This window comes from Arthrobacter sp. BK1, assembly GCF_056680055.1.
The window spans coordinates 2909486-3019941 of sequence record NZ_CM155263.1 but is presented as its reverse complement, the minus strand read 5'-3'; the positions used below and the strand labels follow the sequence as shown (position 1 = coordinate 3019941).

General features: G+C 65.3%; 117 protein-coding genes and 1 pseudogene (2 of these 118 running past the window's edge). 57 read left to right on the top strand and 61 right to left on the bottom strand.

All coding sequences use genetic code 11. The features are described 5' to 3' along the window. The 3 genes in view from AC1MCA_RS13775 to AC1MCA_RS13765 are tightly spaced (at most 60 nt apart) and all read left to right on the top strand, a layout consistent with a single transcriptional unit that may run on beyond the window. On the top strand, nucleotides 1–1091 hold the 3' portion of the coding sequence (locus AC1MCA_RS13775) for a molybdopterin-dependent oxidoreductase (RefSeq protein WP_479798187.1). 487 nt of this gene lie to the left of the window's left edge; only the last 1091 of its 1578 coding nucleotides appear in the window; its start codon lies off the left edge, out of view; it ends in the stop codon at nucleotides 1089–1091. 36 nt (nucleotides 1092–1127) lie between these two features. Next, nucleotides 1128–2144 (top strand): asparaginase, encoded by a 1017-nt coding sequence (locus AC1MCA_RS13770; protein ID WP_479798185.1) that lies wholly within the window; start codon nucleotides 1128–1130, stop codon nucleotides 2142–2144. Nucleotides 2145–2204: 60 nt separating this feature from the next. Beyond that, nucleotides 2205–2579, top strand: coding sequence for a sterol carrier family protein (locus AC1MCA_RS13765; RefSeq protein ID WP_479798183.1), 375 nt, complete (start codon nucleotides 2205–2207; stop codon nucleotides 2577–2579). 18 nt (nucleotides 2580–2597) lie between these two features. Here AC1MCA_RS13765 and AC1MCA_RS13760 read toward each other — a convergent pair whose 3' ends face one another. Beyond that, nucleotides 2598–3779 carry a zinc-dependent alcohol dehydrogenase gene (locus AC1MCA_RS13760; RefSeq protein WP_479798178.1) on the bottom strand — a complete coding sequence of 394 codons (1182 nt, stop codon included), beginning with the start codon at nucleotides 3777–3779 and terminating at the stop codon, nucleotides 2598–2600. Between the two features lie 180 nt (nucleotides 3780–3959). Between AC1MCA_RS13760 and AC1MCA_RS13755 the strand changes: the two genes are divergently transcribed. Beyond that, entirely contained in the window at nucleotides 3960–4226 is a 267-nt protein-coding gene (locus AC1MCA_RS13755) for a hypothetical protein (protein ID WP_479798175.1), read from the top strand. Here AC1MCA_RS13755 and AC1MCA_RS13750 read toward each other — a convergent pair. From AC1MCA_RS13750 to AC1MCA_RS13740, 3 genes are all read right to left on the bottom strand, one after another. Then, a complete protein-coding gene (locus AC1MCA_RS13750; protein ID WP_479798172.1) occupies nucleotides 4223–5041 on the bottom strand; it encodes an HAD family hydrolase in 819 nt (272 codons plus the stop codon). The two genes, AC1MCA_RS13755 and AC1MCA_RS13750, sit on opposite strands and share 4 nt — an antisense overlap. Then, complete coding sequence (locus AC1MCA_RS13745) at nucleotides 5038–5328, bottom strand: YegP family protein (RefSeq protein ID WP_108598210.1); 291 nt, start codon at nucleotides 5326–5328, stop codon at nucleotides 5038–5040. The genes AC1MCA_RS13750 and AC1MCA_RS13745 overlap by 4 nt, the downstream gene beginning before the upstream one ends. Nucleotides 5329–5442: 114 nt before the next feature. Continuing rightward, nucleotides 5443–7254: a glycoside hydrolase family 15 protein gene (locus AC1MCA_RS13740; protein ID WP_479798168.1), complete on the bottom strand. Its 1812-nt coding sequence runs from the start codon at nucleotides 7252–7254 to the stop codon at nucleotides 5443–5445. Nucleotides 7255–7379: 125 nt separating this feature from the next. On the opposite strand from AC1MCA_RS13740, the gene AC1MCA_RS13735 reads away from it, so the two are divergent. Together AC1MCA_RS13735 and AC1MCA_RS13730 are read left to right on the top strand one after the other, a co-directional pair. Continuing rightward, nucleotides 7380–8111 (top strand): DUF72 domain-containing protein, encoded by a 732-nt coding sequence (locus AC1MCA_RS13735; RefSeq protein WP_479803397.1) that lies wholly within the window; start codon nucleotides 7380–7382, stop codon nucleotides 8109–8111. A gap of 67 nt (nucleotides 8112–8178) precedes the next feature. Then, the gene (locus tag AC1MCA_RS13730) at nucleotides 8179–9261 is read left to right on the top strand and encodes an App1 family protein (protein WP_479798166.1); all 1083 of its coding nucleotides are present in this window, start codon (nucleotides 8179–8181) and stop codon (nucleotides 9259–9261) included. Between the two features lie 27 nt (nucleotides 9262–9288). On the opposite strand, the gene AC1MCA_RS13725 is transcribed toward AC1MCA_RS13730, so the two are convergent. The 5 genes from AC1MCA_RS13725 to AC1MCA_RS13705 all read right to left on the bottom strand — a co-directional run bounded on the left by AC1MCA_RS13725 (nucleotide 9289) and on the right by AC1MCA_RS13705 (nucleotide 12860). Then, on the bottom strand, nucleotides 9289–10845 hold the full coding sequence (locus tag AC1MCA_RS13725; RefSeq protein WP_479798164.1) for a GH1 family beta-glucosidase: 1557 nt from the start codon (nucleotides 10843–10845) through the stop codon (nucleotides 9289–9291). Between the two features lie 4 nt (nucleotides 10846–10849). Continuing rightward, entirely contained in the window at nucleotides 10850–11479 is a 630-nt protein-coding gene (locus AC1MCA_RS13720) for a methyltransferase family protein (protein WP_479798160.1), read from the bottom strand. Between the two features lie 32 nt (nucleotides 11480–11511). Further along, nucleotides 11512–11889 (bottom strand): hypothetical protein, encoded by a 378-nt coding sequence (locus tag AC1MCA_RS13715; protein WP_479798157.1) that lies wholly within the window; start codon nucleotides 11887–11889, stop codon nucleotides 11512–11514. A 63-nt stretch (nucleotides 11890–11952) separates the two neighbouring features. Continuing rightward, nucleotides 11953–12360, bottom strand: a complete 408-nt coding sequence (locus AC1MCA_RS13710) for a J domain-containing protein (protein WP_479798152.1) — start codon at nucleotides 12358–12360, stop codon at nucleotides 11953–11955. Between the two features lie 74 nt (nucleotides 12361–12434). Further along, nucleotides 12435–12860: an Hsp20/alpha crystallin family protein gene (locus AC1MCA_RS13705; protein WP_108599856.1), complete on the bottom strand. Its 426-nt coding sequence runs from the start codon at nucleotides 12858–12860 to the stop codon at nucleotides 12435–12437. Between the two features lie 132 nt (nucleotides 12861–12992). Between AC1MCA_RS13705 and AC1MCA_RS13700 the strand changes: the two genes are divergently transcribed. Further along, entirely contained in the window at nucleotides 12993–13319 is a 327-nt protein-coding gene (locus AC1MCA_RS13700) for a MerR family transcriptional regulator (RefSeq protein ID WP_479798146.1), read from the top strand. A 15-nt stretch (nucleotides 13320–13334) separates the two neighbouring features. On the opposite strand, the gene AC1MCA_RS13695 is transcribed toward AC1MCA_RS13700, so the two are convergent. After that, nucleotides 13335–13643: an MmcQ/YjbR family DNA-binding protein gene (locus AC1MCA_RS13695; RefSeq protein WP_479798142.1), complete on the bottom strand. Its 309-nt coding sequence runs from the start codon at nucleotides 13641–13643 to the stop codon at nucleotides 13335–13337. Then, nucleotides 13644–14450 (bottom strand): phosphatase PAP2 family protein, encoded by an 807-nt coding sequence (locus tag AC1MCA_RS13690; protein WP_479798138.1) that lies wholly within the window; start codon nucleotides 14448–14450, stop codon nucleotides 13644–13646. It abuts the gene before it with no gap. Between the two features lie 97 nt (nucleotides 14451–14547). Between AC1MCA_RS13690 and AC1MCA_RS13685 the strand changes: the two genes are divergently transcribed. Continuing rightward, on the top strand, nucleotides 14548–15669 hold the full coding sequence (locus tag AC1MCA_RS13685; RefSeq protein WP_479798134.1) for a DNA alkylation repair protein: 1122 nt from the start codon (nucleotides 14548–14550) through the stop codon (nucleotides 15667–15669). 50 nt (nucleotides 15670–15719) lie between these two features. Here AC1MCA_RS13685 and AC1MCA_RS13680 read toward each other — a convergent pair whose 3' ends face one another. The 7 genes from AC1MCA_RS13680 to AC1MCA_RS13650 all read right to left on the bottom strand — a co-directional run bounded on the left by AC1MCA_RS13680 (nucleotide 15720) and on the right by AC1MCA_RS13650 (nucleotide 22734). Next, a complete protein-coding gene (locus tag AC1MCA_RS13680) occupies nucleotides 15720–16604 on the bottom strand; it encodes an NYN domain-containing protein (protein WP_479798130.1) in 885 nt (294 codons plus the stop codon). Nucleotides 16605–16693: 89 nt separating this feature from the next. Further along, nucleotides 16694–17668: a sugar kinase gene (locus AC1MCA_RS13675; protein WP_479798126.1), complete on the bottom strand. Its 975-nt coding sequence runs from the start codon at nucleotides 17666–17668 to the stop codon at nucleotides 16694–16696. Then, on the bottom strand, nucleotides 17665–18345 hold the full coding sequence (locus AC1MCA_RS13670) for a bifunctional 4-hydroxy-2-oxoglutarate aldolase/2-dehydro-3-deoxy-phosphogluconate aldolase (RefSeq protein WP_479798123.1): 681 nt from the start codon (nucleotides 18343–18345) through the stop codon (nucleotides 17665–17667). Before AC1MCA_RS13670 ends, AC1MCA_RS13675 begins: the two co-directional genes overlap by 4 nt. A gap of 5 nt (nucleotides 18346–18350) precedes the next feature. Beyond that, complete coding sequence (dgoD, locus tag AC1MCA_RS13665) at nucleotides 18351–19499, bottom strand: galactonate dehydratase (RefSeq protein WP_479798122.1); 1149 nt, start codon at nucleotides 19497–19499, stop codon at nucleotides 18351–18353. A gap of 5 nt (nucleotides 19500–19504) precedes the next feature. Beyond that, entirely contained in the window at nucleotides 19505–20386 is an 882-nt protein-coding gene (locus AC1MCA_RS13660; RefSeq protein WP_479798118.1) for a carbohydrate ABC transporter permease, read from the bottom strand. Further along, nucleotides 20383–21327 carry a carbohydrate ABC transporter permease gene (locus AC1MCA_RS13655; protein ID WP_479798115.1) on the bottom strand — a complete coding sequence of 315 codons (945 nt, stop codon included), beginning with the start codon at nucleotides 21325–21327 and terminating at the stop codon, nucleotides 20383–20385. The genes AC1MCA_RS13660 and AC1MCA_RS13655 overlap by 4 nt, the downstream gene beginning before the upstream one ends. 114 nt (nucleotides 21328–21441) lie before the next feature. Then, complete coding sequence (locus AC1MCA_RS13650) at nucleotides 21442–22734, bottom strand: ABC transporter substrate-binding protein (protein WP_479798111.1); 1293 nt, start codon at nucleotides 22732–22734, stop codon at nucleotides 21442–21444. 136 nt (nucleotides 22735–22870) lie between these two features. On the opposite strand from AC1MCA_RS13650, the gene AC1MCA_RS13645 reads away from it, so the two are divergent. Further along, complete coding sequence (locus AC1MCA_RS13645) at nucleotides 22871–23686, top strand: FadR/GntR family transcriptional regulator (protein WP_479798107.1); 816 nt, start codon at nucleotides 22871–22873, stop codon at nucleotides 23684–23686. Between the two features lie 37 nt (nucleotides 23687–23723). Here AC1MCA_RS13645 and AC1MCA_RS13640 read toward each other — a convergent pair whose 3' ends face one another. From AC1MCA_RS13640 to AC1MCA_RS13630, 3 genes are all read right to left on the bottom strand, one after another. Continuing rightward, on the bottom strand, nucleotides 23724–25571 hold the full coding sequence (locus AC1MCA_RS13640) for a S8 family serine peptidase (protein WP_479798105.1): 1848 nt from the start codon (nucleotides 25569–25571) through the stop codon (nucleotides 23724–23726). A 149-nt stretch (nucleotides 25572–25720) separates the two neighbouring features. After that, nucleotides 25721–26593: an NAD-dependent epimerase/dehydratase family protein gene (locus AC1MCA_RS13635; RefSeq protein ID WP_479798103.1), complete on the bottom strand. Its 873-nt coding sequence runs from the start codon at nucleotides 26591–26593 to the stop codon at nucleotides 25721–25723. After that, nucleotides 26593–27180: an adenylate kinase gene (locus AC1MCA_RS13630; RefSeq protein WP_479798100.1), complete on the bottom strand. Its 588-nt coding sequence runs from the start codon at nucleotides 27178–27180 to the stop codon at nucleotides 26593–26595. The genes AC1MCA_RS13635 and AC1MCA_RS13630 overlap by 1 nt, the downstream gene beginning before the upstream one ends. Before the next feature lie 296 nt (nucleotides 27181–27476). Here AC1MCA_RS13630 and AC1MCA_RS13625 point away from each other — a divergent pair, with 296 nt between their 5' ends. Beyond that, nucleotides 27477–28220, top strand: a complete 744-nt coding sequence (locus AC1MCA_RS13625; protein ID WP_479803394.1) for a GAF and ANTAR domain-containing protein — start codon at nucleotides 27477–27479, stop codon at nucleotides 28218–28220. A 59-nt stretch (nucleotides 28221–28279) separates the two neighbouring features. Beyond that, nucleotides 28280–28699 (top strand): response regulator transcription factor, encoded by a 420-nt coding sequence (locus AC1MCA_RS13620; RefSeq protein WP_479798095.1) that lies wholly within the window; start codon nucleotides 28280–28282, stop codon nucleotides 28697–28699. 5 nt (nucleotides 28700–28704) lie between these two features. On the opposite strand, the gene AC1MCA_RS13615 is transcribed toward AC1MCA_RS13620, so the two are convergent. Continuing rightward, nucleotides 28705–29901: an MFS transporter gene (locus AC1MCA_RS13615; protein ID WP_479798090.1), complete on the bottom strand. Its 1197-nt coding sequence runs from the start codon at nucleotides 29899–29901 to the stop codon at nucleotides 28705–28707. Continuing rightward, nucleotides 29898–30740 carry a MurR/RpiR family transcriptional regulator gene (locus AC1MCA_RS13610; protein ID WP_479798087.1) on the bottom strand — a complete coding sequence of 281 codons (843 nt, stop codon included), beginning with the start codon at nucleotides 30738–30740 and terminating at the stop codon, nucleotides 29898–29900. Before AC1MCA_RS13610 ends, AC1MCA_RS13615 begins: the two co-directional genes overlap by 4 nt. A 152-nt stretch (nucleotides 30741–30892) precedes the next feature. Here AC1MCA_RS13610 and AC1MCA_RS13605 point away from each other — a divergent pair, with 152 nt between their 5' ends. The 6 genes from AC1MCA_RS13605 to AC1MCA_RS13580 all read left to right on the top strand — a co-directional run bounded on the left by AC1MCA_RS13605 (nucleotide 30893) and on the right by AC1MCA_RS13580 (nucleotide 36910). Further along, nucleotides 30893–31489, top strand: coding sequence for a tripartite tricarboxylate transporter TctB family protein (locus AC1MCA_RS13605; RefSeq protein ID WP_181365134.1), 597 nt, complete (start codon nucleotides 30893–30895; stop codon nucleotides 31487–31489). A 2-nt stretch (nucleotides 31490–31491) separates the two neighbouring features. Beyond that, nucleotides 31492–33015, top strand: a complete 1524-nt coding sequence (locus tag AC1MCA_RS13600; RefSeq protein WP_258229149.1) for a tripartite tricarboxylate transporter permease — start codon at nucleotides 31492–31494, stop codon at nucleotides 33013–33015. Next, nucleotides 33012–34022, top strand: a complete 1011-nt coding sequence (locus tag AC1MCA_RS13595) for a Bug family tripartite tricarboxylate transporter substrate binding protein (protein ID WP_479798079.1) — start codon at nucleotides 33012–33014, stop codon at nucleotides 34020–34022. Before AC1MCA_RS13600 ends, AC1MCA_RS13595 begins: the two co-directional genes overlap by 4 nt. A gap of 2 nt (nucleotides 34023–34024) precedes the next feature. Next, complete coding sequence (locus tag AC1MCA_RS13590; protein ID WP_479798075.1) at nucleotides 34025–34663, top strand: RraA family protein; 639 nt, start codon at nucleotides 34025–34027, stop codon at nucleotides 34661–34663. 155 nt (nucleotides 34664–34818) lie between these two features. Beyond that, nucleotides 34819–35805 (top strand): phosphodiester glycosidase family protein, encoded by a 987-nt coding sequence (locus AC1MCA_RS13585; protein WP_479798071.1) that lies wholly within the window; start codon nucleotides 34819–34821, stop codon nucleotides 35803–35805. A gap of 4 nt (nucleotides 35806–35809) precedes the next feature. Next, the gene (locus AC1MCA_RS13580; protein WP_479798067.1) at nucleotides 35810–36910 is read left to right on the top strand and encodes a GtrA family protein; all 1101 of its coding nucleotides are present in this window, start codon (nucleotides 35810–35812) and stop codon (nucleotides 36908–36910) included. An 11-nt stretch (nucleotides 36911–36921) separates the two neighbouring features. Here AC1MCA_RS13580 and AC1MCA_RS13575 read toward each other — a convergent pair whose 3' ends face one another. Next, nucleotides 36922–37695, bottom strand: coding sequence for a lytic transglycosylase domain-containing protein (locus AC1MCA_RS13575; protein ID WP_479798062.1), 774 nt, complete (start codon nucleotides 37693–37695; stop codon nucleotides 36922–36924). 185 nt (nucleotides 37696–37880) lie between these two features. Between AC1MCA_RS13575 and AC1MCA_RS13570 the strand changes: the two genes are divergently transcribed. The 5 genes from AC1MCA_RS13570 to AC1MCA_RS13550 all read left to right on the top strand — a co-directional run bounded on the left by AC1MCA_RS13570 (nucleotide 37881) and on the right by AC1MCA_RS13550 (nucleotide 42498). Then, complete coding sequence (locus AC1MCA_RS13570; RefSeq protein WP_479798058.1) at nucleotides 37881–38642, top strand: DUF4956 domain-containing protein; 762 nt, start codon at nucleotides 37881–37883, stop codon at nucleotides 38640–38642. Next, the gene (locus AC1MCA_RS13565) at nucleotides 38639–39427 is read left to right on the top strand and encodes a polyphosphate polymerase domain-containing protein (RefSeq protein ID WP_479798057.1); all 789 of its coding nucleotides are present in this window, start codon (nucleotides 38639–38641) and stop codon (nucleotides 39425–39427) included. The genes AC1MCA_RS13570 and AC1MCA_RS13565 overlap by 4 nt, the downstream gene beginning before the upstream one ends. A gap of 35 nt (nucleotides 39428–39462) precedes the next feature. After that, nucleotides 39463–41058 carry a carbohydrate-binding domain-containing protein gene (locus AC1MCA_RS13560; protein ID WP_479798056.1) on the top strand — a complete coding sequence of 532 codons (1596 nt, stop codon included), beginning with the start codon at nucleotides 39463–39465 and terminating at the stop codon, nucleotides 41056–41058. Between the two features lie 289 nt (nucleotides 41059–41347). After that, entirely contained in the window at nucleotides 41348–41545 is a 198-nt protein-coding gene (locus AC1MCA_RS13555) for a hypothetical protein (RefSeq protein ID WP_108597556.1), read from the top strand. Between the two features lie 107 nt (nucleotides 41546–41652). Then, nucleotides 41653–42498, top strand: coding sequence for an alpha/beta fold hydrolase (locus AC1MCA_RS13550; RefSeq protein WP_479798055.1), 846 nt, complete (start codon nucleotides 41653–41655; stop codon nucleotides 42496–42498). Between the two features lie 6 nt (nucleotides 42499–42504). Here AC1MCA_RS13550 and AC1MCA_RS13545 read toward each other — a convergent pair whose 3' ends face one another. From AC1MCA_RS13545 to AC1MCA_RS13515, 7 genes are all read right to left on the bottom strand, one after another. Next, complete coding sequence (locus tag AC1MCA_RS13545; RefSeq protein ID WP_479798054.1) at nucleotides 42505–43770, bottom strand: MFS transporter; 1266 nt, start codon at nucleotides 43768–43770, stop codon at nucleotides 42505–42507. 11 nt (nucleotides 43771–43781) lie between these two features. Continuing rightward, nucleotides 43782–45191, bottom strand: a complete 1410-nt coding sequence (locus AC1MCA_RS13540) for an MBL fold metallo-hydrolase (RefSeq protein WP_479798053.1) — start codon at nucleotides 45189–45191, stop codon at nucleotides 43782–43784. Between the two features lie 115 nt (nucleotides 45192–45306). Further along, nucleotides 45307–45666: a thioredoxin gene (gene trxA, locus AC1MCA_RS13535; RefSeq protein ID WP_479798052.1), complete on the bottom strand. Its 360-nt coding sequence runs from the start codon at nucleotides 45664–45666 to the stop codon at nucleotides 45307–45309. A 59-nt stretch (nucleotides 45667–45725) separates the two neighbouring features. Then, nucleotides 45726–46022: a rhodanese-like domain-containing protein gene (locus AC1MCA_RS13530; protein WP_479798051.1), complete on the bottom strand. Its 297-nt coding sequence runs from the start codon at nucleotides 46020–46022 to the stop codon at nucleotides 45726–45728. 30 nt (nucleotides 46023–46052) lie between these two features. Next, nucleotides 46053–46394 (bottom strand): rhodanese-like domain-containing protein, encoded by a 342-nt coding sequence (locus AC1MCA_RS13525; RefSeq protein WP_479798050.1) that lies wholly within the window; start codon nucleotides 46392–46394, stop codon nucleotides 46053–46055. Between the two features lie 29 nt (nucleotides 46395–46423). Next, complete coding sequence (locus tag AC1MCA_RS13520; protein ID WP_479798049.1) at nucleotides 46424–47320, bottom strand: sulfite exporter TauE/SafE family protein; 897 nt, start codon at nucleotides 47318–47320, stop codon at nucleotides 46424–46426. Continuing rightward, nucleotides 47317–47940, bottom strand: a complete 624-nt coding sequence (locus tag AC1MCA_RS13515) for a rhodanese-like domain-containing protein (RefSeq protein WP_479798048.1) — start codon at nucleotides 47938–47940, stop codon at nucleotides 47317–47319. The genes AC1MCA_RS13520 and AC1MCA_RS13515 overlap by 4 nt, the downstream gene beginning before the upstream one ends. A 119-nt stretch (nucleotides 47941–48059) precedes the next feature. Between AC1MCA_RS13515 and AC1MCA_RS13510 the strand changes: the two genes are divergently transcribed. Then, nucleotides 48060–48317: a metal-sensitive transcriptional regulator gene (locus tag AC1MCA_RS13510; protein WP_108597547.1), complete on the top strand. Its 258-nt coding sequence runs from the start codon at nucleotides 48060–48062 to the stop codon at nucleotides 48315–48317. A 76-nt stretch (nucleotides 48318–48393) separates the two neighbouring features. Here the strand turns inward: AC1MCA_RS13510 and AC1MCA_RS13505 are convergent, their stop codons facing one another. The 4 genes from AC1MCA_RS13505 to AC1MCA_RS13490 all read right to left on the bottom strand — a co-directional run bounded on the left by AC1MCA_RS13505 (nucleotide 48394) and on the right by AC1MCA_RS13490 (nucleotide 52195). Further along, nucleotides 48394–49563, bottom strand: a complete 1170-nt coding sequence (locus tag AC1MCA_RS13505) for a fatty acid desaturase family protein (protein ID WP_479798047.1) — start codon at nucleotides 49561–49563, stop codon at nucleotides 48394–48396. Nucleotides 49564–49577: 14 nt separating this feature from the next. After that, nucleotides 49578–50675: a ferredoxin reductase gene (locus AC1MCA_RS13500; RefSeq protein WP_108597549.1), complete on the bottom strand. Its 1098-nt coding sequence runs from the start codon at nucleotides 50673–50675 to the stop codon at nucleotides 49578–49580. Between the two features lie 166 nt (nucleotides 50676–50841). Further along, nucleotides 50842–51045, bottom strand: coding sequence for a hypothetical protein (locus AC1MCA_RS13495; protein WP_108597550.1), 204 nt, complete (start codon nucleotides 51043–51045; stop codon nucleotides 50842–50844). An 88-nt stretch (nucleotides 51046–51133) separates the two neighbouring features. After that, a complete protein-coding gene (locus AC1MCA_RS13490; protein ID WP_479798046.1) occupies nucleotides 51134–52195 on the bottom strand; it encodes an LLM class flavin-dependent oxidoreductase in 1062 nt (353 codons plus the stop codon). A gap of 104 nt (nucleotides 52196–52299) precedes the next feature. Between AC1MCA_RS13490 and AC1MCA_RS13485 the strand changes: the two genes are divergently transcribed. Together AC1MCA_RS13485 and AC1MCA_RS13480 are read left to right on the top strand one after the other, a co-directional pair. Further along, nucleotides 52300–52704, top strand: coding sequence for a YidH family protein (locus AC1MCA_RS13485; protein ID WP_479798045.1), 405 nt, complete (start codon nucleotides 52300–52302; stop codon nucleotides 52702–52704). A 3-nt stretch (nucleotides 52705–52707) separates the two neighbouring features. Beyond that, nucleotides 52708–53034 carry a DUF202 domain-containing protein gene (locus tag AC1MCA_RS13480; protein ID WP_479798044.1) on the top strand — a complete coding sequence of 109 codons (327 nt, stop codon included), beginning with the start codon at nucleotides 52708–52710 and terminating at the stop codon, nucleotides 53032–53034. A 21-nt stretch (nucleotides 53035–53055) separates the two neighbouring features. Here AC1MCA_RS13480 and AC1MCA_RS13475 read toward each other — a convergent pair whose 3' ends face one another. Continuing rightward, entirely contained in the window at nucleotides 53056–53454 is a 399-nt protein-coding gene (locus AC1MCA_RS13475; RefSeq protein ID WP_108598976.1) for a hypothetical protein, read from the bottom strand. 299 nt (nucleotides 53455–53753) lie between these two features. On the opposite strand from AC1MCA_RS13475, the gene AC1MCA_RS13470 reads away from it, so the two are divergent. Continuing rightward, nucleotides 53754–55055 carry an ammonium transporter gene (locus AC1MCA_RS13470; protein WP_479798043.1) on the top strand — a complete coding sequence of 434 codons (1302 nt, stop codon included), beginning with the start codon at nucleotides 53754–53756 and terminating at the stop codon, nucleotides 55053–55055. Here AC1MCA_RS13470 and AC1MCA_RS13465 read toward each other — a convergent pair. Beyond that, complete coding sequence (locus AC1MCA_RS13465) at nucleotides 55034–55657, bottom strand: PadR family transcriptional regulator (RefSeq protein WP_108598978.1); 624 nt, start codon at nucleotides 55655–55657, stop codon at nucleotides 55034–55036. The genes AC1MCA_RS13470 and AC1MCA_RS13465 overlap by 22 nt on opposite strands. A gap of 216 nt (nucleotides 55658–55873) precedes the next feature. Here AC1MCA_RS13465 and AC1MCA_RS13460 point away from each other — a divergent pair, with 216 nt between their 5' ends. Next, the gene (locus tag AC1MCA_RS13460) at nucleotides 55874–58276 is read left to right on the top strand and encodes a transglycosylase domain-containing protein (protein ID WP_479798042.1); all 2403 of its coding nucleotides are present in this window, start codon (nucleotides 55874–55876) and stop codon (nucleotides 58274–58276) included. Between the two features lie 109 nt (nucleotides 58277–58385). On the opposite strand, the gene AC1MCA_RS13455 is transcribed toward AC1MCA_RS13460, so the two are convergent. Both AC1MCA_RS13455 and AC1MCA_RS13450 read right to left on the bottom strand, forming a co-directional pair. After that, entirely contained in the window at nucleotides 58386–58982 is a 597-nt protein-coding gene (locus AC1MCA_RS13455) for a DnaJ family domain-containing protein (protein WP_479798041.1), read from the bottom strand. Between the two features lie 97 nt (nucleotides 58983–59079). Beyond that, complete coding sequence (locus AC1MCA_RS13450) at nucleotides 59080–60114, bottom strand: Lrp/AsnC family transcriptional regulator (protein ID WP_479803393.1); 1035 nt, start codon at nucleotides 60112–60114, stop codon at nucleotides 59080–59082. A 150-nt stretch (nucleotides 60115–60264) separates the two neighbouring features. Between AC1MCA_RS13450 and AC1MCA_RS13445 the strand changes: the two genes are divergently transcribed. The 3 genes from AC1MCA_RS13445 to AC1MCA_RS13435 all read left to right on the top strand — a co-directional run bounded on the left by AC1MCA_RS13445 (nucleotide 60265) and on the right by AC1MCA_RS13435 (nucleotide 63783). Next, a complete protein-coding gene (locus AC1MCA_RS13445; protein WP_479798040.1) occupies nucleotides 60265–61488 on the top strand; it encodes a M20 metallopeptidase family protein in 1224 nt (407 codons plus the stop codon). A gap of 25 nt (nucleotides 61489–61513) precedes the next feature. After that, the gene (locus tag AC1MCA_RS13440; RefSeq protein WP_479798039.1) at nucleotides 61514–62806 is read left to right on the top strand and encodes an MFS transporter; all 1293 of its coding nucleotides are present in this window, start codon (nucleotides 61514–61516) and stop codon (nucleotides 62804–62806) included. A 239-nt stretch (nucleotides 62807–63045) separates the two neighbouring features. Further along, nucleotides 63046–63783 carry a substrate-binding domain-containing protein gene (locus AC1MCA_RS13435; protein ID WP_479798038.1) on the top strand — a complete coding sequence of 246 codons (738 nt, stop codon included), beginning with the start codon at nucleotides 63046–63048 and terminating at the stop codon, nucleotides 63781–63783. A gap of 70 nt (nucleotides 63784–63853) precedes the next feature. Here the strand turns inward: AC1MCA_RS13435 and AC1MCA_RS13430 are convergent, their stop codons facing one another. Then, nucleotides 63854–64705, bottom strand: coding sequence for a LysR family transcriptional regulator (locus tag AC1MCA_RS13430; protein ID WP_479798037.1), 852 nt, complete (start codon nucleotides 64703–64705; stop codon nucleotides 63854–63856). Between the two features lie 85 nt (nucleotides 64706–64790). On the opposite strand from AC1MCA_RS13430, the gene AC1MCA_RS13425 reads away from it, so the two are divergent. Next, nucleotides 64791–65660: an EamA family transporter gene (locus tag AC1MCA_RS13425; RefSeq protein ID WP_479798036.1), complete on the top strand. Its 870-nt coding sequence runs from the start codon at nucleotides 64791–64793 to the stop codon at nucleotides 65658–65660. On the opposite strand, the gene eda is transcribed toward AC1MCA_RS13425, so the two are convergent. The 6 genes from eda to AC1MCA_RS13395 form a co-directional block, all read right to left on the bottom strand. Next, on the bottom strand, nucleotides 65643–66272 hold the full coding sequence (eda, locus tag AC1MCA_RS13420; protein ID WP_479798035.1) for a bifunctional 4-hydroxy-2-oxoglutarate aldolase/2-dehydro-3-deoxy-phosphogluconate aldolase: 630 nt from the start codon (nucleotides 66270–66272) through the stop codon (nucleotides 65643–65645). The genes AC1MCA_RS13425 and eda overlap by 18 nt on opposite strands. Further along, entirely contained in the window at nucleotides 66265–67650 is a 1386-nt protein-coding gene (locus AC1MCA_RS13415) for a mannitol dehydrogenase family protein (protein WP_479798034.1), read from the bottom strand. Before AC1MCA_RS13415 ends, eda begins: the two co-directional genes overlap by 8 nt. Nucleotides 67651–67760: 110 nt before the next feature. Further along, a complete protein-coding gene (locus AC1MCA_RS13410; RefSeq protein ID WP_479803391.1) occupies nucleotides 67761–68690 on the bottom strand; it encodes a PfkB family carbohydrate kinase in 930 nt (309 codons plus the stop codon). A 47-nt stretch (nucleotides 68691–68737) separates the two neighbouring features. After that, nucleotides 68738–69949 carry a D-mannonate dehydratase ManD gene (gene manD, locus AC1MCA_RS13405; RefSeq protein WP_479798033.1) on the bottom strand — a complete coding sequence of 404 codons (1212 nt, stop codon included), beginning with the start codon at nucleotides 69947–69949 and terminating at the stop codon, nucleotides 68738–68740. A gap of 45 nt (nucleotides 69950–69994) precedes the next feature. Beyond that, nucleotides 69995–71017 carry an L-idonate 5-dehydrogenase gene (locus tag AC1MCA_RS13400; RefSeq protein WP_479798032.1) on the bottom strand — a complete coding sequence of 341 codons (1023 nt, stop codon included), beginning with the start codon at nucleotides 71015–71017 and terminating at the stop codon, nucleotides 69995–69997. After that, nucleotides 71014–72396, bottom strand: a complete 1383-nt coding sequence (locus tag AC1MCA_RS13395; RefSeq protein ID WP_479798031.1) for an MFS transporter — start codon at nucleotides 72394–72396, stop codon at nucleotides 71014–71016. Before AC1MCA_RS13395 ends, AC1MCA_RS13400 begins: the two co-directional genes overlap by 4 nt. Before the next feature lie 148 nt (nucleotides 72397–72544). On the opposite strand from AC1MCA_RS13395, the gene AC1MCA_RS13390 reads away from it, so the two are divergent. Both AC1MCA_RS13390 and AC1MCA_RS13385 read left to right on the top strand, forming a co-directional pair. Next, entirely contained in the window at nucleotides 72545–73276 is a 732-nt protein-coding gene (locus AC1MCA_RS13390; RefSeq protein WP_479798030.1) for a GntR family transcriptional regulator, read from the top strand. Nucleotides 73277–73286: 10 nt separating this feature from the next. Beyond that, complete coding sequence (locus AC1MCA_RS13385; protein WP_479798029.1) at nucleotides 73287–74474, top strand: serine hydrolase domain-containing protein; 1188 nt, start codon at nucleotides 73287–73289, stop codon at nucleotides 74472–74474. 81 nt (nucleotides 74475–74555) lie between these two features. Here the strand turns inward: AC1MCA_RS13385 and AC1MCA_RS13380 are convergent, their stop codons facing one another. From AC1MCA_RS13380 to AC1MCA_RS13370, 3 genes are all read right to left on the bottom strand, one after another. Then, nucleotides 74556–75056: an SRPBCC family protein gene (locus AC1MCA_RS13380; protein ID WP_479798028.1), complete on the bottom strand. Its 501-nt coding sequence runs from the start codon at nucleotides 75054–75056 to the stop codon at nucleotides 74556–74558. Nucleotides 75057–75068: 12 nt separating this feature from the next. Beyond that, entirely contained in the window at nucleotides 75069–75401 is a 333-nt protein-coding gene (locus AC1MCA_RS13375) for an ArsR/SmtB family transcription factor (RefSeq protein ID WP_479798027.1), read from the bottom strand. A 133-nt stretch (nucleotides 75402–75534) separates the two neighbouring features. Continuing rightward, nucleotides 75535–76089, bottom strand: coding sequence for a hypothetical protein (locus AC1MCA_RS13370; protein ID WP_479798026.1), 555 nt, complete (start codon nucleotides 76087–76089; stop codon nucleotides 75535–75537). A gap of 285 nt (nucleotides 76090–76374) precedes the next feature. On the opposite strand from AC1MCA_RS13370, the gene AC1MCA_RS13365 reads away from it, so the two are divergent. Together AC1MCA_RS13365 and AC1MCA_RS13360 are read left to right on the top strand one after the other, a co-directional pair. Then, entirely contained in the window at nucleotides 76375–76917 is a 543-nt protein-coding gene (locus tag AC1MCA_RS13365; RefSeq protein WP_479798025.1) for a TspO/MBR family protein, read from the top strand. Nucleotides 76918–77112: 195 nt separating this feature from the next. After that, nucleotides 77113–77286 carry a hypothetical protein gene (locus AC1MCA_RS13360; protein ID WP_479798024.1) on the top strand — a complete coding sequence of 58 codons (174 nt, stop codon included), beginning with the start codon at nucleotides 77113–77115 and terminating at the stop codon, nucleotides 77284–77286. 143 nt (nucleotides 77287–77429) lie between these two features. Here the strand turns inward: AC1MCA_RS13360 and AC1MCA_RS13355 are convergent. The 3 genes and pseudogenes from AC1MCA_RS13355 to AC1MCA_RS13345 all read right to left on the bottom strand — a co-directional run bounded on the left by AC1MCA_RS13355 (nucleotide 77430) and on the right by AC1MCA_RS13345 (nucleotide 80353). Continuing rightward, nucleotides 77430–78112 (bottom strand): annotated as a pseudogene (locus AC1MCA_RS13355) (DNA alkylation repair protein). Nucleotides 78113–78180: 68 nt separating this feature from the next. Next, complete coding sequence (locus AC1MCA_RS13350; RefSeq protein ID WP_479798023.1) at nucleotides 78181–79212, bottom strand: LLM class flavin-dependent oxidoreductase; 1032 nt, start codon at nucleotides 79210–79212, stop codon at nucleotides 78181–78183. Between the two features lie 91 nt (nucleotides 79213–79303). Then, complete coding sequence (locus tag AC1MCA_RS13345) at nucleotides 79304–80353, bottom strand: hypothetical protein (protein ID WP_479798022.1); 1050 nt, start codon at nucleotides 80351–80353, stop codon at nucleotides 79304–79306. 176 nt (nucleotides 80354–80529) lie between these two features. On the opposite strand from AC1MCA_RS13345, the gene AC1MCA_RS13340 reads away from it, so the two are divergent. Beyond that, complete coding sequence (locus AC1MCA_RS13340; protein WP_479798021.1) at nucleotides 80530–81666, top strand: glutamate--cysteine ligase; 1137 nt, start codon at nucleotides 80530–80532, stop codon at nucleotides 81664–81666. An 84-nt stretch (nucleotides 81667–81750) separates the two neighbouring features. Here AC1MCA_RS13340 and AC1MCA_RS13335 read toward each other — a convergent pair whose 3' ends face one another. Continuing rightward, nucleotides 81751–82263 (bottom strand): hypothetical protein, encoded by a 513-nt coding sequence (locus AC1MCA_RS13335; protein WP_479798020.1) that lies wholly within the window; start codon nucleotides 82261–82263, stop codon nucleotides 81751–81753. A 49-nt stretch (nucleotides 82264–82312) separates the two neighbouring features. Next, nucleotides 82313–83251, bottom strand: a complete 939-nt coding sequence (gene ppk2 / locus AC1MCA_RS13330) for a polyphosphate kinase 2 (RefSeq protein ID WP_479798019.1) — start codon at nucleotides 83249–83251, stop codon at nucleotides 82313–82315. A 206-nt stretch (nucleotides 83252–83457) separates the two neighbouring features. Between ppk2 and AC1MCA_RS13325 the strand changes: the two genes are divergently transcribed. From AC1MCA_RS13325 to AC1MCA_RS13310, 4 genes are all read left to right on the top strand, one after another. Beyond that, nucleotides 83458–83634 carry a CsbD family protein gene (locus AC1MCA_RS13325; protein ID WP_108598838.1) on the top strand — a complete coding sequence of 59 codons (177 nt, stop codon included), beginning with the start codon at nucleotides 83458–83460 and terminating at the stop codon, nucleotides 83632–83634. Between the two features lie 212 nt (nucleotides 83635–83846). Beyond that, nucleotides 83847–84233 (top strand): DUF1801 domain-containing protein, encoded by a 387-nt coding sequence (locus AC1MCA_RS13320; protein ID WP_479798018.1) that lies wholly within the window; start codon nucleotides 83847–83849, stop codon nucleotides 84231–84233. Nucleotides 84234–84315: 82 nt separating this feature from the next. Continuing rightward, a complete protein-coding gene (locus AC1MCA_RS13315) occupies nucleotides 84316–84780 on the top strand; it encodes an SRPBCC family protein (RefSeq protein WP_479798017.1) in 465 nt (154 codons plus the stop codon). Next, nucleotides 84777–85409, top strand: a complete 633-nt coding sequence (locus AC1MCA_RS13310) for an N-acetyltransferase family protein (protein ID WP_479798016.1) — start codon at nucleotides 84777–84779, stop codon at nucleotides 85407–85409. The genes AC1MCA_RS13315 and AC1MCA_RS13310 overlap by 4 nt, the downstream gene beginning before the upstream one ends. Here the strand turns inward: AC1MCA_RS13310 and AC1MCA_RS13305 are convergent. Further along, nucleotides 85384–85626, bottom strand: coding sequence for a hypothetical protein (locus tag AC1MCA_RS13305; protein WP_479798015.1), 243 nt, complete (start codon nucleotides 85624–85626; stop codon nucleotides 85384–85386). The two genes, AC1MCA_RS13310 and AC1MCA_RS13305, sit on opposite strands and share 26 nt — an antisense overlap. A 153-nt stretch (nucleotides 85627–85779) precedes the next feature. Then, entirely contained in the window at nucleotides 85780–86505 is a 726-nt protein-coding gene (locus tag AC1MCA_RS13300) for a TetR/AcrR family transcriptional regulator C-terminal domain-containing protein (protein WP_479798014.1), read from the bottom strand. A gap of 137 nt (nucleotides 86506–86642) precedes the next feature. Between AC1MCA_RS13300 and AC1MCA_RS13295 the strand changes: the two genes are divergently transcribed. The 4 genes from AC1MCA_RS13295 (at nucleotide 86643) to AC1MCA_RS13280 (ending at nucleotide 89634) form a co-directional block, all read left to right on the top strand. Beyond that, entirely contained in the window at nucleotides 86643–87308 is a 666-nt protein-coding gene (locus tag AC1MCA_RS13295) for a DUF2306 domain-containing protein (RefSeq protein ID WP_479798012.1), read from the top strand. A gap of 29 nt (nucleotides 87309–87337) precedes the next feature. Beyond that, on the top strand, nucleotides 87338–87910 hold the full coding sequence (locus tag AC1MCA_RS13290) for an MOSC domain-containing protein (RefSeq protein WP_479798008.1): 573 nt from the start codon (nucleotides 87338–87340) through the stop codon (nucleotides 87908–87910). Nucleotides 87911–88006: 96 nt separating this feature from the next. Beyond that, nucleotides 88007–88612, top strand: a complete 606-nt coding sequence (locus AC1MCA_RS13285; RefSeq protein WP_479798004.1) for a TetR/AcrR family transcriptional regulator — start codon at nucleotides 88007–88009, stop codon at nucleotides 88610–88612. Beyond that, nucleotides 88609–89634: a DMT family transporter gene (locus AC1MCA_RS13280; RefSeq protein WP_479798001.1), complete on the top strand. Its 1026-nt coding sequence runs from the start codon at nucleotides 88609–88611 to the stop codon at nucleotides 89632–89634. The genes AC1MCA_RS13285 and AC1MCA_RS13280 overlap by 4 nt, the downstream gene beginning before the upstream one ends. Here the strand turns inward: AC1MCA_RS13280 and AC1MCA_RS13275 are convergent. Then, nucleotides 89578–90429, bottom strand: coding sequence for an oxygenase MpaB family protein (locus tag AC1MCA_RS13275; RefSeq protein ID WP_479797994.1), 852 nt, complete (start codon nucleotides 90427–90429; stop codon nucleotides 89578–89580). The two genes, AC1MCA_RS13280 and AC1MCA_RS13275, sit on opposite strands and share 57 nt — an antisense overlap. 29 nt (nucleotides 90430–90458) lie before the next feature. Further along, nucleotides 90459–91199: a GAF and ANTAR domain-containing protein gene (locus AC1MCA_RS13270; RefSeq protein WP_479797989.1), complete on the bottom strand. Its 741-nt coding sequence runs from the start codon at nucleotides 91197–91199 to the stop codon at nucleotides 90459–90461. Nucleotides 91200–91552: 353 nt separating this feature from the next. Here AC1MCA_RS13270 and AC1MCA_RS13265 point away from each other — a divergent pair, with 353 nt between their 5' ends. Both AC1MCA_RS13265 and AC1MCA_RS13260 read left to right on the top strand, forming a co-directional pair. Then, nucleotides 91553–92851, top strand: a complete 1299-nt coding sequence (locus AC1MCA_RS13265) for a hypothetical protein (protein ID WP_479797985.1) — start codon at nucleotides 91553–91555, stop codon at nucleotides 92849–92851. A gap of 72 nt (nucleotides 92852–92923) precedes the next feature. Next, complete coding sequence (locus AC1MCA_RS13260) at nucleotides 92924–93943, top strand: LacI family DNA-binding transcriptional regulator (RefSeq protein ID WP_479797980.1); 1020 nt, start codon at nucleotides 92924–92926, stop codon at nucleotides 93941–93943. A gap of 29 nt (nucleotides 93944–93972) precedes the next feature. Here AC1MCA_RS13260 and AC1MCA_RS13255 read toward each other — a convergent pair whose 3' ends face one another. Then, nucleotides 93973–94809 carry an alpha/beta fold hydrolase gene (locus AC1MCA_RS13255; RefSeq protein WP_479797975.1) on the bottom strand — a complete coding sequence of 279 codons (837 nt, stop codon included), beginning with the start codon at nucleotides 94807–94809 and terminating at the stop codon, nucleotides 93973–93975. 244 nt (nucleotides 94810–95053) lie between these two features. Between AC1MCA_RS13255 and AC1MCA_RS13250 the strand changes: the two genes are divergently transcribed. The 11 genes from AC1MCA_RS13250 (at nucleotide 95054) to AC1MCA_RS13200 (ending at nucleotide 108592) form a co-directional block, all read left to right on the top strand. Further along, on the top strand, nucleotides 95054–96514 hold the full coding sequence (locus AC1MCA_RS13250; protein WP_479797970.1) for an ABC transporter substrate-binding protein: 1461 nt from the start codon (nucleotides 95054–95056) through the stop codon (nucleotides 96512–96514). Beyond that, nucleotides 96511–97440: a carbohydrate ABC transporter permease gene (locus AC1MCA_RS13245; RefSeq protein WP_479797965.1), complete on the top strand. Its 930-nt coding sequence runs from the start codon at nucleotides 96511–96513 to the stop codon at nucleotides 97438–97440. The genes AC1MCA_RS13250 and AC1MCA_RS13245 overlap by 4 nt, the downstream gene beginning before the upstream one ends. A gap of 8 nt (nucleotides 97441–97448) precedes the next feature. Continuing rightward, the gene (locus tag AC1MCA_RS13240; RefSeq protein WP_479797962.1) at nucleotides 97449–98360 is read left to right on the top strand and encodes a carbohydrate ABC transporter permease; all 912 of its coding nucleotides are present in this window, start codon (nucleotides 97449–97451) and stop codon (nucleotides 98358–98360) included. Between the two features lie 101 nt (nucleotides 98361–98461). Continuing rightward, entirely contained in the window at nucleotides 98462–99532 is a 1071-nt protein-coding gene (locus AC1MCA_RS13235) for a LacI family DNA-binding transcriptional regulator (RefSeq protein ID WP_479797957.1), read from the top strand. 80 nt (nucleotides 99533–99612) lie between these two features. Beyond that, nucleotides 99613–101289, top strand: a complete 1677-nt coding sequence (locus AC1MCA_RS13230; protein ID WP_479797955.1) for an ABC transporter substrate-binding protein — start codon at nucleotides 99613–99615, stop codon at nucleotides 101287–101289. A gap of 111 nt (nucleotides 101290–101400) precedes the next feature. Continuing rightward, on the top strand, nucleotides 101401–102378 hold the full coding sequence (locus tag AC1MCA_RS13225; RefSeq protein WP_479797953.1) for an ABC transporter permease: 978 nt from the start codon (nucleotides 101401–101403) through the stop codon (nucleotides 102376–102378). A gap of 11 nt (nucleotides 102379–102389) precedes the next feature. Continuing rightward, nucleotides 102390–103328: an ABC transporter permease gene (locus tag AC1MCA_RS13220; RefSeq protein WP_479797951.1), complete on the top strand. Its 939-nt coding sequence runs from the start codon at nucleotides 102390–102392 to the stop codon at nucleotides 103326–103328. Next, nucleotides 103325–104287 (top strand): ABC transporter ATP-binding protein, encoded by a 963-nt coding sequence (locus AC1MCA_RS13215; protein ID WP_479797949.1) that lies wholly within the window; start codon nucleotides 103325–103327, stop codon nucleotides 104285–104287. The genes AC1MCA_RS13220 and AC1MCA_RS13215 overlap by 4 nt, the downstream gene beginning before the upstream one ends. Next, the gene (locus tag AC1MCA_RS13210) at nucleotides 104284–105369 is read left to right on the top strand and encodes an ATP-binding cassette domain-containing protein (protein WP_479797947.1); all 1086 of its coding nucleotides are present in this window, start codon (nucleotides 104284–104286) and stop codon (nucleotides 105367–105369) included. The genes AC1MCA_RS13215 and AC1MCA_RS13210 overlap by 4 nt, the downstream gene beginning before the upstream one ends. Further along, the gene (locus AC1MCA_RS13205) at nucleotides 105366–106922 is read left to right on the top strand and encodes a glycoside hydrolase family 32 protein (protein ID WP_479797945.1); all 1557 of its coding nucleotides are present in this window, start codon (nucleotides 105366–105368) and stop codon (nucleotides 106920–106922) included. The genes AC1MCA_RS13210 and AC1MCA_RS13205 overlap by 4 nt, the downstream gene beginning before the upstream one ends. Nucleotides 106923–107161: 239 nt before the next feature. Further along, on the top strand, nucleotides 107162–108592 hold the full coding sequence (locus AC1MCA_RS13200) for a glycoside hydrolase family 32 protein (protein ID WP_479797943.1): 1431 nt from the start codon (nucleotides 107162–107164) through the stop codon (nucleotides 108590–108592). 82 nt (nucleotides 108593–108674) lie between these two features. Here AC1MCA_RS13200 and arfA read toward each other — a convergent pair whose 3' ends face one another. Beyond that, nucleotides 108675–110225: an arabinosylfuranosidase ArfA gene (gene arfA / locus AC1MCA_RS13195; protein ID WP_479797941.1), complete on the bottom strand. Its 1551-nt coding sequence runs from the start codon at nucleotides 110223–110225 to the stop codon at nucleotides 108675–108677. Nucleotides 110226–110298: 73 nt separating this feature from the next. Continuing rightward, nucleotides 110299–110456: the 3' end of a DUF624 domain-containing protein gene (locus AC1MCA_RS13190; RefSeq protein ID WP_479797939.1), read on the bottom strand. It continues 508 nt past the right edge of the window; only the last 158 of its 666 coding nucleotides appear in the window; its start codon lies beyond the right edge, outside the window; its stop codon occupies nucleotides 110299–110301.

Here is a 110456-nt window from a genome sequence, read left to right as displayed (position 1 = left end):
CCGAGGAACCCGGCCGTCCCGCCACCAGCCGGCGCCGCTTCTTCGCCGCTGCAGGAGTTACCGCAATCGGCGCCGGGATCGCTGCCACCGGCGGACGCCTGCTCAGCGCCGCCCGCAGCAACATCGCCCAGGCCCGGGAGGCCCTGCAGCTGCCTACCCCTGTGAAACCCGCCGCCGCCGTGCCGGCCGGCGTCCAGTCCCCTGCTCCCGGCGTCACGCCGTGGATCACCCCCAACGGCGACTTCTACCGGATCGACACCGCCCTGAGCGTCCCCGAAATCAACGTGGATGACTGGGAACTCCGCATCCACGGGCTGGTGGAAGAGGAGGTCCGCCTCACCTTCCAGGACCTGCTCGACGCCGACCTCATCGAATCGCACGTGACACTCACCTGTGTGTCAAACCCGGTGGGCGGAAATCTTGCCGGGAACGCCAAATGGCTCGGGCTGCCCATCCGGGAGGTCCTCAAGCGGGCCCGTCCCAAAGACGGAGCGGACATGGTGCTCTCGACGTCGATCGACGGCTTCAGCGCGTCCACGCCGCTCGAAGTCCTGCAGGATGACCGCGACGCCATGCTCGCGATCGGCATGAACGGCGAGCCCCTCCCGCTGGAGCACGGGTACCCGGTGCGCATGGTGGTGCCCGGGCTGTACGGGTTCGTTTCGGCCACCAAGTGGGTGGTGGACCTGGAAGTCACCAGGTTCGCGGACAGCAAGGCCTACTGGACGCAGCGCGGCTGGTCCGAGCGCGGCCCGATCAAGACCATGGCCCGCGTGGAAGTCCCCAAATCCTTCGCGAAGGTGCCTGCCGGCCGCGTGGCGATCGGCGGCACGGCATGGGCCCAGACCCGCGGCATCACCAAGGTGGAAGTCCAGATCGACAGCAACCCCTGGGCCGAGGCGGTCCTGTCCACCGAGGCGTCCCTCATCACCTGGCGCCAGTGGTCCTTCGACTGGGAGGCCACGCCCGGACCGCACTACATCAAGGTCCGCGCCACGGACGGGACCGGCGACGTGCAGACGGACCAGCGGGCCGATCCGGTGCCGGACGGCGCATCCGGCTGGCAGTCGGTCATGGTCACCGTGGAGTAGCCCGGGATTGGGCGGCCCGGCGCCTAGACTGGCTTCATGCCGCACAACCCGCATGCCACCTTCACCGTGGACTCCGCCGTCGAACTTGCCGTCATCGAACGCAGCGGCTTTGTGGAGTCCCGGCATATCGGCTCCGCCGTGCTGCTGGCCGCCGACGGCACGGTAGTGACCGAACTGGGTGACATCACCACCCCGATCTTCGCCCGGTCCGCCCTGAAGCCGCTTCAGGCATTGGCCTCCATGCAGTCCGGCGTTCCGCTGCGCGGCGCCCAGGTGGCCCTGGCGTGCGGCAGCCACGTGGGATCCCTGGACCACATGGACGTGGCGGAGGGAATGCTGAAGGCCGCAGGCGTCACCGAGGAACACCTCCAGTGCCCGGCCGCCTGGCCGTATGACGAAACAGCCCGCAACTGGCTGGTGCGCTCCGAACGGGGCAAATCGAAGCTGGCCTTCAACTGCTCGGGGAAGCACGCGGCGTTCCTGTGGGCCTGTACCGAAAACGGCTGGGACACGCACAGTTACCTCGAGCCGAACCACCCCCTGCAGCAGCGCGTTCGCAGCGTGATCGAGGAGTACACGGGGGAACGGATCGCGCACCTGGGAATTGACGGCTGCGGCGCGCCGGTAGCTGCCGTATCCCTGACCGGTCTGGCACGCGCTTTCTCCATGCTGGCCAAAGCGCCGGGCGACAAGAACTCCAACGCCCGCGCAGCCACCATCGCCACATCCATGCTGGATTACCCCTGGGCTGTCCAGGGCCGCGGTGAGGACAACACCGTGGTCATGGACGAACTCGGAATCATCGCCAAGATCGGAGCAGAGGGTGTGCTGGCCATGGCCACCCCGCAGGGCGTATCAGTTGCCGTGAAAATTCTTGACGGCAATATCCGTGCCACGTCCCTGGTGGGCCTGACCATGCTTGCCGCCGCAGGTGCCGTGGACATCCCCGGCGTCTCCAGCGTCCTGGAAAAAGTGGTCAGCCCCGTGATGGGCGGCGGCCAGCCGGTGGGCAGGATCCGCCTGGGCCCGGCCGTGTCAGCACTGCTCGACTGAAACCGCCCGGCTGATGCACGTGATTACTGAGACTGTTTCCCGGAAGGGGACTCCGCCCACATGGCCATAGCTCGCCGTCGTATCGGCATCGAAGAGGGCAAGGCCGCGCTGGCCGCGTGGCAGGAAGCTGCCGGCTCGCCGTCGGGCACTGTCCCCCGGGCTGTTACCGCGACGGCGGTCCGGTACACCCTTGAAGAGGTCACCGCGCGGGCACCGGGGAATTCCGTGGAGGTCCGCGTGCCTCCGTTCGGCGTCACCCAGTGCGTGGAGGGGCCACGGCACACCCGCGGCACGCCGCCGAACGTGATTGAGTGCGACGCCGCCACCTGGCTGGGGATGGTCACCGGCCAGTTAGGTTGGGCGGAGGCTGTGGGCGCAGGCAAGGTGGCAGCGTCGGGACTGCGGGCGGACCTGTCGTCGCTGCTGCCGCTCTGACACCTGAAACCCTGCGCTCTACTGCCCAGGGTTGAGGACCACCTTGATGCAGCCGTCCTCTTTCTTCTGGAACTTCTCGTAGAGGGCGGGGGCACGCTCCAGCCCCGAGCGGTGGGTGACCAGATCCATGACCCCCAAGGGATCGGCGTCGTCCTCCACCAGTGGCAGGAGATCATCAGTCCAGCGCCGCACGTTGCACTGACCCATCCGCACCTGGAGCTGCTTGTCGAACATGGTCAGCATCGGCATGGGGCTGGCCTGCCCGCCGTAAACGCCGCTGAGGGAAATGGTTCCACCCCGCCGGACCGCGTCAATGGACGTGTGGAGCGCAGCGAGGCGGTCCACGCCGGCAGTCTCCATTGCCTTCTGGGCCAGCTTGTCCGGCAGCAGGCCGAGTGCCTGATGGGCGAACCCGGCAACCGGGGAACCGTGCGCTTCCATCCCGACGGCGTCAACCACCGCATCCGGCCCGCGTCCGGCCGTCATCCCGCGCAGTTCATCGGCAATGCCCTTGCTGTAGTCCAGCGTTTCCACCCCGTGACGGGCGGCCATGGCGCGCCGCTCGGGCACCGGGTCCACTCCAATGACCCGCAGCCCGCGGTGGACGCCGATCCGGCCGGCGAACTGGCCCACCGGCCCCAGGCCGAACACCGCCAGTGTGCCGCCGGGCGGGACATCCGCGTACTCCACTGCCTGCCAAGCGGTGGGCAGGATGTCGGAAAGGAACAGGTACCGTTCGTCCGGCAGTTCGGTGCCGACCTTCACCGGGCCGTAATCCGCGTGCGGCACCCGAAGGTACTCCGCCTGGCCACCGGGAACTGAACCGTAGAGCTCCGAGTAGCCAAAGAGGGCGGCGCCCGAGCCCTTGTCCTTGACCTGGGTTGTCTCGCACTGGGACTGCAGTCCCTGGCTGCACATGTAGCAGTGGCCGCAGGAAATGTTGAAGGGGATGACCACACGGTCGCCCTTGCGCAGGTTGGTGACGCCGCTGCCCACTTCCTCGACGATGCCCATGGGTTCGTGCCCGATCACGTCGCCTTTGTGCATGTAAGGGCCCAGCACCTCGTAGAGGTGGAGGTCAGAGCCGCAGATGGCAGTGGACGTGATCCGCACAATCGCATCAGTGGGGTCCTGGATCACCGGGTCGGGGACTTCTTCCACACTGACTGAGCGTTTTCCTTGCCAAGTAAGTGCCTTCATGGCTGGCCTTTCTCTGAAATAGGGAGGTTCTCCGTATTCCGACGCTAACGGGTCAGGAGCCAAAAAGTAAGCATACTGATGGCTTTTCCTTGTGCCTGCCGGTGAACGCTCCTAGCGTAGGAAGCGAACAGGTTTTACCTTGCCCGTTTCTGACCCTGCCCTTAATGAGGAGACGCCGTCATGGCCCTTTACCAGCCGGAACCCGTTGAGATCTCCACCCGGATTCGTCCCGGGGAATGGACGGAGGAGAGCCTGACCCAGCTCCTCGCAAGTTACCGCACCAGGATCATGGAGATGGGGGCTTCTGCCTCGGAAGTGGTGGAAGAGGTGGAAAGGACTAAGGACGGCGCGGTCAAGGTCAGCGTCGCGTGGGTCAAGCCCGTGATGGCTGAAGCGGAGGGCTACACCGAGGAGAACCCGCGCAACCCGGACCGCCGGCAGATCTAGGCTCCTGCGGCCCGCGGCCCCTGGGCGAGCAGCCTGCCGATGGCGCTGGTGTGAAGGTTTTCGAGGATGTCGCGCGGACCGTCGAAAACCTCCGCTGCTCCGGCTTCCCGGAGTTCTGCTGCACCGGTTCCACCGCAGGTGACGCCGATGCCCGGGACGCCCAGGGCGACGGCGGCCTTCATGTCCCATACTGCGTCCCCCACAAAGACGGCAGCGGACGCTGAACCCCCGACGGCCTCCAGGGCGGCAATCAGGATGTCCGGGGCCGGCTTGCTTGCCTTGGCGTCTTGCGGGCCTGTGGCGTGATGGATAAACGCATCCGCGTCCAGCGCCTTCCGGGCGGCAGCCAGATCGGCCTTGCGCGCCGAGGAGGCCAGGACCACGGCGAGCCCGCGGGCGTGGCACTGGGCCAGGAGTTCCTTGGCGCCGTCCAAAGGACGCAGCGACGGCCAGCTCTGGGCGTAGACCGCGGAATGGCTGGCCATGATTTCAGAATCGGTATCCCGGTCGCGGCCAGGGGGCAGGAGGGTGTCAACCAGGAGGCTGCCCGTCATGCCCACGCAGCGGTGTATGGCGGCCATGGGAATGTCGTATTCGTGCATGCGGAAAGCGTTCCACCATGCCAGGGTGTGCAGATAAACGGTATCCACAAGGGTCCCGTCAAGGTCAAAAAGGACGGCCGGGCGCTGGGCCGGCCCCCCGGGACCCTGTCCGGCTGAGCCCTGGACCTGCCCGGGGATGTGGACCGCGCGTGGTGGCTGGCCCTGGTTCGCATCGAGGTTTTGGCCTTGGCTCCGGCCCGGGTTGACCATCATCCGACGGAGGCGCGCACGGACCCGGTTTTCTTGCCGCGGGGAGCAGCCTTCTCTTTGGAAGACGGCACCGGCCGGACCCGATCCCGAATAACAGATCCAGCGCCGTTGCTGCTGCGATCCCTGATCAGGCCCGTTCCGGCGATTTCGCGGGCCATTTCGACGCCTTTCACGGCGGCCCGCTTGGTGGGAAACGTCACGGAGATGGCCATCAGGTTACCGGAACCATCCATCATTCTCACCCTGTAGCCACCGTCAGGCGCATCCACCAGTTCAAAGTATCCGGCCATTCCACTTACCCCTCATTCAGTCACTGCGCTGTGATTTCCTGAAGCGCATCATCAGTCTTAGTAAGTATACTTACTTCCTGAGGATGGCAGTAGGGCCGCCTGGCCCCGGGACCCCTAACGCCCTACCCTTTCCGCCTCCGGGGGGATAGGGGTATCGCTCCGGCGGACTGTATCCTGGTGCAGCTCAAGGGCGCTTGTCACCAGCGCGAAGTGGCTGAAGGCCTGGGGCGTATTGCCCAGGTGCCGGGCGGCTTTGACGCCCCATTCCTCACTGAGCAGGCCTACATCGTTGCGGAGTTCGAGCAGCCGTTCAAAGAGCACCGTGGACTCCTCCGCACGTCCTGCGCCCAGCAGTGCCTCCACCAGCCAGAAGGAACAGGCCAGGAACACGCCTTCATCCCCCGGGAGTCCGTCGTCGCTGTCGGCAGGACGGTAGCGCAGGACAAAACCGTCCTCGGTGAGCTCACGCTGGATGGCATCGATTGTCCCGATCACGCGGGGATCATCAGGCGGCAGGAATCCCACCCGCGGAATCAGCAGCAGGCTTGCGTCGAGTTCCGGCCGCCCGTAGGACTGGGTGAAGGTGTTGCGCTCGGAGTCAAAGCCATTGGCCATGACTTCCCGGTGGATAGTGTCGCGAAGCGCCTCCCAGCGTTCGGCCGGACCCCGGAGCCCGAAGTCACGCACACCCTTAACCATCCGGTCCGCGGCCACCCAGGCCATCACCTTGGAATGGGTGAAGTGGCGCCGCGGCCCCCGCATCTCCCAGAGCCCGTTGTCCGGCTGGTCCCAGACTTTTTCCAGGTGCCCCATCAACGTCACCTGCAGGTCCCAGGATTCATCCGTGTGCTTCAGCAGGGAACTCCGGGTCAGCGCCAGGCAGTCCAGCACCTCGCCCCAGACGTCCAGCTGAAGCTGCTCCGCGGCACCGTTGCCAATCCTCACCGGCTTTGAGTTCTCGTACCCCGCAAGCCACGGCAGCTCCATCTCCGGGAGCCGGCGCTCGCCATGGATCCCGTACATGATCTGCAGATCGGCCGGGTCCCCTGCCACGGCACGGAGCAGCCAGTCACGCCAGGCGGCCGCCTCCGCCGTGTAGCCCGCAGCCAACAATGCCTGCAGCGTCATGGTGGCGTCCCGCAGCCAGCAGTAGCGGTAATCCCAGTTGCGCGGACCGCCAATCTGTTCCGGGAGGGAAGTAGTCACGGCGGCAACAATGCCGCCGGTGGGTGCGTAGGTCAGAGCCTTGAGCGTGATCAGCGAACGCAGCACGGCGTCCTGGTATTTGCCTTCGACTGTGCACTGGGACGCCCAGCCGCGCCAGAAGGCAATCGTTGTGCCCAGCACCTCTTCGGCTGCCACGGTGTGGGGGCGGCCAACGTGGCTGGGCGCCCACGTCAGGACGAACGGCACGCGCTCCCCCGCCTGCACGGTGAAGTCGCTGACGGAGTGCAGGTTTTCCCCTTGGAGGGGCGCGTTGGTGACAAAGTAGACGGCGTCCGGTCCGGCGATGGCGTGGAGCCCGTGTTTGTCCCGCCGGACCCAGGGAACGATGTGCCCGTAGTCGAACCTCAGGGTCAGTTCGCCGTGCATCCTGACGCTGCCGCTCACGCCCTCGACGATCCGCACGATGTCTGCCACCTCGTCGCGTGGCGGCATGAAGTCGATGATCCGGACAGTGCCATCGGGCGTTTCCCATTCTGTTTCCAGGACAAGGGTCCCTTCCCGGTAGGCTCGCCTGGTGCAGGTGCCGCCGCCTTCCGGCGCGAGCAGCCAGCGTCCGGACTCCGGCGTATCGACCAACGCGTTGAAGCAGGCCGGGGAGTCAAACCGCGGAAGGCAGAGCCAGTCGATGGAGCCCTCGGTGCTGATCAGCGCGCCGGTGTGGAGGTCGCCAACAACTGCGTAATCTTCTATCCGCGCCATTCCAATACAGTGCCACATGGAGTGTCCCGGATGGTGAAGTCCGGCGGTGTAGCCTGAAGTGATTGCCGGCCCTGAGCACCGGAGGCACCCATGAACCATGCAACGCCGTCGGATCCCTGCTGACCGTGGCGATCCACATCGGCACCTCCGGCTGGAGTTACGACCACTGGGAGAACGTCCTGTACCCGCCAGGCCTTCCTGCCCGGGACAGGCTCCAGCATTATGTTGCCCGGTTCAGCACCGTTGAGTTGAATGCCAGCTTCTACCGGTGGCCGCGGGATACCTCGTTCGCCAGTTGGCGGCGCAGGCTGCCGGACGGATTCCAGCTGTCCGTCAAAGCGCCCCGTGGCCTGACCCATGGCAAGAAGCTGTACGCACCGGAAGTCTGGATCGAGCGCATTGCCCGCTGCTGGCACGAGCTCGGTAACAAACGCGCGGTTCTGCTGGTCCAGCTCCCGCCTCAGCTGGAACGCGATGACGCCCGGCTGGACTATTTCCTCGCGGCTGTCCCGTGGTGGATCCGGGTTGCCGTCGAATTCCGGCATTCCAGTTGGGACCACCAGGACGTCTACTCCCTGCTCGAACGCCACCAGGCTGCCTACTGCATCATGAGCGGCGCCAACCTGCCATGCATCCTGCGCACCACGGCGCCGTTCGTCTACGTCCGGCTGCACGGCCCCGACCACCAGCACCTGTACGGCGGCTCCTACTCGGACGCTGACCTGCACTGGTGGGCGGACCGCATCCGCGAGTGGGCCGGTGCCGGTCAGGACGTCTTCGCCTATTTCAATAACGACGGCGGCGGGAACGCCGTGCGGAACGCCGAGACCCTGCGGTGGATCCTCGGGGAGGGCTGACGTCACGGAAGGAGGCTGATGCCGCCGTCTTGCCGCGCCGCGTCCTGGCTGTGGCAGAGTGGTAAGCATGGACAGGGCTCCTCAGAACGAAACGCACAACCTTCCGCACCAGGCACAGCCTTCGGGCACGCAGCTCTTCCGGCTGGCGCACCGGATATCCGACGCCGTCAACGGCGTCCGCATCCTGCTGGCCAAACGCTGGAACTTTGCGCCGCAAACTGTGGCCTATCAGGGCTACGGCTCCACGAGCTGGGTGCGGGTGCTCGGCAGGGTCCTGCTGACAAAGAAGCCCGCGCCGGGCAGCGAGGCCGAACACGCAGCCCGCAACGGCACCCAGAACGTGCGGGGGTGGCGGGCCTTTACCGGCGTCCCCCTCCAGTACACGGACGTGGAGATCACCATCGGCGGCGTGGTAGCCCGGGTCAAGGCAGACCGGGGCGGACTCATTGACACAGTGGTGGACGTTCAGCTCGCCCCCGGCTGGCATACGGCCGTCCTGCGTGCTGAGGGAACAGAACCAGTAGAGACGCTGATCCAGGTGATTGACAGCGAGGCCAGGTTCGGCATCGTGTCCGACATTGACGACACCGTCATGGTCACCGCCCTACCGAGGCCGTTCCTGGCGCTGTGGAACACCTTCGTGCTCAGCGAACGGGCCCGCATGGCCACCCCCGGCATGGCGGTCCTGCTGGACCGGCTGACCATCGAACACCCGGAAGCTCCCGTCATCTACCTGTCCACGGGACCATGGAACGCCGCGCCCACCCTCGCGCGCTTCCTGGGCCGGAACATGTACCCGGCCGGTGCCCTCCTGCTGACGGACTGGGGCCTGACCCATGACCGCTGGTTCCGCAGCGGGCAGGAGCACAAGCACAAAAATCTTGAGCGGCTCGCGAAGGAATTCCCGGACATGCGGTGGTTGCTGATCGGCGACAACGGCCAGCACGACGAGCAGATCTACAACGGTTTTGCCCAGGATCATGCCGACAAAGTGGCCGCCATCGCCATCCGGCAGCTCTCCGTCAGCGAGTCCGTGTTCGCCGGCGGCCACTCCGAGGACGGCGACCACACCACTTCCATGGTTCCGTGGATCTACTCGACCGATGGCGCCGGCATGGCCAAGCAGCTCAAGGTCCTGGACCTCCTCTAGGAGTTTCTCCCAGCCGCTACCGCAAAGCTATGCGGTGGCACCCAAGGCGGTCACGTCGCCGTCGGGAAGGTCCCTGTTCTCCTGGTCTCCCGCATCCGGCACCATGGCCTGCGCGACGGCGGTATTCGCCGCTGCGGCAAGGTTCCGTTCCTCGATGAGTTCCTGGTACCAGAAGAAGGATGCCTTCGGCGTCCGCTCGAGGGTCTCGAAATCCACGTGGAGCAGGCCGAACGGTTGCTTGTAGCCCGCGGACCACTCAAAGTTGTCCATCAGCGACCATACGTAGTAGCCCTGAAGCTCAATGGACTCCGCCTCACCGCCGGGAGCGGTGGCCGCCAAAGCCGCCTCGATGTGGTCCGAAAGGTACTTCAGGCGCCGCTCGTCAGGGATGAAGGTCGTGTTGGTGGACTTGTCGCGCACGATGATGTCCTCGAAGCTCGCCCCGCCCTCCGTGATGATCACCGGCGGCAGGTTCGGATACCGCTCCGCCATTTCCTTCAGGGCGACGCGCATGTAGTCAGGCTTCACGGGCCAGCCATAGGAGGTGATGTCCGCTTCAGGCCAGGTCTCCACATGGAACGGTGTTCCGCCGTTGCCGACGGCGGAGAGGTCGCTTCCCATGGCCTCGGCCATGCTTGCCGGCACTGCACCCTCGCCCGGCCCCACGGCAACCTTGGCGGGCATGTAATAGTTCAGGCCGTAGAAATCCAGCGGCTGGGAAATGATCTCCATGTCCTCGTCCGGGTGATCGAAGGAGCTGAAGAACTTCGCGGCGCGGATGAGGTCCGGGTACTTACCCGTCAGCACGGGGTCCGCATAGAGCCGGTTCTGGGCCAGATCCATCAGGCCGGCACTGATCCGGTCCAGGGGGTTGATCGAGTTGGGGACCATGGGCGAGTAGACGTTGGTCATGCCGATACCGCCGGGAACCCCGGCAGCCCGCAGCGCCTGCACTGCGAGGCCGTGGCCCAGCAACTGGTGGTGGACAGTGGGCAGGGCGTTGATCAGGAGCGCCTCACCCGGGGAATGCAGTCCCAGGGTGTAGCCGTTGGTGGTCACGGTGGCAGGTTCGTTGATGGTGCACCACCGGGCCACCCTGTCCCCGTAAGCTTCTGCGGCGATGGCGGCAAACTCGCCCAGCCTGTAGGCGGTATCCCGGTTCATCCAGCCGCCGATGTCATCCAGCGCCTGAGGTGTATCCCAGTGATAGAGCGTGACCATGGGCGAGATCCCGTTGGCGAGCAGCTCGTCGATAAGGCGGTCGTAGAAGTCCAGGCCCGCCTTGTTCACGGCTCCGCTGCCGGTGGGCTGGATCCGTGGCCAGGAAAGGGAAAACCGGTACGAGTCCACGCCCAGCTGTTTCAGCAGGGCAACGTCACCGGGCATCCGGTGGTAATGGTCGCAGGCGATCGCGGGGCTGTGGTCGTCGACGATTGCGCCGGGTTTGGAAGCGAACACATCCCACCCGGCCGGGCCGCGGCCGTCCTCGTCCAGCGCGCCCTCGATCTGGAAGGCCGCCGTGGCGACGCCCAGGGTGAAGTCGGCGGGGATCCGGGCAGCCAGGTCCTTGGCGGTAATGTGCATGAAGTCAACCCTTAACGACGGAGGAAACGTTTCCCGCAGGGTCCGTAAACCACGCGTTTGTCAGGTCAATATCCTCCCATAATTCCTTCCGTATCGGCCCCGGAATGGCACGTGGGGGGCTGGCCTGCCGGGGCGGCCCGCCGGGGAAGCCGAGATAACGCGGAACCCGGCCTGCATAGGCTGGATATGACTCCGGAAAGAGCCGTGCCAGCAGCGCCTCTTCGCGGAGGACCTCCGGGTGTCCGGCCAGCGATAGAACAGGCAGCGTCACCAGGGTCCATGCTGAACCGGCCAGGATTCCGGTGCCCAGGCGAATGAACCACCACCCCACGTACATGGGATGACGGGTCAGACCATACGGACCGGTGGTGACCAGTTCTTCCGGCCGTTCCAGCGCGAAGCGGCCCACGGTCCGGCGCCGCCGTTCCTGCAGCGCCCGGAGATTAAGGCCGACGCCGGCGAGTACCAGTAGTGCCCCCGCCGTCCGGTGGAGGGGGCGGGAGCCTGGAAGGGGCGCGGGACGCAACCGGTCCAGGATGAGATCGAGGGCCATTCCGGTCACATGGCCAGCCGGCAGCGGAAGGTTTTCGTACAGCTCCTTCAACCGCTGAACAGTCGGGGTGGATGTGGCCATACCGGAACTGTAGCTCCGGGAAATCACCGGTGTCACTGCGAGCCGAACAGAAATTCCTTGGCGTGCGCAACCGCCTTGCGGAAGGCATCGTTCCGCAGCGTGACAAGGGATTCCGGTTCGCCGTCGGCCGGTTCCAGGTAGCCGGTGTAACCGGGACGGAGGACCCAAATGTCGCCGGCCGGTGGAAGGTAAAACACTCCAAAGGACCGCTGCTGCCGTTCTTCGGCGGTCCATACCGGGACAACGGCCAAGGCGGCACCGGTGACGGGGTTGATCCACTGGGCACGGGGCAGCGGCTCCTCGTGGGCTTCCGGGTCCAGGAATGGAGCGGTGCCGGCGCCCCAGCGCTGCTCGAACCGTTCATGGAACGCCGGAATAAGGTGGGAATCGTAGCGGTGCCACTCGCTCATTTTTTGGTCCGCCTCCTTGCGGTTTCAGGCTGTTTTAGGGGGACTCACCTGCGCGGTTCCGCCTCAGGTCCACGGACCGCTTTCCCAGCGCACGGGCATGATCCGGATACTGGTCCCGGCAGGCGCCGCCCTGGCGTGCACCATCCGGACCGGGATCCCGGTCGCTGTTCCGCTCTCCGGCACGCCTCCCGGAGTTGCTGTGCCTCCCGCGGCGGCGGCCCCTTCCGCACTGGCCGCGCCTCCCGCGATGGTGCGGTCGTAGGCGGCCCGCCGGACGGGGTCGCGAAGGACGAAGAAAGCCTGCATGATCCGCAGCAGTTCGGCGTCCTGTGCATCGCGTTCAGTTGCTGTGCCGGCGTGGACATCCGGGTGGTGGGTTCGCATCAGAGCGCGGTAGGCACGGGAAATCTCCTGCTGCGTGGCAGCGGGATTCAACCGCAGGGCGGCATAGTAATCGGGCTGGCTGGTCATGGGCGGGTACGTTTCGGATTGGAACGGCTCGGGGCGCAGGCAGCGCGGGCTGCCTGCGCCCCGGCGTCCGGGACCTACGAACGGATCTCGTGCATGGATCCCTGCTTCGTTTCGATTTCGATCTTGCGCGGCTTGGCCTGCTCCGCGACCGGGATCCGGAGCGTGAGGACGCCCTGATCGTAACTGGCCTTGATGTTGTCCGTATCCAGCGCCTCACCCAGAATCAGCTGGCGGCTGAAGACACCACGCGGACGTTCGGAGGCCACCAGTTCGACGTTGGGCTGGGTGGGATCCTGGCGTTCCGCCCGGACGGTCAGCACGTTGCGTTCCACATTCAGGTCCACGGAATCCAGCTTGACGCCCGGAAGATCGAACGCCACCACGAATTGGCCGTCCTCTTGCCAGGCGTCCATGGGCATGGCAGCCGGCCGGGCAACGGTTCCGAAGACCTGCTGGGTGAGCCGGTCCAGCTCACGGAACGGGTCCGTACGCATCAACATCATCTTTCCACTCCTCTGGTAGAAGTTTGATCCAGTGTCCACATCCACGTCCATTTATCTATGGTGGTGGATATAGATTTTTTATAGCACCCGTGAGAGACTGATGCAACATCATCAGGGAAGGAATTTGGGGTGGACACAGTTCGCGGGATTTCAGACCGGGCAGCCCCGGCCCGGGCGGCCCGGCCGCTGTATGCCATCTCCGTGGCGGCCCAGTTGGCGGGGACCGGCCAGCAGAACATCCGGCTCTACGAAACCCGTGGCTTGCTCACCCCCACACGCACCTCGGGCGGCACGCGCCGGTACAGCGATGACGATATCGCCCTGCTGCTGCACATCGGCGAGCTGCTTGAACAGGGGCTCAACCTCGCCGGCGTCGCCAGGGTCCTGGAACTTGAGGCGGCCAACGCCAAGCTGCACCGTGCGTTGAAGCGTGCAAGGTCCCTGCTCGAGGAGTAGCGCGGGTCCGGCAGCTCAGGCGTCTCGGCCACCCGCGAGCCGGTAGGAGTCCTCCAGCAGTTCGCCCAGTTCCGCAACGGTGATCTTCGCCAGCCGGACCAGCACCAGCTGGGGCGATCTGTCATGGTGGGGCGTCCAGAAGAAGGTGTCCGGATCCGTGTCGGCCAGGGCTTCACGCTCGGCGGTTTTGACCGTCAGCACACCCTCCTCCCAGATGCGGGCCATCAACGTCCTGGCGAACCAGGCGGGCTGCTCCCAGCTGGTTCGCTCAGTCACTCCTGGCAGTGCCAGGCACAACCTCCGGACGTCCGCCTCGGTTGCCACTCAGTCCCCCGGGGCGTCAGCTTTGGAAAGTTCGCCGGTGATCCGTTCGCCGGGAATCCGGGCAGTCCGCCACGTATCCAGCGCAATGACGCCGCCAAGGATCATCAATGACAGGGATAGCGAAGCGAGTGCATCACTCGTCCAGTGGTAGCCGAGGTAGAGCCGGCTCAGCGCAGCCAGGATGATGCCGATGCCCGCGCCCACGAAGCCAACAACGGCAGCCCTGGGGTTTTCGCGCCGGGAGAAGACCAGGAACGCCGTCACCAGCAGGAAGTCACAGGCCCCCAGCACGTGGCCGGACGGAAACGAGAAGGTGTGGTCGGCTCCGAAGAGCATCTGTTCCACCGGGGGCCGCGAGCGCCGGACGATTTGCAGGATGATCTGGGAAATCGCCACGCCCGTGAGCATGGCCGCGGCGAGGACGATGGGACGCCAGGCATGCTTGGCGGCGAACCCCCAGGCCACTGTCACCACCAGCACGATGATGGGCAGTGCGACTGGGCCGAAGACCACCGCGAGGAAGATCATGAAGGCCGTCAGCGGCTCGGATCTGACCGAAAGCAGCCAGTTGCGGGCAGATTCATCGAAGGGCCATGGTGCCGTATTGCTGGCCAGCACGCCCACCAGGGTGGCAATGAACATCAGGAGACCGACGGCGACCAGCACCACCGAAGTCCGGTACAGACCGCTCCTCGCAGCCGGTTCCATGTAGCGTTCCTCCACCACGAACTTGTTGTGGAAGATACGCCAGAGGGCATTCTTCTTTCCGGAATCGCCTGACGTGCGTGGTCCTGCCTGCTCTGTCACTGTGTTTTCCGCTCCGTGCCCATTGAGGATTTGCTTAGGGTGAAGATTATCCCGTCTGCGCGGAATTGGCCTCCAACGTGCGGGGTAGCCTGACTCAATGGGCGTGATGAATGAACTGATTAACCGGCAAAACGTGGAAACGCTCGCGCGGGTCCTCGGGGAAGCGGCTCCGGGATCCTGCTGGGGGCACGTTGCCGGTGCCGCCGCCGAACTGGACGGGCTCAGCCTGCGCGCCCGCACGGACAGGATCAGCGCTGCACTGCTCGCGGACATCCGGCTGATGCCGGAGCCTGGATTCCCGACGGCGGCACGCACCTTCCGGACGGCCCTCGCCTCAGCTGGTTTCACCGGCTGGATCATCTGGCCGGTATCCGAAACCGCCGTCACTCTTGCCCTGGAAGCGGGTGCCGGGCCTGACCCTGCCGGCGATTTTGACGACTGCCTTGCCCTCCTGGCGGAGCTGACGCCCAGGCTGACCGGCGAATTCGCCATCCGCCGGCTGCTGGACAGGGACCTGGAGCGTTCCCTGCGGGTGATCCAGGGCTGGACCGGGCACCCGGATGAGCATGTCCGCCGGCTGGCGAGTGAGGGGACGCGGCCCTATCTGCCCTGGGCCGTCCGCGTTCCCGGAATTGTCCTGACCCCGGAGGCAACCATTCCGTTGCTCGATGCCCTCTACCGCGATCCCTCGGACTACGTCCGGCGCTCAGTCGCGAACCATCTGAACGATGTGGCGCGGCACGCCCCCGCCCTGGTGGTGGCCACAGCAGAGCGCTGGCTGGCAGCCCCGGACGGCAACACCGCCCCGGTGGTCCGGCACGGCCTCCGGACCCTGATCAAGAATGCCCACCCCGGTGCGCTGTCACTGCTGGGGTTCGTTCCGGCGTCGCTCGCTGTGACCGGACCGCGGTTGGACCGGAAATCTGTGGCCCTGCCCGGTGAGCTGGCCTTCGACTTCGAGATCTCCAACACCGGAGCAGCGGACGCCAGGCTGGCGGTGGACTACGTGGTCCATTACATGAAGGCCAACGGCACCACCTCGGCCAAGGTCTTCAAGATCGGGTCGCTAACCCTGGCCGCGGGTGAGACCCGCTCCGTGACCAAGCGCCATGCCTTCCGGCAGATGACCACTAGGGTGCACCACGCCGGTGTCCATGCTTTGGAGCTGCAGATCAACGGCATCCGGCACGGGCACACGGAGTTCCAGGTGCAGGTCTGACCCCGCACCCAGCCGGCAGCTAGCGCTGCGTGACGGCGCCGCTGGTGCTGCTACTTACTGGCGCCACCGGCCACCGGCTTGGCTGTTTTCAAGCCACAGGATTCCTCAACAAAGCGGGTGAGCGTGGCGAAGCCGAAAGTCTTGTAGGTGACGTCCGGCCACCTCTTGCGCAGCAGGGTACCCAGCCGCTGCGCGTTCACCTGGCCGTTGACCCACAGGGTTGGATCCTTCTTCACGAAGTCGTGGATGCTCGCTTGGTACAGCTTGAGCTCGGGGTGGGCGGCCGCAGCCTTCCGGGCAGGCGTGGCATTCTTGGCGGCGGGGCTTTTCTTGGCCGGCGTTTTCGAGTCAGGGATCTGCTTGGCGGCCCCGGCCTTTGCGGCCTTCGGACGTACTTGGACAGCCGCGGGAAGGATGCGTACTCCGGGCGCCGGGGGTACCTCGATCCGGTGGAAGTAATCGGCCACCGACGGCAGCAGTTTGTTGACGATACCCGCTGCCGGCTGGGACGTGGTGGCCACGAAAGACCGCTTCCCCAGGGCGTGGAGCCGTCGGATCAGTGGCACAAAGTCGCCGTCACCGCTGACGATCACAAACAGTTCAATCCACGGCATGTCCGCCGCAACTTCCAAAGCGTCAACCACAAGCTCAATGTCAGCGGCGTTCTTGCTGCTGTGGTCGAAGGAGAAGACCTGGACAGGCTTGATGTTGCCTGCCAGCAGCTGGCTCCGGTACCCGGCCATGTCCGGCCTGGCCCAGTTGGCGTATGCCCGGGCAAGGGCTGTCCCGCCCCCGAGCCCGCTGCGGGCCACCTCAGCTTCGATATCGCGCACCACTTGGGCGAGCGGAACGGCAGCAGCGTCATTGCCGTAGCCGCCGAACAGATTCTCCATGTCCAGGAAAATGGCAACGTTCCGGATCAGCTGCACTGGCACTGGACCGTCCTCCCCCAAGCGAATAGTAAACAGAGCCTATCCCTGCCGGACCCCGAATCAGGCCAGCGGCCAGGACTTGCTGGGGGCAGCTAGCGCTGCGTGGTTCCGCTGGCGGTGGTGCCCAGCATGGACAGTTCGTCGCGGCTGGGCAGGCCCTCCCAGTCGCCGGCGGTGCTCACCGCAAAGGCTCCGGTAACTGTGCCGCGCTGCAGGCGGCACGCGATATCCCCGCCGTCGAGCAGTGCAGAGAGGTAGCCGGCGGTGAAAGCGTCTCCTGCACCGACGGTATCAATGCTGGTCACCGCGACGGCCGGAGCTTCGATCCGGCCGGCGGCGGTGTGGACGCCGGCGCCGGCAGCGCCCCGCTTGACCACGACTTCCCCGACCCCCTGCTCCAGCAGCGAGGCAGCCATAGCGGTTTCGGCGTCGTCGGAGTTGCCCCCGTCCGAGGGCGCAGCGGCCACAAGGTCCAGTTCGTCGTCGGACGCTATCAGGACGTCCGTGTACCGGGCGAGCGGGCTCAGCGCGGCCCGGGCCTCCTCCCTGGACCACAGCCGGCTGCGGTAATTGACGTCGAGCGAGACCACAATGCCCTCGGAGGCGGCGCGCCGGGCCGCGTATTCAACGGCCTGCCGGGCTTCCGGGCTGAGGGCGGCGGTGATGCCGGTCAGGTGCAGCACCCGCGGGCCGGCAGCCAACGCCCGGTCCACATCCTCCCGGTTGAGCGTGGAACCGGCCGAACCGGCGCGGTAATAGAACGCCCGGGTGATGTCGGCCGTCCTCTGCTCGAGGAACATGACCCCGGTGCTGCGGGCCTCATCCACACGGTAATGCGTACCGATCCGTTCGGAGCGCAACTGCCGCAGGATGTATTCACCCTGCGGATCTGCGCCCACAACTCCTGCCCACACCACACTGTGGCCCAGCCGCGCAACGCCCACGGCAACGTTGGATTCCGCGCCCGCAACATGCATGTCCAGGCAGCCGCCCGCAGACAGGGGTCCGGCGGACCGCAGCGAAACCATCGATTCACCGAAGGTCAGGAGGTCCACGGCGGAGCTCACCGTGCACCCGTCGCGGCGGTCCTGCGGGTATACGAATCTGCCAGGTCGACAAACGAGCGGGCCCGCCCGCGCATCGGTGCAAGGTCACCGCCTGAGCCGGCATCGCCGAAGAGCGGTCCACCGAGGCCGACGGCGATCGCCCCGGCGTCCCAGTAGCCGGCCGCTTCGTCAAGGCCCACGCCGCCCACCGCGATGAAGGGGATGGCAGGAAAGGGATCGCGCAGTGCTTTCAGGTAGCCGGGGCCGCCGATGGAAGCCGGGAACAACTTGACGGCAGTGGCCCCGCGGTTCATCGCCTCATAGGCCTCGCTTGGCGTCAGGGCGCCGGCCAGAACAGGGATTCCCCGCCCTGCCGATTCCCTGATGGACTCTGCGAGCGAGGGCGTGACCATAAACTGGCCGCCGGCCTCCACCACGTTGTCCACGTCCTGGACCGTCATGACCGTTCCCGCCCCAACGTAGCAACCTGCGGGCGCGGCAGCGCGGACCTCACGGATCGCCGCCAGCGCTCCCGGGGTGGTCAGGGCTATCTCGACGAACCGGAATCCTTCCTCCATCGCAGCCAGGGCCGCCCGTGCCGCGGCCGCCCCGTCAGTGCCGCGCACGATTCCCACGAGGCGGGACTCCCGGATTCCGGCCAGCAGGCCCCCGGGCGTTGCTTCGATGCTGTCAGTCATGCTGTTCACCATTCTGCGAACGCTCCATCCGGGTGGCGCCAGACCGGTCCGCGCCAGGCGTGGCCGCGCTTGTCCGCCGCACGCACCACCGCCTCGTCGATTTCGATGCCCAGGCCGGGGCCGGTCAGCCGCTCAATGTGGCCGTCCACGAACTTCAGCGGGGACTTGTCCACCACGTAGTCCAGGACTTCGGCACCCTTGTTGTAGTGGATGCCGATGCTTTGCTCCTGGATGAGGAAGTTGGGGGTGGCAAAGCCCACCTGCAGGCACGCGGCCAGGGCCAGCGGACCGAGCGGGCAGTGGGGTGCCAGCTGGACTTCATAGATTTCCGCCAGGGAGGCGATCTTCCGCACTTCGGTGATGCCGCCCGCGTGGGACAGGTCAGGCTGTGCCACGGCGATCCCGGCCTGCAGCGCGGGCAGGAATTCCTGCCTGCTGTACAGCCGTTCCCCGGTGGACACGGGGGTGGTGGTGGAGGAGGTCAGTTCGCGCAGCAGATGGGTGTTTTCCGGGACCAGCGGCTCCTCCAGGAAGAACGGCCGGTACGGCTCCAGGAGCGGCGCCACACGGCGGGCGTTGGCGAGGCTGAAGCGGCCGTGGAAGTCCACCGCCACGTCCCGGTGTTCCCCGAGGACTTCGCGGGCCGCGGCAACCCGGCGGACCACGCCGTCGAGCTCTGCCACCGAGGCGATGGGGCTCATCCGGCCGCTCGCGTTCATTTTGACGGCGGTGAGTCCCACCTCCAGCTGGGCGCTGATCTGGTCCGCCACCTCATTGGGTTCGTCCCCGCCCACCCAGCCGTACATCCTGATCCGGTCGCGGACATGGCCGCCCAGGAGCTGGTGCACGGGCGTGTTGAAGTGCTTGCCTGCGATATCCCAAAGGGCCTGGTCCAGTCCGGAGACTGCGCTGGCCAGGATGGGTCCGCCGCGGTAGAAGGAGCCCTTGGTCATCACCTGCCAGTGGTCCTCGATCCGTAGCGCGTCGTTGCCGATCAGCACCTCGGAGAGCTGCTCGACGGCGGTGCGGACCGTTTCACTGCGGCCCTCGCAGGTTGCCTCGCCCCAGCCGATGATGCCGCTCTCCGTTTCGATCCGGACAAACAGCCAACGCGGTGCGACCAGGAAGGTTTCTATTCTGCTGATAAGTGTCATGCCGGCTAGCCCTTGGTAGCGCCGGCAGTCATGCCGGAGACGATGTATTTCTGCGTGAAGAGCGCAATGATCATGATGGGGACGGTGACCACGGTGGCGGCCGCCATGAGGCCGCCCCAGTCGATGCTGGCGTACGAGACGAAGTCGAAGATGGCCACGGGAAGCGTCTTGGTTTTGGAACCGGAAAGCACCAGGGCGAACATGAAGTTGTTCCACGAAAAGATGAAAGACAGGATGCCGGCGGTGGCCATTCCGGCGACGGACAGCGGCAGCGTGATGAGCCGGAAGGCGCCGATCGGGGTGAGGCCGTCCACCTGGGCTGACTCCTCCAGCTCCAGCGGCAGGGAGTCGAAGTAGCTCATCATGATGTACACGATCAGGGGAAGCGCCACGAACATGTGGCTGAGGATCAGCACCTCGAACCGCCCCACCATCCGCAGGTTGGAGAACACGTAGTACCAGGGCACCAGCAGGGAGACGCCGGGGATGACGCGGGCCATCAGGACCACCAGGGCCGAGCGGTGCATGGTGAAGCGGCTCATGGCGTAGGCGGCCGGTACGCCGAGAATGAGGGACAGTGCCGTGGAGACGAAGGCTACCCAGAAGCTGTTGAAGATGAAGACGAAGTAGTTGTTCCGCTGCAGCACGTTGGCGTAGTTCTCGCCGGTCGGGGCGAAGAACAGCGCTTTGCCGGTGTCGTAGATGTCCACGTTGGTCTTGAAGGAGGCCAGCAGCATCCAGGCGAGCGGGGCAATCAGGAAAAGCACCACTGCGATCAGGGCTGCAACGCGGAAGACCTTATAGGCACGCGTGGCCAGGGGCTTCCGACGGCGGCGGATCACCTGCGGCTGTCCGGCGGAGGTCTGGTCCGGGGTCAGGACGGTCATTTGCTTACCGCTTTCTTGCGCATGGTCAGCAGCCACATGGTGCCGATGATGATCATGAAGAACAGGATCAGCACCGCGGAGGACAGCCCGTACTGGTTGTAGTCGAAGCTCAGGCCGTAGGCGTAGACGTTCAGGGTCTCCACTTCGTGGAAGGAACCGCCGCCTTTGCCCTTGGTGGCGTAGAGGATGTCGAAGGTCTTCAGGGCGTCGATTCCCCGGAGCAGGATGGCCACAATCACGGTGGGCATCATGAGCGGAAGGGTGATGTAGAAGAAGCGCTGTAACGCGCTGGCACCGTCCACCCTGGCCGCCTCGTCAGGTTCTTCGGAGAGGGAGGTCAGGCCGGCAAGCAGGATCAGCACCACCATCGGGGTCCACTGCCACACGTCCATGAAGATGGTGGTTCCCAGCGCAGTGTCCTGGCCAGAGAGCCACGGCTGTGCGGGAATTCCGATCATGCCCAGCAGCTGGTTGGCGAAACCGATGTTGGGATCGAAGATCAGCCGCCACATCATGCCCACTGCCACCGGGGTGGCAACCAGCGGAAGGAGGATCGCCACCCGAACCCACTTTTCGCCGCGGAAGGGGCGCCAGAGGAGCAGGGCGATGCCCATGCCGAGCACCACCTCACACACCAGCGCTACACCAGTAAAGGACAGGGTACGGCCGACGGCGGGCCAGAAGCGTTCGGTGTCGGAGAGGACCGTGAGGTAGTTCTGCAGGCCGATGAACTCGGTGGCGGCACGGACGGAGCCCTGCGAATCGGTGAGGCTCAGGTACAGGGTCCAGGCCAGGGGGAAGACAATCAGGACCCCGACGAAGATCATCGCGGGCGCTGCGAAAAGCCACTTGCGATGCCGGTTGGACCAGTTGGAGAAGTTCCCACGCATGCTGGGAGGCCGGCCGGCGCTGCGCGCAGGAGCGCTGCGGGGAGCGTTCATTACAGACATGTTCACCTAAGGAGTTGGAGGGTGAAGAGGGGCCGCGGCGGGACGGCAACTTAGCTGCCGTCCCGCCGGGCTGTTGATGCAACGCGGGCGCCAAGGCGCCGGGTGCTATTTCTTTTCGCTGTCCAGGAACTGCTGGAAGGCCTGGTGGGCGCTGTCGGCAGCGGCTGACGCATCCCCACCGGTGATGGAAGCAACGATCGGCTCACCCACGATTTCGCGGGCCTTGCCTACGGTGACAACCTCGGGGCGGTCATGGCCGACCCCGTTCTTGGCACTGACGGCAATGGCCTCGGCGAGGTCCTTCGGGTAGGTGGAGGTTCCCTCGGAGTTCGCCCAGACCGAGGCACGGGGCCCCGGGACGCCGGCCTTCTGCGCGGCCAGGGTGCGGTCCTTGCTGGTGGCCCACTGGATGAACTTCCAGGCGTTGTCCTGGTTGCCTGAGGCCTCGTTCACGGCCAGGCCCCACGACGGAATGTTGTAAGGCTTCGAACCCGCCGGGCCGGCTGGCAGGGCGGCGAAACCGACCGTGTCAGCAACCTTGGACTTGGCCGGGTCAGTGGCGTTCTTGTAGAGCGAGTCGGCCTCGGTGTAGAAGGCCGCCTTGCCCTGGGTGAAGATTGCCATGGCTTCGGGCCAGCTCATGTCCGTGCTGACGTTGGCGGGGCCGTAGTTCCTGATCAGGCCGCCGTAAAAGGCGTAGGCCTCCTTGGCGGCAGCGGAGTTGACCGTGGACTTGCCGCTGGCATCGGTGAAGTCGCCGCCGAAGCTGTAGAGGAAGCTGGAGAACTGGGTGACGGCGGCGGACTTGCCGGTGCGGGCCACAAAGCCGGCGGTGTCCGGGGAAGACGCCTTGATGGCCTTCGCCGCAGCCTCAAGCTCTTCCATGGTCTTGGGTACCTGCAGACCTGCGGCCTGCAGGAGGTCCTTGCGGTAGTAGAGCACTTCACGTTCGGTGATGATGGGGACGCCCACTACCTTCCCGTCAACGGTGGTGGCTTTGACCGGGCCCTCCTGGTAGTCCTTCCAGTCCCAGGCGGCGTCCGAGGAAACCTTGCCGGTCAGGTCCGCGAGGTAGCCGTTCTTCGCGAATGCCTTGCCTTCCTGGAGCGGGCGGTACATCATGACGTCGATTTCATCGCTGCCGGCGTTGAGCTTGACGTTGTACTGATCGGAGAGCTGGTCTTCGCCGAGCTGGGTCAGTTCGACCTTCAGGCCGCTGGACTGCTCGAATTCCGGGATGGCTGCCTTGATGCCTTCAGTCCAGACGTGGTTGGCCAGGGTGACCCGGACGGTGCCGGCCTCCTTGGCGTCCTCGCTGCCGCTGCCGCTGCAGGCGGTCAGCCCCAGCGAAAGCGCGGCGGCGACTGCCGCGTACTTCACTATTGAACGTCGCTTCATTACGACTCCCTCATTTCAGGGCTGACGTCACTGTCCAGCCGCACTACAAATGCATCTTTACATCTGCTCTGGAAGAGAGCATAGGTAAATAAGGCAGACATATACAAGCCTTTTTGCTAAGCCGTATGATTTATCTATGAGAATCCCCCAGGCGCTGTCGCCAACAGACCTGCACGGTTCGCTGGTGCAGAGCCTGGGACTGGCGATCGCCGAGGGACAGTTCGCACCGAATTCGGTCCTGAGGCTCGACGAGCTGGAGGCGCAGCACAAGGTGTCCCGGTCCGTTGTCCGGGAGGCGGCCCGGGTGCTGGCTTCCAAAGGCATGCTGGCCTCGCGCCGGCGGTTCGGCACCGTGGTGCAGCCCGAAGAAGCCTGGAACCTCTACGACCCGCAGGTGATCCGCTGGCGGCTCGCTTCCTCCCGGCGGCTGGAACAGCTGCAGTCCCTCAATGAACTTCGCGGCGCGATTGAACCGCAGGCGGCCCGCCTCGCGGCGGAACGAGCCTCCTGGGATGCGGGCAGCGACCTTGTGTCCCACGCAGCCCGCCTGTGGGCGGCAGGCCAGCGCGGCGACCAGGAGGAATTCCTGCGGCTGGACGTGGAGTTCCATGCGGCCGTACTCAAGGCTTCAGGCAACGCCATGTTTGCCCAGCTGCAGAACCTCGTGGCTGAGGTCCTGACCGGCCGCGCGCAGCACGGGCTGATGCCCCACTTGCCGGACCACCAGGCGCTGCAGCTGCATGTGGATGTGGCCAGCGCCATCCAGCGGGGCGAGGCCGCCGCCGCACACGCGGCGATGAGCAGGATTGTGGAACAGTTCGCCGAGGAGGTGGGCACCATCTGGTCCGCGCACCACCCGGACTCCGCGGACGCACCTGACCGGCAATCAGGAAGAACCGACGGCGCCCCCCAATTGCCGCCGTCGGACTCCCCCTCCTTGGCTGACCGCTAACGAAGCGGTCAGCAAGAACCACTGGAACTGCCCGCCGCTAGAACGACCCGGTGGTGAACTGCCAGGTCCTGGTGGCCAGCTGATTGCCGGCGAGGTCACGGATTGCCGCGGGGCCGCCGGTGACCGTGACCGTGTATTTCGTCTTGGCAGCCAGTACCTGCTGGGGGTCCAGGATCCACTGGTTGGTGGTGCCGTTGCGGAACACAGCGGCAGCAACCACTGCCCCGGTGGCTGCATTCTTCACCGTGAACGTGGCAGTGCCGGCACCTTGGACTGCCTCGCTGAAGGTGACGGATATGTTGTTGTTCCGCCGGACCAGGAGGGCGTTGCTGCCGGGGGTGAAAGCTGTGACAGTGGGCGCAGGACCGGTGCGGAACGTCCAGCTGGTGCTGGCCAGCGGGGTGCCCGCGGAATCCCGGATCGCCGTGGCACCGCCCACCAGGGTAGCCGTGAAGGTACCGTCAGCGGCAAGGGCTGAGGCCGGATCGAGGGTGGCCGTTTTCGTGGATGCGTTGTAGCTGACGGAGGCCGGAATGGCCGTCCCGGCAGCGTTCCGGAGCACAAAGGTTCCGGCACCAACCCCCTGGACCGCTGTGCTGAAGGTGGCTGTCACGTTGCTGGCCACGGATACCGCCGTCGAGCCCGCTCCGGGTGTCCGGGACGTGACGGTGGGCGCCGGCAGGGCAGGCGCAACGGGCGCCGTTCCTGCCGAATACAGCAGCCGGTTCGGCGTCCCCGCCCCTGAACCGGTGACGAGGCCGGTGGTGGCGTTCGAGTTCAGCGCCGACTCAACCTGGGCGGGCGTCAGGGACGGGTTTTGGGACAGCAGGATAGCCGCTGCACCGGCCGCGTGCGGAGTTGCCATGGACGTTCCGGACATGGAGGCGGTTGCCGTTGCTGACGTCCAGGACGCCGAGGTGATGCCGACGCCCGGCGCGTAGAGGTCCACGCAGGAGCCGAAGTTGGAGAAGGACGCCTGGCGGTCGGCGGAGTCGCTGGCTGCTACGGTGACGGCGGCCGGGAGCCGCGCCGGGGAGCTGGTGCAGGCGTCCACCGCGGAGTTGCCTGCCGCGACCACGGCGGCGACGCCGTCGTTGACGACTCCCTGGAGGGCGGTGTCCACGGCCGCGCTGGCAGCCCCACCCAGGCTGAGGTTTACCACCGCCGGAGCTCCGGAAGCATGGTTGGCGGCGATCCAGTCCAGGCCAGCCACCACATCGGAGTTGTAGCCGGAGCCAGTGCAGTCGAGCACCCGGACGGGGACGATGGTTGCGCTCTTTGCCACGCCATAGGTTGACCCGGCGACGGTCCCGGCAACGTGGGTGCCATGGCCGTTGCAGTCCCCGGATCCGCGTCCGTCCGACACAGCAGTCCACCCAGCGGAAACCCGTCCGGCGAACTCGGTGTGGGACGCCAGCACGCCGGTGTCCACCACGTAAGCACTGACCCCGGCTCCCGCCGCCGCCCACGTGTAGGAACCCGTAAGGGGCAGTGGCCGCTGGTCCACCCGGTCCAGTCCCCACGGTGCCGGCTGCTGCGTCCCGGTGATACTGACCGGGGCGTCCACCTCCACCGACACGACGCCGGCCGAGCGGGACAGTGCCGCAGCCTGGGCCGGCGTGGCCGTGACCAGGGCGCCGCGGAGGGCGTGTGAGTACGAGCGGCCGACGCCGATGCCCTGGGACGTCAAGCGCGTCACCTCGGCAGGGACATCGGCTTCCCCTGCGTACTGGACGATGTAGCGGTTCCTGGCCCCGCCGTCGTTCCCCGCACCCTCAACGGCCTCCGCCGGGAGGGCAGACGTCGAAAGAACGACGGCGGCCAGGAGGGTTGCGTTGACAGCGGCCGGCAATAATCCGGGCAGCACAAAACGTCGGGTGCTCATGGGGGGTCCTAGCGTGGCAGAGGGAGCGGGGCGGAACTGATACTCCGTCCCGCCAAAAAGTTTAGGAGCCCGCGCCCGACGCTGACGGAATCTTCCCTGATCCTGCGGAAAACCTTGGCCAGCTCAGCAAATTCCCTGTGAAAGCGGGCTCAGTCCTCCGTGGGCGTGGTCCGGTTCGAGTGATAGGTCCGCCAGGTGTGCTCGGGCTCGAATCCCAGCAGACGCCTGGCTTTATCGATGGACAGCATGGTCTCGTGCTCGCCCAGCTCCTTGGTCACCTTGACGTTGGGAAACACTTCGGCGGCCAGGCTGGCGCTTGAACGGCTCATGACGGTGTCCGCGTTCGCGACGATGAATGCCTCGAAACCGGGCTGCGCATTTTCCAGGGCACGTGCCACCGCCTGCGCCCCGTCCCGCCCGTCAATGTAGCCCCAAAGGTTCCACTTGCGCTCCCGGGCGTCGGCATCGAACGATGGGAACCGTTCGTAATCCTCGACGTCCATCACGTTGGAGAACCTCAGCCCGGTGATGCTCAGCTCGGGATCCCACCGGGTCAGCTGGATGGCCATCTGCTCCTCGAGGTGCTTCACCAGCGAGTAGGTGCTCTCCGGTCTGGCCGGATATTCCTCATCCACGGGAATGTAGGGCGGATCATTGTCGAACGGCAGCCCCAGGACCGTCTCGCTCGAGGCGTAGACCACCCTCTTGATGCCGGCCCGCCGGCACGCCTGGAAGACGTTGTAGGTGGAGAGCATGTTGTTCTCGAAGGTGGCGGCGTCCGGAATGATGCCGGGTGCGGGGATGGCTCCCAGATGGACCACGGCGTCGAATCCGGTGTGCCTGCTGTCAAGGCTGAGGAGCACATCGAGCACCTGGCCGTATTCGCGCAGGTCCACGATTGCCAGGCCCGGGTTCCTGTCCCCAGTGCGGTCCAGGTTCATGACCTGGTGGCCGTCGTCCGTGAGCCTGCGGACCACGTGGCGCCCGAGTTTTCCGCTTCCGCCGGTTACTGCAATCCTCATCACGCCACTCCTTCTGCAAGAAACTTTTCGACGGCGGCAATGGCCCGTTCGGTGATCGCCCCGGGTTCGCCGCTGCCGTCAACCGAGACCAGCATTCCCCGGCCAGCATAGACGGCCACGACCTCGTGCGTTTCGCGGTGGTAGAGGTCCAGGCGGTGCCGGAAGACTTCGATGGTGTCGTCCTTCCTGCCCTGCTCCTTGGCCCGCTGCAGCATCCGCTGTTCGAGTTCTGAATCCGGGGCACGGAGCTCCACCACGGCGTCGAGTCGCTGGCTCCGGGAGGCAAGCATGTTGTCCAGTTCAGTAACCTGCGTGGCAGTCCGGGGATACCCGTCGAGCAGGAACCCGGGCTCCAGATCTGACTCCTGGAGCCGGTCCTTGACCAGCGCATTGGTGAGCTCGTCCGGAACAAAAGCGCCGTCGTCGAGGTACTTGGCCGCTTCCACCCCCAGCGGTGTTTCCTGGCTGACGTTGGTCCGGAAGATGTCGCCCGTGGACACTGTGGGGATGCTGAAATGCCGCGCAATATGCACCGCCTGGGTGCCTTTTCCCGATCCGGGCGGCCCGATGATGAGCAGTCTGGTCATGTTCTGTCCCTCCGCGGCGTCATAGCCGGCTGGTTTCGGGTCCGTCGCCGGCAGCGCCAACGTGTGCTTCATTCTGCCTATAAGCCTCACACAACACCAGCCTCCCGGAGGCCCCGGGCCGTGGCGACTTATTGCATTTCAGGCGCCTCCGGCCTGTATATTATTCTGGATATCGGTTTAGCAGCAGGCCGTTGGAGAGTTCGTCCGAACCAGCGACCTTCGCGTCTTCCTGCCTCTGCGGTGGGTTGCGGGGTGTTGCCGGCTCGTTTTGACCTGAGCGAATGGCACCAAGAACCGTGGCCGGCGAGTCAACTGCAAATACAGCTACATCAATCACCGAGCACCTGCATGAGGAACTTCTCAACAGCGCCGATGTTGAGGAGTTCCTGAACGAGCTCGCTCGCGTTGCCGTCAGGAATCTATCGGCTCCCGGTGACGAAGTGCTGTGTGGCATCGCCCTCCTTCGCGAGCGCAAGGCCGCCACCGTTGCCAGCAGCGGACCAGCTGCCCTGGCCCTCAGCCGGATCGAATACCGGTCCAGCGAAGGCCCCGGCATGGCTGCCTCACAGGACCAGGTGAGCGTCCTCATCGCCGACGTCGTCGAGGACACGCGCTGGCCCGAATACTCTGAAGCGGTCACCAGCCAGGGAATCCGCTCTGTCCTGGCCATTCCCTTCCAGCTCCAGGGCGAAACCAAAGCGGCCCTGCTCCTGTATTCGCCGCGTCCCCGCCGCTTCGAAGGCCGCATCCAGGAATCCGCAGAGGACTTCGTGCGCCAGACGTCCCTGGCGTTGCGGCTTGCCGTCCGCTTCGCCCATTACAGCGACACTGCGGCGAACCTGCGGGCCACCCTGGAGTCCCGCACGGTGATCGACATGGCGGTGGGCATCATCATGGCGCAGAACCGGTGCAGCCAGCAGGAAGCCTTCGACCTCCTGAGGGCGGCGTCAAGCACCCGGAATTCAAAGCTGCATAAGGTGGCGGCCTCCGTGGTCAGCGCGCTGGGCCAGGGCCCCGTCCGGACACATTACGACGGGTGAGGCCAGGGAGGCCCCTACCAGCCCGTACACTGGTTCAAAGCCGGTTCCGGGGGTCCCACATGGAAACAAGACTTGTCTGCCTGGTCATCGAGGACGACGACGACATCCGCATGCTGGTCACAGTGGTGCTGACCCGTGCCGGGTTTGAAGTCCGCGCAGTGGCAAACGGCGCCGAGGGCATCGTTGCGGCGGCAGATCCCTCAGTTTCACTCATCACCCTTGACCTGGGCTTGCCTGACATGGATGGTCATATCGCTGCCCGTGCCATCCGCGCCCTCAGCAAGGCTCCCCTGCTTTTCCTCACCGCCAGGTCAGAAGAAGATGAGATCCTCGCCGGGATGGCGTCCGGCGCGGCCGCCTACCTGACCAAGCCTTTCCATCCCAAGGAACTGCAGGAACTCGCGCTCAGGCTGTGCCCGCCGGCCCCGGCCCGCCAGGAGCCTGCCCGCAAGGATCCGGCCTCGCGCCAGGTTCAGTAAGAGGCTCAGGTGACCTGGTCAGCCTCAGGCGGCTGACCGACGTCGGACCCCGCCACCACCGCGATGGCCCCCAGGAGCAGCGCCGCGTTGGCCCAGAAGATGCCCAGGACCCCCAGCGGCGCGGCGAACGAACCGACGGCGATGGGTAGCGTGATCTGCGCCAGCCGGTTGACCGTTATCCGCAGCCCCAGGACGGCGCCGTGGCTCGATGACGCGGTCAGCGCAATCACCCAGGCCATGGTCAGAGGCTGGGGAATGCCCAGCCCCAGGCCCAGGCCGATCATCACGGCAATAGCTCCGTAAGGACCCACCAGCGGCATGGCGGCCAGGGACAGGACTGCTGCCCCAATGGACACCAGCAGCATCGCCTTCCGGCCAAAGCGTCCGATCAGCCGGGTCAGGCCAACCCTGCTCGCCACGGAGACTGCAGCGCGGAGGGCAAGGAGCATGCCGACGACGGCGGCACTGACGTTCTGTTGCGTCGCCCAGACCGGAACGAACGCGTACATCAGATCCACGGTCACCAGCACGGCGCCGCTGACCACCAGGGAACGCCACAATCCCGGTGCCTTCAGGACGCTGGCTACACTGACGGGCTCCGGCGCGATCCTGTGCCTGCCCTTTCGCAGGCCGGCGTCCGTGCGCCGGAGGAAAAAGTACGCCGGCGTGGCCAGCGCGGTGAAGACCAGGCAGACGATCAGGCCCAGGCTGGTATCAGGCTGCGCCCCTGCCGGTGCACCCAGCGTGGCCACGAGGGTCACTGCCGGCGGACCGATGAGCTGGCCGGTCGATGCGGCGGCAGTCAGGGCTCCGAACGCACTGTCTGTGGAACCGTCCGCGCTGACGTGCGCCACAAACGCCTGCTGGCCCACCATCACCATCAGGTGTCCCAACCCGATGATGACGCTGGCTGCGAGCAGCACGGGAAGTCCCCTGAAAGCCAGCATGGTGAAAGTTCCTCCGGCTGCGATCAGGAGCCCCGCAAATGCCATCACGGTGCCACCGAACCTGTCGGCAAACCTGCCTGCGGGCAAGGCGGTGAGCAGGGCGGGCAGGGCAAAACTCGATGCGAGAAAGCCCAGGAAGACGGGGTCAGCGCCTTCGGCGAGTGCCCGGTAGCCGATGATCAGCCGGATGCCCACCCACGAGGCCTGCGCCGAGACCGCCTGGGCGCTGAGGGCTGTGCGCCAGCCGCCCCTCACGCCCGAAGCGGAATTTCGTCCGCCCCGCCCAGGAGGCGGGTCAGATCCTCGATTCCGTCCCTGACAGCCCTGTAGCGGGCGGGGTCCAGGTGGAAAACGGCGAGCTGCAGGGCATAGGCCAGAAGAACGGGAATCAGCTGGGTGCGGTATTCGCCGTCGTCCCCCCGCCGGGCGGTGATGAGATGGTCCGGGCTGGGGCGGAAGTGGTAGCCCGGCACGTCCGAGATCAGGATGGACTTGCCGCCCCTCCGTGCGGCCTCGGATACCAGCGCCGCAAGCTGGACAGGTGCTTCGCGGAGCGCGAAACCAATCAGGGTGCTGTTTTCGTCGAAGCTGACGAACCGCTCCGCCAGGTCCTTGGGTGCCGTCCCCAGCGTGACTGTTGTCAGGCCCAGCCGCCGCAGACGGCGCGCCATCAGGTCACGGGTGGGCTTCTCGTCATCCCTCGAAAACAGATAGATGGTCCCGGACCCGTGCAACGTCCTGGCCGCTGCGTCGAGGTCCTCCTGGGAGACGAAGTGCGGCAGCCGCTTCAATGCAACGATTTCGTCTGCCACAAAAGCGGACAGGTCGTAGCCGGTGTCGCCGCGCATGATGCCGCCGTGTTCCTCATGGATCCGGGTCTCGTCCTTGCGCAGGTCATTGCGTAGGTCCGGGTAGCCGCGGTAGCCCAGCTTCTTTGCCAGCCGCACAACGGTTGATTCATGGGTTTTTGCCCGATCCGCAACCTCTGCGGCGGGAATTCCTGACATGTCGTCCCCCATCAGGACGTTCATGACGCGCTCCTCAGAAGCGCTGAGCTGGACCGTACTGCTGGCCACTACTGCTTTGAAACCCACTCTGGCTCTCCTTTGAGGTCCCTGTTTGCACAACTGTGATGCTTGACACTCTCTCACGGTCATGCAATCCTGTGCAAGGTTGCAAGATCGGTTTAGGGCCAATCCTGCTCCCCTTATCTCACCACTTTGCCGCAGAGAGGCGGACAACGAAGATGCAAACCCTCAACGCACCTGTTGCGCTTGAATGGACGGTGGCCTCAGCGGCCGTCGCCGGAGGGCTGGCCATGGCTGTGGTCGGCGCCGGCTACGGGCTGACGAACACCTCCGGCGTGGGGGCCGGATTCTTTCCCACGGTGGCCGGCACGCTCATGGCACTGGCCGGCGTCCTGTGGGCCATTCAACTGATGGCTGCCCGCCGGACAGCCGTTCCGGCCCATGTCACCGGTGACACGGTTGAATCGCTCCCGCCGCACCACGAGTCGGAATCGGCACTCGTTTCCCTGCTTGACGACGACAACAGTGACGAACCCGATGCTCCGGATTTCCCGGACCGCCAGGGATGGGCGCGCGTGGGGATCATCTCCGGCGCCATCCTTCTGGCTGCCCTGCTCCTTCCCCTCCTGGGCTACACGATCGTCATGACCCTCATGCTGGGAACCATCCTGTTTTTCGTCAGCAAACGGAAGCTCTGGATGGCCATCCTGGTAGCAGTCGGCGCCGCGCTCGCCTCGCGGCTGGTCTTCGAGGTCTGGCTGGGAACAGCCCTTCCGACGGCCAGCATTGAATTCCTCTCCGGACTGGGGCTGTAGCCGTGGGATTCGATCAGCTCCTGGGTGGCCTTGCCACCGTCTTTACCCCTGAACACCTCCTGTTCGCCCTCCTTGGCTGTGTCCTTGGCATGCTGGTGGGCGTCCTCCCGGGCTTCGGGCCGGCAGCCGCCGTGTCATTGCTTATCCCGGTCACGTTCGGACTCGATGCCACCTCGGCCATCATCATGCTGGCCGCCATCCTCTACGGTGCGGCCTACGGCGGAACCACGACGGCGGTCCTGCTCAGGATTCCCGGCGAGGCCTCCTCGATCGCCACCACCCTTGACGGCTACCAGATGGCGAAGAAGGGACGCGGTGGACCGGCCCTGGTCATCGCCGCACTGGCCTCATTCGTCGGCGGCCTGATCGGCGTCATCGGCTTCGTGGTGGTGGCACCCTTCAGCAGGCTGGCACTGGAATTCGGCGCCCCTGAACTGTTCCTCGTGTCCCTCCTGGGCTTCGCGCTGATCACCAGCTTCGCCGGGTCCAACCCGGCGAAGGCACTGCTCAGCGCGGCGGCCGGACTCGCCATCGCCACGGTGGGTGTGGATTCCGGCGTCGGCATTGCCCGCTTCACCTTCGACATGCCCGAACTCTTCGACGGCCTGGGCCTGGTGGCAGTGGTCATGGGCGTCTTCGGCCTCAGCGAAGTCCTCGGCCAGGCGCAGAAAGGGCCGCTGGGCGTCCCCAGCCCGCTCAAGGTGGCCAGGCTCCTGCCCACCCGCACCGACCTGCAGCGCTCAGCGTTCCCGTCACTGCGCGGATCACTGATCGGTTTCTTCATGGGCCTGCTGCCGGGCTCCCCCGGTGCCGCCACCTCCCTGGCCTCCTACGCAGCGGAGAAGCGGATCTCCAAGCGCAGCAAGGAATTCGGCAAGGGCGCGGTGGAAGGCATCGCCGGGCCGGAAGCAGCCAACAACGCCCTGGCCGTCTCGTCCATGATCCCGCTGTTCACCCTGGGTATCCCCACCTCGGCAACAGTGGCCATCATGGCCGGCGCGTTCACCATGAACGGGCTCATCCCCGGGCCGCTGCTGTTCCGTGACAACCCTGACGTGGCCTGGGCCATCATTGCCAGCCTGATCGTGGGCAACCTGATCCTGCTGGTGCTCAACGTCCCGCTGGCCCGCGTCTGGATCGCCGTGCTGAAGGTCCCGTTCCACTACCTCATGGCCGCCATCCTGGCGTTTATGTTCCTGGGCACCTACTCCATCAACGGCAGTCCGTTCGACATCCTGATCATGCTGGGCGCAGGAATCCTGGGCTACATCTTCCAGCTCGTCAAAGTGCCCCTGACCCCTCTGGTCCTGGGACTGATCCTCGGCCCGCTGCTGGAAGAAAACTTCCAGCGGTCCCTGGCGCTCTCCCGCGGCGATTACGGCGTGTTCCTGGAAGGACCCATCAGCCTCACGCTGATCGGTGTCATTGTCCTGGCCATCCTGTTCGGCGCCGTCCGCCCCCTCATTGCTTCCATGCTGAAGAAAAAGACCACCACCCCCATCGCACCAAAGGAGCTTGCGAAATGAAGAAACTCACTGCACTGACCACCACCGCCCTCGCCGCATCCGTTGCCCTGGCCCTCACGGGCTGCGGCGGCACGGCCGGCAGCACCACCACCTCCGCCGCCGCCGACTTCCCGAAGGCCGGCTCAACCATCGAGTGGATTGTCCCCTCCGCGGCCGGCGCTGGCAACGACATCCTGGCCCGCATCGTGGCGCCGGCCATGCAGGAGGACCTGGGTGCCAACGTCAAGGTGGTCAACAAGGAAGGTGGCAGCCAGGTGGTGGGGCTGAACTACGTTGCCCAGGCCAAGCCCGACGGCCTCACCTTCGGCAACACCAACATCCCCTCCATCCTGGGCCGCTACCTGGACCCGTCCAAGAAAGCGGCCTTCGACCGCAGCAGCTTCACGCCCATCGGATCCTTCGCCACCAACTCCGTGGTGATCGGCGTCAACAAGGACAGCAAGTACAAGACCATCAAGGAACTGTTCGACGCCGTCAAGGCCGAACCCGGAAAAATCACCGTGGGAACCGACTCCCGGGCCGGCGATGACCACATCAACCTGCGCCTCCTGGAAAACGCGCTCGGCCTGGACTTCAACATCGTCCACTACAACAGCGGAGCCGACAAAGTGGCCGCGATCGTCTCCGGCGAAACCGACTTTGCCCTCGGCGGTGTGTCCAGCTTCTTCGGCCAGTACAAGTCCGGCGACATCAAGCTGCTGACCGTCATTGAGGACAGCCCCAGCTCCTTCGTCCCGGACGTCCCCACCATGAAGAGCGCCGGCTACGACGTCGATCCCATGGCCAGCAACTTCGCCCTCTCCGTCCCGTCCAAGACGCCCAAGGACGTTGTGGCGAAGCTCGAGTCCGCGCTGAAGAAGGCCGCCGAGACCCCGGCCGTGCAGGAAAAGCTCAAGGGCGCGGCCACCCAGCCCACCTGGGTCCCCGCCGCGGATGTCAGCAAGATGTGGGAAGAGCGCGAAACCCTCATCAAGCCGGTCATCGATGAACTCCTCAAGCAGCAGTAACCATGGACACCACCAGAAAGGCCGGCGACACCATGCAGGCAGAACAGAACTCCCCGCCCTCCACGGCTGAGCTCGTGCGCCGCCTGGCAGCCATCCCGGCAGCCAACATCGGCGACGCCCAGGAGCGGATCGGTGTTGCCTCGGCACTCTCGCCCTCCTGGCCCGGTGCCAAGCTGGCCGGTCCCGCCTACACCGTGTGGACCCGCCCAGGCGACAACCTCTACATCCACAAGGCCCTGAACGATGCCCGGCCCGGTGACGTGATCGTGGTCAACGGCGGCGGGGACCAGTCCCGTGCCCTGATCGGCGACATGATCGGCATCCGGGCCAGGAACCTGGGGATTGCCGGCTTTGTGATCGACGGCGCAGTGCGCGACGCCGATGCCCTGGCGGAGTGCGGGCTGCCGGTCTTCGCCCGCTCCGTCACCCCCGCCGGACCCTACAAGTTCGGTCCCGGCCGCCTGCAGCTCCCGGTGGCGATTGACGGCGTCGTGGTTTCCCCGGGCGACATCGTGGTGGCGGATGCCGACGGCGTTGTGGTGGTCCGCCGCGAGGAAGCCGAACAGGTCCTGGCCGAGGCGGAAAAGATCGAGGCCAAGGAAGCAGCCAAGCGCATCGCTTTCGAGGGCGCCGCCGTCTGACCCGCTGACACCAGCAGACGCGCCTCCCGGCAAACACACTGGCCGGCTCCAACCACGGTTGGGGCCGGCCGTTGCGTTGCCCGCTTCCACCCTTTCACAGGCTCAGCACATACTCGGCAAACCGGAGCGATAGCTTGGCTGCCTAGAAATGATGCATGACTCCTCTCAAGAACAAAGAACGTCAGGGCGGCCGGGTGCGGCGCGCCGTCGTCGCAGGGGCCGTTGCCCTCACGCTTTCAGCGGGAGGAGCCACCGCCTGGGCGCTGGACCGCTTTGTGGTCCAGCACGTCGAAATCTCGGACGTTTCCGCCTACGAGGCCAGCCAGGCAGGTACTGGCGGCTCCGGGACCACAGCAGAAACCACCACCGGCTCCACCACTGCGACAGCGGTCACCACCGACACGTCCTATGTGTCCGACAGCTCAAACATCAACGTCTCCACGGTGACCACAGGCAGCGGCGACAGCACCATCACCTACTACGTCGCCGACGTCGTGCTCAGTGATGCCACCAGCCTCCAGTCAGCGTTCGCCGAGGACAGCTTCGGCGAGAACATCACCGAAACCACCTCGGCCATTGCCGAGGCCAACAACGCGATTTTCGCCATCAACGGCGATTACTACGGCTTCCGGGACACCGGCATTGTGATCCGCAACGGCGTGATCTTCCGCGATGAAGGCGCCCGCCAGGGCCTGGCCTTCTACGCCGACGGCACCGTGAAGGTGTACGACGAAACCGCAACCACCGCTGAACAACTCCTCGCCGACGGCGTCTGGAACACCCTCTCCTTCGGCCCGTCCCTGCTGGACAACGGCGAGGTGGCCGAGGGCATCGAGGACGTGGAGGTGGACACCAACTTCGGCAACCACTCGATCCAGGGCGAGCAGCCGCGCACCGCCGTCGGCATCATCGACGAGAACCACCTCGTGTTCGTGGTGGTGGACGGGCGCAGCCCCGGCTACAGCGCCGGCGTCACCATGACCGGCCTGGCGGAGATCATGCAGGGCCTCGGTGCCACCACGGCGTACAACATCGACGGCGGCGGATCATCCACCATGTACTTCAACGGCGAACTGGTCAACAACCCGCTGGGCGAGAACAAGGAACGCGGCACCTCCGACATCCTCTACATCGCAGGGTAGGGCCGTGATCATCCTGATCCCGGCCTATGAGCCGGACCAGCAACTGCCCGCCCTGATCCGTTCCATCCGCGACGCCGAACCGTGGGCCACCGTGGTGGTGGTGGATGACGGCAGCGGCCCGGAGTTCAAGGACGTGTTCGACGGCGTCAAGGCCCTTGGGTGCCACGTGATCGGGTACGCCCGCAACCGGGGAAAGGGCTTCGCCCTCAAGACCGGCTTCGGGTTCATCGCGGACCACCTCCCCGGACAGAATGTGGTCTGCGCGGACAGCGACGGCCAGCACACCATCGTGGACATTCTCCGCGTGGGGGCCGCGGTGAAGCCCGGCTCAGCAGCCATGGTGCTGGGGACCCGGAACTTCACCGGCAGCGTCCCGGCACGCAGCAAGTTCGGCAACAACGCCACCCGCCTGCTGTTCACCCTGGCCACCGGCGAGCGCATTTCCGATACGCAGACGGGCCTGCGCGGGTACCCGGCGGCGATGCTCCCGTGGCTTCGTTCAGTCCGCGGCGAGCGCTACGAGTACGAGCTGAACCTGCTGCTGGAAGCCGGGCAGAACGGATACGCGATCCACACCGTGGACATTGCCACCGTCTATCTTGACCACAATTCGGGCTCCCATTTCCGGCCGGTGGCGGACTCGGTCCGCATCTATGCGCCCCTGCTCAAATTCCTTGCCTCGTCCTTCGCGGCGTTCCTGGTGGACACCGTGGTGTTCCTGCTCCTGACACTGGTCACCGACTCACTGCTGCTGGCGGTGGTGGGAGCCAGGGCCGTGAGTTCGGCGGTGAATTTCCTGGTGAACCGGCGCGTGGTGTTCGAACATGGCCGGGACAGGCCGGCAGCGGCAGCCGGGCTGCGCTACTTCAGCCTGGTCATTGTCCTGCTCGCCGCCAACTACGGGCTCATCTACGCCCTCGATGCGCTCTCCGTGGCGGCCCTGCCGGCGAAGGTCCTCGCCGAAATCGCCCTCCTGGCCATCAGCTATGCGGTGCAGCAGCGGTATCTCTTTGCGGGGAGCACGGGCAGCGGCGCTGCGCGGCGAGGGCTTCCGGCCCATCCGCGTCAGACCAGCCCGGCTCCTCCGACCGCACGAAAGGGGTAGCCCCCTCGGCCTTATCCGATGGTGCCCGTCAACTTGGCGTAGGCGGTGGCCTGGTCACGCACCTGAACCAGGTAGGTATCGGACTGGTTGTAGGCGTAGATGGCCTGGGTCCAGCCGTTGTTGGTGGTGAGGTTGCGGCCGTGGGCGCACAGGTAGCCCGCCGCGCTCAGCGCGGCGTCGTCGATGTTAAAGGGATCCGCTTTCCCGTCACCGTTCCCGTCCCGTCCCGCCAGCTCCCACGTGGAGGGAATGAACTGCATCGGCCCCACGGCACGGTCCCAGCGGGAGTCGCCATCCAAGGCCCCGGCATCCGTATCAGCGATGGCGGCGAACCCGTTTCCGTCCAGGCTGGGGCCAACGACGGGTCCGCTGGCCTGACCTGCGGAGTCCAGGCTTCCACCGCCGTAAGCCCCGTGGCGGGATTCAACGAAGCCGACCGCCGCCACCGTATTCCAACCGATCCCACAGCCCGGAGAGGCGAGGTTGGTCGCGCCGGCCGCAGCCACGTAGGCCCGGAGCGCCCCCGCCGGAATACCGGTCTGCGCGGCAGCCTGTGCGAGCCACCCGGCGTCCGCGTTCCGGGTGATGTTGACGGCCGACGTGATGCCACCGGAAAGCGTTTCGAGTTTCGCCTCAGACCGCGGCGGCCGATCGAGCACAACACGGGCGTCCCCGCCGGGCTGCTGCAGCGCCCAGAATGACGCCCAGGTGATGACGCAAACCGTGACCACACAGAAAACGATGAGGCGCCTGAGACGGAGCACGGCGTCACGGGAGTCAGTCACACGTCTGATCTTATCGATCGCGGCCGGCCCAGGAATGCGCAATGCCTGATGCGACGATCCCCCGTGGAAACAGGTGATGAACTCCCGGCGAACACTCATATTCGGGCCTAGGTTCCGTCACAGCACCAGCACAGCTTGGCCGTGGATCGTAAAGAACAGCCCACCAACAGATTCCGGAGAATCCGATGACTTCCCTCATTTACATCGCCGCAGACCTCGCGGCCATCAGCGTCCTCACGTTCGTCCTCTACCTCCGCCGCCACCGGCGCCGCGACCTGGTGGTGTCCTACCTGGGCATGAACGTGGGCGTCCTCGCAGTCGCCACCGCCCTGTCCGGCTCCTCAGCCGGACTCGGCCTGGGACTCGGCCTCTTCGGTGTCCTGTCCATCATCCGGCTCCGCTCCACCGAGCTGGCCCAGCACGAAGTGGCCTACTACTTCTCAGCCCTGGCCCTGGGCCTGATCGCCGGCCTCGGCATCGAACCCATCTGGCTGACAGCCTCGCTGATGGGCCTGATCCTGCTGGTGATGTTCATCGGTGACCACCCCCGCGTCCTGCCGGCCCACCGGCACCAGACGGTGATCCTTGACCGGGCCCTGGCGGAGGACGGCGAACTGCACGCACGGCTCGAGGAGGTCCTGCACGGCAAGGTCCACTCGGCCACCATCGTGGAACTCGATCTGGTCAACGACAAGACCATCGTTGATGTCCGCTTCGCCTACAACCCGGCAGCCCGCACTGCCGCAGCCGGGCCGCTGGCCATCGAAACGAGCCCGGCCTCCCCCACCGCGGTCCCGCCCCTCCTGGCTACCCCCTTCACGACGGCGGCTCCCCGGCACGCAGAGGCGGCCTCGCCGGTGAGCATCCCGGCAGAGCTGCCAGGGCCGGCGTCGTCCGTTCCGGCCCGTACGGCCGATCCCGTTCATGCCCAGGCCGGTGCGGCATGAGCGCCCCCGCAGGCGCCGGCGTCGTCAGTATCCTGCGCCGGCTGCCCACCGTGTGCCTCGAAGAGCTGAACGCCGAAGCCGCGCTGCAGACCCGGGTGGACCGCAAGTACGTGGTTCCCGAGGCACTGGCTCTGGAACTCCTGGCAACGTTTGATACCGAGGTCCGGGTCCTGGAGATGGACGGTTCCATCTGCTTCGCCTACGACTCGGTCTACTTCGACACCGCGGAACTGGACAGCTATCTCCTGGCAGCCCACGGCCGGCGCCGCCGCTACAAGGTGCGGACCAGGACGTATGTGGACAGCGCCATCAGTTTCCTGGAGGTCAAGACCGAAGGCGCCCGCGAGGCCACGGTCAAGGAACGTATCCCCTACGATCTTGCCGACCGGGCGCGCCTGACGGCCGAAGGCCTGGACTACGTCCACGAAACGCTCGCCGCGGCGGTGGGCGGAGCGCCCGCCGGATCCCTCGGACCGGTCCTCGAAACCCGCTACCACCGCACCACGCTCTACCTTCCGGAATCAGGCAGCCGCGCCACCATCGATACCGGCGTCACCTGGCAGCGCCCCGGCGAGCAGGCCTGGATGCTGGACGGCGCAGTGATCCTGGAAACCAAGTCAGGTTCGGCCGCCGGCCCGCTGGACCAGCACCTCTGGGCCCACGGAGTCCGGCCCTCCCGGATCTCCAAGTTCGCCACCGGCATGGCGGCGCTTTGCCCGGAACTGCCGGCCAACCGCTGGAACCGCACCCTCCGCCGCTCCATAAACCTCCGCCCCGCCGCCTGACACCCCCACCCCCGCATACTTCGAAGGAACACACCATGAACCGCTTCCGCTCCGCCCTGTCCGTCACTGCCCTCGCCCTCGCCATCGGCCTGGCCGGCTGTGCCACCGCTCCGGCCACCACGGGAACGTCCATCACGGGCAGCACCTCCAGCAGCAGCTCGTCCGGCAACTCGGCCACGTCCGGCACCGCCCAGGCCGCGGTGTCGCTGGACACCCTCGCCGCCGACACGCACTACGACGCCGATGACCTCACCTGGGATGCGGCAGCCGAAGCAGCCGTGACCCTGGCGGACGGTTCATCGAGCGTGGCCCCCGGCCCGGCGTCGGACGCTGTCACGGTCGACGGCGATACCGTCACCATCAGTGCCGCAGGCACCTACCGGCTCAGCGGCTCACTGTCCGACGGCCAGGTAGTGGTGGCCGCCGGCGAAGAGGACGTGGTCCGCATCATCCTCGACGGCGCGGAAATCTCCAGCTCCACCGGCTCGCCCTTTGTGGTGCAGAGCGCCAACGAGGCCATCGTCTACCTGGCGGACGGTACGTCCAACGCGCTCAGCGACGCCGCCACCTACGCCGACACCGCCGAGGACGCCCCGAACGCCGCCCTCTACTCCCAGGCCGATCTCACGATCGCCGGCACTGGTTCATTGACCGTCGAAGGCAACTTCAACGACGGCATCTCCTCCAAGGACGGCCTGGTGCTGGCCGCCGGCAACGTCACCGTGGACGCCACGGACGACGGCATCGTGGGCAAGGACTACGCCGTGCTCCTGGACGGCGCCTACCAGGTCACCGCCGGGGACGACGGCTTCACATCGGACAACGAGGAGGACGAAGGCCGCGGCTGGGTCCTCATCAACGGCGGCACCTTGAACGTCAGCGCCGTGGACGACGGCATCAAGGCCTTCAACACCCTGACCATCGCGGCCGGCGCCACCACGGTCGAGGAATCGGAAGAGGGCCTGGAGGCCCAGCACATCGTGGTGACCGGCGGAACGGCCAACATCACCGCGAACGACGACGGCGTGAACGCCTCGGGCGGGTCCGCCACCGCCACCACCGGCGGCGGGATGGGCGGCGGCGAAATGGCCGTGGGCGACTACACCGTGGAAATCAGCGGCGGCTCCCTGACCATCAACTCCCAGGGAGATGGCCTGGACTCCAACGGCAACGCCAGCATCTCCGGCGGCACAGTGGTGGTCAACGGCCCCACCAACTCAGGCAACGGAGCCCTGGACGTCAACGGCGAACTCACCGTCACCGGCGGAACCGTGGCGGCCGCCGGAAGCGCCGGCATGGTGGTCACCCCGGGCACCTCCTCGACGCAGTCCGGTGTGCAGGTAACGCTCGGATCAACCGTTCCGGCAGGCACCGTGGTGCAGATCGCCGACTCCGCAGGCACTGTGGTGGGCGCGTTTGTCACCACCAAGGCCACGGCGTCGCTGGTGTTCTCTTCAGCCGCAATCACCGAGGGTGAGGAATACACCGTCTACACCGGCGGCACCGCCACGGTCAGCGCCGGCATCGGTGAAGGATCCCTGGACGGAGCCGATCAGGTCAGCACCGTAACCGCCGGCGAGTACACCGCCGAGGGCATGGGCGGCGGAGGCGGCTTCGGCGGCCGCCGCTAGCCCCCCCTTCCAACGCTCTCTCACCTACCGCAGGTTTTCCCCCGACGCTCTCTCACTTACCGCAGGTTTGCCCCCGACGCTCTCTCACTTAATGCGGACAATTGGCGAACCCTCTCTCACTCGTCTCAGGAAAGTGAGAGAGGGTCTGCCGATTTCCTGCATCAAGTGAGAGAGCGTTGAGAATTAACCCACATTAAGTGCGAGAGCGTCCGGGGGTGGGGTGCTGTCTGAATTCCGGTTAACGGCGCATAATTGAACGCACAGGCGGCCGCGGCCATTGGAGGAAACCATGAAGTTTCTCGGAGCACTGATAGTCATCTGGCTGATCATCGGCGGACTGGCCGCCTGGCAACGCGGCTACTTCGGCGGGGCGCCGGGCTCCTGCGCAGAAGCCGGGACGGTGGCCGTGACCATCATCGCCGGGCCGCTGAACTATGTGGGAGTGAATCCGCAGGTGGACTGCGTCCTTCCGCAACCCTCGCAGTAGCCAGGCCCTTGGTGCCGCGCCGGGCGTTCCCTAGAGTAAGGGATGCCGGGTGCGGACATTGCCTTGCGCCCGGAACGTGATTCCGAAGCTTCGAAAGGACCTCAGAGATGGCATTCGTCACCGTTGGAACCGAGAACAGCACCGAGATTGAGCTCTACTACGAGGACCACGGGAGCGGCCAGCCCGTAGTCCTGATCCACGGCTACCCACTGGACGGTTCCTCCTGGGAAAAGCAGACAGCAGCGCTTCTGGACGCGGGCTACCGGGTGATCACCTACGACCGCCGTGGGTTCGGAAAGTCCAGCAAGACCACCAAAGGCTACGACTACGACACCTTCGCGGCGGACCTCAAGACCCTCCTGGAAGCGCTGGACCTCAACAACGTGGTGCTGGTGGGCTTCTCGATGGGCACGGGTGAACTGGCCCGCTACATGAGCACTTACGGGACCGCCCGGGTTGCGCGCGCAGCGTTCCTGGGATCGCTGGAGCCCTTCCTGCTGAAAACCGACGACAACCCTGAAGGTGTGCCGCAGGAAGTCTTCGACGGACTGACACAGGCGGTGACCACAGACCGCTACGCCTTCTTCACCGAATTCTTCAAGAACTTTTACAACTCCGATACCTTCCTGGGCACCCCGCGGCTCAGCGAGGAAGCGGTCAGGGCAAGCTGGAATATTGCTTCTGTTTCAGGCGCCACAGCTTCGATCGCTGCCCAGCCCACGTGGCTGACGGACTTCCGCGCGGACATCCCGAAGATCGATGTTCCCACCCTCATCCTGCACGGCACCGCGGACAATATCCTCCCCATCGACGCCACCGGTCGCAGGTTTGCCAAAGCCCTGCCGTCCGCTGACTATGTGGAGATCGACGGCGCCCCGCACGGCCTGCTGCTGACACACGCTGCGGAGGTCAATGCAGCCCTGCTCGCGTTCCTGAAGAAACAGTCCTCGTAAGCCGGGTCACCCGGCTGCGGGGGCAGCGGACGCCGCGGGGTGGTGGTCAGTGCCGCGCATTCGCACGGCCACCAGAACGCCGGACGCCGCGGTGAGTGCCGCGACAACGCCCACGGCTGCCGGGATGCCGTAAGCGTCTGCGGTGATCCCGGACAGGAGGGCGCCGACGGCGAACCCGCCGTCGCGCCACAGCCGGTAGATGCCCACTGAGCGTGCCCGCCACTGCGGGTGCGCCACGTCGCCGATCGCCGCGAGCAGGGTGGGGTAGACCATGGCCGTGCCGGCACCGAGCAGAATGGCAGCAGCCAGCCAGATTCCGAAGTCCTGGCCGGCAGCCACCATGGCCAGTGCCGCGGCCTGGACGATCATGCCGCCGACGATCAGGGGCTTGCGGCCGATCCGGTCCGACAAGGCGCCGGTGACCAGTTGCCCGGCGCCCCAAACGGCCGGGTAGACGGCGGCGAGGATGCCGATGCGTTCAATGCTGAGCCCTGCCGTGGCGAAGAGGACGGGGAACAGCCCCCAGGCGAGGCCGTCGTTGAGGTTGTTCACCATGCCCGCCTGGCTGACGGAGGACAGCGACTTATCGCGGAAGCTTGTCAGCGTGAAAACCTCGCGGCTGCTCAGCCCGGCCTCTGTTCCCGCGTGAACGGAAACGTGGGTGGCGGCTTCGGCCTTGGCGTGGTGGTGCGTTTCCCGGATGGTCAGGACGGACAGCCCCAGCCCGACGGCGATGAAGGCTGCGCCAAGCAGGAATGGTCCCGGCCGCAGCCCGTAGGTGGAGGCGATGTAGCCGGTGGCAAGCGCCGTACCGGCAACTCCGAGGTAGCCTGCCGCCTCATTGAGGCCCATGGCCAAACCGCGGCGTTCGGGACCCACGAGGTCCATCTTCATCATCACCGTGGTGGACCAGGTCAGGCCCTGGCTGATGCCCAGCACCACGTTGGCTGCGACGATCCAGTCCCAGGACTGCCCGAAGATCAACAGGAGCGGGACGGGGAGGGCAATCAGCCACCCGGCTACCAGGACCGGTTTGCGGCCGTACCGGTCCGACAAGGTGCCTGCGAAGTAGTTCGTGGCCGCTTTTGCCACACCGAATGCCAGGATGTACGTCAGCGCACTGGTGTAAAGGTCCAGGTGGAACACCTGCCCGGCCAGCAGCGGCAGCACCGTGCGTTCCTGTCCCAGGGTGCCGCCCACCAGCGCGTTGACGGCCACAAGCAGCAGGAACTGCGCCAGGTTCTGGCGCAGTCCCAGTGCAATCAAGGTCATCTCTCCTCTGCTTAGCTGCTGGCCACGGATTCGCGCGCCTGCCGCGAGGCGGCCCAGGCGGCGTAGCTGCCGTCGAGTTCGACGACGTCGTACCCGGCGCGGCGCAGCGCGCTGGCTGCCACGGAGTTCCGGACACCGCTCTGGCAATAGGTCACGATGGTGCCTTCGGTGGGAAGTTCATCCAGGTGCCACATGACCCGGCCGCCGCTGAGCTGGTGGGATCCGGGGATGTGCCCGGCGGCGTGCTCAGTGCGGTTGCGGACGTCCAGGACCATTGCCGCATCGAAGCCTGCCAGGTCGGCGGGCTGGATGAGCTTCGGGGTTGCCGTGGGGAGCCCGTCGAGGCTGGTGAGGTAGCCGGCCACATTGTCGATGCCGACGCGGACCAGGTGGTCCCACATGTCCATGGCCTGTTCCTGGTCGCTGGCCAGCAGTACCAGTGGGTTCTTGTCGGTTTCGGGGTTGACTACCCAGGCGCCGTAGCTGGCCACTGACTTGCCGGCGGGGACGTTCAGGGAGCGGGTGACGGTGCCTTCGTGGACCTCGCTGTTGGAGCGGGTGTCGATGAAAGTGACCTTGTCCGCAGCCAGGTCCTTGGCAACCTCCGCGTTGTCCAGCTCCCGCAGCGGGGTACGTTCGCCCATAACGGCCGGGCCTTCACGGTTTTCACGCTTCATCCGGCCGAAGTAGGCGTGGGCGTCGGGCTGGCCTTCGAGCAGTTCGTCGATGAAGCCCTGCTCGTCGTTGGCGGCGAGGTAGGGGCCCCACCAGGCGTAGAGCCGCTCGTAGCCCACGGTGGAGGAGGGGATCGCGCCGAGGGCCTTGCCGCAGGCGCTGCCGGCGCCGTGGGCGGGGTGGACCTGGACGTAGTCCGGCAGGGTCAGGAACTTGTCCCGCAGGCTGGCGAAGAGCTGCTTGGCTCCCACGAACCGGGTATCGATGCCGCCGGCCGCTTCGTCGAGCAGGTCAGGGCGGCCGAGGTCACCGGAGAAGACAAAGTCGCCGGACAGCAGGTACCCGGGCTGGTCGCTGAACGCGCCGTCGGTGACCAGGAAGGACAGATGTTCCGGGGTGTGTCCGGGGGTGTGCACTGCCTGGATGTTGATGTTGCCCAAGGTGATCTTGTCGCCGTCGTACAGCCGTTCGCCGTCGAACCCGTACTGCCAGTCCGGTCCGCCTTCACCCGAGACGTAGATCTTCGCGCCGGTAGCGGCGGCCAGTTCGCGGGTGCCGGAGAGGTAGTCGGCGTGGATGTGGGTCTCGGTGACAGCAACGATCTTCATGCCGTTTTTCTCGGCCAGATCCTGGTAAACCGCGATGTCGCGGCGGCCGTCAACCACAACGGCTTCATTCTTGGCCTGGCAGCCGATGAAGTAGCTGGCTTGGGCGAGGTCTTCATCGTAAATGCGCTCGATAAGCATTTGGTGCTCTCCTTCGTGAAAGGGGTGGGGGATGTGCTCTGTAACAATATTAATACCCTAGGGGGTATCCGGCAAGTGGGGATATCTGCGCCTCGGTTTTGCGGCGGATCCGGCGTCAGGCCTGCTGTGCCGCATCGGCCCGGAGCTTGTCCATGTTCAGATTCCTGACGCCCTGGATGACCTCTTCGAGTCCGGTGGCATTGAGGGCTCCGGGCTGGGAGAAGACCAGGGTCTTGTCCTTGAAGGCCATGAGGGTGGGGATGGACGTGATGCCCGCCGCTGCGGCGAGGGCCTGTTCTGCTTCGGTGTCCACCTTGGCGAACGTGATGTCCGGGTGCCTTTCGGCGGCTGCGCTGTAGGTGGGGGCGAACATGCGGCAGGGTCCGCACCAGGCTGCCCAGAAGTCAACGAAGACGATCTCGCTGTTCTCCAGGGTTTCGGCGAAGCTCTGTTCGGTGACATCGATGGTTGCCATCGTCTTTCGTGTCCTTTCGGGAGTTGTCTTGGGTGCGTGGCGGCTGGGCCGGTAGGTGCTCAGGTGGTGGGGAGGCCGGCGCGGGTCCAGGCGATCATGCCTCCGGCCATGGTGTCCGCCGAGAAGCCGGCCCCGTTGAGGGCATCAGCCACGCGGGCTGAACGGTTGCCGCTGCGGCAGACCGCGATGACGGGGACTGCGGGGTCCAGTTCGGACAGGCGTGCCTGCAGCTGGCCCATGGGGATGTGGAGGGCGCCGGGGATCATGCCGTCCTCGACCTCGAAGTCCTCGCGGACATCGAGGATGCGGGCGCTGGCGCGCCGCTGTTCGGCTTCGGTGATGGTGATTTCAGCCATTGGATTCTCCTTCGAAATAGTGTCCTGCTGCTAGCGGACGGGCTCGCCGGCCGAGCGCCAGGCGCCCATGCCGCCACGCAGGGAGCAGGCCTGGTACCCCTGGGAGGCGAGGAGCCGGGCCGCTGACGCGGAGCGGACCCCGGATGCGCAGACGGCGATCACGGGCTTGTTCTTGTTGATTCCGGCGGTGCTGGTCTGCAGCCGGTCCAGCGGGATGTGCCTGGCCTGGGGTGCCCGTCCGGAGCGCCATTCCTGGGCGGAGCGGACATCGATCAGCGCGGCGCCTGAGGACAGGAGGTCCTTGGCCTCAGCTACTGAGACCGTTTTGTAGGGCTTGCTGAAGGCTTTTTTCAGGGAGCGGATGAGGCCCATGGGGTTCTCCTTGGGTAGGGGTGGTTGGTTCAGGCGGGTGAGGGGACTTTGCTGCGGCGGCCGGTGCGGTTGCGCAGGGGGCAGGAGCTGATGAAGAACCAGCAGATGCCGGCGGTGGTTGCGGTGAGGGCTGCGACGCCGGCGGCGATGAACCAGCGCAGGTCTGCCGGAGCCTGCTGGATCAGGACAAACGTTCCCATGGCCAGGACGAACCAGCCGAAGCCCTTGCGGAGCGCGGCTTCCGGGATGCGGCCGGCCAGCCTGGAGCCGATGAGGCTGCCCACGATGGCTGCTGCGGTTACACCGAGGGTGATGCCCCAGTCCAGCTGCACCGTGGTGAGGTATCCGGCGAGCCCGGCGAAGGACTTCATCGCGATGACCACCAGCGACGTACCCACGGCAATCGACATCGGCAGGCCACCCAGGAGTGCCAGGGCCGGAACCACCAGGAAGCCGCCGCCCGCACCGACCAGGCCGGTCACGAGACCCACCACGGCGCCGTCCAGCAGCACCCTGCCAAGGGGCAGTTCGTGCTTGACTGGCGCATCGGCGTCGGACTTTTTCTTCCGGCCGCGAAGCATGGCCACGGAGGTGGCCACCATCATGACGGCGAAGGCGACAAGCAGGATCTGGCCGGGGATGTGGCCGCCGAGCAGGCCGCCGACGAACGCGCCGGCCATGCCGGCCGCGCCGAAGATCAGTCCTGTCCGCCACATCACCCTGCCCCCGCGGGCGTGGCTGAACACACTCACGGCAGACGTGACGCCCACGACGAACAGGGATGCCGCGATGGCTTCCTTGGCTTCGAACCCTGCCACGTAGACCAGGATCGGCACGGTCAGGATCGATCCGCCGCCGCCGAGGACACCGAGCGAGAGCCCGATGACCACCGACAGCGCAAGAACGAGGAGCAGGGTTACGGTCATGAGGCTTTGGCCTCGGCGTTCACATCAGCACTGACCGGGAAGGCCAGGATGGCACTTTCGCGCGTGGGTTCCTTGGTGGACCTGTTCCACGGCATCGCGGAGATGGCCTGCCCCATGGCACAGGTGTTGGTGGCCGCGGAGAATGTAAGACCGGCGCCGATCACGCCGGCAAGCGTCCGGATCTTGGGTGATACGAATTTTCCGCCGGCCAGGCCCAGGACCACCAGGGATCCCGCGGCGAGGCGGACCTGGCGCTCCAGGTCCCAGCGGTCCTTGCCCTTGACGACGTCACCGCCTGTTGCCGCAAAGCCCGGCACACCGCCGGTGAGCACGTAGGCCGTGTCAATGCCGGACTTGCCGAGGCGCTGGCGTGCCTGCTCGGCACGGGCCCCGGACTGGCAGACGAGGACCACCCGGCTGCCCAGGCGGGCGGCGAGTTCGTCGGTGTGCTCGGACAGCAGCGGCAGCGGCACGTTGTAGGAGCCGCGGATATGCATGGACTCGAATTCGGCGGCGGAGCGCACGTCAATCACCACAAGATCCTGGTGCTCGGTGACCCAGCGGCGAAGCGTCTCCGGAGCAAGTGCAGTGACGGCTGTGGTGGTGGAAGGGGAAGTCAATGGATGGCCTCTCGACGTAAGGATGAATACCCCACCGAGTATTACAGATACCCCCCGGGGTAGTCAAAACACCCCGGTGGGTATATAGTTGAGCCCAGGACCGCAACCATTGGAGACCCATGCAACTTGATTCGACTGAACTGACCCCCGTGGTTAACCGCCTCAAGCGGGCCCAGGGCCAACTCGCCGCCGTCACGCGGATGCTGGAGGAGGGCCGGGACTGCAAGGACATCGTCACGCAGCTGGCAGCCGTCTCCAAAGCCCTGGACCGGGCAGGGTTCGCCATCATCGCCAGCGGCCTGGAACAGTGCATCGTCCGCGAGGACACCACCATGGACAAGAAGGAACTGGAGAAGCTCTTCCTCTCCCTCGCCTAAAGGGCACGACAAAAAGTGGAGCGGCCAGGCATTTTGCCCGGCCGCTCCACTTTTTTTATTGCTGTGCTGTTTTAGATCAGGCCTTCGCGGCCTTCGGCGGCAGCGCCAGCCTGAAGACCTTTGCCCAGGTGGAACCAACCTGCTTCCAGATGGGTCCGGTGGTGTACTTCAGGCCGTACCGCTGGCAGATTTCCTGGACCCGGGGAGCCACTTCGGCGTACCGGTTGGAGGGCAGGTCCGGGAAGAGGTGGTGCTCGATCTGGTGTGAGAGGTTGCCTGTCATCAGGTGCATGAACTTGGAGCCGGAGATGTTGGCGGAGCCGATCATCTGGCGGACGTACCAGTCACCGCGCGTTTCACCTTCCACCATTTCCTCGGTGAACGTGTCCGTTCCTTCCGGGAAGTGGCCGCAGAAGATGACGGCGTGCGCCCAGACGTTGCGGACAGCGTTGGCGGTGAGGGTTCCGTAGAGCGCCTGCTTGCCGGAGCCGGTGAGCATGGCCACTGCCGGGGTGGCTGCGTAGTCCTTGGTGAACTGGGTGACCACCTTCTTGCCCAGGGCCTTGAGGTCCTTGAGCATGGCTTCCTTGGACTTCTTGCCCTCCTTGAACTCAGTGAGCTCGAGGTCGTAGATGGCGATCCCCCACTCGAAGAGGGGCGCCAGAATCGCGTTGTAGAGCGGGTTGCCCAGGTTCATGGGCACCCACGGCTGGGCCTCGTCCATGCGCAGGAGGTTGTATCCGACGTCGTTGTCCTTGCCCACCACGTTGGTCCAGCGGTGGTGGAGGTCATTGTGGGTGTGCTGCCACGAGCGCGACGGCGTGACAAAGTCCCACTCCCACGTGGTGGAGTGGATGTCCGGGTCCCGCATCCAGTCCCACTGGCCATGGAGCACGTTGTGTCCGATTTCCATGTTTTCAAGGATCTTGGCCAGGCTCAGGAGCGTGGTGCCCGTGACCCAGGCGGCCTTGTTCTTGCTGACCAGCAGCGCTGCCCGGCCGGAAATCTCCAGGCCGCGCTGGACCTTGATCAAGCGCCGGATGTACGCGGCATCGGTTGCACCGCGTTTGGCGAGGATCTCGTCGCGGATGGCATCGAGCTCCCGGCCCATCTCCGCAACCTGCTCGTCAGTCAGGTGTGCTGCTGCCGGAGGGCGGACCGAAGGGCTGCCGGATTCTGCCAGTGCCCCGGGGCGCGTCCTTGACGCGCCGGTGGAGGTGGCTTTTGCTGCTGAAACTACTGACATGCGGTGATTGCTCCTCAGATTTCGAGGTTGACGGGTCCGGCGGCTGCCGAGACACACGTTTGGATTAGTTCGCCGGGTTCGCCGTGGACCTCGTTGGTGCGAAGATCACGGACCTGTCCGGCCAGAAGGGGTGTAAGGCAGCTGTGGCAGATGCCCATGCGGCAGCCGCTGGGCATCAGCACTCCATTGTCCTCGCCGACGTCGAGCAGTGGAGTGTCGCCGTCGGCCTCGACTTCCCGGTCCGATGCCTCGAAGGTGACCAGGCCGCCGTCGTGGCCCACACCGCCGGCGAAGGCGGTGTTGAACCGTTCGATCATGAGGTTTCCGGGATCGCCGGCGACGGCAACATCGGATCCCGGGGCACCGGCGGTGAGGGAGGCCTGCTTCCACAGGGCCTCGGCGTCGTCCAGGAAGCTGTCCGGTCCGCAGGCGTAGGCAGCCCGTTCCTTCCAGTCGGGGCAGATCTCGTCCAGTTCGGCGGTGTTGGTCAGGTCCATGCGGCCCTGCTCGCCGGTGTACCAGTGGGCCAGCCGGAAATTCGGGAACTGGTCAGCCAGCTCCGCCAGTTCCTCGCGGAAGAGGCTGTCGCCGGGTGTCCGTGCGGAATGGACCAGCACGACGTCGGCGTCCGGGCGCCGTGGGACAAGCGTGCGGATCATGGACATCACCGGAGTGATGCCGCTTCCGGCGGTGACCATCAGCAAGGGCCGGGGGTGCTCGGGGAGGATGAAATCACCCTGGGGAGGAGCAAGGAAAAGGACATCGCCCGGCTTGGTGGTGCGGACCAGCGTTCCGGAAACGGCTCCGACGTCCGTAACGGTGATGGCGGGATCCGTGCCTGCGGGGGCGCTCAGGGAATATGAGCGCCAGTGCCTGACGCCGTCAAGCTCGACGCCGATGCGCGCCCACTGGCCAGCCAGGTGGGAGTGCCAGCCGCGGCCGGGGCGGAAGAAGATGGTGGCCGACTGGGCCGTTTCCTGCACAACGCGGGTCACCACGCCGCGCAGCTGGCGCGCCGAGAAGACAGGGTTGAAGAGCGCCAGAATATCTTCGGGCGAGAGCGGTGTGGTCAGGACCGTGGCAGCTTGGGCCAGCTGGCGTAGCCGGATCATGCAGTTATACCTATAGCGGCGCGAGCCATATTTCTCTCTCCTGACCGTTCCGCAGTCACGCTGTGTAGTGGTGGCATATTGACCCCCCAGCCGCTATAAGCCTAACGGCTCTGACTGAAGATTAGTTCCTACCTTACCCAATATCACTAAGCATGCTGAGGATTATTCAGCGGATGTCCCGCTCCTGGAATTCCGCGTCCAGGTCGTGGTGCCTGAACTCAGTCTCGGGGTTCGGCTCACCTTCCCGCACATACTCGTAATCAAGCTGACGCTGGACCTGGCTGTCCAGAACCTGCAACGCCCCGTCGGGAAGGGTGCTGAGGTCGTCCGGGAATTCGTCTTCAGGGTCAAGGTGGAGCTTCTCGGACATGGGTGCCTCTCTGGCCATGGTGGGCGGGCCAATAAATACCCGGCACTGTAAGAATATTCCCTCCGGCCCGGAACACCCAGCAGAGTTTTCAGCGTGACGGAGCGGGCCCCTGTTCCGCTGATCCGGCAGGCGTCCAGCCCAAGGCAGGGGCTATGTGGCGGGCGATGTTTCCGAGCATCTTGGCGTTGAAATCGACGCCTAGCTGGTTGGGGACGGTGAGGAGCAAAGTGTCCGCGGCCTGGACAGCGGCATCGGCTGCGAGTTGCTCTGCCAGCGCGTCAGGTTCGCCCACGTAGCTCTTGCCAAATCGTGCCGTCACGCCGTCGATGATCCCTACCTGGTCCCGGGCGTCCCGCAGGGCGCTGCCGGCGAAATAGCGGCTGTCTTCCTCGTCCACGATGGGAAGGACGCTGCGGCTGACCGAGACCCGCGGCTGGTGGGTGTGCCCGGCAGCGGTCCATGCCTCGCGGAAGAGCTGGATCTGCTCTGCCTGAAGCTGGTCAAACGGCACGCCGGTGTCCTCGGTGAGCAGGGTGGAACTCATCAGGTTCATCCCCAGTCCGGCCGCCCACACAGCGGTTTTCCGGCTCCCGGCCCCCCACCAGATCCGTTGGTCCAGCCCTGCCGACTGAGGCTGGACCGGCAGCAGGCCGTGGACGGATCCTGCGTAGCGCGGATCGGCCTCCGCCACTCCGGCGCCGCTGATGGCCTGCCGGAACCGCTCCGTGTGCCGGCGGGCCAAGTCTGCGTCAGTTTCCCCTTCTTCAGGCGTGTATCCGAACGCCGCGGCTCCGTTGCGCGCCGGCTCGGGTGACCCGCGGCTGATGCCGAGCTGCAGCCGTCCGCCGCTGATCAGATCCGTGGCGGCAGCCTCCTCGGCCATATACAGCGGATTCTCGTAACGCATGTCGATGACGCCGGTGCCCAGTTCGATCCGGCTGGTCCGCGCGGCGATCGCAGCCAGGAGCGGGAAGGGGGACGCCTGCTGACGGGCAAAGTGATGCACCCGGAAGAAGGCGCAGTCCATGCCGATTTCCTCGGCGGCAACAGCCAGCTCGATGCCTTGCAGCAGGGCCTCTCCGGCCGTCCTGGTGCGGGAGCCTTGGCCGGGACCCCAATGGCCGAAGGACAGAAATCCGATGCGTTGCATGTCATGGCCAACCTCCAGGGCCCCGCCCGCATTCCCCCATGTTTTCCCAGCGCCGTCGTCTCCATCGCGTCGCAGACCATCTGACCCCCGGCTAAGCTGTCCCCGTGCCCAGCAACCAGACGCCGCCCGAAGGTCCCACGCCGCCGCCGCGCGGGAAGCTGGCCGAACGGCTGCTGCCCGGCGGGACGGAACCGGACCCGCGCTTCACCCTCGCCAACGAACGCACTTTCCTCGCCTGGATCCGGACCTCCCTGGCGCTCCTGGCGGGAGGCATCGCCATTGAAGCTTTCACCTCAGATCTGTTTGCTGAGCCGGTCCGCAAGGTCCTCGCGGTGCTGCTGCTTCTGCTGGGGATGCTGTTGAGCGGCGGCGCAGCGGTGCGCTGGATCCGCGTTGAGCGGAGCATGCGAAACAGCACTCCTTTGCCGCTGCCGTTGATCGTGCCGCTGCTGGCCGGTGCGGGCGCGCTGGCCGCCGCCGTCGTCGTCGTGTCCATTCTCTGGCGCTGAGACGTGTCTGCCGCTGCCACCCACGGCGACCCCGGGCTCCAGCCCGAACGGACCACGCTGGCCTGGGGCCGCACCATGCTGGCACTGGTGACAGTCAGCGCCATTTTCCTCCGCTGGCTCCCCCACCACGGCCTGCCGATCCTGCTGCTCTTTGCCGTGTCCGCCGGCGCCGCCTTGGCCATCTACCTGACGCAGCGGCGCCGGTACCGTGCCAGCGCATGGGGAATCGTGCGCGAAAAGGTCGACGCCGACACCTCCGCAGTGCTGTGGACGGCCTTTGCGGGGATCGTGTTGGGAGCGCTGGGGATCGCTGTGGTGCTGGCCGGTTAGGCCGTCACCACGTTGCCCGACTCAGAACATCGGCAGGAAGAAGCCGGCGATCAGTGCCGCGGCGCCGATCCCGGTGAGGACACGCCCAAGCACGACGGCGGTGCGCCCCACCGATTCGGGCGCTGCGGTCTGCCACTGGGTGGGGCGCTTGGGGTGGTAGTAGATGGGCAGTGTGTCACCGACGGCGAGGTCCCTGATGTCATGCGGAGACATGGGCGCGTGGTGGACCTGGAACTTGCGGTCAAACCAGCGGAAACCCGTCCCGCTGGCATCCGCATAGACCACGGCTTCTGCCACAGTCCAGGGGTGCACAAAACGCCGGAGGATGCCCGCATAAAAGAGCAGGGCAAGCCCCGCAGGAAGGGTCAGCCAGGTCAGCATTTCCAGGATGGGACCTGCCATGTCGAGCGCAGTGGGCATGGTCAAGATGCTACCGGTGGTTGGTTGCCGTCAGGAGTCCGTGGCGTTGGTGAGCCAGTGTTCATGTGCAGGAAACGTCCGGTCAGTGACGGCTGGTGGCGCACGTCGGAAAGTGACTCGTTAACGTGCCGGAAACAAATCGGTCACGTGATCTTCACGCAATGGCTCTCGGCGTAACCTCACCGCAACTTGGCGATGTGTTTTCCGAAACACGGGACCGCAAATATTGACCAGGGGGAATGCGTGGGCCGCAGTGGGTTGTCCCGTATTTCAGGCTCAATACGCGAAGGGACCCGCAGGTGGAAATCACTGCGCAACACGTCTGGCTGATGGTTTCGGCCGCAATGGTACTGTTCATGACCCCTGGGCTCGGCCTGTTCTACGGCGGCATGACCCGGGCCAAGGCGGCCCTGAACATGATCCTGATGAGCTTCATCTCAGCAGGCATCGTCGGAGTCGTCTGGGTCCTGTGGGGCTACTCGATGACCACCGGGGACGGCGTCCTGGGCCTCTTCGGCAATCCCTTTGCCAACTTCGGGCTGCAGGCCATCATGGGCTCCCCTGACCTCATCAAGGCCGGCTTCAGCGCCACCTTCGCCATCGTCACCGTTGCCCTGATCAGCGGCGCGATCGCAGACCGGGCCAAGTTCAGCGCCTGGGCCGTATTTGTGCCGCTGTGGGTCACGCTGGTCTATTGCCCGCTCGCCTACATGATCTGGGGCGGCGGGCTCATGAGCGCCGGCGGTGCCATCACCGAAGCCTTTGGCCAGGTCATTGACTTCGCCGGCGGGGCAGTCGTCGAAATCAGCTCGGGCACAGCGGCCCTGGTCCTTGCCATGATCGTCGGTCAGCGCCACGGCTTCGCAAAAGACCCCAACCACCGCCCCCACAATGTCCCCTTCATCATGCTTGGTGCGGCCATCCTGTGGTTCGGCTGGTTCGGCTTCAATGGCGGCGCCGCCTCCACAGCGGAGCAGGCAGGCCTGATCTGGATCAACACCCTGGTGACTCCTGCCGCGGCCATGCTCAGCTGGCTGGTCACGGAGAAGATCCGTCACGGGCACCCCACATCCCTGGGTGCGGCCTCGGGCGTGGTTGCCGGCCTGGTGGCCATCACCCCGTCCTGCGCCAACATCAGCCCGGTGGCCGCGATCGGCCTCGGCCTGGTGGCCGGCGCAGCATGTGCCGTGTTTGTGGACCTCAAATACCGCTTCGGGCTGGACGATTCCCTGGACGTGGTGGGGGTCCACCTCGGCGCCGGCCTGATCGGCACGCTGTCCCTGGGCTTTATCGCCCTTCCCGTGGACGGCCAGGACGGCGGCCTCTTCTACGGCGGCGGCATGCAGCAACTGATTGCGCAGACCGCCGCGGTGACGGTCACCGTGCTCCTGTCCGGCATCGTGACCCTGGTGATCGGCAAGGCCATCAACCGGTTCATCGGCTTCCGCGTCAGCCATGAAGCGGAGACCGTGGGCGTGGACCTGTCACAGCACGCCGAGACCGCCTATGCCTTCGGCGAGATTCTGGCTGGACATTTCAGCCCCGCGGCACACACTCAGCCTGCACCGGAACGTCAGGCTCAGTCGGCCAGTATCCGGTAGAGCGCACGGCGCGTCTCGTCCAGCTTTTCCACTGCGGCGGCCCGCTGCTCTTCGGTTGCGGCCGTCCGGAACTGATGAAGGACGCCCATCAGCTTCCCAATGCTCTGGTGAAACGCCGGCCCGGAACCTTCCGCCTCGGTGTTCCACGCGTTCTCCAGCTGCTCCGCATGCTCGGCGACGTACGCCTTGCCTGCATCGGTGAGGGTGAAGTCGGTCCGCCGGCCCTCGCCGATGGGTTCGATGAGTTCCTCGTCCACCAACTGCTGGAGCGTCGGGTAGATGGAGCCGGGGCTGGGCCGCCATGCACCGGAGGTCTTTTCCGCGATGGTCTTGATCAGCCCGTATCCGTTGGACGGAGCCTCGGCAAGAAGTGAGAGGATCGCCCACCTCACGTCGCCCCTGCTGGCCCGCCGCGGACCTGGCCCGAAGCCGGGACCAAAACCTCCTCCCGGTCCAAAACCCGGGCCGAACCCGCCGGGGCCAAAGCCAGGGCCAAACCCTCCACCGCGGTGACCGTGCGGTCCGCGATGCCCCCGGCCGCGGCCGAAACGTCCGCGCCCGAACTCGGGTTCCAAATTCTTTTCGTCGTGAATTCCCTTCATGGTGCTTTTCCTTTCAAAGGGGTGGATCCGAGGTATTGAATCCAGTCGGTGATCTATTCACCGATAGTTAACGATATATCGGTAACTATCGGTTAAACAAGAGGCCGCTGGCAATCTCCCCGGGAAATCTCGGCTTGGCATCACTTGATCCAGCATCTGGAGGAAGCAGGTCCTGCGGCGTATCCTGTTCACACGTCGCTAGCTGAAGGCTGGACAATGGCGCAGACAACGAAGCGGAAGCGCGGTCACCGCGTGGCAGCGGCCCTGGGCAGGGTGCTGGGATACTTCACTGCGAGCGCACTGTGCGGCGTTCTGGCCGCCACCCTGATAGCACCGGCGGTTGCGGCCGTGGGGTATGGCGTCAGCAACTCCATCACGTTCTTCGACAAACTGCCGGAGGAACTCACGGTAGCGCCGCCGTCGCAGTCTACGAAGGTCCTGACCTCGGACGACCAGCTGATCGCGACGTTTTTTGCAGAAAACCGCGTGAAGGTCCCCCTGGACCAGATGTCCCCCTACGTCCGCGACGCCATCGTCGCCATCGAGGACAGCCGGTACTACGACCACGCCGGCATCGACCCCCAGAGCATCCTCCGGGCGGCCATCTCCAATATGACCAGCAGCGGGCGCCAGGGGGCGTCCACCATCACCCAGCAGTACGTCACCAACGTGATCAACGAGTCTTTCCTGTCCAAGGACCGGCCGGACGAGGTGATCCTCAGCGGCCAGAAGAGCGTGGGCGACAAACTCCGCGAAATGAAGCTGGCCATCGCGTTGGAGAAGCAGTTCAGCAAGGACCAGATCCTCGAGGGCTACCTGAACATCGTGTTCTTCAACAGGGACGCCTACGGCATCGAGGCCGCCGCCCGGTACTTCTTCAGCTCAACTGCCAAGGACCTCACCTTGCCGCAGGCGGCCCTCCTGGCAGGATTAGTGAACAGCCCAAGCTTTTATAACCCGGCACTGAACCCGGAAAAGTCGATCGCCCGCCGCAACCAGGTCCTCGGGGAAATGCTCGTCCTGCGCAGGATCACCCAGGCCCAGCACGATGAAGCCGTGGCGACGCCCATCGAACTCAAACTGAACCCGGCGAGGCAGGGCTGTGCGAATGCGGCCATGGCGCCGTACTTCTGCGATTACATTTCGCACCTCATCCTGAACAACCCGGCGTTCGGGAACAGCCTGATCGACCGCGAACGCCTCCTCTACCGTGGCGGCCTGACCATCAAGACCACGCTGGACAGCCGCCTGCAGACGGCAGCGCAGGGACAGGTTGACGGCACCGCGGGACCGAATCCTGACAAATGGGCTGCGGCGCTGGTGACGGTGCAGCCCGGAACCGGCCGGATCCTGGCGATGGCGCAGAACACCGTGTTCCTCCCGGAGGAGGGAAAGTTTGATACGCAGCTGAACTTCAATGTGGATTCGCGGGACCCTCAGGGCAACGACCTCAACGGCGCGGGAGGGTTCCAGCCCGGGTCCACCATGAAGCCGTTCACCTTTGCGGAGTGGCTGAACGAGGGCAAGTCGATGACCGCGGTGGTGGACGCTTCCCGGCGGGTCTACCCGCTGGGATTCCCCTGGCGTTCCAGTTGCGGGAAGGTCCTGGGTGCGTACAGCACGGCGCAGAACAACCCGGAGCTGGGCGCCGCCGATGACCTGCAGAACGCCGATGAGGGTTACTACCGTCCCATGCCGGTGAACTACGGCCTCTATAACTCCATCAACACGGCCACCTTCGCATCGGCCGCGCAGCTGGACTTCTGCGGCATCCAGAAGATGGTGGACGCCGTCGGCCTGCACAGCGGGCTGGACGGCGCCCAGATCAACATGCACCAGCTGGGCAACCTCCTGGGTGCCATCGGGGTGGCGCCACTGCATCTGGCCAATGCCTTTGCAACCTTCGCCAATGATGGCCGCTACTGCTCACCGATTGCCCTGCTGGAGGTCAAGGACGTCAACGGCGGCACCCTTCCTGCGCAGGCCCCCGAGTGCCGCGACGCCGTGAAACCGGACGTGGCGCGCGGGGTCAACGCGGTCCTCCAGGATGTCATGATGGTGGGGTCCGGCGTGTGGATCAACCCCAAGGTCCACACCGTGGTTCCCGTGGCCGCCAAGACCGGCACCTCCAACAACAACGGCGCCACCTGGGTGGCCGGGTACACCTCGGGCCTGGCCACCGCTTCCTTCTTCGGCGACGCCCTTGAGGGGCAGAAACGCCCGGGCCAGAACGTCACCATCAACGGAACGTTCTATCCCCGCCTGGACGGCTACATGATTGCCGGTCCGCAGTGGGCCAACTACATGCTGCAGGTTGCGCAGCTCTACCCAGCCAACCCATTCCCGCCGCCGCCGGCCTCCATGGTGGCGCCACCGAAACCGACTCCCGCACCGGCCGCGCCGAGGCCTGCGCCGGCACCTGCGCCGGCTCCAGCACCCGCACCGGCACCTGCCCCCGCGCCGGCACCTCCTCCCCCTCCTGCGCCTGCTCCCGCGCCGGAACCTCCGCCGGAACCTCTGCCTGCGCCGCCGCCACCTTCTCCCGAGCCCGCACCCGCCCCACCGCCGGTTCCCGAGGTTCCCGGCCCTCCGCCGCAGAACGGCTCCCCGCAGGGCTGAACCTGACGTCCGACGGCGGGAGTCGTCCGCCGTCGTCCATCCCGCGGAGGTGCCGCGCACCTAAGTGGCCCACCCGTCTTGGCAGTGCCACGCCTCAGTGGTGCAGCGCTTAGGTGGTGCCGCGCCACAGCCGCTGCCACCAGGACCGGCTGACCTCCGGTTCCGGCTCCGGCGCCTGGGCCTTCCCCCGCGCGGCACGGCGTTCATACCACCGCGCCACTTCCGCCTCGACGTCGCGGGTCTTGGTGATCACCGGCGGGCCGCCCTGGAGCTGGCGGCGGGCGTCGATCACGCGGGCATTGAAGTCCGTCAGGATGTCGCGCACCTGCTTCTCCGTGAACTGGGCGTCGAGCCGGCCCTCCAGTTCGGCGTCCTCAGTACGGAGCAGGATGGCTTGTGGACCCAGGCCGCTGATGTTTTCCCGTTGGATCAGTCCTTTGACCCACCAGTCAGGATCGAAGGCCTCCCCGAGACCGGGGATGGGCTTGCCCGCGTACTTGAGGTTGTCGAATTTACCCTGGGCCATGGCGTCGCGGATCAGGTACTCGGCTCTCTTGGCGTCGTCCACTTTCCTGCGCTTCTGACGCTCGTTTTCCTCCGCGGCATCGAGTTCCGCCTCTTCCTCGGCACTGATCCCCGCTCCCCGGTAGGAGCGGAGTTCCGCTGCCCGCTCCAGGCGCCGCTTGAACTCGCCCGCCCCGCTCATCGCCAAATACCGCCTCCGCCCCTGAAATCGAGTCTGTCTTCCAGTATTCAGAACCGGACTCCGGGTTTCAACGGGGCGCCATCAGGCGCCTGAGGGCTCAGCCCAGCGCCAGCGACGGGACCCCGGTGTCCGCTACCACCACCGCCCCGGTGGCCGTCGAATCAGGGTTCAGCATCCAGCCCATCCGCTTGGCCCGGCTGAGGATCACGGCGCTTTCCACGAGTTCGATCTCCGGAATGCGCTGCTGGAGGGCCAGTTCAGCAGTCATCACATCGGCCAGCGATTTCAGCCACATCAGGATCACGAAATTTGTCCTCCCGCTGGTGGATGCATTCAGCCGCACTGTCCGCAGGCCGCGGAGCTCCGCGGCGGCAGCCTCATGCTGGCCCGGCGGCACATTGGCGAACCACTGGCAGCTCACCGGGTAGCCGGACAGGTTCTGCGCAATGTCACAGCGGAATGTCAGCAGGCCGCTGGAAACCACCCGGTTCAGCTGCCGCTGGACAGTGGCCGGGCTGCGGCCCAGGCTCCGGGCAATGTCAGCGGCACTGGCCCGCCCATCGCGCGCCAGGAACGGAATCAGGTCCAGATGGCTCTGCGGCAGGGGCGATCCGGTCCGGGCTCCTGCCGAACCGGCGGTCTCGTGGCCAACAACGGCACGCAGGGCGTTCTGCTGTGCGTTGTCCAAGGCGTTGAGCCGCCACGTATGGCCGGCGGAATGCAGGCGGGTTCCCAGCGATGTCCGGTACTTCAGCAACCCCGGGATCTCCTTGAACCGCGGAAGCACGTGATCCGTGAACTGTTCCAGGGTGGGCGAAATGACAGTCAGCATGAGGTCCCTGTTGCTCGCAGCCTCCTCAACCGTGACCACGTCCGGGATGGCGGCCAGCTCGGCGGTGACCTCGGCGCGTAGGCGCATCTCGCAGTCCACATCCACCAGCGCCAGGCACATCTGTTTGGGGTCGCCAATCAGATGTGCCGTGGTCCAGGCCGCGCCCGCCGACCTCAACCTGTCCCAGCGGGCCGCCAAAGTTGTGGCGTGAACCCCCAACACGTCCGCCGCGTCCGCCCAGCTGATCCGCGGCGCAACCTGCAGGACGTTAATCAGGGCAAGGTCCTCCTCGCTGAGCATCACTTCGGTCCGACCTTCCCTGAGAATGAATGATTCCTGCGTTTCCCAGCATACTTTTGATTCTTTCCAGTACCTTCCGGAGTTGTGAATCAGGTCACCCCACAATGGACACCAGACCATCAACGGACCCACGGTCCAGAGGGAGAGCAGATGTCAATCACCGCCGACGCCAGGGAACTGCAGGACGATATTGTCCGGCTGCGCCACGAGCTGCACGAGGACCCGGAGATCGGACTCCAGCTGCCCCGGACCCAGGAAAAGGTCCTCAAGGCACTCGAGGGCCTGCCGTACGAAATCACCTTGGGGCAGAGCACGACGTCGGTCACTGCGGTCCTGCGCGGCAGCGCGCCGCACGCTTCGGTCACCAAGCCAACCGTCCTCCTCCGCGCCGACATGGACGGGCTGCCCGTCCAGGAGCGCACCGGTGCGGTGTTTGCATCAAAAACCGACGGCACCATGCACGCCTGTGGCCACGACCTCCACACCGCAATGCTGGCCGGAGCCGCCACCCTCCTGGCCGAGCGCCGGGACCAACTGGCCGGCGACGTCGTCCTGATGTTCCAGCCGGGCGAGGAGGGCTGGGACGGCGCATCCCACATGATCCGCGAGGGTGTGCTGGACGCGGCCGGACGCCGGGCCGATGCCGCCTACGGAATGCACGTGTTTTCCGCCCTGGAGCCGCACGGCCGCTTCGCCACCAAATCAGGGGTGATGCTCAGCGCATCGGATGCACTCACCGTCACTGTCCTCGGCGCCGGCGGCCACGGCTCCGCCCCGCACGTGGCCAAGGATCCTGTGACTGCGGCCGCAGAAATGGTCACCGCACTGCAGGTCATGATCACCCGCCAGTTCAACGTGTTCGATCCGGTGGTCCTGACCGTGGGCGTCCTCCAGGCCGGCACCAAGCGCAACATCATCCCGGAATCTGCACGGATCGAAGCCACCGTCCGCACCTTCTCAGAGTCTGCGAGGGAACAGATGATGACTGCCGTTCCCATGCTGCTGAAGGGTATTGCCGCGGCACACGGCCTCGAGGTCGATGTCGACTACCGCCACGAGTATCCCGCCACAATCAATGACGAGGACGAAACACGGACCGCCGAGAAAACCATCGAGGAACTCTTTGGCAGCTCGCGCCTCTCCCGCTGGGCCACTCCCCTCAGCGGCTCCGAGGACTTTTCCAGGGTGCTCGCGGAAGTACCGGGGACCTTCATCGGCCTCAGCGCCGTGGCCCCGGGCGCCGACCACACCACAACAGCTTTCAACCACTCCCCGTACGCCCTGTTCGACGACGGCGTCCTGTCCGACGGAACAGCCCTCTACACAGAGCTGGCCGTCTCCCGCATCCACGCCCTGGCCTCGGCCACCCACTGATTTCCCTTCACACCTGGAGAACATCATGACCACAACAGCAGGCGTCCCAGCCGACGTCCAGGTCCACAAGTCCCACATGCGCACCCTGATCGGCACCGGGATCGGCAACGCCGTTGAATGGTACGACTGGGCCATCTACGCAACGTTCTCGCCCTTCATCGCCAGCGCCCTGTTCAGCAAGGAAGACCCGGCGTCGGCGTTCCTGGCCACCCTGGCCATCTTCGCCGTCGGCTTCGTGGCCCGCCCGTTCGGCGGCTTCGTGTTCGGCTGGATCGGTGACCGGATCGGCCGCAAGACCTCCATGACCTTCGCGGTGGGGCTTGCCGCGCTGGGCAGCCTGCTGATCGGCATCGCCCCCACCTTCGAAGCGGTCGGAGCCTTTGCCTCGGTCCTGCTGCTGGTGGCCCGCCTGATCCAGGGCCTCGCCCACGGCGGTGAGCTGCCGTCGTCGCAGACCTACCTCTCCGAAATGGCGCCCAAGGAAAAACGCGGCTTCTGGGCCACGCTCATCTACACCTCCGGCACCGTCGGCATCCTCGCAGGAACCATGCTCGGAGCCATCCTGTCCAACGTCCTGAGCAAGACTGACATGAACGCCTGGGGCTGGCGCATTCCCTTCCTGATCGGCGGGGCCCTGGGACTCTACGCGCTCTTTATGCGGTCCCGGATGAAAGAAACAGCCGCATTCGAGGCAGAAACCCCCAAGGAAAAGCACGATCCGCTGTGGCCGCAGATCTACAAGCACCGCAAGCAGGCCCTGCAGGTGATCGGCCTGACCGTCGGCCTGACGGTGAGCTACTACATCTGGGGTGTTGTGACACCAAGCTACGCCGCCTCAGTGCTGAAGATGGACCGCGGCGAAGCCCTCTGGGCCAGCGTCATCGCCAACGTGCTGTTCATCGCGGCGCTGCCGTTCTGGGGCCGGCTCTCGGACCGGATCGGCCGCAAGCCCGTCATGATCATGAGTGCCGCCGGTGCAGCGCTGTTCCACTTCCCCATGACCTGGCTGCTGAAGGATTCCCCCTGGCAGCTCGCGGTCACCATGTCCGTGATGCTGTTCTTCATCGCCGGAAGCGCCGCGATCGTCCCGGCCGTCTACGCCGAACTGTTCCCGACCAAGATCCGCACCGTCGGCGTCGGCATCCCCTACTCCATCTGCGTCGCGGCCTTCGGCGGCACGGCACCCTACCTGCAGGCATGGCTCGGCTCGATCGGACAGGCCAACCTGTTCAACGTCTACGCCGTGCTCCTGCTCCTCATCAGCATCGCGTTTGTCTTCACCATCCCTGAAACGAAGGGCAAGGACCTGACTCACTGACACCGGGCAGCCCCGGAATTTCACGCAAGACGCCGACGGCGGGAGGTCCCGCCGTCGGCGTCTTTGTGCATTGTGGATGGGCTGGCCTCCACTCCAACGCGGGGTCACTTTTGGCCCAAAAAACGCCCGTTATCGGGCGTGGAGTGACCCCGCGTTGGCGTTCCGCTGACTTCACAAATTCACGCGGCGGGCTCCCGAAGGACCATCCTTGTGGAAGCAGCCCTACCTGAAGGAGCCCCATGAACTCTCACGCCGCCGGAGAAGGCGAGCGGGCACTGACGTTTTTCTGTGCCTTCGCGCTCAAGCAGCCGGTGCAGGACGTGATCCTCCCCGCGTTCGCCCGCTCCACGGGGCTGCAGGTGGAGGCTGTCTATGAGCCCACGTTCCGCCTGCTGGCGCGGATTGAATCCGGCGCCCGGCCGGACGTCATGGCAGGCATCACCGGTTCCCTGGCGGACCTGGGGTCGGCCAAGGTCCTGGAAGGTCTCCGTCCCGTCGCCCGGACCGGAGTGGGTGTGGCGGTAGCCCCTGGCGCGCCGGCACCGGATATCAGCACCGTGGATGCACTGATCAGTGCCGTGACGGGTGCCCGCTCGGTGGCCTACTCGCGCAGCGGCCCCAGCGGGCTTTATTTCGCCGGGCTGCTTGAACGGCTGGGGATCGCCGCGCAGGTCAAGGCAAAGGCCACCATCGTCGACGCCGGGCCCACAGCCCTGGCGCTGCTGGATGGCCGGGCCGATCTCGCGATCCATCAGCTGAGTGAACTCCTGCTCGTTCCCGAAGCAAGGATCGTCGGCCCCCTCCCCGATGCCGTGCAGGAATACACGGATTTCTCGACGGCGCTCGGCAGCAAAGTGTCCGGCGCGACGCCCGCGGTTGGCACCAAGCATCCGGCCGGGGCCACAGAACTCCGGGAGTTCCTGCACAGCAACGGGGCCAGGGCGGCCTATGCGGCCAACGGGCTGGAACCCGCCTGACCACGGGATCCTCCGCCGAGCGGGATGGCACTTCCCGGCGAGAATCCGGAACCGGGCAGCCAAGCACAGCTCACCCGTACAAGCCCGCGAGCAGCTCCATGACCTCCTGACGTTGGGCCGGCGGATCCTTCCTCGACCACGCGGCGTACACCGGCACGGGCGGAGCGTCCCGGACCGGCCGGTAGACCACTCCGGGACGGCGGTACTGGTGGGCTGTGGATTCTGCTGTGATGCCGCGCGCCTTGCCGCTCCCGATCACTGTCAGCCAGTCATCAACGTCCTCGATGGAAACAGTGCTTTGGGGCCGCTCACCCTCGGGCCACAGATTGAGCTGCGTGCTCCCCGTACGGAGGTCCAAGGCCAGGGGGCTGTGCGCAACCTGGGCAAGGGTGACCGACCGTTTACCGGCCAATGGATCCTCTGCTGCCATGGCGCAATACCGCTTTTCGGTGCCGACGAGCACCAGTTCCACTGTTGCCGTGTCAGGGACCCGGCGCAGGATGGCGAAGTCGCTGGTCCCTTCCGCCAGCCCGGAAGTGGGCGTGTTGGTCCGGATGAGGCGGAGTTCGCGCGCTGGGTAAGACGCGGCCCAGCGGCGCTGGAACTCGGCCGTGTGCTTTCCCAGCGCAGACCATGCGTAGCCGATCCGGACGGCACTGCCGCCGGCCTTCGCATCGCGTTCGAGTTCAGCAACGGCTGCGAGAATCCGGCGGGCGTGCCGCAAGGTCCGTTCGCCGGCAGAGGTCAGTTCGACACTCCGGGTGGTCCGGTGGATGAGCCGGACACCGAGGGCTTCCTCGAGGGATGCCACGTTCCGGGAAACCGCCGCCTGGGAGACCCGCAGGTCGATGGCGGCGTCGGTGAAGGTGCCGGCTTCCATCACGGCGACCAGGCAGCGCAGCTGGCGCAGTTCGAGTGTCATGTCCGCAGTGTATTCATGCGTGCAGCGTATGGATAGTGACGTCTATGCATTGGGTGGATCCGGTCGCCGCGCGCACACTGCATCTATGGCGAAGAACGGCGGGACGGACAAGGGAACCAGGACGGGTGCAGCAACGCTGGTGGCAAGCGCCCTATCTAATCAGCTCGGCGCCGCCAGCGGCTCGCTGGCGTTCCCCGGGATGGGGCCGGTGGGGGTGGTGGCGGTGCGGCAACTCATCGCCGCAGCTGTCCTGCTTCCCATCGTCCGGCCGAACATCAGGGTGCTGACCCGGCACCAATGGTGGCCGGTCCTCCTGCTGGCGGCCGCCTTTGGAACCATGAACCTCGGCCTGTACGCCGCCATCGACCGCGTAGGGCTGGGCCTGGCCGTGACCCTGGAATTCCTTGGCCCCCTGGCCGTGGCCCTGTTGGGTTCCCGCAGCAAAGCCAGTGCGCTCTGTGCAGTAGCCGCCGGGGCCGGTGTTGTGGCCATTACGCAGCCGAAGCCCTCCACCGATTACCTCGGCATTGGCTTCGCCTTGCTCGCAGCGTGCTGCTGGGCCGCGTACATCCTGCTCAACCGGACCGTGGGCCGCAGGATCCCCGGAGTCCAGGGAACCGCCACCGCGACCGGCATTTCGGCCGCCCTGTTCCTGCCGGTTGCCGTGGTCATCTTCCTCCGGGACCAGCCCGACGCCTTCACTGTGCTCTGCGCTGTGGGGGCCGGCGTCCTGGCCTCGGTGGTCCCCTACGTCGCTGACCTCGTGGCGCTGCGGCGCATCGCCCCGAACGTGTTCGGAATCCTGATGAGCATCAACCCCGTGTTCGCCGCCATCGTGGGGATGGTGGCGCTGCACGAGGAACTGGGCGCACTCCAGTGGACGGGCATCATCCTGATTGTCGTCGCCAACGCGTGCGCCCTCCTGTGGGCGCCCCGCTCAGCCGGTCGCCAGTGAGGCCGTGACCCGGGCGAGCTGGGTGATCTCGCGCCAGTCCTCGTTCTCTATGGCCGCGCGCGGGGTGAGCCAGCTGCCGCCGACGCAGGAGACGTTGGGCAGGGCCAGGTACTTGGGTGCCGTGGCAATGCTGACCCCGCCGGTGGGGCAGAACTGTACCTGCGGGATGGGCGCCCCGATGGCGGCAAGGTAGTCCGGTCCGCCTGCCGGCCCGGCCGGGAAGAACTTCATGGCCGTCAGGCCCCGCTCCAGGACCTGCATGACTTCCCCCACCGTGGCAACGCCTGGGAGTACAGGCACGCCGACGGTCAGCAGGTGATCCAGCAGGGCCGGGGTGACCCCCGGACTGACGATGAACTGCGCTCCGGCGGCCACGACGGCGTCGGCCTGGGCCGGAGTCAGCACGGTTCCGGCCCCGACCAGGATCTCGGGCACCTCGTCGGCAATAAGCTTCAGCGATGTCAGTGCGCTCTCGGTACGGAGCGTGAGCTCGATGATGCGGACGCCGCCGTCGGCCAATGCCTTGGCCACCGGAACAGCGTGCCGCGGGTCATCGATGGTCACCACCGGGATGACGGGCGAAACGTTCAGGACGCTGGTGGCGTCAGCCATGGTTGATCTCATTTCTCAGGCCGTCCAGGCCCTGCGTGTCGATAATGCGGTACCAGTGAAGGAGGAGGTCGGTGAAGCCCCGATGCGCGGCGAGCTCCGGATCGAAAATGCCGCCAAAGCCAAGCAGTGCAGGGACCACCGTGGCCGCGGTGCGCGTGTCCGGAAGTGCTGCGTGCAGATCCGTTGCGAGCGGATCGTTCAGGTCCGCCGTCGGGGTGGAGGCCACATGGTGCATCCACGCGGCGACGGCGAGCGCGGCCCAGCGGGGTTCGCGGCCGGCGTCGAGGTTGGCGCGGATGGTGGTCAGGAGCCGCAGTCCGATCTTCTGTGACCCGTCGCTGCCCACCTTGGCCGTGGTGTGCCCCAGGGCAGGGTTCGCGAAGCGTTCAAGGACGTTGGCGCAGTAGGTTTCGCTGTCGAGGCCGTCCGGCAGTTCGATGACAGGCAGGGCGTCCCCGGCCATCATGCGGCTGCACGCGAGACGGAAGGCGTCTTCTCCGACGGCGTCGGCGATGGTCGTTTTGCCGGTGGCCAGACCCAGGTAGGCCAGCATGGAGTGGCTGGCGTTGAGCAGGCGCAGTTTGGCCGCTTCCCACGCCGCAACGTCGGTACTGAACAGCGCACCGGCTTTCTCCCAGGCGGGCCGGTCTGCGGCGAAGTTGTCTTCGATGACCCATTGCATAAAGGGCTCAGCCACCACGGCGGCCTCGTCCCGGAGGCCAAGTTCATGTTCGACGGCGTCGAGGTCGCCGTCGGTGGTGGCCGGCACCATCCGGTCAACCATGGTGGACGGGAACGTGACGTTCGCGTCCAACCAGGCCAGCAGCGGCCCCGACTCAGCAGCGGGCAGTGCGGCGGCAAAGGCGCGGACCAGGGTGCCGGTCAGCTCGCCGTTGGCCGGGAGGTTATCGCAGGAGAGCACCGTGAGGGGACCCGCACCGGTACGGAAGCGCTGCTGGATGCCGCGCGCGATCTGTCCGATGGCCGTCTGCGGCGGGTTGCCGGCGAGGTCAGCCCGCACCTGTTCGTCGGCGGTGTTCAGCGACCCGGTCTGCGGATCGATCCGGTAGCCCTTCTCGGTGACGGTCAGCGTCACCACCCGGGTGGCGGCGGCGGCAATCCGGTCCACCACTGTGTCCGGGCGGTCCCTGCCGGAGATGGCCTCCACGATGCTGGACACCACCCGGAGGGGCGCGGCTCCGGCACCCCGCTCGGCCACCGTGAAGAGCCCGTCCTGCGGAGCCAGCTGCCGTGCGACGGTATCGGAGCGCTGGGTGATGCCAACGATCCCCCAGCTGAAGTCGCCGGAAGCGAGCATGGCATTTTCGGTGAACACCGCCGTGTGGGCACGGGCAAAGGCTCCGAGGCCGAGGTGCACGATGCCGGGACGAACGTCCCCACGCGGCAGCAGGCTCTGGGGCGCTGCGGCGGTGCCGTGGTCGGCGCCTGCACCTGTACCGGTGCCGAGCGCAGCGAGGGTGGCGTTGCTTAGGCGTGCGATGTCAGTTCTCCTTTGGCGGCCCCTGCAGCGTGCGCTCTGGTCTGTTCGAAGGTGGGAATGAAGCCGGTCCCGCCCTTGCCGCCCACCACCAGGGATGCCGCGGCGGCGCCGTACCGAGCCGCCGCGGGCAAGGGGTCGCCCAGCACCATCCGGGCGGTCAGCGTGCCGACGAAGGCATCGCCCGCGCCGGTCTGGTCCACCACTGCCGGGGCAGGGATGGATTCAATCCAGGTGCTGTCCAGGCCTTCGCCTTCCAGCTGGATCCCTTCTGCCCCGCAGGTCACGGCAACGTTGGTGGCGCCGAGGCCGAGGAGCTTTGCAGCCGCCTCCGCCGGTGTGGAGGTGCCCAGCAGGGCTGAGGTTTCGCCGGGAAAGGACGGTGTTACCAGATAGCTCCGCGGCGCGAGCTGCAGAAGCGCCGCCGTCGCGTCCTCCACGGACGTCAGGCGGGGGCGGAAGTTGGGATCGAACACAAAGCGTCTGGACACCGCGGCGGCCTTCATGACTGCGGCGCGGGACGATTCGGAAATGGCGCACGCGATCCCGCCGGCCACCACGGCGCCGGCGGACGCGAACACTGCCGGGTCGACGTCGTCGGGGCCGAGGCTGGATCCGACGCTGCCGCTGCGGGCGTACGAGAACTCCCGCTGGCCTTCCGGATCGGAGTGCACCAGGTACACGCCCTGCTGGCCGGCACGGAACTTCACCAGGCGGGTTGAGATGCCGAGTTCCGCAATCCGGGCCGCAATCGCCTGGCCGAGGTCGTCGTCGGTCAGTACCGAGAGCAGTCCTACCCGCGCCCCGGCTGCTGCCGCCGCGGCGGCCACGTTCAGGGCGTCGCCGGAAAAGCCCAGCTGGGCCGGCACGCCATGGGCGAAGGCGACGTCGGTGGCCACCTCAACCAGAATCTCGCCCATCACGACGACGTCGAACGGCTGGTTGTTGCTTTCGCGCGTTGCGTCGTTCACCAGTCATGCACCGATCCGTCGAGCCGCCGGTTGATGGGAAGGTATTTCGGGTCGAAGGGGAAGCGGGCGGCGGCTCCCTCGTTGAACTCTACGCCGATGCCGGGGGCGTCCCCGGGGTGCATGTAGCCGTCATTGAAGGTGTAGGAGGTGGCGAAAACCTCGTTTGCCGGCTCCCTGTGGCCCATGTATTCCTGGATCCCGAAGTTGGGGATGCTCATGTCCACATGCAGTGCCGCCGCGAAGGAGGCCGGGGAGAGATCGCCCGCGCCGTGCGATCCGGAGCGCACCCCGTAGAGGTCGGCGAGGGAGAAGATCCGGCGGATGTGCGTGATGCCGCCGGCGTGTGAAACCGATGTGCGGATGTAGTCGATGAGCCGTTCGGTGATCAGCTGCTGGCAGTCCCAGATCGAGTTGAATACCTCGCCCACCGCGATGGGGGTGGTGGTGTGCTGGCGGATCAGGCGGAACGCGGACTGGTCTTCCGCCGGCGTCGGATCCTCGATCCAGAACGGCCGGTACTCTTCCAGCGAGGCGCCCAGCCGGCCTGCTTCGATCGGCGACAGGCGGTGGTGGACGTCGTGAAGGACGTGCACGCCGTACCCGAATTCGTCACGGACGTGGGCCATCATCTTCGGCGCGAAATCGAGGTACGCCGACGTCTCCCAGGTGTCCTCCTGCGGGACGTTGCCGCTGGCGGGCTCGTACATCTTCCCGTCCACCGGGGCGATGCCGTAGGTCTTGTCCAGGCCCGGGACCGCCGCCTGGACGCGGATGGCCTTGTAGCCGAGGTCCAGGTGGTGTTGGAAGTCGGCGCTCAGGTCCGCCAGGGTGGATCCGCTGGCATGCCCATAAACCATCACACCCTCGCGGGCGGCACCGCCCAGCAGTTCGTACACGGGCATGCCGGCGGCCTTGCCCTTGATGTCCCAGAGCGCGACGTCGATCGCTGCGATCGCCGTCATGGTCACCGGGCCGCGGCGCCAGTAGGCACCCTTGTAGAAGTACTGCCAGGCGTCCTCGATCCGGCGGGCGTCGCGGCCGATCAGGAGCGGGCATAGGTGCTCGGACAGGTAGGACGCCACGGCCAGCTCGCGGCCGTTGAGGGTGGCATCGCCGATGCCGGTGATGCCGTCCTCGGTTTCAATAACGAGCGTGACGTAGTTCCGTCCGGGCGACGAAACCACTACCCGTGCGTCGGTGATCTTCACTGGTTGGTCCTTCAGGTGGAGATGGTCTGGAAATGGTGAGTGGGGCTAGGAGAGCCGGAGCATGACTTTGCTGCTGCCGGACGTCGGGTCGCCGAAAACCCGTATGGCTTCGGCTGCCTCGTCGATCCCGTACTTGTGCGTGATGACCGGGGAGACGTCCAACCCGTTGGCCATGGCCTGGAGTGCGTCGCTGATCTCATCCACGAACCGGTACGAACCGATCCAGGTGATCTCCCGGGTCACCAGGTCCCCCAGTGCTGCGGGGGCCGGTGCGCCGGGAAGGTTCCCGACCTGGACCAGCGTTCCGCCGCGGGCCGTTGCCCGCAGCACGCCGCCCAGTACCGCGGGGATGCCGGAGGCTTCGAAGACCAGCTCCATGTCCTCCGGAAGGCCGCCGGAGGACACGTCGACCACGTGGTCAGCGCCCATGGCTTTGGCGATCTGCAGTGCGGAGCCGTTGATGTCGGCGGCGGTAACGCTTCGGGCGCCGGCAAACTTTGCTGCTGCCACTACCAGCGAGCCGATGGGTCCGGCGCCGTTGACCAGCACGTCCTTGCCGGCCAGCGATCCCGCCCGTTTGACGGCGTGCATGGCGACGGCGAGCGGCTCGGCGAGGGCCCCGTGCAGGGTGTCCACACCGTCGGGCAGGACCCTGATCTGGGATGCTTCGGCGAGCTTGCGCTCACTGAATCCGCCGTCGGTGTGGGGATCAAAGGCTGCTGATCCGAAGTACCGGATCTGCGGGTACAGGTTGGTGCGGCCTGCCAGGCGGTCCGGCATGATGCCATCGCCCACGAGTTCGGCCGGGTGGACGGTGACCGGCTGGCCGACGTCGAGGTTCTGCACTCCGGAGCCCAGCCGGGCGATCCGGCCGGCCACCTCGTGCCCGAGGACGAGCGGCGATTTCAGCGCCGCCGTCCCCGAGGCGCCGTGGCGCCAGTAGGACAGATCCGAGCCGCAGATCCCGCCCCATTCGACGTCGATGATGACTTCGCCGGGGCCCGCAACGGGCTCGGGCCGGTCATCGATGCGGAGATCATTGGCGCCGTGGACCACGACGGCTTTCATACAGCGTCTTCCAGGCGGACCATGTCGCGGCCACGGACCTCGGGTCCAACAAAGGCTGAGATCAGGGTGATAAGCGAGTAGGCGATGAGCATTGCGGCCAGCGGCCACCAGTGCCCGGTGATGGCGGTGAGGGTGGCGGCCAGCAGCGGGCCGATGGCGGTGGCAAGGATGCCACCGATTTCCTTGGCCAGGGCGAGCTGGGTGAATCGGGTCCGGGCTCCGAAGAACTCAGCCATGGTGACGCTCTCCATGGCGAAGAGGCTCAGGACGCCCAGGTTCAGGCCGATGACCATGGCCACCGTGATGAGGGCCGTGTTGCCGCTGGTGACCATCATCAGCATGGGGATGGCGAACAGCGCGGTGAGGGAGCTCAGCACCAGGTAGAGCGGCCGGCGGCCGAAGCGGTCACCCAGCATGCCCATGACGGGGATGGTGACAAAGCCGACCAGGGAGCCGTACATGATGGCCGTGGTGCCCACACTCTTATCGACGAGGAGGACGGTGGCGAGGTAACCGATGAGGAAGGTCTGGATCAGGCCGGAGTTGCCTGCCTGGCCGAAGCGCAGGCCCAGGGCGATGAGGAACGCCTTGCCCTTGCGCTGGTGCAGGGCTGCTTCGATGGTGCTGGTCTTGGCGAGCTCTTCCGCGGCAGCGATTTCGCGCTTGGACAGTGCAACACCATCCACCACGTCGGCCCGCTCTTCGAACACCGGGCTTTCCTTGACGGAACGGCGGACCCAGACGGCGAAAATCATGAGTACGAAGCTGAACAGGAACGGGATGCGCCAGCCCCAGCTGAGCAGGTCTTCTTCAGACAGGGTGGAGACGAGGATTGCCCAGATCCCGGAGGCTGCGAGGGTGCCTGAGTTGGTGCCGAGGCAGACGAGCGAGGAGATGAGGCCGCGGCGGCGTGCGGGAGCGAACTCCGCCAGCATCACGGTTGCACCGGCGATCTCGGCGCCGGCACCGAAACCCTGCGCCAGGCGCAGCGCGACCAGCATGATGGGCGCCCAGACGCCGATCATGGCGTAGGTGGGGAGGACACCGATCAGCGTTGTGGACGCGCCCATCAGGGCGATGGTGATGAAAAGGACCTTCTTGCGGCCGATCCGGTCACCCATGCGGCCGAAGTAGACGGCGCCGGCGAGGCGGGCAACGTAACCCACGCCGTAGGTTGCCATGGCGGCGATCAGGCCGATGATGGGGCTGACGTCGGGGAAGAACAGTTTGTTGAAAACGATGGCTGCGGCCAACGAGTACAGCTGGAAGTCCATAAATTCCATGGCGGTTCCGAGCCAACCCGAAACGGCGACTTTGGCCAGTTCCTTGGTGGGTTTTGCTTCCGGCTTGGTAATGGGCGGCGAGATGCTCTCAGTCATCTGGTGCTCCTTTGCAGGCGATGAAAAACGGGGAGGTCAGAACGGTAGAAGCGTGCTGAATTTGGGGAAAGTGTGACCGTCAGCACCTCGTTCACTACTACCATACAAGCACTACCATTCTAGTGTGTCAAGAGAATAGAATGGGCTTATGGCAACCGAGAAGAACGGCAAGGGACACGCGCCGCGACTGTCCGTCCGGGACCAGACCCTGGAAACACTCCGGCGTCGCATCATTTCCCTGCAGCTCCCACCCGGTGAGCCGCTCTCGGAGAATGAGCTGGCGCAGGAACTGGGTGTCAGCCGGACGCCGGTCCGTGAGAGCCTGATTCTGCTCCGCGAGGAGGGGCTGGTGCAGGTCTTTCCCCAAATCGGTTCGTTCGTCTCTTTGGTGGACCTTGCCCGGGTCTCGGAAGCGCAGTTTGTCCGGGAGGCCATCGAGTGCGCTTCGATGCGCGACCTTACAGTGGACAGCGAAGGTATTGCCGGACTGCGCCGGATCCTGGAAAAGCAGACCGACGCCGATTCGAGCGGGGACATTGAGGAGTTCTTCCGCCTGGATGAGGACTTCCACCGGGAGCTTCTCCGCTTGGCGGGCCACGAATCCGCCTGGGCGGCCGTCAACTCCGCCAAGGCCCACCTCGACCGTGCCCGCCGCCTGAGCCTCCTGGACACCAGGCCCGTCTCAACCCTGATCCAACAGCACACCGCAGTGGTGGATGCCCTCGAAGCCAACAGGCCCGAGGATGCCGACAGCTCACTGCGGCTGCACCTCCGGGGTGTTTTTGACGATGTGAAGCGGATCCAGGCTGCAACACCGGAGCTCTTTTCGGACGGCACGGTCCCGCGTCCGGGCCGCCGAAGCGTGGCACGCCTCTCCTGAGCCGGCCGACATGCGGACAGTCATCAGCCGAAACATCTTCTTCCGGTTTGCCGCCCTGGCAACGGCCCTGGTTGCCCCGCTCGTCGGGTGCACTCCAGCTCCTGATCGGTCTGAGGAACAGTCCTCTGCCGCGCGGCCCGTCACGCCGGAGCCCTCGAAGAAGCCGGCGTTCGTCGGCGTGCTGGAGCGTTACGCCGGCGACCTTCAGGCGGCCGGTGCCTCCGCTGTCATCATGCAGATCAAGGCACGGACCGGTGAATGGTCCACGGCCGTTGGCGTCCGCAGCCACGAGGGCCAGGAGCGGGTCCAGCTCGCCGACCAGGTCCAGATTGGCGACATCACGAAAGCCATGGTTGCCGTTTCGGTCATGAAGCTGGTGGAGGAAGGGCGGGTGGACCTGGATGACCCCATCACCCAATATCTTCCGGAAATCGAGACTGTACTCAGTCCGCCTGGACCGGTCACCGTGCGCAGCGTACTGAACCACAGGTCCGGAATTCCGGAATACTGGGACGCCCTGCGCAGCGTGTCCCCCCTCAACGAACTCATGGCCAGGACGATGAGCCATGCGGACCGCCTGGCCGCCGCTGCCGGCGCGCCGTGGCCCCGCCGGCGCCCTGAAGAGTTTACTTACTCCGGCTCCAACTATGTAGTGTTGGCGCTCCTGGTTGAGCGGCTGCGGGGGCGCGGCATTGGCGAGGTCCTCCACAGTGACATTGTGGAACCCCTGGGACTTGAAGGTACGCACATGATGGGCGGTGAGAACGCCGGGGAGCGCATGGTCCATGCGTATTCGCTGCTGGGCCTTGACCGCGTGGATGTGACCCGCCCGGCCATGTACCGGAACGCCCCGGACAGCGGCATGATTTCCACCGTCCCGGACCTGAACGCCTTCCTCGCGGCACTGGTCGGTGGGAAGCTGCTCAAGCAGGCCACGCTTCAGGAGATGCTCAAGGCCGGACGCGAAGATTACGGGCTGGGCCTCATGAAAATCTACGACGAGTGCTCCAACAACAGTTATTTCGGGCACGTCGGGGATGTGCTGGGCTACACCTCACTGGCGATGGGCAGCCTGGACGGCTCCAGGCAATTGGCAATTACCGTGGCGACGCCCGCGGGATCGCCGCCGGCATCGTTCAATGCGTTGGGTAACCAGATGCTGGACGCGGCCAGCGCAGCGCTCAATCAGGCCTGCTAGGCACCAGCAGACAAAACGGAAGAGTCCGACGGCGGGACGTCCCGCCGTCGGATTCTTCTTCTCTGTTGCGGTTCCCGGGCCTTACCGGGCGCGGGCGGGTTCGGCGAGGACGGCGTCGATCTGGCCCGCAGCCTCCTTCATGCCTTCCTCCATGCCCATCTGGACCATCTCTTCCATCTGCTCTTCGGACTCGAAAGTGGACCTGATGGTCATCCGGGTGCGGCCGCCGAGGTCTTCCAGGTCCACGGTGGCATGGGAGCTGCCCAATTCGTCTTGCGGGGCGCCATCAGCATCGGAGAAGCCGTCGTCGAACTCCAGCTTCCGCGCCGCCTCGATTGCGGTGAACCGCCACCAGCCGCGGGGCTTTTCCCCCTCAGGCGTAGTCATGTAATAGTCCGCTTTTCCGCCCGGCTGGAAGTCGAAGCGGTCAAACGTTGCCGGATAGCCGGGCGGACCCCACCAGCGCTCCAGCTGGCGGGGATCTTCCCAGATCTGCCAGACGCGTTCGACGCCGGCGTCGAACTCCGCCACGAGGGTGAGGCTGAGTGCCTCGAGATTCTTGGTGGAACTGATAACAGGCATTGCGCAACCTTCCTATTCTTCAGCCAGAATGTCTGCGATCCGCTCGGCCCGCTGGCGCCAGATCGCTTCATACTCGTCAAGCAGCCGGCGGGCCTTCTGCAGTCCTTCATGGTTGCCCCGCACGATCTGCTCCCGTCCGCGCTTCTCCTTGGTCACCAGGGAAGCGCGCTCCAGCACCGCCACATGTTTCTGGACGGCGGCGAAGCTCATGGCGTAGAGGGCAGCAAGGCCCGACACGGAATACCCGTCCCCGGATACCCGCCGGACAATGTCCCGCCGGGTGCCGTCCGCCAGCGCCTGGAAAAGGCGGTCGACGTCGGAATCACTGAGCTGATCTACAACCATTTGGTTGTATATTATGCCCGTCAGTTATGGGGGTCAACAGTCGGGTTTGGGCGGGCGCCAATCACTGAAGCTCACAACGCTGGCGGGGCCCGGAAGCCCCGCCAGCGCTTTTCGCCATGGATCAATTGTCTTACTAGCAGGAGAGCGTTACCGGGCTGGTCAGGCCGTCCGGGTCTGAGGCACTGCAGGTGAAGATCCGCGTTCCCGGAGGCTGCTCAATGACCAGCTCAATGCTAGTCACCGTGAGCACAGGATCCACACCCGTCCAATTGTTGTTCGGGCAACCAGCGGCAGCGGCGCTGACTGTTGCGGGAGTCGTCAGGACCGCGGGATTAGTAACGAGTGTAAGGTTTCCGTTCTTGATCTTGTCTGCGGGGATGGAGGTATCCGAAGTGGCCGGGCCTGCGAGGACCTTGTTTTGTCCAGGCGCCTGCTGACCACCATTGTTTTGGCAAATGTACTCAGCGGACCCTGAAACGCTTAGTTTTGCTACCAGGTCAGCGTTTCCCAGGCCGGCAAGCACTGCACGGCACGTGGTGGTTGCTGTGGTTCCGCTCGTAAACGTACAGACCGGTTCACCGTTTTTCTTGAAGTGCGGGCTGGCCGCCTGTGCGGCCGAAACACCCGTCATGAAGACGATCAGCGCGGCGACGAAAAGCATAACGAATCGACGGACATAAATTTTCATTGCTTGACCTCTTTGTAAAGCAACAGGATTTCCATCTTCAGCGAAGAGGAATTTGCTCGGCCGGGATCGGCGGCGACGCCGGCGGCGGCACAACGGGCTTCATTCCCCAGCGCGTGGACCCAAACGCGGCGCCCGATAAGATGTCAGGGCACTTTCGAATTGAGGGCATCTAACAGTAGTGCCCAGCTGAAAGAATACGCCTGGTGGAAGGCCGCGTCGATCATAATTTGGAACCTGGGCACCGCCGGTTTGACGCGGATGCCCGTCATTGCCCACAGTAGGTCAGTGCCTGCAAATATCCCCACCGGAACGCCTGGTCCGGCAGTACCGGACGAGCCTTCCTGGCTGTTGCAGCTCGCAGCCCTGCTCGGATTCCTCACACTGTCCTGGGCCGTGTCGCTGGTGGGTTCAATCCCGGTCCGCATCGCGACGGGCAGCTGGTACGCGCAAATGGAACTGGCGCCCTGGAGTCCTCCGGGCCTGATGTTCACGTCCGTCTGGCTCACGCTGTACGCGGCGATGGCCGTCGCTGCATGGCTGGTGTGGCGGCAGCGTCGCCTGCCGCGCCGGGTCGCGCTCAGAATCTACGGAATCCAACTGGCGCTGAACCTGCTCTGGCCCATGACCTTCTTCGGGCTGTATCCCCTGCTGGGCAGCGCGGCACTCTGGCTGGCGCTGGCGGTGCTTGCCGCACTCTTGCTCGCCGCGGTCCTGACGGTGGCGCACTTCGGCCCCATCAGCCGGACAGCCGGGGTACTGATGCTGCCGAACATTTCATGGCTGGTTTTTTCGGCGTCCCTGAACCTTTACGCCGCCGTCCGTAACTAAGGCGCGCGCCGGGGCGCCCGAGCGTGTAATCGCTCACATTTTCGCCGTTTCGGTTGCGAACGCGGGAGGCGAACCTGAACCATGATCAAGGGACTTCACTCCCGTATTACAAAGATCAGCAATCCTCACCGACGAGGATGCGGCTCCTTCAAAGACGACAAGGGGCCGTCAACTGCATGAGCGAAAGTACTGACAATGACGTTTGAAACCACTGACTCCGTAACGCTGAAAATCTGGGACCGGTCTGCCATCGACCACACCCTCGAGGGGATCGTCAATGACCTCTCGGCCAGGACAAACGCCCCCAAGGGCCACATCGCCGTCCACTGCAGCGGCCCCAACACCTTCACGGTCAGCGTCCGCGTCTAGCATCACTGCCCGAAACGCGTGGACAGTTCCACACACAAAAGGAAGCGGACGACGCCGCAACCTCCCGGCGTCGTCCGCTTCCTGTTTTGTGAGGCGTCGGCACGCGTGGCGCCTTCGCGGGCGAACTTGCCGGCGCGCTTCAATCAGGCTTTGGCTCGGCGTCCCACCATTTCGTTGATCCAGCTCGGCGCGAACGGCGAGGTGCAGTTCGGCGGCGTCGGATAGTCCTTGAGGACCTCCAGGCGTTCGCCGATATCGAGCGCGCGGGCCCGGTAGCCCGCGTACTCGATCCCAATGAAAGCCAACGTCTGGTTCATCGCCCACTGCAGCCGGTCCGGAGCGTCCTTCATCTCAGCCTCGATGGTGTCCAGCAGAGCCGGGAGGTCGAGCCCTTCAGGCTTCTTGGCAACCCGTTCGCTGGTGAGGGCCCATCCGGCGCTGGCAACAACGGGATCCGCATCCGCCGTCCAGGCAACGCGTAAATCTTCCGCGTGCGGGCTGTTCTTCACCACGTAGTTCACCAGCCAGTCGTGCACCTTGGGGGCCAGCGCCTCGCGCAGCATGGTGTCCAGCTGGCCGCGGTCAAAGGCCTTGGGCCGGCATACCCGCAGCGCCAGCAGCCTCGCCGCGGTGCTGTCCGTCGCCCAGAGCGCGAGGGCGAGGTCCTGCTGTGTCTTCAGCCGTTTCGCGACGGCGCGCAGCTTGGACAGGTTCACCCGTGGTCATCGCCGCGCTTCCCGTTCGCCTCGCGCATTTTCGGGTCTTCGAGTGCGGCCAGCTCGGCCATCACTTCGTCCAGCAGCCGTGCCGTTGCCGTCTCCGCCATGCCATCCCGGGTCACCTTGCATCGGTCCCAGCCTACGGTCAGCAGCCCCACATTCCCCGCCGCGGGGCTCAGGCAACGCCGATCCCGCGGTTTACGGCCGGCATGATTTCGGTGGCGAGGAGTTCGATCGAGCGGGCGGTCTCGGCGAACGGCAGCCCGCCCAGGCCGATCTGAGCCATGTAGCGGCTGTTGCCCAGGGCCTGGTGGATTTCAAGGAGCTTCTCGGTGACCTGCTGCGGGCTCCCCACCAGCAGGCCGCCGCCCGGTTCGCTCCAGTCATCAAAGGTGGACCGCGGAAAGTGGTCCACCGGCCGGGGCATGTTCTGCTCGAAGTAGGCCCGGTAGTGCGGGTAGAAAGTGTCCCGCGCCTGCTGCGAGGTGGGTGCCGCGTAGAAGTGGCCGCCCACACCCACCTGCAGCGTTGCGGAATCGTGGCCTGCCTCGTCCGCGCTGTGCCGGTATAGCTCCGCCAGGCGGCGGAACCGTTCCGGCCCGGACAGCAGCGCGATGAACAGGGGAAGGCCCAGGCGTCCTGCCCGGGCGAAGCTGGCCGGGGTCCCGCCCACGCCCACCCAGACGGGCAGCTTTTCCTGCACCGGACGGGGCGCGATGTCCATGCCCGGAATGCTCTGGGTGAGGTCTCCATTCCAGGTCAGCGTGGCGTTGTCCCGCAATTCCAGCAGCATCCGCAACTTCTCGTCGAACAGGCCGTCGTAGTCCTCCGTGCTGTGGCCGAACAGCGGGTAGGACTCGATGAAGGCCCCACGGCCGGCAATGATCTCGGCGCGTCCGTCACTGATCAGGTCAAGCGTGGCGAACTGTTCAAAGAGCCGTACCGGGTCCTGCGTGGAAAGCACCGTGACGGCGGTGCTGAGCCTGAGGCTGGTGGTTTCGCGGGCGATGGCTGCCAGCACGACTTCCGGAGCCGAAAGGGCGAAGTCGCGCCGGTGGTGCTCGCCGAGCCCCAGGAAGCTGAGGCCCGCCTGGTCCGCCAGTTTGGCCAGTTCAATCACCTCTTTGAGCCGCTGTTGGGGCGACAGGGCGCTGCCTGTGGTGATGTTGCGTGAAAGTTCGCCGAAGGTGAAGATCCCAAAGTCCATGTTTAGTTGAACATTCAATCTTCTGGTTTCATTCCTGAGGTGGACGGACGGACGGCGGCCGCGCGCCGCCGTCGTCCGTTCACCACTATTGTTAGCCGCTGAAGGCGACCTTGTCCCAGGAAAGCACCTCGGTACCGTCGGCACTGTTCCCGGCAACCGTGAACCTGACGTAGTTAGTGGCGTTGTTGGAGCCGTCCACCGTGATGCGCTGCAGATCATCCGCTCCGGCGCCTCCGCCGTACACCTGGAGCCAGGGTGAGCCTGCGGCCAGTGGCTTGTTTTCGGCGAAGATGTGGCTGTCTCCGTTGATGAGGTAGACGGGACCGTCAAAGCGGTTGGTCTCCGCAATGATGGTCTGGACGATTTCCCTGAAGCCGGACATGGTTTCAGGGTTGGCCAATGCGGCGTCGAGCAGCGCAGGGTCGAACATGTCGGCCTGGGTCATCAGCACCACGGCCCTGTCGTTCCGGCGGGTGGCATCACTGAAGGTTTCGCGCACCTGGGCCAGGACAGCGCCGGTCCGGTGCGCCACTTCAGCCAGCTGCTCGGGTGTGGCGGCCGTTTTGCCGAGGCCTGACCAAGGCTGCAGCGAGTTGTTGCTGCCTTGGACATTCACCACGGAGAAGGCCACACGGTTCTGCGTGAAGCGGACGTTCTCCGGCAGGCCGAGGTCTTCCTGGGTCTTGACCGGCATGGTCTCACCCAGGGTCTTGCCGGGTTCGTCGAAGAAGACTTCGCGGAGCTTGTCCAGCCGCTCCAGCGGGTTGTATGCGCCGTTGTTGGTCCGGTGGCAGTCCACCCACTCGTTGTCGCCAGGGGTGAAGACCAGCGGGTGCTCGAAAGTGTCGAACGCGGAGCGGATGTGCTCAAAGTAGGCGTCCGAACACACGGAAGACCCGTTCTTGATGTCGCCCACGTGCGCGACAAACTTCAACTCGCTGTCCGCATTGATGTCCTGGATGCGGGCGGGGAACTTCGTGATCTCTGCGGCGCCATACGGGATGTCGCCGATGACCCCGAAGGTGAAGGCCGGACCGGCGGCAGGGTTGTTTTCGGCGGCATTCGCGGGCACGATCGCGGTGCCAACGCCGGCTGCGATGAGGGCCACTGCTGCTGCGGTCTTGAATCTGTTCAGGCGCATGGGGATTCCTAACGTGTGGAGGGATGCGTGAACAGACTTTCTGCCGCGGACCAACGCGGGCCCACGCGCAGGTTGCGCCGCAGTGAACACTGTCGCGCCGCGCAACGGGGCGGCGCTAAGGTTGCCGGCACATGAACAGGTCTTTTGGCCCCATTCCGGACCCACACACTTAGCACGTGCGTACATTCGGTGTTGAAGAAGAATTCCTGATCGTTGACCCAGCCAGCGGCCGGGCCCAGCCGCTGGCCGGGGAGCTGTTGAGTCTCCACGATCCCGGCGAACACTCCTCCGGCAACTCTTCACATGTCCCCGAACTTGCGGCAGAACTCCAGCAGGAGCAACTCGAAGTCATCACCCGTCCCCACAGCAGCCTGAGCGCATTGGCAGACGAGATCCGGACGGGCCGGAGCTATGCGGACTCGCTGGCCCAAGGGCTCGGAGCCAGGCTGGCGGCCTTGGCCACGTTACCGCTGACCGTCATCCCTCATGCCACGAGGAACGATCGCTACGACGCGCTCATGGACAAGTTTGCCCTGACAGCCCGGGAACAGCTGACCTGCGGATACCACGTCCATGTGTCCGTCAGCTCGGACGAGGAAGGCGTTGCGGTTCTTGACCGGATCAGATCCTGGCTGCCGTCGCTCACTGCATTGAGTTCCAATTCGCCTTATTGGAACGGCACTGACAGTGGCTATGCCAGTTTCCGCACCCAGGCCTGGAACCGCTGGTCCAGTGCAGGACCGACTGAGGTGTTTGGCTCTGCCCGCGCCTACCACTCGCTGGTGCACCAGCTCACGGCCACCGGAGTGGTCGCCAATCCGGACTTTGATGCCCGCCTCTCAGCCCGTCACCCCACAGTCGAGGTCCGGGTGTCCGATGTCTGCCTGGATGCGAGGGACGCCGTCCTGATCGCAGCACTGGTGCGGGCACTGGTGGACACCGCAGCGAGCGAATGGCAGGCAGGACTGCAGCCAGATATGGTTCCCGCAGCCATACTGCGCCAGGGAGCATGGCTGGCCAGCCGCTCAGGCGTGCAGGGACAGCTGCTCCATCCGTCATCACACCGGCCCGTGACGGCGCGGACTGTCTTCACGGCACTCATCGACCATGCTCGGGACGCCTTGGATGAAGCCGGCGACACCGGTTACGTTGCAGAGTCACTGCAGAGAATCCTCAACCACGGCACGGGTTCCACCCGGCAGCGTCAGGCCTTCGCGCGCGGCGGGCTGGCGTCCGTCGTCGTCAACGCCATCGACCTTACGCACCGGGATACTGCCGACCGCCGCGGGCTCCGCATGGCGGCCGCCGCGTAATACGGCCGCTCGGGTGGAATGAACTCCCGGTGAATTCCCGGCGCAGGTGAGGACCCGTTTCAGCCCTCCACTACCGAAAAGTACTCAGGTCGCTGCCCGGAAGCCTTCGACAAACAGTTGGGCCCTTTCGTTGACATACTGGTCCAGCGGCACCAGGCCGGTGGTGTTTTTGGCACGCAGGATGGACGCAACCGATGCGATGTACAGCCGGGAGGTTTCGGCCACAAGAACAAAACGCGGCGGCGGGAACCATTCGGTCGCTCCGTCCACCGGCCTGGCATCCGCAAGATCCGGGGCGTGGGCCAACTGCAGGTACTTGGTGATGCCTTCCTGCAGCGGAACGGCACCGCTGGGGAGGGCGAGCTGGAGCTCTCCCCCGGTAGTGACATTCAGGTAGACGGCACCATGTGGGTGGTACGTGAGGGTCTCGCCATCCCGAGTGAAAAGGGCGTCCGCCACCGGGTAGACAGTGCCGGGGATGGCGTCGAGGATCCCCGCTTCCGCATAGATTCCCAGCGTCCGTTGTCCGAGTTCCCGCAGGAACGGTTCCAGTGGGGCGAGGCGTCGCGTCAGTTCGGCTTCATCGGCGTCCATCATGGGCCGATCGTACGCCCGCTGCCTGCAGCTTCCCAGTAGCCGGCCGGACTCAGTCGCCTACGGCTTCGCGTCCGCGCCGCACGATCAGCGGATCGGGGTCATGGACCACTGAGGTGTCCTTCTGGTCGTAGTCGAACTGGTTGAGGAACCAGCGCATGGCGTTGATCCGCCCGCGCTTCTTGTCGTTGGACTTGATGGTGATCCACGGCGCGTGGTCGGTGTCCGTGCGGAGGAACGTCTGTTCCTTGGCCTGGGTGTACGCCTCCCAGCGGTCCAGGGAGGCCAGGTCCATCGGCGAAAGTTTCCAGCGCCGCACCGGGTCAATCTGGCGGATCGCAAAGCGGGTGCGCTGTTCGTGGCGGGTCACGGAGAACCAGAATTTGTGGAGGTGCACGCCGGAGTCCACCAGCATTTTCTCGAACAGCGGTACCTGGCGCATGAAGGTCTCATACTCCGCCTCCGTGCAGAAGCCCATGACGCGCTCCACGTTCGCCCGGTTGTACCAGGAGCGGTCGAACAGCACGATTTCGCCGGCGGACGGCAGATGCTGGATATAGCGCTGGAAGTACCACTGCCCCTGTTCGCGGTCCGAGGGTTTGCTGAGGGCCACCGTCCGGGCCGAGCGGGGATTCAGGTGCTCGGTGAAGCGCTTGATGGTTCCGCCCTTGCCGGCGGCATCGCGTCCCTCAAACACGATCACATTCTTGAGGCCGTGGTCCTGGCCCCAATATTGGAACTTCAGAAGTTCAACCTGCAGGCGGTATTTCTCGAGCTCGTACTCCTCGCGGGACATCCGTTGCTCGTACGGGTAACCCTCCCGCCAGGTCTCAACCGCCGAGCCGCCGGGATCAATGAGCTCAGGGTCCTCGCCCTCCCCGCCGCGCACGCTGTACCCCAGCTCCACAAGCTGGTCAATCGCCACACGAAGATTCTCCCTGACCCAGGACTGGTCAGCCGGCGTCCAGGGACTGCTGCTTCCCTGCGCCATCAGAACCCTCCTTCCGGACTCACCTGCCGTCGTCGGAATCATAACAAGGCGGTCCCGGCACCCACCACGGTGCGCGTTCGACGGCGGGACCTCCCGCCGTCGAACGATTAAGTCAGCATGCTTAGCATTAAGTCGGTTTTCGGTTTACGATGAAAAGGTAAGCGGCGGGCGGATGCCCGCGGCAACCAATCGGAGGGAGTGTCACCGTGGGTCTGGATGACAAGATTGAGAATGCTGCCGAGAAGCTTGGCGGCAAGGGCAAGGAAGCTGCCGGAAGGGCAAGCGACGATCCGAACCTCGAGGCCGAGGGTAAGGCCGACCAAAGCAAGGCCGATCTGAAGCAGGCCGGCGAAAAGGTCAAGGACGCCTTCAAGAAGGACTAGTCCCCCTATAGATGCAGCAGAGGAAGGGTGCCACCCCGAAGCGGGGTGGCACCCTTCCTTTGCTGTCAGGGCCAACCCATCGCGAGCACACCGACGCGCTCCGCGCCAGCGTCAAGAGCTACCTCTAGCACGCCGGAGACGACAGCTGCGGGAAGTCCCGCCGTCGTCGGAATCTCCGGTAAATAGCCGTGGGAAGTGTTTGACTGTCCGTTATGACACCGAATCGAAACCCGGACGTTGATTCGTTCCTTGAGTCGCTTGATCATCCTTTGAAGCCTGTGATTGAGTCGCTGCGCCTGGCTGTCCTGGACGCTGACGGGGCGCTTACGGAGCGGATCAAGTGGAAAGCCCCAAGCTTCTGTTTCGACTCCGTTGATCGGGTCACCTTCAACCTGCGGCCGCTTCATCACGTCCAGCTGATTTTCCACCGCGGCGCGAAAGCCGCCGAGAGTGCTTTTGATTTCGATCCGTCCAAGTGGAGCGGGCTGCTGGAAATGATCGGGAAGGACCGCGGCCAGGTGATCTTTCCCAGCGCAGAATCAGCGGCCGCCCGCCAGGACGAATTCATTGAGCTTGTACTGGAATGGGTCCGAGCCTGACTCCAAGCAACCGTGGGGACCTCGGTTTGCGTGCGCACCCATGCCGTGGTGCCTGCAGTGACGGAGCTGCAATACTCTGACAATGGCCGTCTACTTTGAGTGCACAACCCGGACAAGCATTCCCCAAGGGGAGCTGTTTGACCTTGCCCGGAGTGTCGATGTCCACAAGGACTCCATGGCACAGTCACGTGAAGACGCCGTGGGCGGCGTGACGTCGGGTCTCATCTCCCTGGGTGAGGAAGTGACCTGGCGGGCCTGGCACTTCGGCGTTCCCCTTCACATGACGAGCCGGATCACCGAGATGGCGTCACCGGACTATTTTGTGGATGAGCAGGTCAAGGGTCCGTTCCGCCGGTTCCGGCACGTCCATGAATTCATCGAGGATTCCTCGGGGACCACGATGGTGGACCGCATCGAGTTCGCGGCTCCGTTCGGTCCCTTGGGACGTCTGGTGGAGAAGCTGGTACTTGGCCGCTATCTGAAACAGCTGATCGAGGCACGCAACCGCCACCTTGCCGGAAACGGTGGGAAGAAGGAGCTCACGTGAACGGGACTTCACCGCCGACACAGGGCCATGTTGCGGAGGTGATTATCCGCCCTGCCAACGAAGTTGAGTGGGAGGACCTCCAGGAGATATTCGGTGTCCGCGGTATCGGTGCGTCGTGCCAGTGCCAGCGCTACAAACTGCAGCCCAAGGAGTCGTTCGCGTCCCAGCCGGCCGAGGTCCGGGCCGACCGCCTTCGCGCGCAAACCAGATGCGGTGACCGCGGATCTGCTGCCACGAGTGGAATCGTCGCCTTCCAAGCCGGGGAGGCCGTGGGCTGGTGTGCGGTTGAACCGCGGCCCAACTTCACGGGGCTTGCCCGCAATTCGCGCGTTCCCTGGGTGGGCCGGAATGAGAACAAGGCGGACGCCTCCGTTTGGGCGGTGACGTGCATCTTCGTACGGGCAGGGTTCAGGAGACATAGGATCAGCCATGCGCTGGCAAGTGCTGCCGTGGAATTCGCACGGTCTCAGGGCGCCCGCGCCGTCGAGGCATACCCCATCCTCACCAAGGCTGTCATCAGCGAAGAACTTAAAGTCGGCAATCCGGCAGCCTTCGCCGCGGCCGGTCTCAAGGAGGTCAGCCGCCCCACGCCCCTGCGGGCAGTCATGCGCCTCGACTTCGCTTCGTAGCCCGCCCGGCCCCGATCTTGATAAGAGCCGCCACGACGTCCTCGACCAAACAGTCCGTACTGATTTCATGGGTTGAGCTTTTCCTCAGCAACGGCTCCACCGTCAGGAGGTAGCGGCCGATCTCCGCGCCCTCGGCCAGGCTTTTCCCGTAGCCGTTGGTGGTACGGGTGCCGAGCCGGTCAAACAGCACCTGGCGGGGAGCTGTCAGCAGAACCACCGCATCGAACTGATCGTAGAACCGGCCTTGGTTGGAGACGGTGCCTGACGAGCTCCTTCAGGACAGTGGACTTGCCTGCCCCTGACATTCCCGTTACGAAGACGACACCCATGGCCCCATCGTAGGCAGACGGGGCACGTTGCCTGGCTAGAGTCAGGCCCGGTCAGCCCGCGCCGATGTCCAGCCTTCAGCGTGGAGTCTTTCGATGCCGTTCAGCAGGAGATCAAGGGCGAACTCGAATTCGAACTGGTCGTCGCAGCCCTGCCCCACCACCCCTCCTTCATCATGTGATGACGCCATGGCTATCCTCAGGACATTCGGATAGCGGCTGGACATCTCCTGAAGCATGGCTTGCTGGACTGCACTGTCCACCTCAGGTGCGCTCTCACCGCTTTGGTCCACAGGTTCGGCAAACAATTCCTGGGTGAAGCCCCACATGCGGCTGCCGATGGCGTGCATGACGTGATGGGTCAGGTCCACAGAGAAGCCGCGGTCCAGGAAGATGCCAATAAACGAGTCCATGTACGCCAGGACCCCGGGTGTCTTGTTGGTCCGGGTTTCCAGGACCTGACGGGCCCACTGATGCCGCCGCAGCACGGTTCTGGCGGAGAGGATCCTGCGCCGGACAACGTCCCGCCATGCGGGCTCATCGGCCGGCGGATCGATTTCCCTGACAATGACATCCACCATCCCGTCCAGCAGCTCGTCCTTGTTGGATACGTGCTTGTAGAGCGCCATCGGCACCACGTCAAGCTCCTGGGCCAGCCTGCGCATGCTCAATTCCCCGATGCCGATTTCATCCGCCAGGGAGACAGCGGACTGGAGCACCCGGTCCCGGCTCAGCCGCACCCGCGCGGACGCAGCGCGTGGCTCGCTCATGTGTCTACCTTCCCGTTAATCTTTTGACTCTTGACTAGTGTACGCCGTACACCTACCGTGGTCACATAAAGGTGTACACCGTACACATTGCCGCTTTCCCGGCAACATGTTGACCAGACCTACAGGACGGGACCACCGTGAACGTGACCAGGCAGATGGCGCCGGACAAGCCTCAGATCAAAGCGGCACGGCCGGAATGGCTCGTGCCCGCAGGATTGATCCTCCTCAGCCTCATCCCCGTGATCGCAGGCGCCGCCCGGCTGACCGAGCTATCGGGCGCTGCCGCTGTGACGGAACGCAACGCCAGGTTCTTCGACTCCCCCGCCCCCGTGGTGATCCATATTGTCAGCGTCACGGTTTACTCGCTGCTCGGGGCTTTCCAGTTCCACCCGGCCCTCCGCCGCGGAAGGCGCAGCTGGCACAGGATGGCCGGGCGGATCCTCCTTCCCGCCGGCATGCTCACTGCACTCTCAGGCCTGTGGATGGCAGTGTCCTACTCGCTGCCACCCAGCGACGGGCAGATCCTCCTCATCCTCAGACTCATTTTCGGCTCGGCAATGGCATTGAGCCTCGTACTCGGAGTTCTGGCCGTACTCCGCCGCGACATTGCCCGGCATGGTGCATGGATGAGCCGGGCCTACGCCATCGCCCTCGGCGCCGGAACCCAGGCCCTGATCCTCATCGTGCCGGAACTCCTGTCGAGCCCGCCGGACGTCACCACGAGGGCCGTACTTATGGGAGCTGCGTGGGTGATCAACCTCGCCGTGGCGGAGTACCACATCCGGAGGCGGCACGTGGCGTGATGGCAGGACCCGGCGGGTAGTTTTGGGTCATGACGGAAAGCTTTAAGTACGACGTCGAGATCCTCCACCTTCTCGTATCGCCCGCTCACGCCTATTTCGGCCGTGCCCGCGAAGGCGCGGCGGATGTCCCCACCATGGATGCCGAGAGCGTGGAACTGGTGGCCGGGAAGGGCATTGTGGGCGACAGGTTCTTCGGCAAGGCCGCGCACATGGACGCCGCCGTAACACTGTTCCCGGTCGAGGCCCTTGAGGCCATCGCTACGGAGCTGGGGTCCGGCCCACTGGACCCGCTGCTGACGCGCCGCAATGTTGTCCTCCGGGGCGCCCACCTGGCTCCTTTGATCGGCGAGGACTTCGCCCTTGAAACCCACGGGGAACTGGTGCAGATCCGGGCTGGACGGCCAGCCCACCCGTGTGCCTGGATGGACCAGATGCTCGCCCCGGGCGCGCACAAAGCGATGCGCGGCCGGGGCGGCGTGCGCTGCACTCCCCTCTCGGACGGCATCCTGCACCGGGGACCGGCCATCCTGATAAGCCCCGTTCCGCTCGACCCGGCGAGCGCCGGGTTACCCACCCTCCTGCGGCCGTCGCGACTTCCGTAGCCGCGCAGGTTCCGCCCACAAGGCACTGGCGGATTGCGAAACAAAGTAGGTAGACTGGTCTACCTACTCTAACCGTCAGCCAGCCGAGGACCGTCAGTGATTGAGAAGCAGACCGCAGCACCAAGCACCCGCGCCCGCAGGCCTGCCCGCGAGGCTCTCCTGGAGGCGGCTGCCCGGCGCTTCTATGCCAATGGCCTGACTGGCACGGGCATCGACACCATTACTGCCGAAGCCGGTGTGGCCAAGAAGAGTCTCTACAACAACTTCTCGTCCAAAGCTGACCTGGTGACGGCTTACCTGTACGCCCGGCATGAGGAATGGCTGCGGCTGTACCGCGCGAGACGTGAGAGGGCCGCAACCCCCGAGGAGCGCATCCTCGCCGTCTTCGATGCCTATGCGGACCACGCCGATCTGGCCTACGAGAAGGGTTTTCGAGGCTGCGGCCTGCTCAATGCAGCGGCCGAACTGCCGGCCGGGGACCCCGGACGGGCGGTGGTCCGGCAGCACAAGGAAGACGTAGAGGCGCTGCTCTCCGGGCATCTGGCGGAACTGCTGCCGGACGCACCCGAACGGGTACCACTCCTGGCACGGCACCTGGCATTCCTGCTCGAGGGTTCGATGGCCCGCGCCGGACTCGAAGGAGACGACAGCTGCATCCTGGAAGCCCGCCGGATCGCTGACACCCTGATCGGTAACCTGTGAAGCCCGCAGGATTCCAGGGAGCCACGTGGGGAGCGCTGTTTGTCCTCGCCGCGTCGGTCCTGTGGGGCACCACAGGTACTGCAGCCACCTTCGCTCCGGATGTGAGCCCGCTGGCAATCGGTGCGGCCGCCATGGGTTTCGGCGGCCTGCTGCAGGCGGCGATCGCGGCGCGGCCCATGCTGGCTTTCAGCCCGTCATTGCGCGGGAATTGGCCCACGGTGGCGTTGGGATCACTGGCCGTTGCCCTGTACCCCCTCGCGTTCTATTCCTCCATGCATCTGGCCGGAGTTGCCGTGGGGACGGTAGTCTCCATCGGCTCAGCCCCGCTCGCATCAGCAGTCGTGGAGCGGGTGGTGGACAAAAGGCCGTTCACCCGGCGATGGACCGTCGGCGCGGTGCTCGGCGTCTCCGGAGCTGTCCTGCTGTGCCTCGCGGACGGTCTCGCGGAAGCGGGGAACTCCGGTGACCCGGCGGCGACGGGTTCAGCCTGGGAAACCTCCGCGGGCATCGGCCTGGGGCTGCTGGCCGGGCTCACCTACGCCGTGTACTCGTGGGCTGCCCACCGCCTGATCAATACCGGCGTACCTTCGAGGGCGGTCATGGGGACGGTCTTCGGCATCGGCGGGCTGATGCTGATGCCCGTGCTCGCGGCTACCGGCGCCCCGTTTCTGGCGTCGCCGCAGAACTTTGCCGTCGGCGCGTACATGGCGCTCGTGCCCATGTTCGCGGGCTACGTACTGTTCGGCTGGGGCCTGGCGCGGGTCCGCGCCAGCACGGCCACCACCGTGTCCCTCGCCGAGACAGTGGTGGCAGCCCTCCTCGCCGTGCTCGTGGTGGGTGAACGGCTTCCCGCGCTCGCATGGCTGGGCGCCGCACTGATCACCGGCAGCCTCTTTGTCCTGACCCTGCCGGCACCCCGTCCCCGGGATCTCACAAAAGACAGTACGACGGCGGAGTCGGTCGCCTTAGCGGTGCCGCACGTCGCTGCCCCCGCCCCCGGTGACAGCAGCGGCGGCCCCTGAGTCCCCGACGTCGGACGCCAAGTCGGTGGTCAACTGGCCGAGGCAGTAGTCCTTGAACCAGTGCCTGATGCGCCGAGGCAGCCGGGGGTAAATCACCGCGAGGCCCCGAAATGTCAGGTTGAAGCCGTGCTCGTGGCGCCGGCTCCACCGCAGCCCGAAGTCCTGGCGCAGCGGGTGGGGAAGGAAGCCGGCGGTGAGGAAGCGGGCGAACGGCATCACTGTGCGGTACCAGAGCGGTGCACTTCCCGGCGGATAGAGCAGCCCCCTGCCCACGCGGACGGCCGCGTCGTGGGCACGAAGCGCCGCCAGGCGGGGCTCGTAATAGCGGCGGAATGCTGCCCGGTCCTCGGGCCACAACTCTGCAGGCAGCTGCAGGGCCGTTCCGATTTTCGCGTAATCGCGGTACATCCCGTCGGCCGCCGCATCGTCGAACGGCCCGTAGATCCTGTCCAGAATGATGACTGCGGTGTCGTACAACGTTGCGACCACCCACAGCTGGGCCTGGGCTTCGAAGGCGCTGTACCCGTCAGAGCTTCCATCGGGAGCGCGCCGCACCGGCGCGTGCGCGCGGTTCACCCGGCGTCGGACCTCTTTCACCTGCTCATCGTTGCCGTACGTGACGGCGTACACATAGGTGAGGGTGCCGCGGAGCCTGTCCACGGGACGTTGCGTGAACGAGCTGTGTTCCGCCACGCCGTGCCCTATGGCGGGGTGGGCGAGCTGGAGCAGAATTGCACGCCCTGCCCCGGCCAGCAGGATGGCCTCCGCGCTCATGTCGGCATGTGCAGGCACCATGGCAACAGGGTACCGGAGCGGCCAATCCCCTAGATACGGTTTCGGGTAAGGATTTCTCCGCTGGAGGCCAGGTGATCCGCGACGTCCCGGAGTTTGATGTTGGTTTCGGAGCTCGCCCTGGTCAGGATGTGGAACGCCTGCAGGGAATTGATCTTGAACCTTTCCATCAGGATTCCCTTGGCCTGGCCGATGAGGTCACGGGTGCCCAGCGCCTGGTTCAGCTGGCTGATTTCCTGCGCACCGGAAAACGCGACGGCGGCGTGGGCAGCGACGAGCTGGCCAACCTGTTCTGATTCCTCATCGAAAATGTTTACATCCTCGCCGTACAGGTTCAGGGCACCCAGGTTGTCGCCTTTAACGAAGAGCTGGAAGGACAGCATGCTGCGGGCTCCGGCTTCGTAGGCCGCTTGCGCGAATTTTGGCCAGCGCGCCTCATTCCTCATGTCCGGGACCCGGACGATCCGTTGCTCATAGGCGGCTTCAATACACGGGCCCTCGCCGGTGGCGCTTTGCAGGGCATCGATCCTCAGGGGAAGCTCACCGGAGGCTGCCCTGGACTCCACGGTTCTCCTGCCCACGACCAGGCTGACGGAGGCATCGGCAACGTGCGGGATGAGTTCCAGCGCAGCGTGAACGATATCCGTCAGGAGAGCGTCAGTATCGGGCTCCTGCTGAAGCTCTCTGGCCAGTTCGCCGAGTTTGCCGGCGAGGCTGGCCACCGCCGGTTCCGGATTGGCCGTGTTTTTGGCACTGCCGGTGCTGGGAGTCATGTGCGCGCCATCCTCTGGTGGGTCTGTGAGAATCTGCTCTGTTCTGAGTATCCCTCTATCCGGCCGGTCGCGCTTGGGTTTTTCCGGTGCCGAGGGCCAGCCGGGGACAGGCGCGACCCGCGGGCCCAAATACCCTAGCCCGTATGCGTCCCCGCGTCATAGCCTTGGCCCCGGCAGAGGAGGCCGGATATGTCCGCTAGTGAGGTGATAGCAGCCCTGAACCCACGGCAGCGGCGTCCGGCAGGCGCTGGCTCGTTTGCACCTTGGCCGCTTCGCTGGCTCTGGCCGGCTGTTCGCAGGGGAGTACGACGACGAGCCCCACCCCCTCCGAAGCGTCACCGTCCGCAGCACCCGTGTCCCCCTCCCCCGCCTCAACAGGCGGGCCTGGAACAACCGGGTCCCCGGAGGTGGTCTTCTCCGACGCGGAGCTGGCGGCGATCATCAACGCAGTCGCCCGAAACCGGGACCTGCAGTTCCCTCCCGCTCAGGACTCCGAGCGGCAGCGCAGCGGAGCCACCAGCGGAACCTTCCCCCAGGTCAGCACGGAGACCACGCCCACCGAGTGCATGGCCTTCGTCCCGCAAAACCCGTTCGTCCGGTGGGCGGACAAAAGCGTGAACTTTGCGGAGGGCGGAATGCCTCTCGGCGAACCATCGGGACCGACCACTACCGTGATGATCACGCTCCGGAGCGCAGAAAAGGGAGCCATCGCCAAGGCCGATTTCGGCTACACAGCGGAGCAGGTGTCCGGCTGCAGCCGGTTTGAGCTGGCCTCGACGGAGTCCGGCCGGGCGTCAACATATGCAGTCCAATTGCTGCCGGCTCCCCCGGTCGGGGAGAAACAGCACGGCCTGATGCAGAACACGAAGCCGAAAGGACCAGGGGATTACGGCTCAGTCGGGCTGCGGGTCCTTGCTGGCACCATGTCCGTCTCACTGACGCTCGCTGTCGCGGATCTCAACTCCGAGTCGGATGCGAAGCCGGCTCTGGACTCCATGGCAGACCTGGCCAGGCAGCTGATCAGCCAGGCCGTGAACAAGCCGCCGACAGTGGGCGCACCGGCACCAAACCCCCGGACTCCGGAAGACGTTGTCGCACTGGTCAAGGGCGTCACTGCACCGGGCGGGTATCCGGTGACGCTGCCCGGCGCCTCGGTCATCGGTCCGCCGCCCGGCACCGCGGCAACCCCATCGTCGCAACCGGTTCTTCCGTGTACCTTCAGCGATGATGCATACTACGGCACGCTCCGTGGCGCAGTCCTCGGCCAAGGGCAGATCCCAGGGGCCACCAAGATGGACTACGCAGAGCTCGCGGTGATCAGCATGCCGACGGCGGCGTCTCCGCCGTACCCGTTCGACTCCCGGGCCGCAGCACTTCGGGACTGCACCACGGTACAGGAGACCTTGATGGGCAATTCGCGTCCGTGGTCGGCTATCTCGCAGCTAAGCGTCAGCATCCCCGCCGAGGCAACCTACGCCGTCGCGTACCAGTTATCGGATGGCACGGGCGAGTGGCATGTCAGGGCAGGCGCCCGCAGGGGGTCCCTGACGGTGGAGGCCAACGGCAGGACGCCCTCTCAGGCGGAAGCCCAGGCCGACGCAGAGAGGCTCACCGCAGTCTTCGGCAGCGTGTTCGCCAACGCCGGACTGTGAAGACACCTGCTTCAACGTTGTAAAATATGGCTGAGGGGCTGATCTGCCCGGACTTCTGCAGGGGGATGTGGCATGGCTGCAACGCTTCACGACGTGGCCCGTGTGGCAGGGGTGTCTTTCAAGACCGTTTCAAACGTCATCAACAACCACCCCCATGTCCGGGACACTACCCGCGCCAAGGTTGAACAGGCCATCCAGGAGCTCGGTTACCGGCCCAACCTGACCGCCCGCAGCCTTCGGTCGGGGCACACGGGCGCCATTACCCTGGCCCTCCCGCAGCTGAGCCTGCCTTACTTCGCCGAACTCGCCGACGCCGTCATCGAAGCGGCAGCAAAGCACGGCCTGGTGGTGCTGATTGAGCAGACCGGCGCCAGCAGGGAACGTGAACTCGAGGTCATGGCCAGCCCCCGGCTCAAAATGTCCGACGGCCTGATCTTCAGCCCGCTGGCTCTCGGGCAGGAGGACGTTGACCTGATCAAGGCCGATGTTCCGATGGTGCTGCTCGGCGAGCGCATCTTCGGCAGCGCCTCGGACCATGTCACCATGCAGAACGTCACCGCCGCACGGGCCGCCACCGAACACCTGCTGGACATGGGCAGGAAGCGGATCGCCGTGGTGGGCGCCCATGAGGGGGAAGTCATCGGTTCAGCCGGCCTGCGTCTCCGCGGATACCGGGAGGCGCTGGAGGCCCGGGGCATTCAGTACGACGACGGCATCGTCGCCTATGTTGTCGACTGGCACCGGTCCAACGGTGCGGCCGCGATGCATGACCTGCTGGACCGCGGCGCCACCTTCGACGCCCTCTTCGGGCTCAATGACACCCTCGCGCAGGGTGCCGTGCGGGTCCTGCAGGAAGCCGGGTACCGCGTGCCGGACGACGTTGCCGTGATCGGCTTCGACGACCTCGATGAAACCCGGTACTCCCTGCCCACGCTGAGCACCGTGGACCCCGGCCGGACCGAGATCGCCGAGACTGCCATCCGGATGCTGATGGAGCGGATCAAGGACCCCACAGGCATGCCTCCCCGGGAAATCGAGACGGAGTTCCACGTGGTCCCGCGCGAATCGACGGTGGGCACCGGTCCGGCGTAGCCGCTCCGGCATCTGCTTCACGCAGGCGTTTAACTGATCACAGGAGCCGCGGGCATGGGCGCGTCCAGGAAGGTCGTCACCACCTCCTGCACCAGAGCCGTCCTCGCGAGCCCGAAGAAATGTGTTGTCCCGGGAAACACTGCAAGCTGTGACGCGGGCACCCCTTCAAAGTCGCCGTTCACATCTCCCCCGCGTAGCTGGAGGAACCGCACGGCATGCTCAAGCCTGACCATGTCGCAGTCGCCCACGGTGATCAATGTTGGGGCGGCGATTCCGCGGATCTCCTCATCACTCCACCCAACGGAGCCGGCGTCGTAGCGGCCGAGTTTGTCCAACAGCCCCTGCAGGTGCCCGCGGTCCGGGTGCGGTGACACGCTCAGGTAGCGTTCTTCCAATGGTGTGCCGGCGATCATGTCCACGGTCATGGACTCGAGCGCATCCGCATTCTCGCCCCGGTCGCCCTCGGGACGGAAGGATATGGAGGAGGCGACGAGTTTGCGCACGAGCTCCGGACGCGTGACCGCCAGGTGCAGTGCGACCGCCCCGCCCACGCTGAACCCAAAGACATCGACTTCACGGATTCCCAGATGTTCAAGGAGCCCGATGACGTCGGATGCCAGGTCGCGGGTGTTCAGTGGCCGGTCGATGTCATTGGTCCGGCCGTGGCCCTGGAAGTCCGCGGCGATGCCCCTGCGGCCCGCCGACAAGCCCGGGATCAGCGAGCCGAATTGCTGCTCGATATCGAACAGCCCGCCGTGCAGGAGCAGCAGCGGTGTGCCGCCGGAACCGTGCAGCTCGTAATACATCCGCAGGCCGTTGACGGGGGCATACCCCATTTCGGGTGCTGCAGCCGTTCCTTCAGGCATCAGCCGGTCCTCCTCCGCGTTCCGGGTCGTTGTGGTCCCGCTCCATGTGGAGGCGGGAACTGGCTCGACCACACGTAAAAATTATGGCGGCATCAGCTGCCCCCGCGCAGCAGAACCGCAAGCCGGCCTCCATCCGGGAAGACACTTGGGTGCCTGCCCCAGGGAGCAAGGTAATGTCGGAGACCTGGGCTTGAGAGTCCGGCAGGAAGCGCGGATACCTAACACCTGTTAGGAGGAGTCGACAATGATGTCTGAAAAGACACCAGGGCAACCTTCGCCGTCGCATGGGCTGCGCTCCCGCAGTGGACTCTCACCACTCACGCGGCGTTCCCTGCTGTGCCTCACGGGACTGGCTGTGGCGGGAGCCACCGTGGGAGCCTGGCCACGGCTGACCGGGAGCGATATCCCGGGCCGTGGCAGCAAGGCCCTGAACGTCGCCATCCTTGGAACGGCAGCAGATGCGGCGGCCCGCCAGCATCTGGTTCAGGCCTTTAATACCGCACATCCTGATATTCCGGTCCAGGTGCAGGCCATTCAGGGCGCGGACTGGAAGGATTTCTTCACCAAAATTCTCACCATGGTCGCCGCCGGAACCCCGCCGGATGTGGTCTACGTGGCCACCGAGGGCGCCCAGCTGTTCGCTGACAAGCTCGCCGAGCCGCTGGATGGTTACGTCCGCCGGGACGCTGCCGACATGAGCGAATACTTCGATGACGTTCATCCGAGCCTGCTGGAAGCCTTTATGTACCAGGGCAGCCTCTACCAGCTTCCGCTGGACTGGAACGCTGCGAACATCTACATGAATACCACCATCTTCGCCGAGGCCGGGCTCGACCGGCCGAAGGACGATTGGACGCAGGATGACTTTAGCGCCACTCTGCGCGCCCTGCGGCGGGCCCGCCCAGCCGATTTCACCCCGTACTACTGGACCAACCGGCTTTTCGGCGGAGTTGTGCCATGGCTGTACGCCAACGGCACCAGCTTCCTTACCGAAGCCAAGGCTTCCGGCGGGGACTGGGTTTGGGATCGTTTTTACCCCAACGACCCAGCCCGGGCGACCCGCGGAGGCGGCTATCAATGGCTGGCCCCCAACGCCGAAGACGGGCGGGTTATCGAGACCATCGACTACCTGCGCGAACTCGTTGCCGAAGGACTGGGCGTGCGTCCTGAATCCGGGGGCGGCAACGCCCTGGTTGGTTTGTTCGGCAACAACCGCATCGGCACCACGCCGGCAGGTGGTTACTGGGCGCAGGGCCTGCACGATGCCGGAATGACCGCCGATCAGTTTGATGTGCAGTTCTTCCCCCGCTGGCGCACCCAGCGGCATCAGTTCGGCGCTGCCGGCTACGCGATCACGCGCACGGCGAAGGACAAGGACGCAGCCTGGGAATGGGTTAAGTTCTGCGCCAGCCGGGAAGCAATGCAGTTGGCCATTCCGAAGCCGAACACCACTCCGGCCCGCCGTTCGATGGTCAACCAGTCCTTTTACGCGGCCACCGGGCCCAACCATTGGAAAGTCTTCTACGACACTCTCGACAGGTTCCCCACTAGCGGCCCCATCCCCGCGCCGCCCCAGCAGGCTGCGGTCGAAACTGCTCTGATGAAAAACATTTCCACCGCCGTCAGCGGCAACTCCGCCGACGTGCGGGCCGCGATGGGCACCCTGCAGCGCGATCTCGAACTGGCTCTGAGGAGGAACCTTTGACCGCCGCTTCCACAACTCCCCGCCGCACCGTAAAACCATCGGCCGCACGCCGCTCGTTCGCGGAGCGGTGGCTGGCCATGATTTTCCTTGCTCCCACAGTGCTCGGGATGGCCCTGTTCACCTTCCTGCCGATCATCGGCTCGCTGGTCCTTGCCTTCTTCCGCTGGGACATCATTTCAGCACCCCAGTTCATCGGTTTCGCCAACTTCACCTCACTGGCAGAGGACCCCACCGTCCGCGTGTCCTTCCTGAACACCATCGCGTTCGTCATTGTCGCAGTGGTCCTTCAACTGGGCATCGCACTAGGTCTGGCGTCCATGCTGCAGGCCAGAATGCCGTCCTGGCTGAGGGTATTCCTCCGTTCCGTCTTCTTCTTTCCGCTGGTCCTTTCCGCCGCGTCGGTGTCCATCTTCATGCGGTACATGTTCAACGAACAGTTCGGCGTCGTGAACTGGCTCCTGTCCCTGACCGGTCTTCCCGCAGTGCCGTGGCTGACCAGTCCTGTCGCATCCGCAGCTGTGGTGGTTCTGGTCTATGTATGGCAGAACTTCGGATTCTCCTTTCTGCTCTTCCTCGGCGCCATGACCAACATTCCCAAGGAACTGCACGAGGCAGCGGACCTGGACGGCGCCACAGGCTGGAAACAGTTCAGCAATGTAACACTTCCGCTGATCAGCCCCACGGTGCTCGTCGCCTCCGTCATGGCAATGATCAGCGCACTGCAGGTCTTCGACCAGCCCTACGTCATGACCAACGGCGGTCCAGGGGATTCCACCCGTACCGCTGTCATGGTGATTTTTGAATCCGCCTTCCAGCAATTGGAGTTCGGCCAAGCCTCGGCCATCGGCCTGGTGCTCACCGTGCTCATCCTTGCCGTCACCGCCCTGCAATTCCGGCTTAGCCGCCGCTTCGTCTTCTACCAGTGAGGTCCCTCATGTCCAGCCAGTCCCTGCACACCGGGACCGACGAGCATCCCGGTTCCACCGCCGGCACGCCGCCCACCCACAACCGCCGGCGCAACCGCCGCCTGCCCGCGGTTGGAACCGTCGGCAGGTACGCCGCTCTGGCCTTGGCTGCCGCGCTGACCCTCGGCCCCGTGCTGTGGACCCTGTCCACTTCACTGCGCACGCCGTCGGAATCATTCAACCTGCCGCCGTCCTTCCTGCCCGTCAATCCTGACTTCACCGCCTACCAGGAAGTGTTCAGGCAGATCAATGTGGGCGTCCTGGTCCTGAACAGCGCCCTGGTGACCGGGCTGATCGCGCTTGGCCAGATGGCTTCGGCCACTCTGGCCGGCTACGCGTTCGCCCGCCTGGACTTCCGCGGCAAGAATGCCATCTTCTCTTTGGTGCTGGCCACCATGATGGTCCCGGTGCAGGTCACCATCGTTCCGGTATTCATGCTCATCCGGGGGATGGGCCTATCCGATACACTGCTGGCCCTGATCCTGCCGGCCATCCCCACCGCCTTCGGCACCTTCCTGATGCGCCAATACTTTATGGGCCTTCCACATGACTTTGCGGAAGCGGCCGCCCTGGATGGTGCCGGACCGTGGCGGATCTTCCGTTCCGTTTACGCACCAATGGCGGCCCCCGGCATGGCCATCGTCGGGATCCTTGCCTTCAACTTCCACTGGAACGAGTTCTTCCGGCCGCTGATCCTCACTATCAGCGAACAGAACTTCACTCTTCCCCTCGGCCTGGTCACGCTCCAGGGAAGCCTCGGCACCGGGAGCATCTCCGTGGTCCTCGCCGGTGTCATCCTGTCCATGCTGCCCGCACTGGTGGTGTTTATCTTCGGCCAACGCACCCTGCGCGAAGGCCTCACGGCCGGGGCGGGCAAATAACCCCTTGACAGCTTCTTAGTAACGCGAGTAACCTCGATCACACGCACTAGTAACGCGCGTTACTCACGCGAAAGCATCAACGACGAGCACCGGAGCATTCAATGGCGAAGACCACCACCCCGAACCATGCCGGGGCTGCGCGGCAACGTGGCGTCACCATGAAAGACGTCGCCGAGCATGCCGGAGTCTCCCGGACCGCGGTCTCGTTTGTGCTGAGTAACCGCGAAAATGCCAGCATCTCCGAGGAGACCCGCGCTCGGATCAGTGAAGCTGTTCAGGCCTTGGGCTACCGCCCGAATGCCGGAGCGCGTGCACTGGCATCCCAACGAAGTGACTGGTACGGAATTGTCACCGAGATCGTGACGGCACCGTTCGCCGTCGACATCATCAAAGGTGCACAAGACCAGGCCTGGCTTGACCGCAGGTTCCTGCTCATCGCGCCCTCCGACCAGGCCGACGCCGCAGGGCCGAACCAAGGCCTGGAAGACGCCGCAACCGAAAAGCTGCTGGAACAACGGGTGGAAGGACTTCTCTACGCAGCCACCTACCACCGTGGCGTGCATGTGCCCGAAAGCGCCAAGGAAGTACCCACAGTTCTGATCAACTGCTTCGACGCGGACGGGAAGCTGCCCTCGATTGTCCCGGACGAACGTGCCGGCGGCCGCGTCGCCGTCGGACGTTTACTCCAGGCCGGCCACCGCAGAATCGGAGTCATCAACCTGGACCCGGACATCCCCGCCGCAGTCGGGCGTTTGGAGGGTGCCCGCGAAGCACTCGCCGAAGCCGGCCTCGAGTTGGACCCGGAGCTCGTGGTGCCCGGCCATGCAACGGCAGACGGCGGGTACGAAGCCGCGTGCCGAATCTTGGACCGCTACCCACAAAAGGACAGGCCAACCGCGCTGTTCTGCCTCAACGACCGCATGGCGATGGGCGCCTATGACGCCATCAAGGAACGGGGCCTGACCATCCCCGGAGACATCGCCGTCATCGGTTTCGACAACCAGGAGCTGATTGCGGCCTATCTGCGGCCCAAACTGACCACGGTTGCGTTGCCGTTCGAAAAGATGGGCGCACTGGGAGTCCAGACGCTCGCAGCTCTTACAGCAGGACAGCCGATAATTGCCGACCAGCAATTAGTCGACTGTCCGCTGTTAGAACGCTCCTCGGTCTGACCGCGAAATCAAGGTCCGAAGAGCCAACCCCTTACCCACCACTTCACCTCGCTGATGAAGACAGGAAAGAGATAACCATCATGACACAACCCCGATTTTTCAGGGCTGCCCGCATCACCACGGCCGGGCTGGCGGTAGGCGCACTGCTGCTGACCGGCTGTGCAGCCACCGTCAACAAGCCTGCCGGCACCGACGCCGCGGCGAACGCCAGCGCCTTTCTCACCATTCCGCGTGAGGACATGGGCACGTTCGTGCAGAACTTCAACCCGTTCGCGCCCACCGTCAACCCCATGGTCCAGCAGTCCATCTATGAATCCCTGCTGATCTTCAACCCGGCCAAGGGAGACACTGTGCCCTGGCTCGCCACCGAGTGGAAGGCCGCCGACGACGGAAAATCCATCACCTTCACCCTGCGCGACGGCGTGAAGTGGTCCGATGGTCAACCACTCGTGGCCGAGGACGTCGCGTACACGTTCGAGCTGCAGAAGAAGATCAAGGGTGGTTACGACTACCTGGATAGCGTTGCTGCCGAAGGCGCCAACAAGGTCACCTTCAACTTCAACAAGCCTTGGTCCCCGGCCCTCTACGACGTCGGACAGCTCACCATCCTGCCCAAACACGTCTGGTCCGCGCTCGCAGACCCGGAGAAGGATGCCAACGCCAAGCCCGTCGGCACCGGACCGTACACCGAAGTAGACAGTTTCCAGGCCCAGTCCTTCGTGCTGAAGAAGAACCCCAACTACTGGCAGCCGGAAAAGCAGAGGATCGCCGGTATCAAGATGCTCGCCTTCGCAGGGAACGACGGCGCCAACCTCGCCGCCGCGAACGGCGACGTGGACTGGGCTCCGCAGTACATCCCGAATATCGAAAAGACGTTCGTTTCCAAGGACAAGGAGCACCGCCAGTACTGGTTCCCGGCGACGGGCGCCATGATCAACTGGCAGCTCAACACCGCCAAAGCCCCCTTTAACGATGTTGATGTCCGGAAGGCCCTGAGCATGGCCGTTGACCGCGAACAGGTCACCAAGATCGGCATGAGCGGCTACGCCAAGCCTGCAGACTGCACCGGACTGTCCGGCAACTATGAGGCCTGGAAGAGCAACGAGGTCAAGGACAACTGCACCTGGACCAACCTGGATATCCAGAAGGCCAACGGGCTGCTGGACAAGGCGGGCTACCCGAAGGGTGCTGACGGCAAGCGCACGCTCAAGGACGGCAAGCCCTTCGAATTCAAGATCTCCGTGGGCGCGTCTTCTTCTGACTGGCTGTCCGTGGCCAACGTGATCTCCCAGAACCTGGCCGAGGTGGGCGTCACTGCCAAGGTGGACTCCCCGGACTGGGCTGCCGTGGTGGCCGGCTACGAGACGGGCGAGTTCGACTCCGGCATCGTCTGGAGCGCCAACGACCCCAGCCCGTACAAGTACTTCAACACCTCCATGGGCACGGCAACCGTGAAGCCGGTGGGCACCAAGACGTTCGACAACTACCACCGCTTCGGCGATGCCACAGCCGACGCCCTGCTCGCAGAGTTCGCGGCCGCGGCCGATGAGTCCAAGCAGAAGGACATCGCCAACAAGCTCCAGGAAGAGTACAACGACGCCGCACCGCTGGTGCCGCTGTTCTCCGGTCCGGAATGGGGTGCCTTCAACGACACCCGCTTCACCGGCTGGCCCACCGAGGGCAACCCTTACGCCACGCTTTCGGTCCGCGCACCCACTACGGTGCTGGTGCTGACCTCGCTGGAACCGCGCAAGTAGCTCCCCACCGCCTCCCTGGCGGCGTGGGCCCACCGCGCACCACTGCTGGCCGCCGGATCATCCGGCGGCCAGCCCCCCAAACTTTCCGCAATTCCCGAATGGAGGGAAACCGTGCGCTTCATCCTGCGCCGCCTGGGTTTCTACCTGATCGCCTTCTGGGCATCCATTACCCTGAATTTCCTGCTCCCGCGCTTCATGCCAGGGGACCCCGTCTCCCGCATGTTCGCCCGCTCCCAGGACAGAATGCAGCCCGAACAGATCGAGGCCCTGCGCAAGCTGCTCGGCGTTGACGACCGGCCGCTCTGGGAGCAATACATCGACTACCTTCACAACATCTTCACCGGCCAGATGGGCGTCTCCATCTCACGTTTCCCCACCCCGGTCACCGAGGTGATTTCGTCCCAGATCGGCTGGACCCTCCTGCTCGGTGGAACCGCACTGGTGATTGCCGCCGTCGCGGGTAATCTGCTGGGCATCCTCGCCGCTTGGCGGCGGGGTGGCGCCATCGATTCGGTCCTGCCGCCGGTGTTGGTGTTCATCGGTTCGTTCCCCTACTTCTGGCTCGCGATGGGTGCGCTGTACCTGTTCGGTGTGGTGCTGGGTTGGTTCCCGATCCGCCACGCGTTTACGGCCGGCCTGGAGCCCGGGTTCACCTGGGAGTTCATCGGGGACGTGGGAGCGCACCTTGTGTTGCCGGCGTTGACGATCGTGCTGGTCTCCATCGGCGGCTGGATGCTGGGCATGCGCAATACGATGATCGCCACCAATTCCGAGGACTACATCACCATGGCCGAGGCCAAGGGTCTCCGTCCCAGCCGCATCATGCTCCGCTACGCGGCACGGAACGCCATGCTCCCATCGGTCACGAGCTTCGGCATGGGCCTGGGATTCGTGGTGGGCGGTGCGCTGCTGACCGAGGTGGTGTTCGCCTATCCCGGCGTCGGCTACCAACTCCTTAACGCCGTCCAAGGCCTCGACTATCCCCTGATGCAGGGCCTGTTCCTGACCATTACCGCCGCAGTGCTGCTGGCGAACTTCCTGGTGGACATCCTCTACGTCCGCCTCGACCCGCGCGTGCGCAGCAACTAGAGGGACCGAATATGACAACCGTAATTCTGCAGCAGCCCGGCAAGGCGGCCGGCAAAACCACAGCTGCCCGCAAGCCCAACCGCAGCTTCGTCCACGGCCTCCTCAGCAACAAGAAGGCCCTGACGGGCATGGCCGTGATGCTCGTCTTCATCGCGCTGGCCCTGCTGGCGCCGGTACTGTTCCCCGGCGACCCGTCGCGGATCACCGCCATGGCCTCGCTGGAACCATCTCCAGAGCACTGGCTGGGAACTACAGCCAAGGGACAGGACGTGCTCGCGCTGACGGTCCACGGCTCCCGGAGTTCCCTGTTCGTTGGACTGACGGTGGGCTTCGCGTCCACCTTCATCGGCATCCTGGTGGGACTTGCCTCCGCGTACTTCGGCAGGTTCATCGACGAAGCACTGTCCCTGGTAACCAACATCTTCCTGCTCCTTCCCGGACTGCCGCTCCTGGTCATTTTGGCCGCGTTCCTGCCCCCGGGCCTGGGCACGGTGATTCTTGTCCTCGTCGTCACCGGCTGGGCAGGCTCAGCACGCGTCCTGCGCTCACAGGCTTTATCCATCCGCTCCAAGGACTTTGTGGCCGCGGCCGTGGTGTCCGGCGAAGGGGCCGGCCGGATCATGTTCCGCGAAATCCTGCCCAACATGGCCTCGATCGTGATGGGAACGCTGCTCGCCTGCGTGATCTACGGCATCGGCGCCCAAGCGGGGCTGGAGTTCCTGGGCCTGGGCGATGTCAGCACAGTCTCGTGGGGCAACAATCTGTTCTGGGCCGGCAACGAAGGCGCCCTGCTCACAGGCAGCTGGTGGGTTTTCGTGCCCTCGGGCGTTTGCATCGCGCTGGTCGCCTTCGCCCTCGCCCTCATCAACTACGCCGTGGACGAGGTCACCAACCCGCGGCTGCGGAAGATCAAAACCCCGAAAGATACCGAAAGGATCGCCACGAAATGACCATCTCCCAAGTGTCCTTCGGGTCCCACGAAGCCGTCCTGGACGTCAAGGACCTCACCGTCAAGTACATCGGCGACACCCGCTCCACCACCGCCGTCGACCGCGTTTCCTTCAGCATCGGCACCGGTGAGGTGTTCGGCCTCGCGGGAGAGTCCGGCTGTGGAAAGTCCACCATCGCCAACTCGATCATGCGGCTCCTGAAGGACCCCGCAAAGATCGCAGGCGGCAGCATTTCCTTCGGCGGCAAGGACGTCCTGGCCATGAGCCCGGAGGAGTTGCGGCGCTTCCGCTGGCAGGACGTGGCCATGGTCTTCCAGTCAGCCATGAACTCGCTCAATCCGGTGCTGACCATCGGCGAACAGATCGTAGACATCTTCACTACCCATGCCGGCTACTCGCGCAAGGAATCCCTGCGCCGCGCGGGCGAACTGCTGGAACTCGTGAGGATCGACCCCGCACGCCTCAAGTCCTATCCGCACCAGCTCTCGGGCGGCATGCGTCAAAGGGCTGTGATTGCGATGGCCGTGGCGCTCAAGCCGTCGCTGCTGATCCTCGACGAACCCACCACGGCGCTGGACGTGGTGGTGCAGCAAGAGATCATGGCGCAGATCAAGGAACTTCAGCGCGAGCTGGGCTTCTCCGTCCTCTTCATCACGCACGACATGTCGCTCATGGTGGAACTCTCACACCGCATGGCCGTGATGTACGGCGGCAGGATTGTGGAGACTGCGAAGGCCCAGGACGTCTACGCCAACCCCCTCCACCCCTACACTCAGGCGCTGATGGGCGCGTTCCCGCCGCTCACCGGCCCGCGGGTTCCGCTGACGGGCCTGCCCGACGGCGTGAAGTTCCGAAACATCCCCGACCTCAGCGAGTCGGCACCCGGCCATTTTGTGGCTCCGGTTGGTGCCGACGCTTCAGTGGTTGATTCCGTAAACCTGGCAGGAGCCGCACGATGAGCCACTCCTTAGCGTCCCCCTTGGCTGGTTCCACCACCAGCACCCCCGCCCTCGAAATTCGTGGCCTGGGTAAGTCATTCCCCGTTGGAGGGCTGTTCTCCCGCGAGTCGGTCCGCGCCTTGCACGGCATCGACCTGACTCTTGGCCGCGGCGAAATCGTGGCGCTTGTCGGAGAATCCGGTTCCGGCAAGAGCACCTTGGCCCGCTGTGTTGCCCGGCTCGAGAAGCCGGGCGCCGGCACGATCCTGATCGACGGCGTCGACATCCTCAAACGCGATCGCTTCCAGGCGTCCCGTGCGTTTCGATCCCAACTGCAGATGGTCTTCCAGGACCCCTTCGGTTCCTTGAACCCGGCTCACAGGATCGAGCATTTCCTGCGGCGTTCGCTGGCGATCCACGGCAAGAGTGGCGGTTCCGAGGAGGAGACCCAGCGTCGGCTCGAAGTGCTGATGACCACTGTTGGCTTACAGGCCGACATGCTGAACTCGTATCCGCACGAGCTCTCCGGCGGGCAGCGCCAACGCGTTGCGATCGCCCGGGCCCTCGCCGTTGAACCACAAGTCATCCTGGCCGACGAGCCCACCTCCATGCTGGATGTTTCCGTCCGGATCGGCGTGCTGAACCTGATGCGCAAGCTCCGCGACGAGCAGGGCATTTCCATGCTCTACATCACCCACGACCTCGCGTCCGCCCGCTACCTCGCGGACCGGACGGCAGTCATGTTCGCCGGTGAAATCGTCGAGGAAGGCGAGTCCCTGGACCTGCTGTCAAACCCCGCGCACCCCTACACGCAACTCCTGGTTTCGGCTGTCCCGGACCCCGCCCGGGCAGGCTCGTACGATCCTGTCCGCCGGGCCGAACTGCGCCAAGCGGTCATGGCATCGACGAATTGCGCTTTCGACGGCGACCCGAACCAGGCCTGTTCGGCCGAAGAACCCGTGCGCCATCAGGTTGGAGACCCCGAAAACCACCACTGGGTCCGCTGCCACCTCTACAAGCCGTGGGCTGCTGCCGACGGCCACGCCTTGGCGGGCGAACCGGCCCTGGCCACCGAACGGACTGAAATGAAGGCCTCCTCATGACTGAACTGACCCACCCGCTCGCCACCATTCCACAGGATGAGCTGGTTGCCCGCGCCGAGGCCGACCCCCTCCGGCCACGCTTCCATTTCGTGTCACCAGCCGGTTGGCTCAACGATCCCAACGGCGTCAGCCAGTGGAACGGCACTTACCACCTCTTCTACCAGTACAACCCGGAGGGCGCTTTCCACCACCGCATCCAGTGGGGTCACACCACCAGCACCGACCTCGTCACCTGGACGGACAAGCCCATTGCCTTGGAGCCGTCCGAAGGACCCGACGCCGAGGGCTGCTGGTCGGGGGTATTGGTGAATGACGCCGGCACGCCCACCCTGGTGTACTCGGGGCGGTCCGAAGGCAAGGAGTTGCCCTGCGTCGCCGTAGGATCACCGGACCTTCTGAGCTGGACCAAGGTCCCCGAAAATCCCGTGATTGCAGCCCCGCCAGCTGGAGTGGACACCACCGCATACCGCGATCACTGCGTATGGCGGGAAGGAACGAAGTGGCGGCAGTTGGTGGGTTCAGGCATCCGCCAGCGCGGCGGTACGGCGTTCCTGTACGAGTCCTCTGATCTGCGGTCGTGGGACTACATCGGGCCGCTGTTCATCGGTGATGCCTCACAGGGCGATCCTGCGGACACTGACTGGACGGGAACCATGTGGGAATGTGTGGACCTGTTCCGGGCGGGTCAGGGTTCGCTGGGGTCTGTGTCTTCTGACGGCTCGCCGGATGTGCTGGTCTTCTCCGCCTGGGACGACGGCGACACGCGCCACCCGCTGTACTGGACCGGCCGATACGCCGGGGATGCTTTCGAGCCCAAGGCGCTGCACCGGCTGGACTACGGAGGCCGCTTCTTCTACGCACCGCAATCGTTCCAGGACGAGGCCGGACGGCGTGTCATGTTCGGCTGGATGCAGGAAGGCCGCAGTGATGCGGCGATGGTGGAGGCCGGCTGGTCGGGCGTCATGAGCCTGCCGCGACTCGTCACGATGGCTGACGACGGCACGCTCCGGTTCGCACCCGTACCCGAAATCAACAAGCTGCGCCGTGACCACACACGCCTGCCGGGACAGGTCTTGACCGGTGCCCTGGTCCCCTTGGACATCGGCTTGTCCGGGAACCAACTCGACCTGGAACTGGACGTCCAACTCGCTCCGGGCGCTCTGCTGCGGCTGGGTGTACTGGGCTCCACCGGGGGAAGCAACTCCGACAACCCAACCGAGGAAACGGTCATCGAACTGCGCAGGGCGACTGACGGCACCGGCAATGGCGCGCTCCACTTGGACCGCACTCGAAGCAGCCTCGATCCAACCGTTGACGTGGAGGACAAGTCCGGACCAGTCCCCATGCCCGAAGGGCGGGTCCACCTGCGCGTAATCCTCGACCGATCCGCCGTCGAAATTTTTGCAAATGGTATCCCGCTCACTGCCCGCGCCTACCCCACCCTGGGTGGGGAACGCGTCAGCCTTGCCGCCGAAGGCACGGTGCAGATGCGCTCCCTCGATGCCTGGACCATGGCCGAAATCCATGAGGGTACCCGGACCCTTTTCCCCTGACGCGGGGCAGTACATCAAAAACGCACTCATAAGCAGCATCGAAGCTGCCCAGAAAGAAGAAGGAACTCATGGAAGATTCACCCGCGGTCTCTCGTCGTTCACTCCTTACCGGAAGCGGGGTGGTTGCACTCAGCGGATCGCTGGCACTTTCAACAGCGTTCGCCGAATCCGCCACAGCCGTGCCGGCAAAGACACCTGAACCCGCGTCAAGCGGCTCAATGTCACAAGGAACACGCCGGATGCGCCCGGCCTATCACTTCAGCGTCCCGGACAACTGGAAGAACGACCCCCAGCGCCCCATCTACCTGGACGGGGAATACCACTACTACTACCTGTACAACGCTGACTACCTGCGGGGCGGCGGAGGCACATCATGGCGCCGCGCGACCACCACGGATCACATCGTGTTCACTGACCACGGCGTGGCCATCCCCAAGTTCAGCAACACCAACGGCGACTGCTGGTCAGGATCCCTTGTGGTCGACAAGCGGAATACCGCCGGATACGGCGAGGGTACGGTGATCGCCCTCGTGACGCAGGCGCCCGAAGGCCGCCAGGCCCAGTACCTCTGGTACTCGACCGACCGCGGACGCTCGTTCCAGGCCGCCGGCACGGAACCGGTATTACCGAACCCCGGAGTGCATGACTTCCGCGATCCCAAAGTGATCTGGGACGCTGACCGCGGGCGATGGTTCATGGCGAATGCCGAGGGGCAGAAGCTCGGCTTCTACGTTTCCGCCGACCTGCGATCCTGGCAGCGCGTCGGCGAGTTTGTACGCACCGATCTGGGCGTGCTGGAATGCCCTGATATCTTCCGCATGACCGCTGACGACGGCAGCTCCCATTGGATCCTCGGCACGAGTGCCAACGGCAAAAGCCGCGGCCTGCCCGCAACCTACGCGTACTGGACCGGTGCCTTCGACGGCACATCGTTCACGCCTGATCAGCCGGAACCCGAATGGCTGGACTATGGCTATGACTTTTACGGAGCAGTCACCTATCCACATCACGACCCCTCGGGTGCGGAAGATGAGACCCTCCGCAGGGCAATCGGGTGGGCGAACTTCTGGGATTACCCCCACAACACGCCGACCCTTGAGACCGACGCCTACAACGGCGATGACATGATCGTGCGCGACGTCCGCCTCAAAAAGGCGGACGGTGGGTACCACCTCGTCTCCGCCCCCACGTCGGCGCTGGAAAATCATGTCAAGCGCACCCACCTCCTGGGCGACATCGTTGTAACGGGCACCCGCGACCTCGACGTCCGCTCACCCGCTTATGACCTCACCTGCGAGCTTGTATGGGACCCCGCCTCCCCACCCGCCAACGTGGGTCTTGAAGTATGCCGTGCAGAGGGTGGCGGCCGGCATGTCGCCGCCGGCGCATTCCTGCGAGGTCCCTTCGCCTACCTCAACAGGCGTCCCACCATCAACCCAACCGGCGGCGAGACTAAGACTCCGATCGACCCCTCGACAGGACGGCTCACCCTCCGCATCCTCGTGGACCTCACGAGCGTGGAAATGTTCGTCGGAGACGGACGGGTGGTGCACTCGCACCGCGTATTCCCTCTTGCAGGCGACAACGGAATCCGGCTTTACGCGCATGAAGGAGCGGCCACCTTCCGGAACCTGACCCTTCGCGAAATCAAAGCAACGCACCCCCGATAATCACCTTCCACGAGATACAGAGATGGAATACCTCAAAGGAGCGCGGGGCGACGTCCGCCAGACGCCTGACGTGATCGTTGTATCAGCCAAGCGCGACGGCGGACCAGGACACGGGCGGCAGGGTCACCGTGAGCGTACCCTCCTCCAGGACCGCGCCGTCGAGTTGTTTCAGGCCCACCCGGTTCTGGTCCTGGAGCGTGTTCTTGGCGTAGACGTCCGCATCGTGCAGGGTCACGGCTTCGGTGATCACCGTGGCGTTGAGGTCCGAGACGTTGACGGTGACATCGATCGATTCGGTCTGGCTGCGGTTCACGAGGAAGAGGGCGGATTCGCCGGTGGCTGCGTCGGCGGTTGCCACCGCGTCCACCAGTGGGGCATCCCCGTAGACCGCCGTTGAGTAGGTGCCCGCGTCGATCCGGGGACGAAGCACCTCCCCCTTGGCCAGCCGGGACGTCACTGAGAACGGGAAGAACGTGGTCTGGCGCCAGGTGTCGCCGCCCGGTTCGGTCATGATCGGCGCGATGACGTTGACCAACTGGGCGAGGGAGGCGGCCGCGACGCGGTCATGGTTCTTAAGCAGCGTGATCAGCAGGTTGCCGAACACCACGGCGTCCGCCACGGAGTAGATGTCTTCCAGCTGGCGCGGCGCGTGGGTCCATTCCTCGTTGACCTCGTCGGAGGCCTGGTGCTCATCCAGGTACCAGATGTTCCACTCGTCGAAGGAGAGCTGGATGGTCTTCTTGCTCTTGAGCTTGTGTTTGACGTGGTCTGCGGTGGCCACCACCGTCTCGATGAAGTACTGCATGTCCAGCGACGATGCGAGGTAGGAGCCGAGGTCTCCGTTGCGCTCCTGGTAGTAGGCGTGGCAGGAGATGTAGTCCACGTAGTCGTAGCTCTGCTCCAGGACCACCCGCTCCCATTCGCCGAACGTGGGCATCGAGGACCCGGACGAGCCGCACACCACCAGCTCCAGGTCCTTGTCCGCCGTCTTCATCGCGGAGGCAGTGCGAGCGGCGATCTTGCCGTAGTCTTCCGCGGACATGTGGCCGATCTGCCACGGGCCGTCCATCTCATTGCCCAGGCACCACATGCGGATGTTGTAAGGGTCCTTGGCGCCGTTCGCGATGCGCTGCTCGCTCAGCGTGGTGCCGGAGGGGTGGTTGGCGTATTCGAGCAGGTCAAGGGCCGCTTCGATGCCCCGGGTGCCGAGGTTGACGGCCATCATCAGCTCGGAGCCGGTGAGCTTGCACCAGCGCGCGAACTCTTCCAGCCCCACCTGGTTGGACTCGAGCGAATGCCAGGCGAGGTCGCGGCGGACGGGACGCTTCTCGCGGGGGCCCACGCCGTCTTCCCACCGGTAACCGGAAACGAAGTTGCCGCCCGGGTAGCGGATGGTGCTGGAGCCGAGTTCCTTGACCAGCTCGATGACGTCCAGCCGGAACCCGTCCTCGTTGGCCGTCGGGTGGCCGGGCTCGTAGATCCCGTCGTAGACGCAGCGTCCGAGGTGTTCCACGAAAGAGCCGAAGATCCGCCGGCTGACGGGGGCCACAACGGCGGACCGGTCGATGGTGATGAGAGTGGGTGCCACAACAGCCAAGTCGGTCTGGTCAGCAGCAGCGGAGGTGATGGTCACGGTTCATTTCCTGTTCTGTATAACGTTGTAGAGAAGTGAATGGTCAAAACTATCGAAGGGGTAAGGAGCGGCCTCAGGCAGGCGAAAGGGCCTCATGTACAGGTCCGGAGGCTTCCAGCCCGGCAAGACGACGCCCCACCAGCCAGCCGGCGATCAGCAAGTGCACGGAAGCACCCACGAGGGGTACCAGGACCCCGGCCCCGGAGAAGACGACGACTGCCGCCACGATGG

Bases quoted from the DNA above. Each gene is read 5' to 3' on its own strand.
- dgoD (WP_479798122.1), bottom strand. From the start codon at position 19,499: ATGACACTTATCAGCAGAATAGAAACCTTCCTGGTCGCACCGCGTTGG.
- AC1MCA_RS13560 (WP_479798056.1), top strand. From the start codon at position 39,463: ATGAACCGCTTCCGCTCCGCCCTGTCCGTCACTGCCCTCGCCCTCGCC.
- AC1MCA_RS13490 (WP_479798046.1), bottom strand. From the start codon at position 52,195: ATGCAACGCATCGGATTTCTGTCCTTCGGCCATTGGGGTCCCGGCCAA.
- AC1MCA_RS13375 (WP_479798027.1), bottom strand. From the start codon at position 75,401: ATGGTTGTAGATCAGCTCAGTGATTCCGACGTCGACCGCCTTTTCCAG.
- AC1MCA_RS13655 (WP_479798115.1), bottom strand. From the start codon at position 21,327: ATGAACGCTCCCCGCAGCGCTCCTGCGCGCAGCGCCGGCCGGCCTCCC.
- AC1MCA_RS13510 (WP_108597547.1), top strand. From the start codon at position 48,060: ATGCAACTTGATTCGACTGAACTGACCCCCGTGGTTAACCGCCTCAAG.
- AC1MCA_RS13595 (WP_479798079.1), top strand. From the start codon at position 33,012: ATGAAGAAACTCACTGCACTGACCACCACCGCCCTCGCCGCATCCGTT.
- AC1MCA_RS13725 (WP_479798164.1), bottom strand. From the start codon at position 10,845: ATGCACATTACCGCCAAGGACCTGGCTGCCCGGATCCCCGCCGACTTC.
- AC1MCA_RS13670 (WP_479798123.1), bottom strand. From the start codon at position 18,345: ATGACTGACAGCATCGAAGCAACGCCCGGGGGCCTGCTGGCCGGAATC.
- AC1MCA_RS13545 (WP_479798054.1), bottom strand. From the start codon at position 43,770: ATGACCTTGATTGCACTGGGACTGCGCCAGAACCTGGCGCAGTTCCTG.
- AC1MCA_RS13320 (WP_479798018.1), top strand. From the start codon at position 83,847: ATGACACCGAATCGAAACCCGGACGTTGATTCGTTCCTTGAGTCGCTT.
- AC1MCA_RS13240 (WP_479797962.1), top strand. From the start codon at position 97,449: ATGTCCAGCCAGTCCCTGCACACCGGGACCGACGAGCATCCCGGTTCC.
- AC1MCA_RS13540 (WP_479798053.1), bottom strand. From the start codon at position 45,191: ATGCTTATCGAGCGCATTTACGATGAAGACCTCGCCCAAGCCAGCTAC.
- AC1MCA_RS13525 (WP_479798050.1), bottom strand. From the start codon at position 46,394: ATGGGCCTCATCCGCTCCCTGAAAAAAGCCTTCAGCAAGCCCTACAAA.
- AC1MCA_RS13455 (WP_479798041.1), bottom strand. From the start codon at position 58,982: ATGAGCGGGGCGGGCGAGTTCAAGCGGCGCCTGGAGCGGGCAGCGGAA.
- AC1MCA_RS13385 (WP_479798029.1), top strand. From the start codon at position 73,287: ATGCGGACAGTCATCAGCCGAAACATCTTCTTCCGGTTTGCCGCCCTG.
- AC1MCA_RS13460 (WP_479798042.1), top strand. From the start codon at position 55,874: ATGGCGCAGACAACGAAGCGGAAGCGCGGTCACCGCGTGGCAGCGGCC.
- AC1MCA_RS13215 (WP_479797949.1), top strand. From the start codon at position 103,325: ATGACCATCTCCCAAGTGTCCTTCGGGTCCCACGAAGCCGTCCTGGAC.
- ppk2 (WP_479798019.1), bottom strand. From the start codon at position 83,251: ATGGCGCAGGGAAGCAGCAGTCCCTGGACGCCGGCTGACCAGTCCTGG.
- AC1MCA_RS13350 (WP_479798023.1), bottom strand. From the start codon at position 79,212: ATGGACTTTGGGATCTTCACCTTCGGCGAACTTTCACGCAACATCACC.
- AC1MCA_RS13640 (WP_479798105.1), bottom strand. From the start codon at position 25,571: ATGAGCACCCGACGTTTTGTGCTGCCCGGATTATTGCCGGCCGCTGTC.
- AC1MCA_RS13390 (WP_479798030.1), top strand. From the start codon at position 72,545: ATGGCAACCGAGAAGAACGGCAAGGGACACGCGCCGCGACTGTCCGTC.
- AC1MCA_RS13425 (WP_479798036.1), top strand. From the start codon at position 64,791: ATGGCGAAGAACGGCGGGACGGACAAGGGAACCAGGACGGGTGCAGCA.
- AC1MCA_RS13705 (WP_108599856.1), bottom strand. From the start codon at position 12,860: ATGTTGATGCGTACGGACCCGTTCCGTGAGCTGGACCGGCTCACCCAG.
- AC1MCA_RS13200 (WP_479797943.1), top strand. From the start codon at position 107,162: ATGCGCCCGGCCTATCACTTCAGCGTCCCGGACAACTGGAAGAACGAC.
- AC1MCA_RS13605 (WP_181365134.1), top strand. From the start codon at position 30,893: ATGCAAACCCTCAACGCACCTGTTGCGCTTGAATGGACGGTGGCCTCA.
- AC1MCA_RS13440 (WP_479798039.1), top strand. From the start codon at position 61,514: ATGACCACAACAGCAGGCGTCCCAGCCGACGTCCAGGTCCACAAGTCC.
- AC1MCA_RS13345 (WP_479798022.1), bottom strand. From the start codon at position 80,353: ATGCGCCTGAACAGATTCAAGACCGCAGCAGCAGTGGCCCTCATCGCA.
- AC1MCA_RS13495 (WP_108597550.1), bottom strand. From the start codon at position 51,045: ATGTCCGAGAAGCTCCACCTTGACCCTGAAGACGAATTCCCGGACGAC.
- AC1MCA_RS13315 (WP_479798017.1), top strand. From the start codon at position 84,316: ATGGCCGTCTACTTTGAGTGCACAACCCGGACAAGCATTCCCCAAGGG.
- AC1MCA_RS13550 (WP_479798055.1), top strand. From the start codon at position 41,653: ATGGCATTCGTCACCGTTGGAACCGAGAACAGCACCGAGATTGAGCTC.
- AC1MCA_RS13760 (WP_479798178.1), bottom strand. From the start codon at position 3,779: ATGAAGGCACTTACTTGGCAAGGAAAACGCTCAGTCAGTGTGGAAGAA.
- AC1MCA_RS13590 (WP_479798075.1), top strand. From the start codon at position 34,025: ATGGACACCACCAGAAAGGCCGGCGACACCATGCAGGCAGAACAGAAC.
- AC1MCA_RS13275 (WP_479797994.1), bottom strand. From the start codon at position 90,429: ATGGTGCCTGCACATGCCGACATGAGCGCGGAGGCCATCCTGCTGGCC.
- AC1MCA_RS13720 (WP_479798160.1), bottom strand. From the start codon at position 11,479: ATGGCCACATCCACCCCGACTGTTCAGCGGTTGAAGGAGCTGTACGAA.
- AC1MCA_RS13435 (WP_479798038.1), top strand. From the start codon at position 63,046: ATGAACTCTCACGCCGCCGGAGAAGGCGAGCGGGCACTGACGTTTTTC.
- trxA (WP_479798052.1), bottom strand. From the start codon at position 45,666: ATGGCAACCATCGATGTCACCGAACAGAGCTTCGCCGAAACCCTGGAG.
- AC1MCA_RS13555 (WP_108597556.1), top strand. From the start codon at position 41,348: ATGAAGTTTCTCGGAGCACTGATAGTCATCTGGCTGATCATCGGCGGA.
- AC1MCA_RS13565 (WP_479798057.1), top strand. From the start codon at position 38,639: ATGAGCGCCCCCGCAGGCGCCGGCGTCGTCAGTATCCTGCGCCGGCTG.
- AC1MCA_RS13650 (WP_479798111.1), bottom strand. From the start codon at position 22,734: ATGAAGCGACGTTCAATAGTGAAGTACGCGGCAGTCGCCGCCGCGCTT.
- AC1MCA_RS13570 (WP_479798058.1), top strand. From the start codon at position 37,881: ATGACTTCCCTCATTTACATCGCCGCAGACCTCGCGGCCATCAGCGTC.
- AC1MCA_RS13635 (WP_479798103.1), bottom strand. From the start codon at position 26,593: ATGAGGATTGCAGTAACCGGCGGAAGCGGAAAACTCGGGCGCCACGTG.
- AC1MCA_RS13765 (WP_479798183.1), top strand. From the start codon at position 2,205: ATGGCCATAGCTCGCCGTCGTATCGGCATCGAAGAGGGCAAGGCCGCG.
- AC1MCA_RS13450 (WP_479803393.1), bottom strand. From the start codon at position 60,114: ATGCTCAGCGAGGAGGACCTTGCCCTGATTAACGTCCTGCAGGTTGCG.
- AC1MCA_RS13250 (WP_479797970.1), top strand. From the start codon at position 95,054: ATGATGTCTGAAAAGACACCAGGGCAACCTTCGCCGTCGCATGGGCTG.
- AC1MCA_RS13335 (WP_479798020.1), bottom strand. From the start codon at position 82,263: ATGATGGACGCCGATGAAGCCGAACTGACGCGACGCCTCGCCCCACTG.
- AC1MCA_RS13660 (WP_479798118.1), bottom strand. From the start codon at position 20,386: ATGACCGTCCTGACCCCGGACCAGACCTCCGCCGGACAGCCGCAGGTG.
- AC1MCA_RS13260 (WP_479797980.1), top strand. From the start codon at position 92,924: ATGGCTGCAACGCTTCACGACGTGGCCCGTGTGGCAGGGGTGTCTTTC.
- AC1MCA_RS13395 (WP_479798031.1), bottom strand. From the start codon at position 72,396: ATGACTGAGAGCATCTCGCCGCCCATTACCAAGCCGGAAGCAAAACCC.
- AC1MCA_RS13505 (WP_479798047.1), bottom strand. From the start codon at position 49,563: ATGTCAGTAGTTTCAGCAGCAAAAGCCACCTCCACCGGCGCGTCAAGG.
- AC1MCA_RS13290 (WP_479798008.1), top strand. From the start codon at position 87,338: ATGACGGAAAGCTTTAAGTACGACGTCGAGATCCTCCACCTTCTCGTA.
- eda (WP_479798035.1), bottom strand. From the start codon at position 66,272: ATGGCTGACGCCACCAGCGTCCTGAACGTTTCGCCCGTCATCCCGGTG.
- AC1MCA_RS13630 (WP_479798100.1), bottom strand. From the start codon at position 27,180: ATGACCAGACTGCTCATCATCGGGCCGCCCGGATCGGGAAAAGGCACC.
- AC1MCA_RS13270 (WP_479797989.1), bottom strand. From the start codon at position 91,199: ATGACTCCCAGCACCGGCAGTGCCAAAAACACGGCCAATCCGGAACCG.
- AC1MCA_RS13220 (WP_479797951.1), top strand. From the start codon at position 102,390: ATGACAACCGTAATTCTGCAGCAGCCCGGCAAGGCGGCCGGCAAAACC.
- AC1MCA_RS13685 (WP_479798134.1), top strand. From the start codon at position 14,548: ATGGGCGTGATGAATGAACTGATTAACCGGCAAAACGTGGAAACGCTC.
- AC1MCA_RS13745 (WP_108598210.1), bottom strand. From the start codon at position 5,328: ATGGCCGGATACTTTGAACTGGTGGATGCGCCTGACGGTGGCTACAGG.
- AC1MCA_RS13255 (WP_479797975.1), bottom strand. From the start codon at position 94,809: ATGCCTGAAGGAACGGCTGCAGCACCCGAAATGGGGTATGCCCCCGTC.
- AC1MCA_RS13740 (WP_479798168.1), bottom strand. From the start codon at position 7,254: ATGGCGCGGATAGAAGATTACGCAGTTGTTGGCGACCTCCACACCGGC.
- AC1MCA_RS13710 (WP_479798152.1), bottom strand. From the start codon at position 12,360: ATGACCAGCCAGCCCGATTACTATGCCGCCCTGCGGTTGAATCCCGCT.
- AC1MCA_RS13620 (WP_479798095.1), top strand. From the start codon at position 28,280: ATGGAAACAAGACTTGTCTGCCTGGTCATCGAGGACGACGACGACATC.
- AC1MCA_RS13445 (WP_479798040.1), top strand. From the start codon at position 60,265: ATGTCAATCACCGCCGACGCCAGGGAACTGCAGGACGATATTGTCCGG.
- AC1MCA_RS13475 (WP_108598976.1), bottom strand. From the start codon at position 53,454: ATGCCCACTGCGCTCGACATGGCAGGTCCCATCCTGGAAATGCTGACC.
- AC1MCA_RS13205 (WP_479797945.1), top strand. From the start codon at position 105,366: ATGACTGAACTGACCCACCCGCTCGCCACCATTCCACAGGATGAGCTG.
- AC1MCA_RS13585 (WP_479798071.1), top strand. From the start codon at position 34,819: ATGACTCCTCTCAAGAACAAAGAACGTCAGGGCGGCCGGGTGCGGCGC.
- AC1MCA_RS13730 (WP_479798166.1), top strand. From the start codon at position 8,179: ATGGACAGGGCTCCTCAGAACGAAACGCACAACCTTCCGCACCAGGCA.
- AC1MCA_RS13500 (WP_108597549.1), bottom strand. From the start codon at position 50,675: ATGATCCGGCTACGCCAGCTGGCCCAAGCTGCCACGGTCCTGACCACA.
- AC1MCA_RS13430 (WP_479798037.1), bottom strand. From the start codon at position 64,705: ATGACACTCGAACTGCGCCAGCTGCGCTGCCTGGTCGCCGTGATGGAA.
- AC1MCA_RS13645 (WP_479798107.1), top strand. From the start codon at position 22,871: ATGAGAATCCCCCAGGCGCTGTCGCCAACAGACCTGCACGGTTCGCTG.
- AC1MCA_RS13360 (WP_479798024.1), top strand. From the start codon at position 77,113: ATGACGTTTGAAACCACTGACTCCGTAACGCTGAAAATCTGGGACCGG.
- AC1MCA_RS13715 (WP_479798157.1), bottom strand. From the start codon at position 11,889: ATGAGCGAGTGGCACCGCTACGATTCCCACCTTATTCCGGCGTTCCAT.
- AC1MCA_RS13300 (WP_479798014.1), bottom strand. From the start codon at position 86,505: ATGAGCGAGCCACGCGCTGCGTCCGCGCGGGTGCGGCTGAGCCGGGAC.
- AC1MCA_RS13210 (WP_479797947.1), top strand. From the start codon at position 104,284: ATGAGCCACTCCTTAGCGTCCCCCTTGGCTGGTTCCACCACCAGCACC.
- AC1MCA_RS13380 (WP_479798028.1), bottom strand. From the start codon at position 75,056: ATGCCTGTTATCAGTTCCACCAAGAATCTCGAGGCACTCAGCCTCACC.
- AC1MCA_RS13750 (WP_479798172.1), bottom strand. From the start codon at position 5,041: ATGATGGTCAACCCGGGCCGGAGCCAAGGCCAAAACCTCGATGCGAAC.
- AC1MCA_RS13230 (WP_479797955.1), top strand. From the start codon at position 99,613: ATGACACAACCCCGATTTTTCAGGGCTGCCCGCATCACCACGGCCGGG.
- AC1MCA_RS13370 (WP_479798026.1), bottom strand. From the start codon at position 76,089: ATGAAAATTTATGTCCGTCGATTCGTTATGCTTTTCGTCGCCGCGCTG.
- AC1MCA_RS13770 (WP_479798185.1), top strand. From the start codon at position 1,128: ATGCCGCACAACCCGCATGCCACCTTCACCGTGGACTCCGCCGTCGAA.
- AC1MCA_RS13410 (WP_479803391.1), bottom strand. From the start codon at position 68,690: ATGGGCGAGATTCTGGTTGAGGTGGCCACCGACGTCGCCTTCGCCCAT.
- AC1MCA_RS13235 (WP_479797957.1), top strand. From the start codon at position 98,462: ATGGCGAAGACCACCACCCCGAACCATGCCGGGGCTGCGCGGCAACGT.
- AC1MCA_RS13400 (WP_479798032.1), bottom strand. From the start codon at position 71,017: ATGAAAGCCGTCGTGGTCCACGGCGCCAATGATCTCCGCATCGATGAC.
- AC1MCA_RS13520 (WP_479798049.1), bottom strand. From the start codon at position 47,320: ATGACCGTAACCCTGCTCCTCGTTCTTGCGCTGTCGGTGGTCATCGGG.
- AC1MCA_RS13530 (WP_479798051.1), bottom strand. From the start codon at position 46,022: ATGGCTGAAATCACCATCACCGAAGCCGAACAGCGGCGCGCCAGCGCC.
- AC1MCA_RS13755 (WP_479798175.1), top strand. From the start codon at position 3,960: ATGGCCCTTTACCAGCCGGAACCCGTTGAGATCTCCACCCGGATTCGT.
- AC1MCA_RS13465 (WP_108598978.1), bottom strand. From the start codon at position 55,657: ATGAAGGGAATTCACGACGAAAAGAATTTGGAACCCGAGTTCGGGCGC.